80 protein-coding genes and 1 tRNA gene (2 of these 81 only partly in view) are annotated in these 115,343 nt (G+C 58.5%); 40 read left to right on the top strand and 41 right to left on the bottom strand.

Translation table 11 applies throughout. From position 1 onward, the window contains the following. Nucleotides 1–1,263, top strand: the 3' portion of a protein-coding gene (locus AU182_RS00650; protein WP_227718068.1) for a hypothetical protein. 330 nt of this gene lie to the left of the window's left edge; the window shows 1,263 of its 1,593 coding nt (coding positions 331–1,593); its start codon lies off the left edge, out of view; its stop codon occupies nucleotides 1,261–1,263. A gap of 205 nt (nucleotides 1,264–1,468) precedes the next feature. Then, a complete protein-coding gene (locus AU182_RS00645) occupies nucleotides 1,469–2,440 on the top strand; it encodes a glycosyltransferase family 2 protein (RefSeq protein ID WP_193754266.1) in 972 nt (323 codons plus the stop codon). A gap of 37 nt (nucleotides 2,441–2,477) precedes the next feature. Here the strand turns inward: AU182_RS00645 and AU182_RS00640 are convergent, their stop codons facing one another. Genes AU182_RS00640 through AU182_RS00625 form a run of 4 tightly spaced genes read right to left on the bottom strand, consistent with a single transcriptional unit; the run spans nucleotide 2,478 to nucleotide 4,800 of the window. Beyond that, nucleotides 2,478–2,969, bottom strand: a complete 492-nt coding sequence (locus tag AU182_RS00640; RefSeq protein WP_227718067.1) for a GNAT family N-acetyltransferase — start codon at nucleotides 2,967–2,969, stop codon at nucleotides 2,478–2,480. Next, nucleotides 2,966–3,553 carry an FMN-binding negative transcriptional regulator gene (locus tag AU182_RS00635; RefSeq protein WP_066959381.1) on the bottom strand — a complete coding sequence of 196 codons (588 nt, stop codon included), beginning with the start codon at nucleotides 3,551–3,553 and terminating at the stop codon, nucleotides 2,966–2,968. The genes AU182_RS00640 and AU182_RS00635 overlap by 4 nt, the downstream gene beginning before the upstream one ends. Nucleotides 3,554–3,561: 8 nt before the next feature. Next, a complete protein-coding gene (locus tag AU182_RS00630; RefSeq protein ID WP_066959380.1) occupies nucleotides 3,562–3,861 on the bottom strand; it encodes a hypothetical protein in 300 nt (99 codons plus the stop codon). 21 nt (nucleotides 3,862–3,882) lie between these two features. Next, on the bottom strand, nucleotides 3,883–4,800 hold the full coding sequence (locus AU182_RS00625; protein ID WP_066959378.1) for a LysR family transcriptional regulator: 918 nt from the start codon (nucleotides 4,798–4,800) through the stop codon (nucleotides 3,883–3,885). Between the two features lie 142 nt (nucleotides 4,801–4,942). On the opposite strand from AU182_RS00625, the gene AU182_RS00620 reads away from it, so the two are divergent. The 5 genes from AU182_RS00620 (at nucleotide 4,943) to AU182_RS00600 (ending at nucleotide 13,231) form a co-directional block, all read left to right on the top strand. Then, nucleotides 4,943–6,388 carry an NAD-dependent succinate-semialdehyde dehydrogenase gene (locus tag AU182_RS00620; protein ID WP_066959376.1) on the top strand — a complete coding sequence of 482 codons (1,446 nt, stop codon included), beginning with the start codon at nucleotides 4,943–4,945 and terminating at the stop codon, nucleotides 6,386–6,388. 209 nt (nucleotides 6,389–6,597) lie between these two features. Then, a complete protein-coding gene (locus AU182_RS00615; RefSeq protein ID WP_066959374.1) occupies nucleotides 6,598–7,911 on the top strand; it encodes an aspartate aminotransferase family protein in 1,314 nt (437 codons plus the stop codon). Nucleotides 7,912–8,312: 401 nt separating this feature from the next. After that, nucleotides 8,313–9,203 carry a DUF6515 family protein gene (locus AU182_RS00610; protein ID WP_153039072.1) on the top strand — a complete coding sequence of 297 codons (891 nt, stop codon included), beginning with the start codon at nucleotides 8,313–8,315 and terminating at the stop codon, nucleotides 9,201–9,203. Nucleotides 9,204–9,354: 151 nt separating this feature from the next. Continuing rightward, on the top strand, nucleotides 9,355–11,679 hold the full coding sequence (locus tag AU182_RS00605; RefSeq protein ID WP_082859116.1) for a mechanosensitive ion channel domain-containing protein: 2,325 nt from the start codon (nucleotides 9,355–9,357) through the stop codon (nucleotides 11,677–11,679). A gap of 145 nt (nucleotides 11,680–11,824) precedes the next feature. Next, a complete protein-coding gene (locus tag AU182_RS00600) occupies nucleotides 11,825–13,231 on the top strand; it encodes a rhomboid family intramembrane serine protease (RefSeq protein ID WP_066959370.1) in 1,407 nt (468 codons plus the stop codon). A 60-nt stretch (nucleotides 13,232–13,291) separates the two neighbouring features. Here AU182_RS00600 and AU182_RS00595 read toward each other — a convergent pair whose 3' ends face one another. Beyond that, a complete protein-coding gene (locus AU182_RS00595; protein WP_066959368.1) occupies nucleotides 13,292–14,722 on the bottom strand; it encodes a tetratricopeptide repeat protein in 1,431 nt (476 codons plus the stop codon). Nucleotides 14,723–14,874: 152 nt separating this feature from the next. Between AU182_RS00595 and pepB the strand changes: the two genes are divergently transcribed. After that, nucleotides 14,875–16,164, top strand: coding sequence for an aminopeptidase PepB (gene pepB / locus AU182_RS00590; protein ID WP_066959366.1), 1,290 nt, complete (start codon nucleotides 14,875–14,877; stop codon nucleotides 16,162–16,164). A 94-nt stretch (nucleotides 16,165–16,258) separates the two neighbouring features. Continuing rightward, complete coding sequence (locus AU182_RS00585) at nucleotides 16,259–16,456, top strand: antitermination protein NusB (RefSeq protein ID WP_066959364.1); 198 nt, start codon at nucleotides 16,259–16,261, stop codon at nucleotides 16,454–16,456. 61 nt (nucleotides 16,457–16,517) lie between these two features. Here AU182_RS00585 and AU182_RS00580 read toward each other — a convergent pair whose 3' ends face one another. Next, the gene (locus AU182_RS00580; RefSeq protein ID WP_066959362.1) at nucleotides 16,518–18,041 is read right to left on the bottom strand and encodes a UxaA family hydrolase; all 1,524 of its coding nucleotides are present in this window, start codon (nucleotides 18,039–18,041) and stop codon (nucleotides 16,518–16,520) included. Nucleotides 18,042–18,431: 390 nt separating this feature from the next. Between AU182_RS00580 and AU182_RS00575 the strand changes: the two genes are divergently transcribed. The 6 genes from AU182_RS00575 to AU182_RS00550 all read left to right on the top strand — a co-directional run bounded on the left by AU182_RS00575 (nucleotide 18,432) and on the right by AU182_RS00550 (nucleotide 28,175). Beyond that, nucleotides 18,432–19,169: a FadR/GntR family transcriptional regulator gene (locus AU182_RS00575; RefSeq protein WP_066959360.1), complete on the top strand. Its 738-nt coding sequence runs from the start codon at nucleotides 18,432–18,434 to the stop codon at nucleotides 19,167–19,169. 312 nt (nucleotides 19,170–19,481) lie between these two features. Then, nucleotides 19,482–20,954: a glycoside hydrolase family 28 protein gene (locus AU182_RS00570; protein ID WP_066959357.1), complete on the top strand. Its 1,473-nt coding sequence runs from the start codon at nucleotides 19,482–19,484 to the stop codon at nucleotides 20,952–20,954. A gap of 204 nt (nucleotides 20,955–21,158) precedes the next feature. Next, a complete protein-coding gene (locus tag AU182_RS00565; protein ID WP_066959356.1) occupies nucleotides 21,159–23,804 on the top strand; it encodes a TonB-dependent receptor in 2,646 nt (881 codons plus the stop codon). Between the two features lie 164 nt (nucleotides 23,805–23,968). After that, nucleotides 23,969–26,479 carry a glycoside hydrolase family 88 protein gene (locus AU182_RS00560; RefSeq protein ID WP_227718066.1) on the top strand — a complete coding sequence of 837 codons (2,511 nt, stop codon included), beginning with the start codon at nucleotides 23,969–23,971 and terminating at the stop codon, nucleotides 26,477–26,479. Nucleotides 26,480–26,507: 28 nt separating this feature from the next. Beyond that, nucleotides 26,508–27,350 carry a 5-dehydro-4-deoxy-D-glucuronate isomerase gene (gene kduI / locus AU182_RS00555; protein ID WP_066959353.1) on the top strand — a complete coding sequence of 281 codons (843 nt, stop codon included), beginning with the start codon at nucleotides 26,508–26,510 and terminating at the stop codon, nucleotides 27,348–27,350. Between the two features lie 33 nt (nucleotides 27,351–27,383). Further along, nucleotides 27,384–28,175 carry a gluconate 5-dehydrogenase gene (locus AU182_RS00550; RefSeq protein WP_066959351.1) on the top strand — a complete coding sequence of 264 codons (792 nt, stop codon included), beginning with the start codon at nucleotides 27,384–27,386 and terminating at the stop codon, nucleotides 28,173–28,175. A 131-nt stretch (nucleotides 28,176–28,306) separates the two neighbouring features. Here AU182_RS00550 and AU182_RS00545 read toward each other — a convergent pair whose 3' ends face one another. From AU182_RS00545 to AU182_RS00515, 7 genes are all read right to left on the bottom strand, one after another. Beyond that, nucleotides 28,307–29,788, bottom strand: a complete 1,482-nt coding sequence (locus AU182_RS00545; RefSeq protein WP_066959350.1) for a mannitol dehydrogenase family protein — start codon at nucleotides 29,786–29,788, stop codon at nucleotides 28,307–28,309. Nucleotides 29,789–29,802: 14 nt separating this feature from the next. Next, nucleotides 29,803–31,218, bottom strand: coding sequence for a glucuronate isomerase (gene uxaC, locus AU182_RS00540; RefSeq protein ID WP_066959348.1), 1,416 nt, complete (start codon nucleotides 31,216–31,218; stop codon nucleotides 29,803–29,805). A gap of 380 nt (nucleotides 31,219–31,598) precedes the next feature. Beyond that, entirely contained in the window at nucleotides 31,599–32,780 is a 1,182-nt protein-coding gene (locus tag AU182_RS00535) for an alginate lyase family protein (RefSeq protein ID WP_082859115.1), read from the bottom strand. Nucleotides 32,781–32,881: 101 nt separating this feature from the next. Beyond that, nucleotides 32,882–35,830: a TonB-dependent receptor gene (locus tag AU182_RS00530; protein WP_066959346.1), complete on the bottom strand. Its 2,949-nt coding sequence runs from the start codon at nucleotides 35,828–35,830 to the stop codon at nucleotides 32,882–32,884. A 343-nt stretch (nucleotides 35,831–36,173) separates the two neighbouring features. Beyond that, a complete protein-coding gene (locus AU182_RS00525; RefSeq protein ID WP_066959344.1) occupies nucleotides 36,174–38,636 on the bottom strand; it encodes a glycoside hydrolase family 2 TIM barrel-domain containing protein in 2,463 nt (820 codons plus the stop codon). Between the two features lie 224 nt (nucleotides 38,637–38,860). Next, complete coding sequence (locus AU182_RS00520; RefSeq protein WP_066959342.1) at nucleotides 38,861–39,634, bottom strand: glucose 1-dehydrogenase; 774 nt, start codon at nucleotides 39,632–39,634, stop codon at nucleotides 38,861–38,863. Between the two features lie 43 nt (nucleotides 39,635–39,677). Further along, nucleotides 39,678–40,970 carry a glycoside hydrolase family 105 protein gene (locus tag AU182_RS00515; protein ID WP_066959340.1) on the bottom strand — a complete coding sequence of 431 codons (1,293 nt, stop codon included), beginning with the start codon at nucleotides 40,968–40,970 and terminating at the stop codon, nucleotides 39,678–39,680. Between the two features lie 211 nt (nucleotides 40,971–41,181). Between AU182_RS00515 and AU182_RS00510 the strand changes: the two genes are divergently transcribed. Then, nucleotides 41,182–42,222, top strand: a complete 1,041-nt coding sequence (locus tag AU182_RS00510) for a DUF4861 family protein (RefSeq protein ID WP_066959338.1) — start codon at nucleotides 41,182–41,184, stop codon at nucleotides 42,220–42,222. Nucleotides 42,223–42,275: 53 nt separating this feature from the next. Beyond that, entirely contained in the window at nucleotides 42,276–43,109 is an 834-nt protein-coding gene (kduI, locus tag AU182_RS00505; RefSeq protein WP_066959336.1) for a 5-dehydro-4-deoxy-D-glucuronate isomerase, read from the top strand. Between the two features lie 99 nt (nucleotides 43,110–43,208). Here the strand turns inward: kduI (AU182_RS00505) and AU182_RS00500 are convergent, their stop codons facing one another. Beyond that, entirely contained in the window at nucleotides 43,209–45,230 is a 2,022-nt protein-coding gene (locus AU182_RS00500) for a hypothetical protein (protein WP_066959334.1), read from the bottom strand. Nucleotides 45,231–45,787: 557 nt separating this feature from the next. On the opposite strand from AU182_RS00500, the gene uxuA reads away from it, so the two are divergent. After that, nucleotides 45,788–46,963, top strand: a complete 1,176-nt coding sequence (gene uxuA, locus AU182_RS00495) for a mannonate dehydratase (protein WP_066959332.1) — start codon at nucleotides 45,788–45,790, stop codon at nucleotides 46,961–46,963. Between the two features lie 113 nt (nucleotides 46,964–47,076). Continuing rightward, nucleotides 47,077–48,522, top strand: a complete 1,446-nt coding sequence (locus tag AU182_RS00490) for a mannitol dehydrogenase family protein (protein ID WP_066959330.1) — start codon at nucleotides 47,077–47,079, stop codon at nucleotides 48,520–48,522. 40 nt (nucleotides 48,523–48,562) lie between these two features. Here AU182_RS00490 and AU182_RS00485 read toward each other — a convergent pair whose 3' ends face one another. Beyond that, the gene (locus AU182_RS00485) at nucleotides 48,563–49,270 is read right to left on the bottom strand and encodes a FadR/GntR family transcriptional regulator (protein WP_066959329.1); all 708 of its coding nucleotides are present in this window, start codon (nucleotides 49,268–49,270) and stop codon (nucleotides 48,563–48,565) included. Between the two features lie 481 nt (nucleotides 49,271–49,751). Here AU182_RS00485 and AU182_RS00480 point away from each other — a divergent pair, with 481 nt between their 5' ends. From AU182_RS00480 to AU182_RS00465, 4 genes are all read left to right on the top strand, one after another. After that, the gene (locus tag AU182_RS00480; RefSeq protein ID WP_153039071.1) at nucleotides 49,752–50,738 is read left to right on the top strand and encodes a sugar kinase; all 987 of its coding nucleotides are present in this window, start codon (nucleotides 49,752–49,754) and stop codon (nucleotides 50,736–50,738) included. A gap of 98 nt (nucleotides 50,739–50,836) precedes the next feature. Next, the gene (locus AU182_RS00475) at nucleotides 50,837–51,823 is read left to right on the top strand and encodes a TRAP transporter substrate-binding protein (protein WP_153039120.1); all 987 of its coding nucleotides are present in this window, start codon (nucleotides 50,837–50,839) and stop codon (nucleotides 51,821–51,823) included. A 45-nt stretch (nucleotides 51,824–51,868) separates the two neighbouring features. Beyond that, entirely contained in the window at nucleotides 51,869–52,450 is a 582-nt protein-coding gene (locus AU182_RS00470; RefSeq protein WP_082859236.1) for a TRAP transporter small permease, read from the top strand. A gap of 15 nt (nucleotides 52,451–52,465) precedes the next feature. Further along, on the top strand, nucleotides 52,466–53,767 hold the full coding sequence (locus AU182_RS00465; RefSeq protein ID WP_066959323.1) for a TRAP transporter large permease: 1,302 nt from the start codon (nucleotides 52,466–52,468) through the stop codon (nucleotides 53,765–53,767). Between the two features lie 105 nt (nucleotides 53,768–53,872). Here the strand turns inward: AU182_RS00465 and AU182_RS00460 are convergent, their stop codons facing one another. Further along, nucleotides 53,873–55,819 (bottom strand): alkyl sulfatase dimerization domain-containing protein, encoded by a 1,947-nt coding sequence (locus tag AU182_RS00460; protein WP_227718065.1) that lies wholly within the window; start codon nucleotides 55,817–55,819, stop codon nucleotides 53,873–53,875. Between the two features lie 692 nt (nucleotides 55,820–56,511). On the opposite strand from AU182_RS00460, the gene AU182_RS00455 reads away from it, so the two are divergent. The 4 genes from AU182_RS00455 (at nucleotide 56,512) to pelA (ending at nucleotide 68,228) form a co-directional block, all read left to right on the top strand. Further along, entirely contained in the window at nucleotides 56,512–60,462 is a 3,951-nt protein-coding gene (locus tag AU182_RS00455) for a pectate trisaccharide-lyase (protein WP_066959315.1), read from the top strand. 475 nt (nucleotides 60,463–60,937) lie between these two features. Further along, on the top strand, nucleotides 60,938–63,580 hold the full coding sequence (locus tag AU182_RS00450) for a fibronectin type III domain-containing protein (RefSeq protein WP_066959313.1): 2,643 nt from the start codon (nucleotides 60,938–60,940) through the stop codon (nucleotides 63,578–63,580). Between the two features lie 133 nt (nucleotides 63,581–63,713). Beyond that, a complete protein-coding gene (locus AU182_RS00445) occupies nucleotides 63,714–66,704 on the top strand; it encodes a TonB-dependent receptor (RefSeq protein WP_066959311.1) in 2,991 nt (996 codons plus the stop codon). A gap of 228 nt (nucleotides 66,705–66,932) precedes the next feature. Then, nucleotides 66,933–68,228, top strand: a complete 1,296-nt coding sequence (gene pelA, locus AU182_RS00435) for a pectate lyase (RefSeq protein WP_082859113.1) — start codon at nucleotides 66,933–66,935, stop codon at nucleotides 68,226–68,228. A 111-nt stretch (nucleotides 68,229–68,339) separates the two neighbouring features. Here pelA and AU182_RS00430 read toward each other — a convergent pair whose 3' ends face one another. Both AU182_RS00430 and AU182_RS16595 read right to left on the bottom strand, forming a co-directional pair. Then, on the bottom strand, nucleotides 68,340–68,900 hold the full coding sequence (locus tag AU182_RS00430; RefSeq protein ID WP_066959306.1) for an NADPH-dependent FMN reductase: 561 nt from the start codon (nucleotides 68,898–68,900) through the stop codon (nucleotides 68,340–68,342). A gap of 80 nt (nucleotides 68,901–68,980) precedes the next feature. Further along, nucleotides 68,981–69,154 carry a hypothetical protein gene (locus AU182_RS16595; protein WP_193754265.1) on the bottom strand — a complete coding sequence of 58 codons (174 nt, stop codon included), beginning with the start codon at nucleotides 69,152–69,154 and terminating at the stop codon, nucleotides 68,981–68,983. A 390-nt stretch (nucleotides 69,155–69,544) separates the two neighbouring features. Between AU182_RS16595 and AU182_RS16835 the strand changes: the two genes are divergently transcribed. The 3 genes from AU182_RS16835 (at nucleotide 69,545) to AU182_RS00420 (ending at nucleotide 71,488) form a co-directional block, all read left to right on the top strand. Then, entirely contained in the window at nucleotides 69,545–69,670 is a 126-nt protein-coding gene (locus AU182_RS16835) for a hypothetical protein (protein WP_255359325.1), read from the top strand. A 97-nt stretch (nucleotides 69,671–69,767) separates the two neighbouring features. Then, the gene (rrtA, locus tag AU182_RS00425) at nucleotides 69,768–70,394 is read left to right on the top strand and encodes a rhombosortase (protein ID WP_082859112.1); all 627 of its coding nucleotides are present in this window, start codon (nucleotides 69,768–69,770) and stop codon (nucleotides 70,392–70,394) included. A 143-nt stretch (nucleotides 70,395–70,537) separates the two neighbouring features. Beyond that, nucleotides 70,538–71,488 carry a lipid A deacylase LpxR family protein gene (locus tag AU182_RS00420; protein WP_066959302.1) on the top strand — a complete coding sequence of 317 codons (951 nt, stop codon included), beginning with the start codon at nucleotides 70,538–70,540 and terminating at the stop codon, nucleotides 71,486–71,488. Between the two features lie 50 nt (nucleotides 71,489–71,538). Here the strand turns inward: AU182_RS00420 and AU182_RS00415 are convergent, their stop codons facing one another. The 3 genes from AU182_RS00415 to AU182_RS00405 form a co-directional block, all read right to left on the bottom strand. Beyond that, nucleotides 71,539–74,748 carry an SNF2-related protein gene (locus AU182_RS00415; RefSeq protein ID WP_066959301.1) on the bottom strand — a complete coding sequence of 1,070 codons (3,210 nt, stop codon included), beginning with the start codon at nucleotides 74,746–74,748 and terminating at the stop codon, nucleotides 71,539–71,541. A gap of 102 nt (nucleotides 74,749–74,850) precedes the next feature. Continuing rightward, nucleotides 74,851–75,930: a hypothetical protein gene (locus AU182_RS00410; protein WP_066959300.1), complete on the bottom strand. Its 1,080-nt coding sequence runs from the start codon at nucleotides 75,928–75,930 to the stop codon at nucleotides 74,851–74,853. 25 nt (nucleotides 75,931–75,955) lie between these two features. After that, entirely contained in the window at nucleotides 75,956–77,242 is a 1,287-nt protein-coding gene (locus tag AU182_RS00405; RefSeq protein ID WP_082859110.1) for a hypothetical protein, read from the bottom strand. Here AU182_RS00405 and AU182_RS00400 point away from each other — a divergent pair. After that, nucleotides 77,241–78,179 carry a DUF3298 and DUF4163 domain-containing protein gene (locus tag AU182_RS00400; RefSeq protein WP_082859109.1) on the top strand — a complete coding sequence of 313 codons (939 nt, stop codon included), beginning with the start codon at nucleotides 77,241–77,243 and terminating at the stop codon, nucleotides 78,177–78,179. The genes AU182_RS00405 and AU182_RS00400 overlap by 2 nt on opposite strands. 58 nt (nucleotides 78,180–78,237) lie before the next feature. After that, entirely contained in the window at nucleotides 78,238–79,488 is a 1,251-nt protein-coding gene (locus AU182_RS00395; RefSeq protein WP_066959297.1) for an MFS transporter, read from the top strand. 70 nt (nucleotides 79,489–79,558) lie between these two features. Here the strand turns inward: AU182_RS00395 and AU182_RS00390 are convergent. The 7 genes from AU182_RS00390 to rpsU all read right to left on the bottom strand — a co-directional run bounded on the left by AU182_RS00390 (nucleotide 79,559) and on the right by rpsU (nucleotide 87,374). Next, nucleotides 79,559–79,635, bottom strand: a tRNA-Ile gene (locus AU182_RS00390). 90 nt (nucleotides 79,636–79,725) lie between these two features. Then, nucleotides 79,726–81,636 (bottom strand): autotransporter domain-containing protein, encoded by a 1,911-nt coding sequence (locus AU182_RS00385; RefSeq protein ID WP_153039070.1) that lies wholly within the window; start codon nucleotides 81,634–81,636, stop codon nucleotides 79,726–79,728. Nucleotides 81,637–81,824: 188 nt separating this feature from the next. Beyond that, complete coding sequence (locus AU182_RS00375; protein WP_066959290.1) at nucleotides 81,825–82,214, bottom strand: diacylglycerol kinase; 390 nt, start codon at nucleotides 82,212–82,214, stop codon at nucleotides 81,825–81,827. A gap of 122 nt (nucleotides 82,215–82,336) precedes the next feature. Further along, nucleotides 82,337–84,202, bottom strand: a complete 1,866-nt coding sequence (gene rpoD, locus AU182_RS00370; RefSeq protein ID WP_066959285.1) for an RNA polymerase sigma factor RpoD — start codon at nucleotides 84,200–84,202, stop codon at nucleotides 82,337–82,339. A gap of 250 nt (nucleotides 84,203–84,452) precedes the next feature. Then, on the bottom strand, nucleotides 84,453–86,498 hold the full coding sequence (gene dnaG / locus AU182_RS00365; RefSeq protein WP_066959284.1) for a DNA primase: 2,046 nt from the start codon (nucleotides 86,496–86,498) through the stop codon (nucleotides 84,453–84,455). Between the two features lie 31 nt (nucleotides 86,499–86,529). Beyond that, nucleotides 86,530–86,973: a GatB/YqeY domain-containing protein gene (locus AU182_RS00360; RefSeq protein ID WP_066959283.1), complete on the bottom strand. Its 444-nt coding sequence runs from the start codon at nucleotides 86,971–86,973 to the stop codon at nucleotides 86,530–86,532. A gap of 185 nt (nucleotides 86,974–87,158) precedes the next feature. Beyond that, on the bottom strand, nucleotides 87,159–87,374 hold the full coding sequence (gene rpsU, locus AU182_RS00355; RefSeq protein WP_010133379.1) for a 30S ribosomal protein S21: 216 nt from the start codon (nucleotides 87,372–87,374) through the stop codon (nucleotides 87,159–87,161). 437 nt (nucleotides 87,375–87,811) lie between these two features. On the opposite strand from rpsU, the gene tsaD reads away from it, so the two are divergent. The 4 genes from tsaD to AU182_RS00335 all read left to right on the top strand — a co-directional run bounded on the left by tsaD (nucleotide 87,812) and on the right by AU182_RS00335 (nucleotide 92,273). Continuing rightward, nucleotides 87,812–88,852 (top strand): tRNA (adenosine(37)-N6)-threonylcarbamoyltransferase complex transferase subunit TsaD, encoded by a 1,041-nt coding sequence (gene tsaD, locus AU182_RS00350; RefSeq protein ID WP_066959282.1) that lies wholly within the window; start codon nucleotides 87,812–87,814, stop codon nucleotides 88,850–88,852. Between the two features lie 24 nt (nucleotides 88,853–88,876). After that, nucleotides 88,877–89,245 carry a dihydroneopterin aldolase gene (gene folB, locus AU182_RS00345; protein WP_066959281.1) on the top strand — a complete coding sequence of 123 codons (369 nt, stop codon included), beginning with the start codon at nucleotides 88,877–88,879 and terminating at the stop codon, nucleotides 89,243–89,245. 3 nt (nucleotides 89,246–89,248) lie between these two features. Then, nucleotides 89,249–89,761, top strand: coding sequence for a 2-amino-4-hydroxy-6-hydroxymethyldihydropteridine diphosphokinase (gene folK / locus AU182_RS00340; protein ID WP_066959280.1), 513 nt, complete (start codon nucleotides 89,249–89,251; stop codon nucleotides 89,759–89,761). Nucleotides 89,762–89,945: 184 nt separating this feature from the next. Beyond that, nucleotides 89,946–92,273, top strand: coding sequence for an agarase (locus tag AU182_RS00335; protein WP_066959277.1), 2,328 nt, complete (start codon nucleotides 89,946–89,948; stop codon nucleotides 92,271–92,273). Between the two features lie 190 nt (nucleotides 92,274–92,463). Here AU182_RS00335 and AU182_RS00330 read toward each other — a convergent pair whose 3' ends face one another. After that, a complete protein-coding gene (locus tag AU182_RS00330; RefSeq protein WP_066959275.1) occupies nucleotides 92,464–93,576 on the bottom strand; it encodes an NADH:flavin oxidoreductase in 1,113 nt (370 codons plus the stop codon). A gap of 138 nt (nucleotides 93,577–93,714) precedes the next feature. Here AU182_RS00330 and AU182_RS00325 point away from each other — a divergent pair, with 138 nt between their 5' ends. Continuing rightward, complete coding sequence (locus AU182_RS00325) at nucleotides 93,715–94,176, top strand: helix-turn-helix domain-containing protein (RefSeq protein WP_066959273.1); 462 nt, start codon at nucleotides 93,715–93,717, stop codon at nucleotides 94,174–94,176. 25 nt (nucleotides 94,177–94,201) lie between these two features. On the opposite strand, the gene AU182_RS00320 is transcribed toward AU182_RS00325, so the two are convergent. The 3 genes from AU182_RS00320 to AU182_RS00310 are packed head-to-tail and all read right to left on the bottom strand — an operon-like array spanning nucleotide 94,202 to nucleotide 96,826. Beyond that, nucleotides 94,202–94,780 (bottom strand): phosphoribosyltransferase, encoded by a 579-nt coding sequence (locus tag AU182_RS00320; protein ID WP_066959271.1) that lies wholly within the window; start codon nucleotides 94,778–94,780, stop codon nucleotides 94,202–94,204. Nucleotides 94,781–94,811: 31 nt separating this feature from the next. After that, the gene (locus AU182_RS00315; protein ID WP_066959270.1) at nucleotides 94,812–95,537 is read right to left on the bottom strand and encodes a pteridine reductase; all 726 of its coding nucleotides are present in this window, start codon (nucleotides 95,535–95,537) and stop codon (nucleotides 94,812–94,814) included. 56 nt (nucleotides 95,538–95,593) lie between these two features. Further along, nucleotides 95,594–96,826 (bottom strand): multifunctional CCA addition/repair protein, encoded by a 1,233-nt coding sequence (locus tag AU182_RS00310; RefSeq protein WP_066959268.1) that lies wholly within the window; start codon nucleotides 96,824–96,826, stop codon nucleotides 95,594–95,596. A 497-nt stretch (nucleotides 96,827–97,323) separates the two neighbouring features. Between AU182_RS00310 and AU182_RS00305 the strand changes: the two genes are divergently transcribed. After that, complete coding sequence (locus tag AU182_RS00305) at nucleotides 97,324–97,887, top strand: helix-turn-helix domain-containing protein (RefSeq protein WP_066959266.1); 564 nt, start codon at nucleotides 97,324–97,326, stop codon at nucleotides 97,885–97,887. A gap of 94 nt (nucleotides 97,888–97,981) precedes the next feature. On the opposite strand, the gene AU182_RS00300 is transcribed toward AU182_RS00305, so the two are convergent. The 3 genes from AU182_RS00300 to AU182_RS00290 all read right to left on the bottom strand — a co-directional run bounded on the left by AU182_RS00300 (nucleotide 97,982) and on the right by AU182_RS00290 (nucleotide 103,000). Then, a complete protein-coding gene (locus AU182_RS00300) occupies nucleotides 97,982–99,544 on the bottom strand; it encodes a SpoVR family protein (protein ID WP_066959264.1) in 1,563 nt (520 codons plus the stop codon). Beyond that, the gene (locus AU182_RS00295) at nucleotides 99,544–100,824 is read right to left on the bottom strand and encodes a YeaH/YhbH family protein (protein WP_066959262.1); all 1,281 of its coding nucleotides are present in this window, start codon (nucleotides 100,822–100,824) and stop codon (nucleotides 99,544–99,546) included. The genes AU182_RS00300 and AU182_RS00295 overlap by 1 nt, the downstream gene beginning before the upstream one ends. A gap of 253 nt (nucleotides 100,825–101,077) precedes the next feature. Beyond that, nucleotides 101,078–103,000, bottom strand: a complete 1,923-nt coding sequence (locus tag AU182_RS00290) for a PrkA family serine protein kinase (RefSeq protein ID WP_066959261.1) — start codon at nucleotides 102,998–103,000, stop codon at nucleotides 101,078–101,080. 403 nt (nucleotides 103,001–103,403) lie between these two features. Between AU182_RS00290 and galE the strand changes: the two genes are divergently transcribed. Together galE and AU182_RS00280 are read left to right on the top strand one after the other, a co-directional pair. Next, on the top strand, nucleotides 103,404–104,429 hold the full coding sequence (gene galE / locus AU182_RS00285) for a UDP-glucose 4-epimerase GalE (RefSeq protein ID WP_066959260.1): 1,026 nt from the start codon (nucleotides 103,404–103,406) through the stop codon (nucleotides 104,427–104,429). A 262-nt stretch (nucleotides 104,430–104,691) separates the two neighbouring features. Then, nucleotides 104,692–105,483, top strand: coding sequence for a CPBP family intramembrane glutamic endopeptidase (locus AU182_RS00280; protein WP_066959259.1), 792 nt, complete (start codon nucleotides 104,692–104,694; stop codon nucleotides 105,481–105,483). A gap of 162 nt (nucleotides 105,484–105,645) precedes the next feature. Here the strand turns inward: AU182_RS00280 and pulA are convergent, their stop codons facing one another. The 6 genes from pulA to AU182_RS00250 all read right to left on the bottom strand — a co-directional run. After that, a complete protein-coding gene (pulA, locus tag AU182_RS00275) occupies nucleotides 105,646–109,119 on the bottom strand; it encodes a pullulanase-type alpha-1,6-glucosidase (protein WP_227718064.1) in 3,474 nt (1,157 codons plus the stop codon). Between the two features lie 329 nt (nucleotides 109,120–109,448). Then, entirely contained in the window at nucleotides 109,449–110,273 is an 825-nt protein-coding gene (locus tag AU182_RS00270) for a symmetrical bis(5'-nucleosyl)-tetraphosphatase (protein ID WP_066959258.1), read from the bottom strand. A 13-nt stretch (nucleotides 110,274–110,286) separates the two neighbouring features. Then, nucleotides 110,287–111,108 carry a 16S rRNA (adenine(1518)-N(6)/adenine(1519)-N(6))-dimethyltransferase RsmA gene (gene rsmA / locus AU182_RS00265; protein ID WP_066959255.1) on the bottom strand — a complete coding sequence of 274 codons (822 nt, stop codon included), beginning with the start codon at nucleotides 111,106–111,108 and terminating at the stop codon, nucleotides 110,287–110,289. A 45-nt stretch (nucleotides 111,109–111,153) separates the two neighbouring features. Next, nucleotides 111,154–112,155 (bottom strand): 4-hydroxythreonine-4-phosphate dehydrogenase PdxA, encoded by a 1,002-nt coding sequence (gene pdxA, locus AU182_RS00260; protein ID WP_066959253.1) that lies wholly within the window; start codon nucleotides 112,153–112,155, stop codon nucleotides 111,154–111,156. Nucleotides 112,156–112,159: 4 nt separating this feature from the next. Further along, nucleotides 112,160–113,497 carry a peptidylprolyl isomerase gene (locus AU182_RS00255; RefSeq protein WP_227718063.1) on the bottom strand — a complete coding sequence of 446 codons (1,338 nt, stop codon included), beginning with the start codon at nucleotides 113,495–113,497 and terminating at the stop codon, nucleotides 112,160–112,162. A 14-nt stretch (nucleotides 113,498–113,511) separates the two neighbouring features. After that, on the bottom strand, nucleotides 113,512–115,343 hold the 3' portion of the coding sequence (locus AU182_RS00250) for an LPS-assembly protein LptD (protein WP_066959249.1). It continues 796 nt past the right edge of the window; the window shows 1,832 of its 2,628 coding nt (coding positions 797–2,628); its start codon lies off the right edge, out of view; it ends in the stop codon at nucleotides 113,512–113,514.

Genomic DNA, 115,343 nt, shown 5'->3' with positions numbered 1-115,343 from the left:
GGCAGTTATGCCCTGGTGAACCTGGATGGCCGCACCGGCGAGCGCCAGCTGGAAGCGCGGGAGTTCCTGTTTCACGAGTACACCCACTTCCTGAGCTACAACGGCACCACTACCCACTATCCGTACTGGTACAGCGAGGGCTTTGCCGAGTTCATGTCCACCATGACCTTTGGCCCGGGCAACACCTACGATATCGGTGCAATTCCCGGCGAGCGCGCCATGACCCTGCTGTACACCAGCCCGGTACCCCTGCAGGAATTGCTGCGCGCCACCGTGCACAACACGCCGGATGAAGAAAAAGGTCGCATCTATGCCAGTGGCTGGATGCTGGCGCACTGGATCATTATGAAGAGCGGCAAGGCCGAAGCGTTCAAGCAATTCGTTGCCGACTACAACAACGGCGCGGATCCGGTGAAGGCGCTGTCCAAAAACCTGGGTATGTCGATCGAGGAGATCGAGCAGGTCTACAACGATCAGTTCCGCGAAGGCCGCTTCCAGCTCGCCCGCGGCAAGGTACCTGCCTCCTTTGAGTCCAAGCGTCCGAAGGTGCGCACAATGAGTGGCGAGGAAGCCGTTGTGGAACTGGCCCGCTTCCTGGTGAAGTCTGGCTACAACACCCACGGTGTGCACGAGCTGGTGGAATTTGCCGAGCGCGAGGAGCTGTATTCTCCGGAGCTTTCCGCAGTGCGTGCCGACGCCGCCACCCGCGCGGGTGACTTTGACCAGGCTGCGCGCCTGCTGGCCCAAGTGGCACCGTCGGACCGTAACCAGTTCTGGTACCAGAAGGCGCAGGCCTGGTTGTGGCTGAACCGCGAAATCACCACCATGGGCGCTGGCCGCGATAAAGCTGCGCTCAAGGGTGCGCGGGACAAGTTTGTGCAGCTGGTTAACAGTCAGTCTGATGAGGCGATGAACTGGTACGGCCTGGCGATCAGCATGCAGATGCTGGGTTACCCGAAGGCGCAGTATGTGGAGATGCTGGAGCAGGCCTACCGCCGTGCACCCCGCGAGCTGCATATCGCCCAGTGGCTGGCGCAGGAGCTCTACGAGCGCAAAGATGCGCAGTACTTTGCCGAAGTGGCGCAGCCGCTGATGCTGGAACTCACCGACGAGGCCGAGTACAACCAGATGAAGAACATGCTCGCAGAAATGAAGCCGCAGCTGGCCGATGGTAGCAAGGCGCAGAGCCAGATTCAGGGCAAGGCCTCGGTAAAGGATAAAAAGTCTGCTGGTGCAGGTGGCTCGACTAAGGCGACGCCCTGATCCGGCACAGTGTGAAAAAGCGAAAGAGTAATAAAGCCGTGGCGCGAAAAATAACAACCTGAAAACGCAGCACGGCCTGACGACATTTCCGGGTATCCGATAGAAGCGGCGCGCAATAGCCGCTACTATCGGACCCGGTTTTTCGTTTTTACAGCCTCGCTATAACAGGCAGGACAATAAGAATAAAGTTTACCCGGGGGAAGCCTTGAGCCTTCTGATCTCCATCGTGTGCCCGATGTACAACGAAAGTGCCGGGCTCGATCACTACTTTAAAAAAATCACACAACATATGGATGCGCTCGGTCATCCGTATGAACTGATCTGTGTCAACGATGGCAGCCGCGACGATACGCTGGCCTTGCTGCAGGCGAAAAAAGCCGAGATCGAATCCCTGCGAATCGTCAATCTGTCGCGCAATTTCGGCAAGGAGAACGCCCTTTCTGCGGGTATCAGCGTTGCGGAAGGCGATGTGGTCATTCCCATCGACGCGGATCTGCAGGACCCTCCGGAACTGATTCCGGAGATGCTGGCCAAGTATCACGAAGGGTTTGACGTGGTGCTCCCGCGGCGGGTATCCCGCAAGTCGGATTCCCTCGCCAAGCGCTGGACGGCCGGTATGTTCTACCGCCTGCTGAAACGCCTCTCCAAGGTGCAAATCCCGGAAAACGTCGGCGACTTCCGCTTGATGTCCCGCCGGGTAGTGAATGTGCTCAATAACCTGCCGGAATCCCAGCGCTTTATGAAAGGCCTGTTCGCCTGGTGCGGATTCCCCACTGCCTATGTGGATTACGAGCGTCCGGAGCGAGTGGCCGGTGAGAGCAGTTTCAGTGGCTGGAAGCTTTGGAATCTGGCCTGGGAGGGAATTACCAGCTTCAGCACCGTCCCCCTGCGTATCTGGACTTACCTCGGTGTGCTGGTCTCGTCGGTGTCGTTTCTTTATGGGGCCTGGATCATCATCCGCACCCTGGCACTGGGGGTGGATACCCCCGGTTACGCATCCACCATTGTGGTGGTGCTGTTCCTCGGCGGCATCCAGCTGATTGGTATCGGCGTGATCGGCGAATACATCGGTCGGATCTATATGGAGTCAAAGCGGCGGCCGGTTTTTGTGATTGAGAGCGTGAATGACAGCGTGACTGGCCGCGCAACGAAAACGACTGAAGTTACTGCTCAGTAGTGCCGGCGTGGTTGGATGGACGCCGAATACATGTCGATCAGTTATCCACTTCCGTGCGGTAAGTTTGCATGCCGCGCGCCTGGTAGTTGGCCAGGGCGCCTTCATGATCCAGTGTGCAGGTGTGCACCCATACGCGCCGGCAGGGTGACCATTGCCACGCTTCCTGCAGCGCCCGGCTCAGCAGGTGCCCGCCAAAACCGCGGCCGATAAAACGCGGGGCGAGACCGAAGTAGGCGATCTGTACTTCGTCGTCAGGCTGCCTTTCCAGTTCAAAATAACCGGCAATGGCGCCGCGGTAGTAGGCGACCCAGGTGCGTAAGCCATCGCGCTCAGCATAATCCTGCCAGGTCTCGTCGGATTCCTTGAGCTTGTCATTCCACTGCCACGGCTCGCCCACCAGCTGGTAAAGATAGCGATTGAAACGGAACTCTTTTTCCTCCGCCTCCACCACGGATAAACCCTCCGGACACGGTTTCGCATTGAGTTGCGTGGGATCGGTCATTTCCAGATAGTAAGTGGTGACGCTCAAGATTTACTCCACTGTTCGATGGCTTCTGCGATGGCAATTTCTCCTTCCGCCTGCAATGCTTGCATCACACGCTGTCGGTCTTTTGCTGGCCGGTTCTGGCTTAATTTGTATTGGCCCTGAATCTCTTTGATTTCAACTTCCACCCCGACAATCGCGCGCAGCATTTTCGCGGAGTATTCTGGCTGCCAGGGATTCTCGGCACCGGCCTCGTATTTTTCGGAAAGCTGGTTGACCACCGATATCAATCGATCTTCATCACTGAATGTACGGGCGATCCCATACACATGTACTGACTGATAGTTCCAGGTTGGAACACCCGGCGAGTGATACCAGCGTGGTGAGATATACGCATGGGGACCGTTGAAGATGATCAGTACCTGTTGCTCATCAATGGAGTCGAGCTGCGGATTCTGGCGGGCCAGATGACACAGCAGGCGTTCACCATCCTGTGACAGTAAGAATGGCAAATGGGTGGCTTCAGGACGATCATTGTGACTGGAAATGAGCTGGCCGAACGCATTGTCCTGGATAAATTGCAAAAGTTCCTGCTGATCAGAAATCGAAAAATGTCTAGGGGTATACATGTTTGGTCTTATCTGGCTCGCTGGTAGGTTGGCGTTTCATACAGGGCATAATCGACTTCTTCGAACACCCACGAGGATGGAGCCTCGGCTTTGCGTTCGGCAATGGTCTTGCCGAACACCTCGAGATGAATGCCTTCCATCAACTCCGCCAGCTCGGCTTTGCTGCTGAGGCCAAGAAATATTCCCGCCTGCATAAACCCTTCCAGCCTATGGCGCTCGCTGGGGGGAATGGCCATGCCAAGTTTCGAGGTGGAAAACAGCTGGCGCAGCCTGCGGGATACTTCCGGGATGAATGTTTCCTGTTTCATAAAACGCGTCTGTTTTGCCTCCTAACGATCGTGCAGCACCAGCGCCGCGGTAAACAGCTGCACCGCAGGCCGCTCCGCGGCGCTGCTTTTGCAGGTAATGGCGTTCTGTATCTGGTAGCAGAAGCGCTCGGGGCGCAGCGCGACCAGCGCTTTATTTCTAACATATTCGTCCGCGAGATAGGTGGGCAGAAAGCCGATAAATTTTCCCGACAGGATCATCGCCAGGCGCGCGGCCATATGGTTGGCGATGCTTTTCGCTGGAAACAGACGGTACAAGTGTGCTGCGCCGGACAGTACCGCGTGATCCGGGGCGGCGAGCTCCTGCTGGGTAATCAGTTCCTCGCTGGTATCCGCGGTACACGGGTGGCCGGCGGCGCAGTACAGCAGGGACTGGTGGCTGAACAGGGGCTGATAGTGCAGGCCGGGACGGCGGGAGTGCAGGGGGTTGATGCCCACGTCGGCGCGGCCGGCGAGAATCTCCAGTTCCAGCTCGTGGGGGGCGGCGAGCTGGATATTCAGTTGCAGCTGCGGCGCGCGTTCCCGCAGCCGTGCGATGGTCGCGGGGAGATTTATGCCGGGCATGGACAGGGCGTCGTCGGGCAGCAGTACGCGCAGTGTCCCGGTGAGCTGCGACTGGATCGCGTTGACCTGGCTCTTGAAGGTGGCGAGGTGGCCATCCAGCTCGAGAATCGCCTGGTACAGGGATTCCCCTTCCGGGGTGAGCTTGAAGTCGGCGCGCCCGCGGGAGCGGATGCACAACGGCATCCCCAGGCGGGTCTCCAGGTCCGACAGGTGCACGCTGATGGTGGAGCGGCTGATGTTAAGCGCCACTTCCGCCGGCGCCAGCCCGCCGGCCTGCACCACTTCACGGAAGACCCGCAGCAGGCGTAGGTCCATATCGCTGAGGCGCCCGGATAGGGCTTTTGCGCTCTTAACCATGGTCTGTTCACGTGTTCTAAGGGGAATTTACACAAAGTTTGATGGATCTGAACTTTAGTTGCAAAGATCTTACTATTCACCACCAGACTCTCGCTCCAGAATCCCTGAAAAGCCGATATACAGGATGATCAGGGAGTGTTCGATGAATCTGAACAATAACCAGTTGCTGAAGACCCAGAACTTTATCGACGGCCAGTGGAGCGACGGTTCCGGTAAGTTGGCGGTTACTGACCCCGCCAATGGCGATCTACTGGCAGAGATTGCCGATGGTAGTGCCGCCGATGCCGAGCAGGCGGTTGCCGCGGCGCATGCCGCGTTTCCCGCCTGGAGCCGCAAGACCGCCGGTGAGCGCGCGGCGGTGCTCAAGCGCTGGTATCAGCTGATTGCGGAGAACCGTGAGGACCTGGCGCGCTTGCTGACCCTCGAGCAGGGCAAGCCGCTGGCGGAGGCGCTGGGTGAGATTGACTACGGTGCATCCTATATCGAGTGGTATGCGGAGGAATGCCGCCGCGCCTACGGGCAGACGATTCCCACCCACAACCCGGCGATGCGTCTGCACACGATTCGCCAGCCGGTGGGGGTGGTGACCTGTATTACTCCGTGGAACTTCCCTAATGCGATGATTACCCGCAAGGCGGCACCGGCGCTGGCGGCGGGTTGTACGGTGGTGATCAAGCCGGCTTCGGAAACGCCGCTGTCAGCGCTGGCGCTGTGTGTGCTGGCGGAGCAGGCGGGGCTGCCGGCGGGCACGCTGAATGTGGTGGTGGGGTCGGACTCCGCGGCGATCGGCAAGGTGCTGACCGAGGATGCGCGCGTCGCCAAGTTCACCTTTACCGGCTCCACGCCGGTGGGCAAGCTGCTGATGGCCCAGTGCGCGAGCACCGTGAAGAAGATGTCGATGGAGCTGGGCGGTAACGCGCCGTTTATCGTGTTTGATGATGCGGACCTGGATACCGCGGTCACCGCCTGTGTGGCGACGAAGATGCGCAATGCGGGCCAAACCTGTGTGTCGACCAACCGGATTTATGTGCACGAGTCGGTGCACGATGCGTTTGTGGCAAAGCTGGCGGCGGCGATTGAGCAGTTGCAGCCGGGCCACGGCCTGGAGCCGGGCACGACGCTGGGGCCGCTGATTTTCCGCCGCGCGGTGGATCGGGTGCACGGTCTGGTTGAGGAGGCGGTGGCCAATGGCGCGAAGCTGGTGCTGGGCGGTGACTTCCTGCCTGAGGGCGAAAACTACTATGCGCCGACGCTGCTGACGGATGTGGATGACTCTATGCGCATTGCGCAGGAAGAGATTTTCGGGCCGCTGGCGGTGGTGCAGAAGTTCCGCGATGAAGCGGAGGTGATTCAGCGCGCCAATGACACGCCGTTCGGGTTGGCGGCGTATGTGATGAGTGAAAACATTCATCGGGCGAACCGGGTGGTTGAGGCACTGGAGTACGGGATGGTGGCCTGCAACGCGGGTGTCTTCTCGACCACAGTGGCACCCTTCGGCGGTTGCAAGGAATCCGGCATTGGCCGCGAGGGCGGTGTCGAGGGTATGGCCGAATTCTATGAGACGAAGTACTGCTGCTACGGAGTGTGAGCTTCGTTGCTTGTGACGAACCTTCTTTGAAGCTGTGGGCGGCAAAGCACCGGGTATCTGTTTTCAGAACCACTGTGAACCCATCCTTGGGCGTTGCGGCGCAAACTTCCTGTTTGCGACGCTTCTGAAAACAGATACCCGGCACTTCGCCTTCGCGGCGACATATTTACTACGTTAGTAACACGTGAAAAATTAAATCGGAGAACATCATGTCCGAACTGAAAACCAATGCATTCTGGATGCCGTTTACCCCCAACCGCACCTTCAAGGCGTCGCCGCGTATCGTCGAGCGGGCGGAGGGGATTTACCTGTTTGAAAAATCCGGCCGCAAAATTATTGATGCGACCGCGGGCCTGTGGTGTTCCAACGCGGGCCATTGCCGCGCAGAAATCGCCGATGCGATTTCCGAGCAGGCGCGCAAGCTGGATTACAGCTCTATTTTCAATTTCGGCCACGAGCTGAGTTTTGAATACGCGGAGCGTCTGGTGCAGTACACACCGGATCCGCTGAACCATGTGTTCTTCGGCAACTCCGGTTCCGAGGCGGTGGAGTCGGCGCTGAAGATTGCGCTGCAGTATCAGCGCGCCCGCGGCAAGGGTTCGCGCACCATGTTTATCGGTCGTGAGAAGGGTTACCACGGGGTGAACTTTGGTGGTATCTCGGTGGGTGGTATTCCGCCGAACTACCAGAGCTTTGGCCAGCCGGTGAAGGCGAACCATATGCGCCATACGCTGGATATCGAACGCAATGCCTTCAGCAAAGGTCTGCCGGAGCACGGTGTGGAGCTGGCGGAAGATCTGGAGCGTTTGGTCGCTTTCCACGGTGCGGATCAGATTGCGGCGGTGATTGTGGAGCCTTTCTCCGGGGCCGGTGGCGTGGTGCTGCCGCCGAAGGGGTACCTGCAGCGTCTGCGCGAGATCTGTGACAAGCACGATCTGCTGCTGATTTTTGATGAAGTAATTTCTGGCTGGGGCCGTACCGGTTCGCCATTTGCTTCGCAGGAATTCGGTGTGACGCCGGATATGATTACTTCGGCCAAGGGCATTACCAATGCGACGGTGCCACTGGGCGCGGTGTTTGCCAGCGACAAGATTTACAACACGGTGATGGATGCCGCCGCTGAAGGTATGGTGGAGCTGTTCCATGGCTACACCTATTCCGCGCATCCGGTGGCCTGTGCTGCGGGGATGGCGACGCTGGATATTTACGATCGCGAAGGCCTGCTGACTCGTGCGGCCGGGGATATCGGCAAGCATTGGGAAGCGGCCCTGCATTCGCTGTCGGACCTCGACAATGTGATCGATGTGCGCAATTACGGTCTGGTAGGCGCCATCGAGCTGCGCGCGCCGGAAGGCCTGAAAGGAAAGTTCGGTGCCAAGGCATCGGCGCTGGCCTGGGAGGCCGGGGTGATGGCGCGCGGTATTGGCGATGCGCTGTGTATGTCGCCGCCGCTGATTATCGAGGCCCACGAGATCGACGATATTGTCGGCAAGCTGCGGGAAGTGATTTCCAGCCTGTCCTGAGCCTTTGCGCCTTGCGGGTGACCGGCACTTGCTGGTCACTGCGCGGCGTTGCTGTCCGCGGTGCGGCGTCGTCGTGGCAGTTTTGGATGTCGGATGCGGCAACCTACACTAAGAAGGTAGTCGGTCGTACAGCAACAGTGCGAGGCCCTTGAGGACTGCGCACTCTGTTGGTTTCGCCGGTCACACAGTTGACCGGCGCCGCCGACTACCAAGCGCGCGCGGCCTCTGCCCGTCTTGCCTTTCACGGTGGGTGGGGACCGCGCGTTGCTCTTGGTTTGTTTTTTCTCTTAAGTTTTCCGTTCTCTCAGGCTTTCTTTTTTAGGCTTTTTTTTAGTAATGGGGTGGGGATTTTGGCGCGCTGCTGACCGAGTGTTCAGCACAGTGTTCTCGCGAGGTCGCACATGCCCCAACCCCAGAGCTGTAACTTCTTCTTGTCTGTGAGCGTCTCTGCTCGTGCCTCTCTCACGCCGCGGCTGTACATTGTGTGCGGCACACTGCTCTTCATATTTGCCGCAATTGCCGTGGTGACACCCGTCACAGCGACGGCGCAGGTGACCGACAATGCCAGTGCCGAGCCCGAGCGTGATTATGCGCGCGACCCCAACCGCCAGCGCGCGCTCCGCCCCGGGGCTACCCGCCTCACCCTCAATGGCAATACTTATTACTACCAGGGCGGATATTTTTACCGCAAGGAAGACGATGGCTACCTGCGGGTAGAGCCGCCGCTGGGGGCGGCACTGGCGTTTGTGCCTTACGGCAGTACTGGATTCGAGATCGACGGCCAGCGCTTTTTCATGAGCGGCACGGGTACGTTTTACCGTTACGACGCGCAGCGTCGGAGCTATATCGTGACCAACCCGCCGTATCAGTGGCGGCGCTATCTGGGCGAGCGCAGCAGCGACATTGTGGGGGCCTACGAGGAGCGCCTGTACGGCACTGCAGGTGAAAACTTGGATGAAAACCTGGATGACCTGCGTGATCGGTCTGGTATTCCCCGCGCCTATCCACCGGGCGCGATTGATCCCGAGGCCATGGGCCGCAGTGATGCACCAGTGTTCGAGGCTGACCGTTACCGCGATCAGCGCCGGCGCGCGCCCCGACCCTACGCCAATGTGCGCCCGCCGTACGACGCCGCCGGTGAGCGCAACGACAACCGCGCGCTGCTGGAGTCGGCCTGTCGTCAGGATGCCTCTGATGCGGCGCGCCGGGGCAGCAGTCTCGAGGGGCAGCGGGTGCGTATTTATCAGCGGGCGTATCGCGATTGTATCCAGCGTTACGAAAGGCGCCGCTGAGGCCTGGTTGATCTCTTCTACAATTAATCCGATGTAGTTCCCACGCTTGAGTCGGTGTCGCCGGGTTTCCCTCGGCAGCACCGTCGGGTGGCGCACGGACGATGGGCAGGGACAGGAATTCAAGGGCAGGGATACAGGGATCGCCTCACGCATGGGTGTTGTCAGCGCCGCGCCGTTTCCACATTTTTTCCGTATCACGAGGTGCGCTACGCGCGCCGCGCTCGCCTGCCTGTGTCTGTTAAGCCTGTGCCTGCTGTTTCCCGCTTCCACCATCGCGCAGCTGCCTTCCACCACTCCCAAAGAATTCTCGCCGGTTGTCCCAGATTTCAGCGGCCTAGCCGCAGACTGGTGGACCCAGTGGCCGGACGTCACCCTCGAGCAGCGCGCGCTGTGGCTGGAAGATGTGGAAAAGGCCTGGCAAGACTGGAGCGCCACGCTGCCGGAGGAGGCGAAACTCTCCGCGGAGGTCGCCGCCATCAGTCGGCGCTTGACGGGGATTCAGAAAACCTGGGAAAAGCGCGACGCACTGAAGAAAGTCAGCGTATTGCCCGATGCTTCCTTTCCCGCTGATCCGACGGTTTTGCAATGGGCGGAATCTGACGCGGCGGTGACCCGAGGCAGACAGCGCTTTGACGGCCTGCGGCTGGAAAAATCGCAGATGGATGAGGCCGTGAACCTGTCGCTGAACCGGTTGCGGGAAACCGCGGGTACACTGCGCGACAGGGGCAAGTCGGACCCGCGGCACCTGAAAGCCACCCTGGATCTTTTTCTCGCGCAGGTCAGCCATCTGCAGGTGCTCGAAGAGCAGAGCATGCTCAACGAGCAGCTCGCCGCCTGGGACGAGGAGTTGACGTTTGCCGGCGGCGAGCTCACCCGCATGCTGAAGGGGTTGCAATACAGCAGCGAGGTGGCGGACAAGCTGGCCGCAGCGCGCACCGAGGAAAAGTCCAACCTGGAAGAGCTGGTGCGGGAGCGCAGTAACACGCGTGACCTGATTTTTGAAAGTTCCGACGCCGCGGTAACCATGGAGCAGCAGATTCAGATGATGAACTACAGCGTCGAGGCGCTGGAGAATCGTCTGCAACTGCGCAAGCAGGAACTGCTGCTGGCCATGAACAGCGTGCTGGATGAGGCGGCCGCAGACGAAAAGCTCACCATCAGTAAGGACCTGGTGAATAACGCGACCACGATTCGCGAGAACCTGGCGCGACAGCTGAACGTGCGCCAGCGCCAGATTGTTGCCTGGGTGGGTGAAGACCCCAAGGCCATGCGCAAGTGGTGGGGGCAGTTCGAGAAGGTGGCCAGTGGTCTCGGCCGGGTCCGCGACCTCACCGACGACATCAAGCGTTACGAGGCGGCACAGCTCTTTGTTTATCAGCGTCAGCAGGGGTGGTGGCGCACCATGGGCAACCGAATTGTGTTGCAGTTCGAGCAGCTGCGCACCAGCTGGCGAAACCTCGCCAATTACGAATTGTTTGCCATCAGCCAGCAGCCGATCACCCTGAAAGACATTGCCAAAATGGTGCTGGTGATTCTCGCCGCGTGGGCATGTTCGCGCATACTCAACTGGGTCTTGCGGCGGATGGTGCGCAAAAACCGCACCAGCGAACAGGGTGCCTATACCCTGTGGCGCATCCTCAATTACTGCATCGTACTCATTACCTTCATCATCATTCTTACCATGGTGGGGCTGGATACCTCCAAACTGGCCATCATCGCCGGTGCACTGTCGGTGGGTATCGGCTTCGGTATGCAGGCGATTTTTTCCAATTTTATCTCCGGCATCATCCTGCTGTTTGAGCAGCCGCTGCGGGTGGGGGACCTGGTAGAGCTGGAATCCGGGGTATTCGGGCGTATCCGGGATATCAATGTCCGCTCTACCCGCATCACCACCCGCGACAACGTGGATATCCTGGTGCCCAATTCCGAGTTTGTGACCGGCCGGGTGACCAACCACACGCTGGAGGATCCGGTGCGCCGGATTCACGTGATGTTCGGGGTGGCGTATGGCACCGACCCGGAAATCGTGCGTGAGGCCGCGCTGGCGGCGGCGGAGCGGGTGCCAGTCACTTTCTCCAACTGGCAGCGCAAGACCGAAGTGTGGCTTACCGGGTTCGGCGACAGTTCGCTGGATTTCAAGCTGGTGGTGTGGGTAAACAGTAACGCCGTGTCCTCCCTCGGCGACCTGAACGCGCTGTACAACATTGAGCTGTTGCGGGAGTTCAACCAGCGCAATATCGAGATTCCCTTTCCCCAGCGCGACCTGCATGTACGCAGCTGGGGTGATCCGGCGCCGCCACTCGAGGATACGCCGGGGGCGGTGCCCTCGCACCCTGTTGCCGAGGAGCGTCGCGGCTCCACGGGTGCGGAGGACTGGCCGGCAGACGGCGACAGCGACGCGGGTGGTGACGCGGGTGGCGACACAGCTGGTGACGGCGAGGGTGGCGGTGACGGTGGAGGTTCATCCAGTCACTGACGACTGATGGCGCCTGTGGCCACATTTATCGGCGGATGGCCTGCCCCCGGGGCTGTTCATATTCTGTAGCCCCTGTATTCTGGATGGCCTGAACGGATCCCCGATCTGATTACCCCCGAGAGCTAATCGAGCCGCAGGTCTGCCCTTGCTGATAATACCCATCCAGAACAAGCCCGACTGGCGCCGACCGCCGCTGGTGTGCTTTGCCCTGATTCTGGTCAACCTGCTGGTCTATGTGCTTTATCAGAGCGAGGACGAGGCGCGCTGGCAGGTGGCCGAAGAATTTTACTTTTCCAGCGAGCTGCCGGTGCTGGAAGAGCAGCGCTTCTACGAGTTTGTGGATGCCGAAAAGCCGGAGTGGCGATCCCTGGCGCAGGGTTCCGGGGAAGAATTCATCTACGAACAGCTGCTGTGGAGCCACGAATTCCACAACTGGCTATTGCCACAGCTGGCCGCAGAAGGCGAGCAGCAGTGGCTCGCCCAGCGCGTGCAATTCAATGAGCTGCGCGACCGTCTTTCCAGTTTCGCCTACGGGCTCACACCGGCAGAGCCGACCCTGCAGGGGCTGTTCGGGCATATGTTCCTGCACGGCAGTTGGGAACACCTGCTGGGGAACATGATCTTCCTGCTGTTGTTCGGCCTGTCGGTGGAGCTGGCGCTGGGCGCCGCCTGGTTTATCGGGCTGTATTTGCTGGGCGGCCTCGCGGCAGCGGCGCTGCACATGGGGGTGGAAGCGGGCAGCATGGTGCCGGTGATCGGCGCTTCCGGCGCGGTGTCGGCGGTGATGGGCATGTTTGTGGCGGTGTACGGCGTGCGGCGGCTGCGGTTTTTCTACACCCTCGGCTTCGCGTTCGGGGAATTCACCGCGCCGGCGCTGCTGGTATTGCCCCTGTGGCTCGGCAAAGAGGTGTTCGGTTATTTCTTTGGCAGCGACAATATCGCCTACTGGGCGCATTTCGGTGGTCTGGTGGCCGGCTTTGTCGGCACCTTCGCGCTGATCCGCTGGCGCCCCAGCCGCGAGCTCCACGTGGAGGAAGACCTGCCTCCCACTCCTGAACAGCTGGCGCTTGCGCGGATCGAGTCCCTGCACAACAACGGCAAACTGCTGGAGGCCGGTCAGGCCGCTGCCGGTGCCGTGCGCCAGCATCCACAATCGCTGTCCCTGATCAACAAGTCCATCGAACTCAGTGCGCTGGCGCCAGAGAGTGAAGCGCACCACCGGGCCTGGCTGGCGCTATTTGCGCTGGCGCGATTACCGGAGCAGGATTTTGCGCCGGTGGCGGATGGGGTGGATGCGTATCTGCAGCGGGCTAGAGAGCCCCGTGCGTTGAATGCGCGGATGTGTCTGCTGTTGGCACAGCGTGCGGCCAGGGAGAAGCGCTGGGGGCTGGTGGAGCGCCTGCTGCAGCGCCTGCAGAAAAAGCAGCAGCGCCATCCGCTGATGTTGCGCCTGGCCAACGGCCTGGTGGAGCACTATCGCCGCAGTGGCGACGAAGAGCGCGCGCGCAAGGCACTGGATTTTGCCCGTTCCCTGCAGCCGCAGGCGATCTAGCGGCCACACCGGGAACTGGCACAGGCCATGGCGCCCCACCAGTAGACTGCGCGCAAGGCGCTATGCGGGTTGGGCGTTCTGCTCGGCCGCCAGAATCGCATCCAGCTTTCGGACTTCACCCAGCACACTGCTGTTGGGGAATTTCTTCTGTACGAACGCCAGCAGTTTGCGGCAGTTGTCGGTGCGGTTAAAACCATCCAGATAGATTTTTGCCAGCAGTAAATACGCGCTGTCCAGGCGGGTGTAGTGGGGGTCTTCCTTGTGCAGGTTGTTGATCAGGGCCAGCGCAGGTTTGAAGTGACGCTGGTGATACAGCGCCTCGGCTATCTGATGACGCAATAGCGATTTGTCGATCGCCGGTACCCCATGGCTGGCAGCGATCGCCAGGTAGAGTTCCGCGGCCTTGTGCGGATGGTTGAGGTTAACCAGCCGTTCCAGCAGATGGGGCCCCAGTTCGCGCAGCGCTTTTTTATCGTCGGTGGCGAGCAGCAGCCGTATATAGCGCTCATTCAGGGCAATATCATTCGGTTGCTGGCGCAACACATTCACCAGCGTTTTCCGGGCCTCATCGTGCCGCCCCTCGCGCAGCAGGATAACGGTATCCGCAAGGGCTTTCAGACGCTCAAACTCCCTCTCTTCCAGCGGCTCCTGATCTTCCACCTGGGCGATGACCCCGAGTTTGCGCTGCCTGGTGAGGCAGATGTAACCCATCATGGCGCTGGTGACGATCGAGAAATAACTGGTGATGAACGCGAGCAACGGCAGCAACATCCACGCCGGGAGTTTTTCTGCGACCAGCGGCAGCAGGTAGGCCGGTGCAGCGGATACCGCGCTGGTGGAGAGCCACAGCAGCCAGTAAGGCCAGCCGATGATGAGGGTAAACTGCAACAGCTTGAGAGGGTTCACCGCCGCGCGCATGCTGTGTTCCAGCGCCAGTACAATCATCGCCGCCGGTGCCAGCAGCGACAGGGCGATGGAGTACACCTGCACCGCGCCCTCTCCCAGCCCGGCCAGCAGGACACCGGCCCCGCCGGCGACCAGGATCATGCCAATCACCTTGGCGAAAATGGCTGCACTGCGCCCGTCCTGGGCATCGCCAAACGTCGGCGCCTCCAGCTGGCCGCCGGCGAGTTTTTCAATCACCAGCAGGTTGTAGCGCATCACCACCGCGAGGGTGGCGACAAATACGAAGATCGACAGCAGCCCGAGACCGGTCATGGCGAGTGCAGCCACAGCGCAGAGCGAGGAAACAGTCAGCGGTCCGGCGGTGCACCCGTAGCGGAAATAGAATGGGGCCATCTGCCAGAATGGTTTGGCCGCGTTGCTCGCCCCCACATTTTCCAGGCGCTTGTTGCACAAGGTGCATTTGGGGGTGGACTGGTGATAATTGAGTGCCGAGCCCGGCACGCAGGTACCGCAATAGTTGGTGCTGCAACCGGTGCATTGCCAGGCGGCATCAGCATTTGAGTGGTATTGGCAGGCATCGCCCATGATGTACTTCCTTGTCGCTGTATGTCTCCCGGCCAGTGTATCGACTCTGCCGGCGGTGGCGCAAACTGCCCCTTGCAGGCTGCTAGACTGCCCCAATAGTAAAGTCACTATTTAAAGACTCTCTCTTTTTTGGATTCACAGAAGGTATAACGATGACGACAGCGATGCAGGTACGGCTGGACAATACCGCGGCGGCGGCACATTGGGGTAAAAACGCGTTGTTGAGTTTCAGCGACAGCGAGGCCTGCATCCACGCCACCGCGGCCACCGGCGGTACCCTGGTGGCCGTGCAACGCGCTGCCCGTCGCCTCGACGGCATGGGAGTGGCGGACGTTGTGCTGGCCGGGGACCACTGGGACCTGGAGAGCCGCTGGAGTTTCTGGGCGGGTTACTACAACCCCAACCGCAAGAGCAGACTGGACTGGGGCATTGGTGAAGGCGACGAACGCACAGAACTGGAAGCGCGCCGCGCCGCGAGTCTGTGGGTGCGGGAAATCACCAATGGCACCCCGGAAAATGTGTTTCCCCGCGCACTGGCGGAAAGCGCGGCCGATATGTTGCAGAAGCTGGCGCCGGATGCGGTCAGTTACCGGGTGATTTCCGGCGATGAATTACTGGAAGCAGGCTTTATGGGCATCCATAACGTGGGCCGGGGCAGTGTGCGCGGCGGCGCCATGTTGCAACTGGATTACAACCCCACGGACAGCGACGATGCGCCTGTGGATATCTGCCTGGTGGGCAAGGGCATCACCTTTGACTCCGGCGGTTACAGCATCAAGCCCTCTGCCGGCATGGCGCACATGAAGTCCGATATGGGTGGTGCGGCGATGGTGGCCGGCGGTTTGGCGCTGGCGATTGCCCGCGGCCTGCAGAAGCGCGTGAAGCTGTATCTGTGCTGCGCGGAAAATCTGATCTCCGGTCATGCCTTCAAGCTGGGCGATGTGATCACTTACAAGAATGGGGTGACCGCAGAAATCCTGAATACGGATGCGGAAGGTCGTCTGGTGCTGGCGGATGGCCTGATCGCGGCGAGCGAGGAAAACCCGCGTTACATCCTCGATGCGGCGACCCTGACCGGCGCGGCCAAGATGGCGGTGGGCCGGGATTACAATTCGGTGTTGAGCCTGGAAGACGAGATGGCCGAGAAGGTATTGCGTGCGGCCGGGCAGGAAAATGAAAAAGCCTGGCGCCTGCCGCTGGAGAAATTCCATCTCGAGCAGATTCCTTCCGGTTTTGCGGAAATTGCCAATGTGGGGATGGACGGCACACCGGGCGCTTCCACGGCGGCGGCCTTTCTGGCCAAGTTTGTGCGCGATGAAGGGCGCGGCTGGGTGCACATGGACCTTTCCGGCTCTTACTTGCCGGCGCCGAACGACCAGTGGGCACAGGGGGCCAAGGGGCACGGCTTCCGTACCATCGCCCGGTTCCTGTTGGATAATTGATTTGGCGTTGCGCTAGCCACTTGGCACGCCCAGTGGCAGTGCTCCATTTACGATTCTTTCGTTAGAATTTTTTTGGAACAGTTGGAAGGTATTTATGGAAGAGTATCAGGTAATGATTCAATCGCGGGAGTGGCTGGTCGGTTGGGGCACGCTCTCGCTGATCAACGCCGGCCTTGCCCAAGGCAAAAATCGCAGCGGTCTGATCTGGTGGGTCCTGAGCCTGATTTTCGGCCCGTTGGCCACGCTTGTTCTTGTACTGTTGAGCAAGGCACCCGCAAAGCTGGGCGACTGATTGCGACGCGCTTACGTTATTTGCGAAGGCGAGGTGGCGGGCACAGGCTATCTAAGGGCGGTTAAACCACCGCTCCAATGTGCCAGGGGATAAACTCGTTATCACCGTAATCGAGTTTTTCACTGGCACTTTGTTCGCCTGAAGCAATCGCCAGAATGTGTTGGAATATCCTTTCGCCGCACTCCGCGACGGTGTAGCGCTTGTCCAGGATGCCGCCGCAGTCGATATCCATATCCTCGCGCATACGCTCGAAAAGATTGGAATTACTGGCCAGCTTGATACTCGGTACCGGTTTGCCACCGAACGCGGAGCCGCGGCCGGTGGTGAAGCACACCACATTTGCACCGCTGGCGACCTGGCCGGTGACGGATACCGGGTCGAACCCGGGGCTATCCATAAATACCAGGCCTTTTTTTCGCACCGGCTCTGCGTACAGGTACACATCCTGCAGCGCCGTGGTCCCGCCCTTTGCCTGTGCACCCAGAGATTTCTCAGCAATGGTGGTCAGGCCGCCGGCTTTGTTGCCCGGGGACGGGTTGTTGTTCAGGGCAACGCCGTTGATCCGGGTGTAGTTCTCCCACCAGCGAATGCGGTCCATGAGCTTCTGTGCCACTTCCGGAGAGGCGGCACGGCGGGTGAGCAGGTGCTCGGCGCCGTAGATTTCCGGCGTCTCTGAGTAAATCACCGTGCCGCCATTGCGTACCAGAATATCCGCGGCTGCACCCAGACCGGCATTTGCGGTAATGCCGGAGTAAGCATCGCTGCCGCCGCACTGCACTGCCAGGGTCAATTCCGATGCCGGAATAGGCTGGCGTACACAGGCGTTGGCCGCCGGTAACATGGTGGTCAGGGTCTCAATACCGGATTCGATGGCGGCGCGCGTGCCGCCCTGCTGTTGAATGGTCATTACCTGAAATGCATCGCCCTTTTCCAGCCCGGTTTCCCGCATCAAGCTTTTTACCTGCATGGCTTCGCAGCCGAGGCCGATGAGTAAAACGCCGGCAAAATTGGGGTGCGCGATATAACCGTGGAGTGTGCGCAGCAGGGTCTGGTAACCCTCGCCGGAGGTGGACATGCCACAGCCGCTGTCGTGGCCGAGTGCGACGACCCCGTCCACATTGGGGAAGTCGCGCAACTTGCCGCTGTTGCGGAAGTGCGCGGCAATCGCGCGGGAGACGGTAACCGAACAGTTGACGGTAGAAACAACCGCCAGGTAGTTGCGGGTGCCGGATTTGCCGCTGGGGCGACGGAAACCCATAAAGGTGGCGCGGTCTTCCGCGGCGACATACTGGGTGGGCACATAGTCCCGGCAGAAATCGTGCGCGACCTGGTGCTGGCCCGCTTCCATATTGCATTCGTGCACGTGACAGCCACGGGCAATGTCGTGTTTTGCGAATCCGATGACCTGGCCATATTTGACGACAGCTTCGCCCGCTGCAATCGGGCGCACGCAGACCTTGTGCATGGCGGGCACATCGGTGAGGAGCGGCATCATGCTGCCAGCCCAGTTCACCAGCGTGCCGGCAGGCAGGGGCACCTTGCTGACGGCGACGTTATCGTCTGAATGTATATGAATGAGATCCATCTTTTCCTGACTCCGCAAAATAAGGACACGCGGTCAGTTGTCGTTATGATTGGTTGCAATCTAACACTATATTGGTAAGGCCGCAATCGGAAGGTTAGACCAATTTGGTAAGACTGTGATGGTATTTGCTGTGTTGTGGTGGTTTAACCCCTTCTGTTAGACTGCACGATCGCCGGACGCACCCTGTGGGCGTGTTTGCGCGCCCCACGGCTTGCTGACCGTTTGGAAAAGGTCGGTCACGTGAGTGGGCCGGGATCAGGTCAGACAGATTCGAGCCGGCAGTGCCTCACTGCCGGAGAGTGAACCATAGGGCGGTGGGCCGATTGCCCGGGCCGTATTTCTATATAGACAGAAGAACTGATGCAGTTACGAATGCAGGAGAGTGGCTAGATGCAGGGTGCTCGACTTTATCAACAGGTAGCAGAAAAGCTGGCTGCGGCCATCGCCGCTGGTGATTATCCGGCCGGCACACGCTTGCCCGCCGAGCGCAAGCTGGCGGAGCGCTTTGAGGTGAGCCGGCCGACGGTTCGTGAAGCCATTATCGCGCTGGAGCTGGCGGGCTGCGTGGAGGTCAAGGGTGGCTCCGGGGTCTACGTCACCGACACCGAGGCCAGCGCCTTTTCCGCCGGCGAGAGCGACATTGGTGCGTTCGAAATTCTACAGGCGCGCATGATGTTCGAGGGCGAGGCTGCCGGCCTGGCCGCCCGTGAAATGAGCGACGAGGAAGTGGCGAAGCTGGCCGAGATCCTCGACGAAATGGTGGCGGAGAATGCCACCGAGTCCAGCGCGGAGGTGGCGGATGAGAAGTTCCACCTGCACATCGCCCAGTGTACCCATAATGACGCCGTGGTTTCCGTATGTGAGCACCTGTGGAAGCTGCGCAACAATTCCTCCGTGTCTGCGCGTATCCTGGAGAAAGTGCGTCAGGCCGGGTCCAAACCCCGTATCGAGGAGCACCGCCGTATTCTTGAGGCAATCCAGAAGCGCGATCCGGAGGGGGCGCGCAGTGCCATGCGCGACCACCTGCAGCGCGTGGTGCAGCAGCTGCTGGACGCAACCGAGGCGGAAGCCCTGGAGCAGGCGCGGCGCGAAGTGAGCGCCGCTCGCCAGCGATTTGCGCTCCCTTGAGCAGCATGCTGACCCTTCCGAAGCCGGCCATTGCGCCGGCTTTTTTGTGCCTGGCGTGTGCCTCTGACACATAGGCGCGGGCGCAACACCGGGGCCTTGTCGCAGTGGCGTGGGGCCGCAGTGCTCCCGGACGGAGCAGTGGATACGCTGACCCCTGTAGCTGCCCGTGCGACCAACGGGTTATTGCTCTGCCAAAATTGGTATGACAGTATTGTCTTGATTTTCAGACTGGTCTTGCCAGATCAACCGGCTGGAATGGCGCCAGCAGCGCTTCCAGAAAGCCACGATAACAATAATGCCCGGGAGGTATTTATGACTGGACTCAATCGGCGAGTCTTTTTGCAATCCCTGGCGGCTGCCGCCGCACTGCCTGCTATTCCCGGCGTCCTGCCGCGAGCTGTGGCGATGAGCCGCCGGCCCAGAGCACAGTACACTGGGCCCTGGGCGCAAGTGCCCAAGATTCTTTCTGCCATCCAGCTGCCTGCTATCCCCGCGCGCGAATTCAACCTGAAGACAATGGGCGCCAAAGGGGAAGGCGAGGACGCATCTGCGGCCTTTGCCGCGGCGATCGAAGCCTGCCGAAAAGCCGGTGGCGGTCGCATTGTGGTCCCCGCGGGCCAGTACCGCACTGGCCCCATCCATCTGGTCTCCAACACCGAGCTGCATATCGCTGAAGGCGCGCAAGTGCACTTTATCCCCGAGCCTGAGCGCTACCTGCCCGCGGTAAAAACCCGCTGGGAGGGCATGGAAATCATGGGCTACTCACCGCTGATATACGCCCACCAGTGCGAAAACGTCGCCCTTACCGGCAAAGGACTGATTGATGGTGGCGCCGATTGCGACACCTGGTGGCCGTGGAAGGGCAAGAACACCAAATGCGCCAACAGTTCCAACGACGGCGATACCCAGCACCAGGCCCGCGCCAGATTGATGGAGGAGATGGAGGCTGGGGTGCCCGTTGCCGAGCGCCACTATGCGGAAGGGGCCTTCCTGCGTCCGCCACTGGTGCAGTTTTATGCGTGCAAGAATGTCCTGATCGAGGGCGTGACTCTGGAGAACTCCCCGTTCTGGGTGATTCACCCGGTGCTCTGCGAGGGGTTGACCGTGCGTGGTGTCACCACCCGAAGCCACGGGCCGAATTCCGACGGGTGTGATCCCGAGTCCTGCAAAAACGTGCTGATTGAGGACTGCCTGTTCGACAACGGCGACGATTGCATTGCGATCAAGTCCGGGCGCAATGCCGATGGTCGTCGGCTCGACGTACCCACCGAGAATGTGGTGGTGCGGAATTGCCAGATGCGGGATGGGCATGGGGGCCTGGTGCTCGGCAGTGAAATCTCCGGTGGGGTGCATAACGTCTTTCTCGAGGACTGTGTAATGAGCAGCCCAAACCTGGAGCGCGGCCTGCGGATCAAGACCAATGCCATGCGCGGCGGTGATATCCACGATATTTATGTGCGGAACCTGACCATCGGCCAGGTGAAGGACGTGATTGTGATCAATTTCTTCTATGAAGAGGGTGACAAGGGCGACTTCGATCCGAACGTGTACAACATTCAGGTGGAAAACCTGGTGTGCAAGGAGGCGCGGCGTGCGTTCCATATTCGCGGCTTCGAGCGGGCCCCCATTCGTGGCTTGCAGATCACCGACAGCCGGATTGACCAGGCTGGCTCACTGGGTGTAATTGAAGAGGTGGCTGGCCTGACCGTAAACAATGTCACCATCAACGGTGAGGTTTTCGAGCCCGGGGTATCCGTCCTCGCGAAGAGCACTCTGGCCCGCTGAAAATGGACCGCGAGGCGGAGGAAAGTGAAGGTTTTGTCGTCTAAATCTTCACCTGGGCAAAAAATGCAGGCCGCTTTTGAAAAATTGGTCTGCCAAAAGTTGATAGTTGGTAATCCATGTGCGATTATCGATACGCTTTGATAATAAGCGGTAATACCAAAAAAGGTTTTACCAAAATAATGACGATAAGCGGAGACGAGAGTCATGAAGACCTTCGAGCTGAAACCCCTCACTCTTGCGATGGCCATTGTTGCAGTGCCGGCCCTTGCGCAAGCCCAAGAAAGCCAAGTCGACAATGCGTCCATGGAAGAGATCACCGTTACGGGCAGTTACCGTGACAGTCTCTCCAAGGCGCTGGATCAGAAACGCGATGCCGTTGGTGCCAAAGACGCCATCCTCGCCGAAGACATTGCCGACTTCCCCGACCTCAACCTGGCAGAATCCCTGCAGCGTATCCCGGGCGTAGCGATTACCCGTGACGCCGGCGAAGGCCGTAACATTTCCGTGCGTGGTCTGGGTGCGCAGTTTACCCGTGTCCGCATCAATGGCCTGGAGGCCGTTTCCACCACCGGTGGTGCTGATTCCTCCGGCGGCGCCAACCGCGGCCGCTCCTTTGACTTCAACACCTTTGCTTCCGAGCTGTTCTCCAACCTGACCGTGCACAAGACTTCCTCTGCGGATCTGGACGAAGGCTCCCTCGGTGCTACAGTCGACCTGAATACCGGCCGTCCGCTGGATATGCAGGATAGCTTCACCTTCGCAGCCAATGCACAGATGGGCTACAACAGCCAGTCTGGTGAAGCCGATCCGCGTACCTCTTTCCTGGTGGCGGGCAAGAACGAGGCGGGCACCATCGGCTGGCTGGCGACTTACTCCCAGTCCAAGCGCAATGTGCAGGAAGAGGGTTTCTCCTCCGTGCGATGGACCGCGAGTGAAGAAATTGCCAACTGTTCCGCGTGTGCGGACGATGCGGAACTGGCCGCATTGAACGAAGGTTTCTTCCCGCGTATTCCTCGCTACGGCAAGTTTACCCATGAGCAGGATCGCCAGGGCTTTACCGGTACCTTGCAGTTCCGTCCCACCGACCGCACCGAAATCCTGGTCGACTACCTGACTTCACGCTTCGATGCCACCCGTGAAGAGGAATTCGTTTCCGTAAGCTTGAAAGACAAGGGTAACTTCCCCGAGTTTGACGTTACCGACTACACCATGGACGGCAACGGCACCATCACCTCGATGACGGTGAACAACTACGATCTGCGTGTGGAGCACCGATTCGACGAACTGGAAACCAAGTTCGACCAGTTCTCTATTCGTGCATCGCACGATTTCAGTGACCGCCTGCGTGGTGACTTTGTGTGGGGCTCGTCCGAGTCCAACTACGACAACCCGATGCAGACCACTGCCATCGTAGATGCTATCGATGTGCAGAACAGCTTCAGCTATAACGCCACGACTTCCGGCGGCAGCATCGATTTCGCAGACTTCGATACCGCCAACGCGGCAAACTATGATTTTGTTGAGCTGCGTCACCGCCCGAACACGGTGGACAACACCTTTGATACCCTTGCGTTCAACCTGGAGTTTGACCTGACCGACAACCTGTCCTTGAAGGGCGGCGCGTCTCAGAAGAGCTTTGAGTTCGACGTGGCTGAAAATCGCGCTGGGCCGAAATTCAGCGGCATTTCAGCAACCACCCTGCAGGGCAGCTCTACCAGCCTCAATGGCATCACCTGGTTCTCGCCGGATGTCCAGTCCACACTGAATACGTATTCAGCGGAAGTGGCGGCCAGCATGGCGCCGCGCGCGCGGGACATCCGCAACGTTCAGGAAGATGACACTGGCTACTATGTGCAGCTCGACTGGGCCACGGAAGTAGCGGGCCTGCCACTGCGCGGAAACCTCGGCGTGCGTCGGGTAACCACCGAAGTGGCTTCCACCGGTTTTACCGACCTCAACGGTGAAAGTGTGCAGGTGGTGGCTACCAACGAATACACCGATACCCTGCCGTCCATGAACTTGGCGCTGGACGTTCACGAAGACATGGTCGTGCGCTTCTCCGTCGCGGACGTTATGTCACGCCCGGCACTGGGAGACCTGACACCCGGCGGTAGCATCGATCAGTTCAATGGCTCCGTCAGCTTCGGCAACCCGAAACTGGATCCATTCCGTGCCCGTGCCTACGACCTGTCTTACGAATGGTATTTCAATGACGATGCCGTGTTCGCCGCAGCCTACTTCTACAAAGACGTAGAGTCCTTTATCAAGAAGGATACCTTCAGTCAGCGCCCCTGGTCTGAAACAGGCTTTGCGCCCTCGGTACTTGCTGACGAAGGTACCTACGATGAAACCGATAACTGGGATATTACCCGTAACTTCAACGGCGAAGGCGGTGACATCTCAGGCGTCGAGCTGCAGTATCAGCAGGTATTCTTCGACAACTACGGCCTGATCCTGAATTACACCTATGTGGATTCGGAAATGAACTTCGGCACCGCAGAAGACCCCAACTACGGCCCACTCAACAACCAGTCGAAGAACTCGTATAACGCTACCATGTACTACGAGAACGAAGACTGGAGTGCGCGTGTTTCCTACGCTGCTCGCAGCGATTACAACACCAAGGCGATGGGCCAGGGACGTAACGGCAACGATATCGAATACACCGAGGGTACTTCCAACGTGGACTTCGTCGCCGGCTACAACCTGAACGACAACTGGAAGCTCAGCCTTGAGGCGATCAACCTCACCAACGAGCCCAACCGTCAGATGATCGACAGTGCTGGCCGTATCGTGGTCGATCACACCTACGGTCGTCAGTACTACGTAGGTGCGCAGTACAAGTTCTAATCTCGCAGGATGATTTGGAGCTGTAAGTAACGGCCGGGTGCAGGGATCTGTCGGTGGAAACACCGGCGTAGGGATTCGAATGCGCACCCGGCCGTTTTTTTTAACATATCGGCAGAAAATATTTCTGACGAAGAAGAATAAAACCCGAATTCGTGGAGACGTTTGTGAAATTGTTTTACTCGTCCAAATGCAAGCTGGGCCTTAATGTCATCACATTCGCGCTGACTGCGGCTACGCTGGTCGCGTGTGGGGAGAGGACGGCCCAGTCCGGGGAGGCTTCGAACTCGCTCGCTGCAGCAGTGGAAAAGCCCAGCGCTATCGCAACCCTTGAGCTTGCCAACCCGTCTGCTTTCCCGCGTGTGGACGAAGCGGTTTACCTCAGCTACTACGAGCTCGGACTGAGTGCAGGTTTTGCTGCACCCCTCGCGGTGTGGAACCAGGCTGAACGGATTCCCACGCAGCTCATTGATAGAGATGCCGACGGCAACAAAGACGGCATTCTATTCACTGTGGATGTGGCTGTCGATGAAACCCTCAAGTTGCGTATCGCTGAAGCCGATGCACCAGTGGAGATGGCAAAACGCACCCAGGCCGAAATCTCCCATAAAGTGGGCGGTGAATGGGTTGAGCGTGAATACAAAGGCGGCAGCTTCCAGAACGTAAGCTCTCTTGCGGTGCCGGAAGAACACACCGATCACTCCTACTTTATCCGCTATGAAGGCCCGGGCATTGAATCCGACCTGGTGGGCTACCGTGTATACCTCGACTGGCGTAATGGCTTCGACATTTTCGGTAAAAAAGTACAGAAGCCGGTATTGCAAGGGGTGGGTCAGGATGGTTTTGATTCCTACCACGAGCCCGCCGATTGGGGGATGGATGTACTGAAAGTCGGCAGTTCGCTGGGCGTGGGTGGCTATGGCTACTGGGATGGTGAAAAAGTCGTGCGCGTAAGCGATGTGCAGGATTGGCAGGTGGACATCGCCGAAGACGGCGATCTCTATTCTTCCTTCAAAATTCAGTACCAAGGCTGGAAGCCCACCGCCGACCAGCACACCGACCTGACGGCGGTGCTGTCCATGCACGCCGGCAGCCGTCTGGTGGAGGTCAATGCAAAAACCAGCGCAGAGTTGGACAACCTCGTAGCTGGTATCGTGAACCACGAAGGCACCGAGTTGATCGTGGGCGACATGGACATTACCGGCCACGCCTATACCTATATCGGCACTTATGGTCCGCAGAGTCTCGATGGCGCTAACCTGGGTATGGCGGTGATTGCCAAGAAAAAAGCGATCAGGGAAACCACCAGCGACGCATACAACCAGGTTGCTATCCTGAAGCCCGCCGACAAGGAAGTTCAGTACTATTTTGTGGCCGCCTGGGCCAATGAAGCAAAAAGCGAGCACGGCCCCATCACCACCAAGGCGGAGTTTGAGACTTACCTCAAACAGGAAGCGGAAAAGCTCACTATGCCCCTGCGCCAGCGCCTGACCACGTCTGCCAGTGTTGCAGAAACCGACAAGCCGCTGACCGCCGATGTGGCGCTCGATTGGAGCAAGCGGCTGGCGGATTCCGAGCTGGAGCGTAAAACCCTGGATTACCGCTTTGGTGGCTTTGACCATATCCGCAAGCGTCCTTCCTACTTCGAGTACACCACCGGCATGGTGATGCAGGCCTATGACGAGTTGAACGCAGTTTCTCCGAAACCGCGCTATGCCGATGCGGTGCAAACCGTGATGGGCTCCTTCGTGAACGACGATGGCTCGATCAATGGTTACGTGCAGGAAAAGTACAACATCGACAGCATTCGCGCCGGTACCATGCTGCTGCGCATGTACGAGCGCAATCAGGATCCGGCTTACAAAAAAGCGGTGGACACCCTATTCGAGCAGTTGGAGCATCACCCGCGTACCAGTGCCGGTGCGTTCTGGCACAAAAAAATCTACCCGCACCAGGTGTGGCTGGATGGCGTGTACATGGGAATTCCATTTCTCGCTCATTACGAGCAATTGATGCACGAAGAGCCCAACGTGGAAGAGGTGCTGGCGGAATTCAGGCTGGTGAACGAAATTCTGAAGGATCCGGAAACCGGCCTCTTCTATCACGCCTGGGATGAAAAGCGGGAGCAGGTATGGGCGGATAAGGAAAGCGGACTCTCCGGTTATCACTGGGCCCGCGGTATGGGCTGGCTGGCGATGGCGCTGGTGGATGTGCTGGACTTCATCCCCGCAGAAAACATCGAGGAGCGCCAGTACTTGCTCGACATGATTACCGACATCGCTCCGGTCATCGAGAAGTACCAGGACGCGGAGACCGGAACCTGGTGGCAGATTATCGACAAGCCCGGTGAGCGCGCCAACTACCGCGAGTCTACTGCGAGCACCATGTTCACCTACTTCTATGCCAAGGCGCTGAACCAGGGTTACCTGCCCAAGGAAAGATACCTGGCGACGGCCAAGAAAGCCTACCAGGGCCTGCTGGATGAGTTTGTGCAGGTGCATGCCGACGGCACCATCAGTATCACCGATATGTGTCAGGTGGCCGGCCTCGGCTTTGGCCGCGACGGCAGCTATGCGTACTACATGAGCGAACCGATCTATAACGACGATCCAAAAGGTACCGCGCCGTTTATCACTTCGGGCGTCGAGATGTACAAGCTATTGAAATCTGAATCTTGAGTTGTTACCGAATTTACAGGATAGAGTTATGACCACTGTATTTGAAGAGCGCCACGCCAGCCACCCGGCGGATTATGAAAAATACGATACCGATCGTTTGCGTGACGAGTATCTGGTGCCAAACCTGTTTACCGCAGATACCGTCAACCTGACGTATACCCACGTTGACCGGGTGATTGTCGGTGGCGTGATGCCGGTAGAAGGTCCGGTAAAACTGGAAACCGTCGATGCGCTCAAATCGGATTACTTCCTCGAGCGTCGTGAGCTGGGCATTATCAATATTGGTGCGCCGGGTGTAGTGGAAGTGGATGGTGCGGTCTATGAGATCGGCACCAAGGAAGCGCTGTACGTCAGCCGTGGCACTCAGGATGTCGTGTTCAGCAGCAACGTGAAAGCCTCTCCCGCCAAATTTTACATTCTGTCTACGCCGGCACACCGCGAGTTCCCGACCACCAAGATCGGCCAGGGCGATGCGCAGGTGATTGAACTGGGTGCAGCGGAAACCTGCAACAAGCGCACCTTGCGCAAGCTGCTGGTGAAAGACGTGCTGCAAACCTGTCAGTTGCAGATGGGCATGACCGAACTGGCCCCGGGTAGCTGCTGGAATACCATGCCGTGCCATACACACAGCCGCCGTATGGAAGTGTATATGTACTTCAACCTGCCGGAAGACCAGGCGGTTTGCCACTTCATGGGCCCGCCCCAGAAAACCCGGACCATCTGGATACACAACGAGCAAGCAGTCATATCCCCAACCTGGTCACTGCATTCCGGTGTCGGCACCAGCAATTACACCTTTATCTGGGGCATGGCTGGCGAGAACCACGATTACGATGACATGGATAAAGTGCAGCCCACCGAGCTGCGCTAATCCTGACGATCGCGAAAATACGGGAGTACAAGAATGTCCAAGTCACTGTTTGACTTAACCGGAAAGCTCGCAGTGGTCACCGGGGCTACCCACGGCCTCGGTATGGCGATGGCAGAAGGGCTCGGTAATGCCGGTGCCAAACTGGTGATCACTGGCCACTCTTCCCAGGAGAAGCTCGACAACGCGGTTTCCGAGCTGCGGGAAAAAGGCTACGACGCCCAAGGTTACCTGTTCAACGTCACCGACGAAGATCAGGTCAACGAAATGGTGCCCGTGATCGAACAGGAGCAGGGGCCGATCGATGTGCTGGTGAACAACGCCGGTATTATCCGCCGCGTACCCCTGCTGGATATGGAACTGTCCGAGTGGAACAAGGTACTGGAAACCAACCTGACTGGCGTGATGGTGATGAGCCGCCCGGTAGTGCGTCGTATGATCGAGCGCGGTGCGGGCAAGATCATTAACATCTGCTCGATGATGAGTGAGCTGGGCCGCGACAGTGTCTCTGCCTATGCCGCTTCCAAGGGTGGCCTCAAGATGCTGACCCAGAATATGGCCACTGAGTGGGCGCGCCACAACATCCAGGTGAACGGTATCGGCCCCGGTTATTTTGCTACCGCCCAGACCGCGCCAATTCGTGTGGACGGCCACCCGTTCAACGACTTTATTATCGGCCGTACACCGGCAGGCCGCTGGGGTAACCCGGAAGACCTGCAGGGTGCTGCGGTATTCCTGTCTTCCAAAGCCAGTGATTTTGTGAACGGTCAGGTGGTTTACGTGGATGGCGGTATTCTTGCCACCATTGGCAAGCCAGGCAACGAATAACTCAGCCTACGCGAAGCGGCCCATCGTCGGATTCCACTTCGTGGCGCCGCTTAGGCGGCGCTGATCCTTTCTTGTCAGGGGTGCGTCCTTGCATCCCCTGTATCACGACTGCGGATAACACCGACACGGCGCTAAAAATAGCGCTGTGCGCAGGCCAGTGTTCCGTCTTCTTCCAGCCTGTCCAGCCAGCTCGACAGTGCACTCTGCAGGCGGGCGCTGTTGCGCAGGTCTTCGCCGAATACCGGAGTGAAAGCGAGAAACGCCGCCGCCAGTGCCGAGCTGCCTTGCGGCTTGTACTGATCGCACAACGCCTTCAGCTCCACCGCCAGAGGATCGGAAACTTCGATCGCATTCCCCTGTTCGTCTACCGCGGATACGTAACGGATCCAGTTCGCCAGTGCAAAACTCAAAACATCAATCGGGCCATCGTTTTCCAGCTGGTAGCGCAGGGTGCCCAGCCAGCGCTGGGGAATCTTCTGCGAACCGTCCATGGCGATCTGCCAGGTCCGGTGGCGCAGGGCGCGGTTCTCGAAGCGCTCGATCAGTTCTGCCTGATACGCGGCGATATCGAAGTCTGCGGGCACATCAATGGACGTAGTGGCCTCGGACTGCATAAAGTGCAGCGCCAGCTTGTTGAACGCCGGTACCGCCATCACATCCGCCACAGTCTCGCAGCCTGCGAGATAGCCGCTGTACGCCAGCATCGAATGGCTGCCATTGAGCAGGCGCAGTTTGATCAGTTCGTAGACTTCCACATCGTCCACAAACGTCGCGCCGGCCTTGTCCCACTCAGGGCGGCCACGCAGGAAATTGTCTTCCACCACCCACTGGGAAAATGGCTCGGCCATCACTGCCGCCTCGTCGCGACAGCCGATCAGTGCTTCCAGCTCTGCGCGGTCCGCATCGGTAGTGGCCGGTACAATACGGTCCACCATGGTAGACGGCGTTGTGGTGTTTTCCGCAATCCACGCCGCCAGCTCGCTATCGACTTTCTCCGCGAACTGCCCCAGTACTTTCCCTAACAGCGTGCCGTTGGATGGCAGGTTGTCGCAGGTCAGTACGGTAAAGCCCGGCAGGCCACGCGCTTTACGCAGCGCGAGGGCTCCAACGATATAACCCAGCGCAGACTTGGGCGCCTGCGGGTTCTGCAGGTCGTGCACCACATCCGGGTGCTGTGGATTCAGGTCGCCGCTTGCCGGATCGTGGCAGTAGCCTTTCTCGGTGATGGTCAGCGAAACAATACGTACGCTCTCCTGCGCCAGCAGTTCCAGCAGCTGCTGTGGGCTTTCCGGGCCCACCAATACATCGCTCACTGCACCGACGATCTGTACCTTGGTGCCAGCATTGGACTTTTCCACCACGGAATAAAGGCCGTTCTGCGGCACCAGTTGATCGCGCACTCCGGCGGAGCGCAGGCTCGCACCCACAATGCCCCAGTCGTTTTCACCGGCGGCGATACGGTTTTCCGTGTACCAGGCCTGGTGCGCGCGATGAAAGGCACCGATGCCCAGGTGCACGATGCCGGTGGTGACTTCGTTGCGGTCGTAGGCCGGCTTGATCACCTCGGCGGGGAGACTTTCCAGAATATTGTTGTTGAGTCTTTGTTGGCTCATTTCTTTTCCACCTATCAAAGCTTGTAGGCTTTCTTCGCCAGGTTGTAGGCGAGGTCGGCAGCCAGTTCGAAGGCTTCGTCTTCCTGCAGGCGGTGGTCGCTGACCAGCTGCGCCAGCCATACACAGTCCATGCGGCGCGCCACATCGTGACGGGCGGGGATGGACAGGAATGCGCGGGTATCGTCATTGAAGCCAACGGTATTGTAGAAACCGGCAGTCTCGGTTACCTGCTCGCGGAAACGACGCATGCCTTCCGGGCTGTCGTGGAACCACCAGCTCGGGCCCAGCTTCAGTGCCGGGTAGTGGCCCGCCAGGGGTGCCAGTTCGCGGCTATAGCTCGTTTCATCCAGCGTGAACAGAATAATGCTCAGCTCCGGCTCGTTACCCACCGCTTCCAGCAGCGGCTGCAGCGCGTGTACGTAATCGGTCTGCGAAGGAATGTCGCAACCCTTGTCGCGACCAAAGCGCTCGAACACCACCCTATTGTGATTGCGGAAGGAGCCCGGATGAATCTGCATCACCAGACCATCCTCGATACTCATACGTGCCATCTCGGTCAGCATCTGGCCGCGGAACAGTTCCGCGTCTGCCGCACTACAATTTCCGCGGCTCACCTTCAGGAACAGCGCCTCCGCCTCTGACGCGGATAGATTCGCGGTGGTTGCTGTCGGGTGGCCATGGTCGGTCGAGGTCGCGCCCATCTGCTTGAAGAACACACGACGGTTGCGCAGCGCCGCCAGGTAACCAGACCAGGTAGAGGTATCCTCACCGGTGATTTCCGCCAGCTGTGCCAGGTTATCCACGAAACCTTCGAAATCCGGATCCAACACCGGGTCCGGACGGAACGCGGTGATCACGCGGCCCTTCCAGCCACTGTCCAGAATCTTCTGGTGATGACGCAGATCGTCCAGCGGGGATTCGGTGGTGGCAATTACCTCGATGTTGAAACGCTCGAACAGCGCGCGTGGCAGGAATTCCGGTTGGCGCAGGTAGCTATCGATGCGCTCGTAATACTGCTGCGCGGTATCGCCGCTCAGCTGTACATCCAGCTCGAACACATCGTGAAATACAGTATCCAGCCAGGTGCGCGACGGCGTGCCGCGGAACAGATAATAGTTCTCGGCAAAAATCTGCCAGATCTTGCGCGGGTCCTGTTCCACCGGGGTGCCGTCCTGGGTGCGGATGCCGAGGCTCTCCAGGGGAATGCCCTGGGAGTAGAGCATACGGAACACATAGTGGTCCGGGCGGATCAGCAGGTCCGCAGGATTGCCAAACGGCTGATTATCGGCGAACCAGGATGGATCGGTGTGACCGTGCGGGCTGATGATCGGCAGATCCTTGACGCTTTGGTACAGGCTGCGGGCAATGTCGCGGCTGGTTTTATCCGCGGGGAACAGGCGGTCGGGGTGCAGGATCAGAGGACGTGTCATATGAGGTGTTTCCAGATTTCGGGTTTGCCGTCTGGGCCGGGATCGCGTGCCGGCCCATTTATTGTTTTTTCATCTTCTCACCGCCACGAGCGCGCGCGAAGCGCCAGACATGAGAAAGCGCCCGACTCATCTCGTGCCAGACAGCACGAGAGAGCGGGCGATGTGCGCGAAGCATAGGCACTAGAGGTCCAAACCAGCCCCTAGCGCCCGGTGCGCCAGGCGATGGAGAAAACCTCACAGCACACGACAGGGCTCTGCGGTGCGCTGCGATTGTTGCCATGGTGCCAAAAATTGGTTATACCAGTCAACCATTCTGGTAAGGCATTCTTGCTTTGCCTGCACTCGCAACGGCTAAAACCCCGCCCTGTGTCGTGTGAATGCTATTTAACCGGCGTAATTCTTGGGTCTCGGGCCGACGTGCGCAGTTTTTGTACTGTTGACCAGGCCTCGCTGAACAGGGGGTCGGCATAGACCCGTTGCGCGGTGTACAGGGTGCTTAGGGCGACCTGAAGGTCTAGTCCGTGCATTTCCCTGTAAGGCCAATTCTCCGGGTCGAGCGTGGTCTCGGCGATCAGCGCGTAGCCCTGCTTGAGTGCGTGTCCGTCCACCGAATAGTTCCAGATATCCACCCCCGCGTGGTCGCCAAAGCGGCCCAGCAGGTTGTAGGCCTCAAGATTGAAATTGGCATAGTGCCAGGGGCGGGTGCGCTCGAACTCCGCGTGTTGGTTGCCGTGGCGATCGAACTGCCCGCCGATACGCCGCATCTGGGTAATGCGCAACCGCCGTTCGGCGGTGGCTGTGTCGCCGGTGAACAGTGCATAGGCGACCACCTGTGCATCGAACCAGGTGCCGTGGTTGTTGTGCCAGTTGTCTTCTTCAAAGCCGTTGTCGCTGGTTTGTAGCCAGTGGTTAAACTGCTGGAACCACCGGTGTATCTGTTGCCTTTCCTCGCTGGGCAGGCGTGCGCCAAGCAGTGGAATAGCATCGATCAGTGGAATAAAAAACCGAGCTTCAATAATGCCGATACCGCGCCCGCTACTGCGCCCGGGGATCGCCTGTGCGTGCTGGAAATTGGGGTTCATCCGTGTATCCGGGTGGAGAAACCAGTTGTGCAGTTGCGCACGCGCTTTGTCGGCAAAGCGCGGATCGCCGCTAAAGTGGTATGCCAGTGCCAGCGCGGAGACATCGCGGCTCATTGCTACCAGACGGTGATTGTCGCCGGCCAGCTGATTGATTGCCGGGTTGCGCTTTCCGTCGCGGCGAATATAGGGCAGCCCGTCTTCCGTATCCGGGTTGGGCCACCAGTAAGGACCGAGGCTGTAATAATCGTGTCGGTCGCCACTGGCTGGCAGCGTGGTCTTGTCGGTAACGGAATACAGTGGGTGCCGCAGTGCCTGCTGCGCATTTTCCTGCAGCGCTGCGAGGGTTTCCGGCTCTTGCGCAAGCTCGTTCAGCAGCGCGGTATCGAACAGGAACAACTTGAGGCCGGACTCGCTGGCGCAGGTCATTGGGGAGGCCGCCGAGGCCGTCAGGGTGAGCAGTAACAGCAGTATTCTGGGCATAACACACCACTCATATTCAGGGGAGTTGCCGTCTCATGGTGAAAAGGGACCCGTACGGATCCCTTTTCACCATCTAACGTATCGGTCTTCACATTGCGGGCTTAGAAGAACTTGTACTTAGCCTGCAGCACGAAAGTGCGACCGTCGAAGTGGGTGGCACGAGGCTGGAATTGGGTATCCTGGTATTCCTCGTACAGTGCTTCGGTGAGGTTGTAGCCCTTCAGAGAAAGGGAAAAGTTGTCGGTTACGTTGTAGTAGGCCGACAGGTCAACGCGACCGGCGGCCTTCACGTTCTTGTTCCCTTCACCGTTAAAGGTGCCGACACTTTCCAGCTCGTATTCACTGCGGTAGTTGTACGCGAGACGGATACCAAAGGGACCGTCTTCGTAGTAACCGATCACGTTGTAGGTGTCATCGGAAATACCGGGGATACGGGCTTCCAGCGGGGAGTCCTGCGAGGTGCTGGAGTAGTTGACGATGCCGCCGAAGCCATTCCAGGGGTAGGGCAGGAAGCTCAGGTTCTGCTGGATGGAGATTTCATAACCGCTGACCTCGATCTGCTCATCCACGTTCTGGATTTTACTGATGCTGACCTGGTCGCCCGCCATGATGTAGTCCGCGTCGATGGCATCGTACGCGTCTACACCGTTGGTGACACAGTTGTCACCGTCGAGGGACAGGCTGCCGATATTGACGTCGTAGCTGGACAGCAGGCCGGCGTCACAGCTGGCCACCGCGGTAAAGAAGTTGTCGATCTGCTTCTGGAAGGCAGCGATGGTGATGGCGCTGCCCTCGCGGTTGTACCACTCCAGGGAGACGTCATAGGAGCGTGCAGAGAACGGCTCCACGTCGGCGCCGGGGAGCTTGATGTTCACTTCACCCGGGCGCGAGGAAATGGTGGTGGCCGGAGTGGCGGCGCGCACGTTCGGGCGAGACATGGACTCACCGTAACCCACACGCAGCATCAGGTCTTCACGCAGGTCCATCGCCAGGTTGAGGCTCGGCAGCAGGAAGTCGTAGTCGCTCTTCACTGCGCGCTGTTCCGGATTGTTGATGTCGGTAGCGCCGAAGGCGTAATAAGGGGACGACGCGGTCTGCTCGGAGCTGACATAGCGCACACCCACGTTACCGGAAACCGGCATATCGGCAACGGTGAACTCGAGGTCGGTCATCAGGTACAGCGCGGAGGTATCCAGTTCCACGTCGTACACCAGGCCTGCGCTCTGCTGGCCACCGCGGGCAATCAGGCCGGTGGCCGGAACGCGCACGGGCACTTCGCCGGTTACAGGGTCCGGGGCCACATCACCGATGGAGGCCGCTGCCAGTGCGTTGATCGCGTCCACATCCAGTGCGTACCAGCCTTCACCGGCACCGGCAAAGCCGGGCGCGTCGCCGCCGAAGAAGTTGCCCTGACTGACATAGGCCGGATTGCCGATGGCGTCATTATTCAGGATGCCGTTCAGGTCAATACCAGTGGGCGAGCTGCGTAGGCGATCGGAATCCTGGGTCTGGCTCGAGTGGCGATAGCCGAACGACACCGCCGATACCACCGGCATTTCCAGTTCGCGCTTGGCGTTGAACTCGAATGAGTTGGCCTCGGTTTCCAGGGTTTCGTAGGTCCCGGTCACCAGTGCCTGGATGTTGGGGTTGTCCACCAGGTTGGTGACACCGGAACTGCTCAGAGTGTCTTTTACCCGCCACTCGCCGTCGAGATTGACGTTCTCGAGGCCGCCGAATTCGGTAACGAAGTTGCCCACATCGCCTTCACCGGTGTAGAGACGTCCGGAGATGCCACTGGTACCCGCCTTGAAGATCGGGGTGTAGAACAGTTCGCTCCAGTTGTTTTCCGCAGAAGACAGGGAGACCAGGCCGTCCACGGTCCAGTCGTCGTTGGCCCACTCGGCATCCATCAGCACGGCCTGGGCCTGCTCGTAGGTATCCCAGATACGGGAGGTGTTGCGATAGTCCACCTGGTCAAACAGGATGTCTGAGACCACGAAAATCGGGTTGCCGTTGTCGTCCACGGTGCCGGTGTTACGCGGATCACTGTTGGGGGTAATGATGGTGCCGCCGCTGCGGGTGCGCAGATCCAATTCCTGCTGGCCGTTGTCGTTCATGTCGCGCTCGGTGTACAGCACGTTCAGGCCGAGCTTGAGGTTGTCGTTGGCCTGGAACTCGATGCCGCCGGAGAAAGAAGTACGGGAACCTTCGTTGAGCTCAGAGCCCTGACGCAGTTCACCGGGCATTTTTACTACCGCGTTGTCCGGCAGGTCGTTGGCCGCCGCCCAGGTCGCGTAGTCCTCGCCATCGGCGCCGACAAAATTGCCATTGGTGGGGATTTTGTCGTAGCGGTTGATCTTCACGGTGTCGCGACGGAAGGTTTGCTCGGACGTCGCCAAGGTGGTGGTGACCGCGAGTTGGTCGCTGATCAGGTGCTTGGAGCCGGACAGCACCATTTCGCTATCTACTTCGTCCGCCAGTTGTTCGCTGCGGCCGGCAACGGACAGGCTCAGGCGGCCGTCTTTCTTGTCCAGTGCGCGCGGCAGAATAAGGTCCACGGTACCGGCAATGCCGCCTTCCTGCATGGCCGCAGTCTGGGTCTTGATCACATTGGTGCCGTTGAATACGGCCGGGTCGAAGGCGCCGAAGGGGTTGGGGGCACCGAACGCTTTGGTGCTGCGGGCCGGGCTGGCGAAAGTCTGGCCGTTGGCGGTGGTCTGGACGAAGCCGGAGGGCATGCCGCGCAGGTTGATGCTGGACTCGCGGCGCTCGCCCTCGCGGTTGAGCTGCACACCGGCCACGGCCTGCAGGGCTTCACCCATATCCAGTGCCGGCAGCGTGCCGATGTCATCGGCAGATATGCCATCGACAATGGTGGAGGCGTTGCGCTTTGTATCCAGCGCGTTGTCCAGGTTGCGCTGGAACTGTGCGGTTACCACTACCTCTTCCAGAGTGCCACCTTCCTGCGCCAGAGTGGGTGCCGCGGCAAGAGCGATGACGGTGCTCAGCAGGGTTTTGGTGAACGTCGGACGAATTCGATTGCTTGTCATGATCAGGCCCTCAAAGGTCTGTTTGTTATTTTCATGTGTTGTCTGACGGTGCCGCTGTCAGAACCTACCATCGCTAAAACTTGGACAGGTTGTGCAATGGTCAAGGAAAAATGACAGGTCGTCAAGTGGCCTTACCATCTATCCAGTCGAAAATTGAGGTGTCCGAAGGCATATTGTGGCGCTTATTGCGCCATATTGGCAGTCAATTGGGGTCGTCGGGGGATTGCAGGCAAGTGCTTTCGGCAGTGCTGGCGGCTAAGAAGCAAAGCCCTGCACAGGTCTTATTGTGCAGGGCTTAGAGGGCGATGAAGGGGGTTAGGCGGTTGAGGCAGGTTAGCCCGGTTCAGTGGGATTGTGCCGCCGGCAACTCAATATAGGCGCCCTTGATGTTCTGGGTACGGAATTCCACCACCGCCGGGCGGGAGCCCGGGCTGAACTGTATGGTGGCAAGGCCATTGGCCATTTCAATAATGGAAGAGCCGGAGTAGGTGCCCTGGTTCTCTATCAGTTCTCCAGCACCATTCAGCACGGAGAAATAGGCGCGCTCGCTGAAATCGATCGCGCGCCGTCCGTGCTTGTCCAGGGCTTCGGCGGTAATCAGATAGTCGCCATTGGCAGTGGGTGCAGCGGAGAGCACTACTTTTTCCGTCTTACCAGGTTCACCCAGGTGGTAGCTAAGGCCGTAGCCATCTTCGGCAATTTGTTTGCCGGCGGCGTTTCTGCCGATCGCATGCAGCTGGTTTTCCCCAACCTCGAACGGCACGAGCCATACCAGCCCGTGTGCGGGAAACTGCCCTGGTTTGCGCTTTTTCATACCCAGGCTTTTACCGTTCAGGAAAAGCTCCGCGGAATCTGTGTTGCAGTAGACTTTCACTGGGCGGCCATTCTCGGGGCCAAAGCGTACGGTCCAGGTGTGGGACTCAATGCGGCAAAAAGGGACTTGCGACCAGTAGCTCGCGAATACGTAGTAGGCGTCCTTGGGGCTGCCGGCGCGGTCCACTAAGCCTTTCTGGTTGATATAGGGAAGGGGGTTTTCCGGGCGCAGCGGGGTGCCGAAATCCTTGAACGCCCACTGTGCATTGCCGGCGAAATGCTCGATGTTTTCGCTCACCGACAGGTGCCAGTCAAACAGGTTCACCATGTAGTTTTCGTTCCAGTCGCTGTCTTTCGCCACGCTCTTTACCGCCGCCTGGTTCATGGCTTCGGTAACGGAGACCTGGGCGTCGGGAATACCGTTTTCCCCCAGCGGCGTTTCTGTGTGCCTGCCGCGATGGCTGGAACCGCCGTACTCCATATGCAGGAAGGCGGGGTACTTGCCCATGGCGTCTTCCAGCGTGGCTGCATACTGGCCATAGGCGCCGCCGTACCACCCCGCCCAGATGGACGGGGAAAATGCATCCACCACATCGGCGCCGGGGTAGTATTTGCGGATGGTGGTCATACGCTGTGGGTCCAGTTCCTTGGCGACCTGATTGAGGTGCTTTAAGTAGGGCAGCACCAGCGCATCGTCGCCACCACCGGGAAAGTCCTCTTCCCAGTAGATTTCATTACCCAGCGACCAGAAGGCGATACTCGGGTGATTGAAGTTCTGCGCAATCTGCTCACGCAGCAGCCGCTCGGTATTCTCCTTCCAGACCTCTCCTCCCATGCCGCCGCGACACCAGGGTAGTTCATCCCACAGGATCAGGCCGAGTTCGTCTGCGGCGCGGTAAATTTCCGGGTCTTGCGGATAGTGTGCCAGGCGCACAAAGTTGGCCCCCATCTGTTTGATCTGCTGCATATCCGCACGGTGCTGGGCGTTGCTCATGGCGGCACCGATACCGGCATGCTCTTCGTGGCGGTGGGTGCCGCGAATCAGAACCCGTTCCCCATTGACGAAGAACCCCTGGTTCGGGCGCATCTCGAACCAGCGGTAGCCGAAGCGCTCGCGATACTGATGCAGGGTTTTGCCGTTGGCGTCCTGCAGCTCGGTAACCAATGTGTAGAGCGCGGGAGAGTCCGGGGACCAGAGTTGCGGTTGCCGCAACTGAGGGAGTTCGGCCTCTACCTGTGCGCCCCTGATCTCGGTTGTGCTGTTACTAACGCTAATCCCCGCAGGATCCAGCAGTGTCAGATGCAGGCGCGCGGCCCTGTGTTTTTTACTCGCCGCAGACGCCTGATCCAGGATCACCTGTACCTTTGTCTGCGCCGACTCATTGCTCACCTTGGGGGTGGTGATGGCCACAGACTGAATGTGGTCCATGGGCAGTTGCTGCAGCCACACATCGCGGGTCAGGCCGCCGTGAATAAAGAAGTCAGCCTTGTGTGACGGAATCAGGTTACGATCGTATTCGTTGGATACGCGCACTTGTACGAGGTTGTCGGTATTGTGTTTCAGGTGTTCGGTAAGTTCGATGGTAAAGCCAACGTAGCCACCAATATGCTCGCCCACTTTGTGTCCGTTCAGATAAACCTGGGCTTTCTGGTTGGCGCCTTCAAAGTAGAGCTTGTGGCGAGTGCCGGCGGGGAGATTGTCCGCGACCCGGAATCGCTTGCTATACCAGCCTGCACCGCGCCGGTACCCGGGCTGCGCATCGATGGTATCGGTGGCGTTCCAGGTGTGCGGCAAGGTCACACCAACTGCGCCCGCGGCATCAAGCAGTGGTGGCGATTGCCGTTCATCTTGCAGGTATTGCCAGTCGCTATTGAAAAGCTGCTGTTCCTGTAGCGCTGAAGCCCAGGCCGCGGAAAACAGCAGGTAAAAAAAAGCACCGCAAAAAAATAGTGCGATGCTTGAGAGTGAGGATGATTCCTCTACGCGTTGCATGGTTGGCTCCGTAAATTTTTTATCGAAATTGTTTCTCGGAATTGCCTAAATCAATGTTCTAGAAGTATTGCGAATGCTGAGAAAATGTAGCGAGCGGGCGTCTGGTGGTGACCGCCTGCGCACAGACCGCGGAGCGTACATTAGTACGCGAGCAGCGACCGGGCTGGCGCACCAGCACAGCCGGGCGTCGCCAGACGTACGCGCAGTAATTTTCCCGGTATTCGCTAGCGGGCCATCCAGCCGCCATCTACCAGCATGATGTGTCCGTTCATATAGTCGGCTGCGGGTGATGCAAGGAACACTGCCGCACCGGCCAGATCTTCCGGGTTGCCCCAGCGCCCGGCCGGAATACGCGCGCTGATCGCCGCGTTGCGCTCGGCGTCTGCGCGCAGGTTTGCGGTATTGTCGGTGGCGAAATAGCCCGGGGCGATGGCATTGACCTGGATATTGCTCGCGGCCCACTCGTTGGCCAGCGCCTTGGTGAGCTGGGATACCGCCCCTTTACTGGCGGCGTAGGCGGGCACGGTAATTCCTCCAGAGAAACTGAGCAGGGAGGCAATATTGATGATCTTGCCGGAGCCCTGTTTCAGCATCATCGCGCCGGCGGCGCGGCACATTCTGAACACGCCGTTGATGTTGGTGTCCATTACCGCGTTCCAGTCCTCGTCGGAGTAATCCACCGCTGGTGCGCGGCGGATAGTGCCGGCATTGTTGATCAGAACATCTAAACGGCCAAAGCGCGATTCCACTTCCCGGAACAGCGCATCGATTTGCTCTGGCTTGGACTGGTCGCAGCCAAGCGCGATGGCGTCCACATTTTCCGCGTTCAGCTCCTGAGATGCGGTTTCCGCGCTGGCGGGGGTGGAGCCAACCACAATCACACGCGCACCGGCGCGGCCAAGGGCCAGGGCCATGGCCTTGCCCAGTCCGCGGCTGGCACCGGTCACCATGGCGACTTTGCCGTGCAGGCCAAACTGTTGCTGTAGGTAATCGGTCATAGTGCGACCTCTCCTTGTACTTCGGTTTGCGGTACGTGAGTGTTTATTTGTCGTCGAGCTGAATCACTTCCGATGCTGCCAGCAGCAGTGCGCCGGTGCCGTACAGCTGGGTGTCTTCCGCAGTGGCGGAGCCCGGTGCAAAGGCGACCTGCTGTACCCAGCCAAGCTTGCCGTTCGGCTGCACGCTATTCACTAATGACGCCCAGCCCTTGTGTACCGCATCCACGTATTTCTCGTCTTTCAGTAATCCGCTGTTAACACCCCAGGCCAGTGCGTATACCAGTAGGCCGGTGCCGCTGGATTCGGGTGGGGATTGTTCCTCGATCTCCAGCAGGGAGGAGGGCCAGCTACCGTCTTTTTGTTGCAGGTCGACCAGGCGTGCGCTCATTTCCTGGAACAGGGTTTCGTAGCGCTCTTTTTCCGCGAAGTGATTCGGCAGCTCTTTCAGTGTGCGTGCAATACCGGCCAGCACCCAGCCATTGCCACGGCCCCAGTAGATCAGGCGGCCCTTGCTATCTTTGCGCTCGAAATAGCGGCTGTCACGCAGGTAGAGTTTTTCATCGGTGTTGTAGAGGTAGTCGGTGGTTACCCAGAATTCCTTGTCCATAAAATCCAGGTATTTTTGTGAACCGGTGATGCGGGCCAGTTCCGCCCACACCGGCGGTGCCATAAAAATCGCATCGGCCCAACACCAGCGAATGGTGCAGGCGGGATCGTCGAAATTGCGGTGGGCAAGGTTCTGATGGAATTTATCGCCGTCATCAAAATAGAGGCTGGTGTCCGGCTGATTCGCCAGCACCTTTTCGAACTGTTGCTTCAGATGCGCGATTTTTTCCTCGCCACCCATGCGCTCGTATAGGTCCAAATACACAGTACCCATTGCATGATCATCGGCGTGGTGCACCCGCGGGCCAAGCAGCCATTGATTGGTGAAGGCGTTATTGATTACTGCCTGTTCGTAGGGGAGCTGCTTGCTGACCTTGGCCCACTCCAGCAGGCCGATCTGCCAGGTGGCATACATCCAGCCCTGGGGAATGCCACTGGCGCGGCCTTCCGCGCGCATCATGTTGCTGCGCAGGTCGTACTGGCTCAGCTGCCAGTCCGCCACACGGTTGGCGGCGGCGGTGATGTCCGCTTCGTTGAGTGCCGGGGAAAGCTTTTCGGAATAGGCCGGGATCTCGGCCAAGGGTGCCTGCCAGGTAACTGGCTCTGGCCAATACTCTGCCTGTGCTGCACCGCTGGAACTGGCGAAGGCGTTAGCAGAAGTGTGGATGCTGGTGCAGAGACCGCCAATCAGCAGTCCCAGCCCGAGTTGCAGGCTTCGGTTCAGAGTCATGATGCCACCTTTATTACTGTTATCTGTCGTTCTGGGTGCGCCCGGTAGTTGGCACGATCGTATCAGATGTGCGCTTTTACCGATTGCAGAAGCGGGTCGCTACCTCTTCCGCGTTGAACCCGCTTTGACCACTGTGCATTTGGTCATGTGGTAATACCAGTTGCGGTAGTGTATGTTGGCCTTACCATAAAGTCTAGGTGGGGAAATAATAATGTTGGATTTCACGCACAAGGCGGCGCTGGCAGCGGCCGTCACCCTGATTTCGATGAGTGGCTGCACGGATAACCGCAATTCACAGCCGGCGGCGCAATCGGAGCCCGCTCAGGCTTTGCAGCAGAACGCATCTTCAGGTGCAGAACTGGCAGATCCTATTGCTGATGTCGGTGTATCTGGCGCATATGCGGAGCTGGCCGTGCGCCGCGGCGGCGTGTCGGGAGAGGATGGCAAGCTGCAGGGAGGCGAGTATGTGCCGGTGGACTTCATGCAGCTTCCGGATGACCACCAGATCGGCAACCGCCTGTTCAAGTACGAAGGTCCGGGCTGGGAATCAGAGCTGGTGGCCTACCGGCTCTATTTCGATGAGCGTGCGGCCATCGATATTTTCGGCAAGACAAAACCGCAACTGGTGCTGCCGGAAGTGGGCCAGGACGGAACCGATTATCACGCACTCGCTGACTGGGGGATGGATGTGCTGAAGGTCGGCCCATCCCTGGGTATTGGCGGTGTTGGTGTGTGGCATGAGGGCAAGCTGGAAGGGGTACGACAGTTCACCGGTGCTTCGGTCAATGTGTTTAACGAAGTTGAGTCCTCCGGTGTGCGCCTGCAATACCAAGGCTGGAAGTCTGCTGATATCGAGCGGGACCTTGAAATGACCCTGCGTATTGCGCCGGGCTCCCGTCTGACCCGGGTGCACACAAAAACCGAAGTTCCGGCAGAAACCTGGGCCACCGGCATCGTGCGTCACGGCCTGGAGCCCTTGGTTTCCGGGAAAGACAGCGGCGAGTGGGGCTATCTCGCGACCTGGGGTGCGCAAAGTCTGGCGGACGACAATCTGGGCATGGCGATCTTTTTCCGCAATGCAGATCTGCAACGGATTACCGATGATGAATACAACCATCTGGTGCTGTTGAAGGGTGGACATGAAGCGGAATATCAGTTTGCCGCGGTGTGGCGCGATGGCGATATCCAGAGTCGTGTGCAGTTTGTCGCTTACCTGAATGCGACCGCGCAGGCTCTGGCAACTGACCAGTAACACCGTCCGTTACCGAATAACTTTTTAATTGGCGAAAGCGTTAAGGAGCCAAAATGCAATTTCTTCACAGTGCCGATAGCGTGCGCTATCAGCGAATGACCAATGCCGAGTTGCGCGAGTCTTTTTGTATGGAGTCGCTGTTTGAGCGCGGTGCTCTCAACCTGACCTACACCGACGTGGATCGCGCGGTGGTGGGCGCGGCGGTCCCTACCACCCAGCAGCCGCTTTCGCTGCCCACCCACAAAGAGCTTGCCAGCGCATATTTTTGCGAGCGGCGCGAGCTGGGTGTAGTGAATATTGGTGGTGCGGGCGTTGTCGTGGTGGACGGCAAGGAGTACCCGATGGAAAAATTCGACAGTCTCTACGTTGCCCGTGGTAGTAAGTCGGTGACCTTTACTACCGCGGACGACACTGCACCTGCGGAATTTTATCTGGTCAGCTACCCGGCGCACCGGGTGACGGAAACCGTGCATATCCCGTTGGATAAAGCCAACCGGGTAGAACTCGGCAGCATTGATGGCAGTAATGAGCGGGTCATCTGCCAATCCATCTGCCCCGGGGTGGTGGATAGTTGCCAGCTGGTGATGGGTATTACCCGTCTTGCCAGTGGCAGCGTGTGGAATACCAAACCACCCCATACCCACCGCCGGCGCACAGAAGTGTATCTGTACTTTGATTTTCCCCAGGACGAACGCGTTTTCCATTTTATGGGGCAGCCCCATGAAACCCGCGCGCTTCCGCTCGCACCAAAAACGGCTATCGCTTCCCCGCACTGGTCCATCCACAGTGGTGCCGGCAGCTGTAATTACAGTTTTGTGTGGGCGATGGGTGGGGAAAACCAGCAGTTTGATGATATGGATCACCTAAGCCTAGGCGACCTCGGTTAGTTATTGGCTGTTTCTCTCTCCGCCAAAATTGATGCCCCACCTCGCGTGGGGCTTTTTTTTACTGAGAGAGTGGCGGCACCGTGTGCCGCCGATAAGGGATTAATACGCGCGGGTTTTCACGTAGGTGCAGCCGTTGTTTGGCTGGTACTTGAGGGTTGTTCCGCTGAATCCATTGGAAGAGGCGTAGTTGGATGAAACGGTCAGCGATCCACTACCGTCCACAGCGGTAATGGTGCCGCGGAAGTCGCAACTGGAATTGGCGTCACTGTCCCACACTTGCAAGCTCTCGCCAGAAAGGTCGAGATCGAAGCGCACGCAACTGCCGCTGCTCAGGGTAATTTCATGGCGGCGGTCCCAAGGCAAATCGATATAGCTGTTGCAGCTGCCACTGCCGCCACTGGAGCTGCCACCGCTCGAGCTACTGGATGTCGAGCTGCTGGAACTGCTGCCGCCGCTGGAGCTGCTGGATGAGCTACTGGACGAGCTACTGGACGAGCCACCGCTACTGCCAGTGGTGTAAACCCCGGAAAGCGGCATCTGTGCATGCACATCTTCCGCGAAACTCTGGTCCCAGGTGCTTACCGGCGTGCCGCTGACGTTCAGATGCACGAACTGACTGCCATCCCAGGCAAACGCGTAGCTGACTCCAGGTGCATCAAATAAACCCCAGGGCACAATTGACGCACCGGCACTGGTTGCCTTGGACAGGTTGTTGTTAAGAAACACATTGTTCGGACCCGTGGGGCCGGACCAGTCGCTGGCGTGATCCCCGGAGCCGTACCAGATCGGTTGCCAGGTGCCGTTATCCGGAGCGCCGTTCGTCCAGTTCCGATGTTCGAAGGGTACCGCGACCGTATTGTTGCGGATCAGATTGTTGCGCTCCCAGCCACCGTGCAGGTTGATATCACTATCGAGCGTATTGTTCTCGACGATATTGCCGGTGGCAGACCACTGTAATGTGAGGTGGCGCAGCCGCGACAGCGTATTGCCCTGAATCAGGCTGTCGTAGAGTTTGGAACCGCGGAAATAGCCATTACCCCCGGCACCTTTATTCCAGGATCCGTGGAAATTATTGTCCTTGAACGTCATATGGCGGGCGAACTCGGTGACCAGTGGATGCGAGCCCAGCATTTCCATACGCACATTTTCCACCCAACCATCCACAGCCCATTTGAAAATGATGCCGTGAATCGCATCCTCCGGACACAGGTTCACATACTTGTGGCCGACACCGGCGAGATTGGATGCGGAGTAGTCATTGCCGTTGTAGCCCGCGCAGTTGGTGCCAGCGGTGGACATTTGCAAATAGAAGTCGCGGAATCCCACATCTTTCACGGCAGTGACCGGCATTACCCGACTTTTGTAGCCGCTACTGTTGTTGATCGGAATATCGAACTCGAGCGGCGCTTCGAGGGTGACGGTATCGTTACTGGTATTGCGGGCCGTCACGGTAAAAATCTGCGTGCGCATATGCCCGGTCTGCAAGTGGGATTTTGAGCGTTTGCTGCTGGGCACCTGTCCGAGATCCAGGAATGCGGTATCCGTAGCGGCGCCCACATAGATCAGGTCGCCGACAGAAAATTTGCTTGCGCCATTATTTTCTAGGTGCAAAACGGTATCGCCGAGGGATGCCGTTTGATCAAACTCGATACTGTGCTTCCAGTGGAAGTTGATACTGCCTTCGTAATTTTGCTCACCCGCGTGTTTGATTCGGGTTTCCACACGGAAGGCGCCAAAGCCGGGCCAGTATTTTTTGTCGAAGTCCGGTGCCCCGCTGGAGTCTGCTCCGTAGGGCTGCCAACTGCGCACGGTGATCTTGGTACCGCTCGCCGGGTTATTCCCGGCACCAATTATCACCACACCGGAGCGGTCCACGTGTACCTCATCGTCCAGATGGATCTCGCCCGCGGGCAGCTGGATGGCGACGCGATTGGCCGGTGAATTCCCCAGTGGGATCATGGTGTCTATGATGTTTTGCAAGGCGGCCGCATCATCCATCCCATCATTGGCTATAACGCCGTGGGCGGCCGCGTTGATGGTCTGGCTAAAACTGGTTGGTAGGGACTGGCCGCCTTTATAGCCGGGTGCCGCCAGCAGCGGCCCGCTCAGCGAGGTGCACATTAGGGTGGTGGCCGTTAATACTAGGGTTGGCCACTTTTGTTGCCGGGTTCCATTGCATCCGGTGGCCTTTCTCATGAATCGCGATTGGTTTTGTTTGTTCATTATTATCTCCGGAAAAAATTCCAGGGTTGGGTGTCTGGCACACACCGCGGTGGTGGCACCAGGGCGATAAGCAGCCGGCAGTCATACAACCATTTCCGCACCACCGGCCTTTGCCGGCGGCTGAACTCAGCGTCGCCGGCAAGAAAAAGGTAAGCGGCTTTTTCTGGCCTTACAATCTAGCCACTAGGCTTTTTAGTCAAAACGCAATAATTCACCCAGCGTTGTCGCCAAAATCATTAAAAAGAACGCTTTTGGTTGAAATTCAGGCAAATATGATCCCGGACGTCCTTAATATTGGTTTTTACCTGGGTCGGGACTTGTCATTTAGCGCAAAACTGAGTTTAATTGGTCCGGTGGTCTTACCAGTTGTGCGTTGCATGCTCGGTGCACGACCTGCCGCTGGAGCTGAGGCTCGCGGATCAAGGCCCGGTAGAGGAAAGAACAGGAAAAGTCCGATGCAAGAGACATGGCGCTGGTTTGGACCAGATGACGGAATCACCCTGCGGCATATTGCCCAGGCAGGTGCGACGGGAATCGTGAGTGCACTGCACGATATCCCCGCCGGCGAATTATGGCCGGAAGAGGCGATCCAGCAGCGCAAGGTAATGATCGAGGCCGAAGGCCTGAGTTGGTCGGTTATTGAGAGCATACCGGTGCACAACGATATCAAGGCGCGCACCGGCGACTTTGAGCGGATGATCGAGAACTACCGTCAGTCCGTCATCAATGCGGGCAAGGCCGGAGTGACCACTGTCTGCTACAACTTTATGCCGGTAGTTGACTGGACCCGTACCAACCTAAATTACACCCTGCCAAATGGCAGCCAGGCTCTGCGCTTTGAAATGGCCGATTTTGCGGCCTATGACATCCACGTGCTAAAGCGCCCAGGTGCGGAGGGTGACTATCCGGTAGAAGTGCTGGCGCGTGCAGAAACCTATTTACAAACGAAAAGCAGCGACGAGCTCGCGCAGCTGGAACGCAACATTATTGCCGGCCTACCCGGTGGTGAAGGCTCCCACGATCGCGACAGTATTCGGCGCTCCATCGAGCTGTTCAACGCCCTGGGTACCGATCGCTATCGGGAAAACCTGTTCCTGTTTTTGCGAGAAATCATTCCGGCGGCGGAATCCGTAGGTGTGAAAATGTGTATTCACCCGGATGATCCTCCCTTCTCCCTGTTTGGCTTGCCGCGTGTAGTATCCACGGCAGAAGACGCGCGCGCTCTGCTCGGCGCCTTTGCTAGCCCGGCCAACGGGCTAACCATGTGCGCGGGTTCGTTTGGGGCGCGAGCAGATAACGACCTTGTTTCGATGGCAAAGGAATTTGCCGAACGTATTTACTTTGTGCATCTACGCAATGTGATCCGGGAAGCGGACGGCTCTTTTTACGAATCCGACCACCTCGCTGGTGATAACGACATGGTCGGATTGATTCGTGCGTTGCTGGAAGAGGAGGGACGTCGCCGCAACTCAGGTGCTGACTGTGAAATTCCCATGCGCCCTGATCATGGCCATCTGATGGCCGACGAGCTGCAGGTTGGCTCGGCAAAGCCCGGCTACTCCTACGTCGGCCGGCTCAAAGGATTGGCAGAGCTGCGCGGGGTAATCCATGCACTGAAAGCGATCAGCTAAATTTCCTTATGCCTACTCTGTCGAAGCAGCCATCTGCGCAGGCCCCCAAACTTTATCTGCAGTTTTTAAAGTCGCTTTCAGAAAAGCGGAATACCCTTGGCAATCGAGTGTCCATGCCCGGTTACAATCCCGCGGAACACGGTTGTGGCATCGTGCATATTGGTATCGGCAATTTTCATCGCGCTCACCAGGCGGTGTACGTGGATGACATATTGCGCAAGTCCGGCGGTGACTGGCGTATCACCGCGGTGAGCTTGCGCAACCCGGATGTACGCGATCGGATGCAGTCGCAGAACTGTCTGTACACTCTGTGCGAGCGAACTTCGGGTAGAGAAAATCTACGTGTGGTCGGATCTGTAGCGAATGTTCTGGTTGCGCCAGAGAATCCCGCCGCAGTGATCGTGGCGTTGGCTGCAGAGTCCACCCATGTGGTGACGGTCACTGTCACCGAGAAAGGCTATTGCCTGAAGCCCGGCGGGCGTGCGCTGGATCTTTCCCACCCAGATATCGAGCACGATGTATTGCATCCGGCGACGCCCAAAACTCTGGTGGGCTTCTTACTGGCGGCTTGTCGCCTTCGCCGTGATCGAGGGCTACCCGGTTTTAATCTGTTGAGCTGTGACAACCTGCCGAACAATGGCGCATTACTACGAGATTGCCTGCTGAGCGCGGCGCGTCTGCAGGACAGCGGTCTCGCCACCTGGATGCTGAGAGAAATCGGTTTTTGCAGCACCATGGTGGACTGCATGGTGCCGGCCACCAGCGAGCCCATTGCCGAAAGTATTCAGGAGCGTGCGGGTTACCGTGATACCGCCTGTTTACTGAGTGAAAGCTTTCGCCAGTGGGTGATTGAGGGCAACTTCATTGCGCCCACGCCGGACTGGCGCTCGGTGGGTGTCAGTGTGGTGGACGATGTCGCCCCCTACGAGCGGATGAAATTGCGCTTACTGAACGGCAGTCATTCAGCGCTCGCTTTTATCGGAGCGCTGGCGGGGTACACCTGCATCTACGAGGCTGCAGCCGACCCGCAAATTCGCCAGTTTGTAATGGCGCTGATGCGCAGGGAAATACTGCCCACGCTGGAGACGCTGCCGGATATCGATTTCGAGCGCTACTGTTCCACGTTGCTCAACCGCTTCTCCAATCCCGAAGTGCCCTATACCTGCCAGCAGGTGGCTTCCGATAGTAGCCAGAAACTACCCCAACGCATTCTTGAGCCATTAGTGGAGCGTCTTCGTCGCGGCGAGCAGAGTCCATTGCTCACCGGTGTTATGGCCGCTTGGCTCGCGTATGTGTTTCTCGGGACCTTTTCAGAACAGGGTTTTCCCCTTCGGGATCGCGCGGCTCAGCCGCTGGTGGCAATGCTCAAGCGCCAGAAAAATCAGCAGGAATTTCCAGCGCGCGACCATGTGGCGGCACTGTTGACGCACTCTGGTATCGTGCCTGCCGCGCTACTGCAAAGCGAGTATTTTGTCACTGGGGTGCGCAATCAGCTGGCGCTGATGATCGAGGGGGGAGCCAGGTCGGCTCTGGCAGTGCTGTTGAGGGAGCTGCGGTAGCGCACGGATCGCAGTGGCGCGCTACTGGTCAATACCCAGCTTATGCTGGGTCCTGTTCAAAGTAGGTTGCCGCTGCTGCAGTGGCGTTATCAATATGGTTGCGCATGGCCGCTCGGGCCTTTTCCGGATTGCGCTGTTCCAGCGCCAGAATAATCTTGCGGTGGTCTTCAATGGAGGGATGAACACCTTCCGCGCGCAGCCGCTCCATAAATCCGGTGCTGAGTTCCGACTGATTGCGCAGTTCCCACAACCAGTTAACGATGCCGATGATCGCGGTGTTCTGGGAGGCCTCGGCGATAATGCTGTGGAACTTCCAGTCTGCCTTTTCTGACGCGTCCGCGCGACTTTCCTCTTCTTCCATCTCCTTGAGCACTTTTTTGAGCTCGCGGATCTGCTCGCCGCTAATACGGGCCGCTGCCAGTGCGCAGGCTTCCGACTCGATAATGAAGCGGGTTTCCAGAATTTCGAAGGGGCCGACACCCTTATCGCCGATTTCCGGTTGTGCCTGCTGGTACTGTTTCTGTGTGGCGTAGATACCGGAGCCGGTGCGGATCTCGATCACACCAGAAATTTCCAGGGCAATCATCGCTTCCCGAATGGTGGGGCGGCTGACCCCGAGCTTTTCTGCCAGTACCCGTTCCGATGGCAGGCGCTCCCCTGGCTTGATCGACCCGCTGGTGATCAGCCCCGAGAGCTGCTCGGCAACTTTTAAATAGAGTCTTTCGGCTTTTACTGCTTGCAGTTCCACGGGTATCGCGCCCCTGTATATAAATAAGGTCTGTGAGTGAATCGGGCTGCGACCGGCTCAGCCCCTTGGCTGAGGGCCGGTTGTCGCGGGATATCGCGTTCAATGGTGTCTGTTGGATCCAATAAGGATGCAACCTGTCTGACCACCAGTCCCAATATCCTGGCGATTCTAGCGAATTCCTGCATCCCATAGAAGTTGTTCGCAAAGTTTGTCAGTTGGCTTCTGTCAATTCAGTTGCAATCTGGTTGCAATCCAGTAGAAAACCTGAATAATCTGGTAAGGTGGCATTACCAGTTGAGGTTGCGCTAAATTTGAGCAGATTTCCTGGCAGGTAGCTTAGCGAACTCCTTGAGAGTGGCGCAGAATAGTTGCCTCGCCCTGCCAAATTGGTTATACCTATTGCAATTTTTTGGTAAGGCCTTGGTGCGTGGTTGGCGCAACCGCCGGGCTGGCGACGATAAATACAACAGAGGTGAACGCCGTGAAGCTGGCAGCACTGGGAGAAGTTATGGTGGAACTGGCGCCGCAGGCGTCGGTTCAGGGGCGGTCCGGCGGCGACAAGCCGCTGCTGGCGCAATCTTATGCGGGCGATACCTACAACACCGCGGTGTACATCGCCCGCGGCGGTGTCAGTGTCAGCTATGTAACCCTTCTGGGCGATGACCCGTACAGTGAGGAAGTGCTTGCTCGTCTGGCCGAGGAGGGTATTGCTACCTCCGCCATCGCGCGTTTGCCGGGCCGCTGTCCGGGGCTGTACATGATCCGGAACACACCGGACGGCGAGCGCTATTTCACCTACTGGCGTGGCCAGGCGCCTGCCCGGGAACTGTTTGCGGATGCGGACCGTCGCGAGGTCCTGAAGGCGCACTTGCGCACCATGGACTGTCTTTATCTCTCCGGTATTACCCTTGCCATCATGGGCGAAGAGGCGCGCGCTGAACTGCTGGTATTCCTGGAGGAATATCGCGGGCAGGGCGGGCGCGTGGCGTTTGATAGCAACTACCGGCCGCGGCTGTGGGCTTCCGCTGACGCCGCGCGGGCAGTGACGAGTCAGTTTCTGCAGCAGACGGATATGGCTCTGCTGACCTTTGAGGACGAGCAGGCGCTGTGGGGCGACAAGCGTGCAGGCAGTTGTTTGAAACGCAATTCCAGCCTTGGAATTGCGGAGCTGGTGATCAAGCGCGGCGCCGAACCGGTGCTGCTGCAGCTAGAGGGTGAACTGACCGCGATTGACGTGCCGCCGGTCCCGCGTGTGGTGGATACCACCGGTGCCGGTGACTCCTTCAATGCGGGCTATCTGGCGGCGCGCCTGCAGGGCGCCAGCCCGCAGGCCAGTGTGGCGGCGGGCAATCGCTGTGCGGCGCAGGTGATCGGATACCGCGGCGCCATCATCCCCCGCGCCACCTGCATGGCGGCCGCGGAAATTGAAGATTGCGTCACCAGCAAACAAGTTGTTACGATGGTATGACCAATCTGGTCTGCCGACGACACCTGGGTGCTCGCCAGCGCTTGGAACCAGAAAACCTGTACCCGATAAAAAATAAATAACAGGTCAAACCGATGATCATGAGAAAAGTCTGGTGCCAGATGCGCACCGCGGCCGTGGCGACAGCTGCACTATTGGTGGCCAGCTGTGGCTTTCAGGAAGACCAGCTCGCCCTCAAGCTGGCGCACACCCTGGACCAGCAGCACTCCGTACATCGCGCCATGGTGTTTATGGATGAGCGTCTGCAGGCGCTGTCCGGCGATACCATGCGCATCGATATCTATTCCGGCGGTCAGCTGGGCAGTGAACGGGAACTGATCGAGTTGCTGCAGATCGGTAGCCTGGCCATGACCAAAGTCTCCGCCAGCCCTATGGAAGGGTTTGTGCCGGAGATGAAAATCTTCAACCTGCCCTATGTATTCCGCGATTCCGAACACTTCTGGAGCGTGCTGCAGAGCCCGATCGGCAAGGAGTTGCTGGTTGCCTGTGAGCGTGCGCGCCTGCGCGGGCTCGGTTATCTCGATGCCGGCAGCCGCAGCTTCTACATGAACGATATTGCGGTGCAGACCCCCGCAGATCTTAACGGCCAGAAAATCCGCGTTCAGAACAGCCAGACCGCTATCAAAATGGTCAACACCCTGGGCGGGGCCGCCACCCCGGTGAGCTGGGGCGAGTTGTATACCGCCCTGCAGCAGGGGGTGGTTAATGGTGCCGAGAACAACCCGCCGAGCTTTTACCTGTCCAAACACTACGAAGTTTCCAAGTACTACACCCTGGATGAGCACACCTATGTGCCGGACCTGTTGCTGATCAGCACCGAGGTTTGGAACAAACTGTCGTCGCAGCAACAGGCGTGGCTGGACCAGGCGGTGGAAGAGGCGGTGGCCTACCAGCGCAAGTTGTGGCAGGAGTCTACGGAGGAATCACTGGCTGCGGTAAAAGCCGCCGGGGTTGAAGTGATCTATCCGGACAAGCAGCCCTTTATCGATGCGGTGAAACCCCTGCACGACAGCTACCAGGGCACCAGCGTGGGTGCGCTGCTGGATCAGATCAAAGCAATCAACTAACAGAATAACGGCCTCGAAAAAAATAAAAGTGGAAGGCGCAAGATGATGCAGAAAATTGAGAAGGCCCTGGGCTATGTGCTCGGTGCGCTGCTGGCACTGATGGTACTGGATGTGACCTGGCAGATCCTCACCCGCTTCCTGCCCATGCAGCCGAGCTCCTACACCGAAGAGGTTGCGCGGTATCTGCTGGTGTGGATTGGTCTCCTCGGGGGCGCTTACGCCTATCGCAAGCGATCGCACCTGGGTATCGATTTACTGAGCAACGCCTTGCACGGGGCCAAGCGCCGCGCATTACAGATTTTTGTGGTGTCGGTGTGTTTCGCTTTCGCTGCGCTGGCGATGGTCTACGGTGGTGCCAAGTTGATGCTGCTCACCTTTGAGCTGGAGCAAACCTCCGCCGCCCTGAATCTTCCCATGGGCTATGTGTACAGTGTGCTGCCTCTTTCTGGCCTGTTGATCTGCCTGTTCTCCATCGACCACCTGATTGAGCTGGTGACGACAAAAGAAGAGCTGCCTTCCGAGTTCGATTCTGGCGTACACCCCTATACCGAAGACAGCGCCGGAGAAACTGCAGCGGTTGCGCAAAATAAACAACAAAAGCAGCCCGAAGCTGCCGTCGAAGCCTAAGCGAGGAGAGCCACTGTGGAAGTCGCTGTTATTGTTTTATTGGTCAGTTTTCTGATCCTGCTCGCCCTGAATGTACCCATCTCCATCAGTATTGGTGCGGCCACGGTGCTCACCATGCTGTGCACCATCGATTTTGATCCGGCCATGATTACCATGGCCCAGCGTATGGCCAGCGGTATTGATAGTTTCGCGCTGCTCGCCATTCCGTTCTTTATTTTCTCCGGTATGTTGATGGGCAGTGGCGGTATCGCCCGCCGAATTATCGACTTCGCCAAGGTGCTGGTAGGTATGCTGCCTGGCGGCCTGGCCTTCGTGAACATCATCAGTTGTACCCTGTTCGGGTCTATCTCCGGTTCGGCGGTGGCCGCTACATCGGCTATCGGCGGTTTTATGATTCCGTCGATGACCAAGGCGGGTTATGACAAAAACTTTAACACCGCAGTGACCGTAGCTTCGTCCACCACCGGCCTTTTGATTCCGCCAAGTAACATCCTTATCGTTTTCTCCCTCGCCTCCGGTGGTGTTTCCATCGCCGCACTGTTTATTGCCGGCTATTTGCCCGGACTACTGTTGGCGCTGGGATTGATGATGGTGTGCGGTATCTGGGCGAAAGCGAAAGGCTATCCGGTGGGTGAAAAGCCCACGCTGAAAGAGGCGTTGCACAAGACCGTGGATGCGGTGCCCAGCCTGTTCCTGATCTTTATCGTGATCGGCGGCATTATCAGTGGCTTCTTTACGGCGACGGAGGCCAGCGCGATTGCTGTCCTGTACTCGCTGCTGCTCTCGTGTGTGGTGTACAAAGAAGTGAAGCTGACACAATTGCCGGCACTGTTGACCAAATCCGTTGAAACCACGGCGATCGTGATGTTCCTGATTGCGGCCTCGTCTGCGATGTCGTGGATTATGTCGTATCAGAACATTCCACAGACCATCAGCCAGGCACTGATCACCATCAGTGAAAACCCGTTGCTGATTCTGCTCACGATAAATCTGATCTTGTTGGCGGTGGGTGCCTTTATGGACATGACGCCGGCGGTGCTGATTTTCACCCCGATCTTCCTGCCGGTAGTGACCGAGCTGGGCATGTCGCCGCTGCAGTTCGGTATTGTGATGATCCTGAACCTGTGTATTGGCCTGTGTACACCGCCGGTGGGGAGTGTGCTGTTTGTGGGGGCAAGTATCTCCAAGACCTCGATCACCGCGCTGATCCGCCCGCTGCTACCCATGTATCTCATGATGTTTGCTGTGCTGGCGCTGGTTACTCTGGTGCCGGCGATCAGCGAGTTTCTGCCGCGGGCGCTGGGTTTGATCGAGTAGCGCCCCGCAACGACTTTTATTTCCTCTCGTGAACTTTTATCACGTCACCTTCAGCAGATTTTGCCGGGCTTTTCAGCCCGGCTTTTTTATGCGCAGAAACCGCATTTAGGGTTTGAGCGGTGCGCCGGGTGGCAGCACCAGATTGACGTCGTTCGGCGTAATGATATCGAACAGTCCCAGAAATTTGCTCGCCGCACCTTTGTCACCGGTCACGGTGACACCCTCGGCCAGTTTTCCGGTGGCGACGGTTTTCAGGATGGCGCCTTTAGGGCCCGTTATGGTGACATCCGGTTTGGCCATCTTGCCATCGATATAGGCGGCAATTTTATTGCGCACCTTGAAGCCCGCCGCTTCGTTGGTGTCTGAAATAACAAACTGTACGTTCATCTTCGCATTGGCGGCGCGATCGGCGTTGAGCCGCACGCTCATGGTTTTCAGCAGTGCGGTCGTGGGCAGCGCTTTTACAATCGCCGGATCGGCAAAGTTCCACGGCATGGAGCGATCGATGGTGCCATCGAGCTCATTGGCGCCGGAAATGCCGTACATGCGCCAGTAAATATTGGTTTGCAAATAGCCCCACTGGCGCAGCGCTTCGGCTTTTAATTTACGTGCTTCCATGTCGCTGGGGTCGACGTTGATCTGGTGCGTGAGCACCTCGGCGGCCCAGCCGTAATTTTTGTTGTCGATGGCTTTGCGCCCCTCTTTCAGCACCGCATCGCGACCACCCATCACGCGTACATACTGCGTTGATGTAGCCTTCGGCCCGGGACGTGCCAACTGTGTGGGGTCTCCTTCCCACCAGCCGATGTAGCCCCCGTAAATATTTCTTACCGAGTGCGCCACCGTGCCGTAATACTCCTGTAGCCACGGATCGCTCGCGTAGGGTTCGGGCAACACCACTTTTTCGGCCAGCTCGTCACGGGTGTAACCCAGGTTGGTCCAGTAGATGGTCTGGTCGTGCACGTACTGGATCGCATCACGGTAGTTGCGGATCCGGTCGATGATGAAGTCGTTGCCCTTCCACGCACGCATGTGGGACCCGGAATAGGTGTCGGATTTCTGCGCGTATCCCAGCAAAATCTCTACACCATCTAGCCACTTGGCAACGTCCCGGTAGGATGTACCGCGCAGGGAATACAGGTTGGGGAAGGTCTCCCCCTGAATGGTTTCCGAACCATGTACATGACGAAACTCGGGAAAGTAGATATCCACCTCGTCGGTGCCGGCGTCGCCGTAGGCATGGAACACTTCGAGGTCGATCCCGGAAATCTTGAGTTTCAGGGGTTCATTGGTTTTCACCGTGTCGGTGGGCAAATATAGCGAGATAGGACCGGCGGCAAACGTAGGGCCGATCGCCACATGCACCAGGCCCTCGGCGCTTTGCTTGGGATAGCCACCCACGTAGGCCGTGCGCTGGGTGAGAATATTACCGACCACACCCACGTCATTCACCAGGTTCTCGACAAAGTGCTCCGAGGCAATGATCTTCACCTTGCCGCTGGCTACATCTTCCTCGCTAACCCCCCAACCGGCAGATCCAAACGGGTGGTCGGGGTGCCGGTGTGTGTAGATGATCGCGGTTGCCGGGAGGTTCGCCGCTGCTGGTACGGCCTTGAGAAAGGCCTCCCGGGTTGCCTTCGCGCTGTCGTTGTCGGAGCCCGGGTCAATCACGATCAGGCCATCGTCGCCCACCGCGATCATTGTCGAGGCCACTTGGAAACCATAGGCGTGGTAGATCTTGCCTTTCACCACTTCCTGGATGCTTTTCGGCATCATCTTCGCGTATTCGGTCTGGGCCTTGGCGATGGTGGGCGCAGATTTGGTGTAGGCCAGATTTTCCCCCTGCCAGATATGGGGTGACAGGTGGTCCAGCACGTCTTTGCTGCTGAAATTGGCGGGGTCCTGGCTGCGCACCGGACTGTTCAGGCTATTGGCCTCTTGCGCTGCGACCGGAGCACCGACGGCCAGGGTGCCAAGTAGGGCGCCAAACAGGGTGGCCGATGCGAGTGTGTGGCCGAGGGTGCGCCGCATATCCCTTGTTTCCGTTGCCATAAATTGCTGCTTCCTTGCTGCTGTAAGACCGATGCACCCGCTCTGTAGGGCCTCGGGGAAGCCCTTGGGTGCGGCGGAGAAAGTATAGAAGGTAGAAGCCCGCTGTCTGGAAAGTCACGTGCGGCAAAGCGCCAATACTGACCGCGTCTTACCGAGGGGTATCCACGGTATCCACGGTATTCGCGCCGCGTGTTGTATTCCTGCCGGGCAAGTTGGTCAGCCAATCGTTGCATTGTTAGCTAGTGGGGTGAGGGCGCGATGCACTCTGGCGTGGCGCTTTTTGTTGCTCGCCGGCACGCGCAACGCCCGATGCGGGCGTGATTGACTGCTGTTTCATCTCAGCGCAGTGAATCAGGTCAAGTTATGGCGCGGCGTACATTCATGTGGCTCAAACAGGCTTTACTCCGCTGGCGAAGCTGTTTAACCTCTTCGTGATTTTGGTATTGCCAATATGGCTCAGAGAGAAGGCCAATAAATACAAAAATGGCAGGCCAATATCCGGGTGTGTGTCCCTACACGGCCCGAAGCGATGATGATTAGCCCTGACGAGAGAGGTTCCCATTATCCCCAATCCCTGGCTAGGCAGCGGGGTGCTGTTTGCGGGCGTTGTACTTGTGGCTGGTCGTCCGACCGACACCTGAATTGGCAAGTTCAGGTGACACTTCTAGATAACCATAAATACGGAAGGTCACATGCAAATTAAACTGAAGAGCGCCGCGATGCTGAGTGCATTGCTGGGCACCTTCGCGGCCGCGGATATTCATGCGCAGGCCACGGGGTTTGCCACGCAAAACGGCGGTACTACCGGCGGCGCCGGCGGCAATGTTGTCTACGCAACAAGCGGCACGGAAATTCACGCGGCACTGTGTAATCGGGCGTCCAGTGATACGCCGATCATTATTCACGTTGAAGGCACCATCAATCACGGCAACACCAGCAAGGTGTCTGGCGATAGCTGTAACACGGCCGACGACAAAATTGAAATCAAGGATGTAAGTAACATCTCCCTCATTGGCGTCGGCAACGGCGCGCTGTTTGATGAGCTGGGGATTCACCTGCGCAATGCCTCGAACATCGTGCTGCAAAACTTGCATGTGCGGAATGTGAAGAAGTCCGGCTCGCCCACCTCGAATGGTGGTGATGCGATCGGCATGGAAAGCGGGGTATACAACGTCTGGGCAGACCACCTTACCCTCGAAGCCTCTGGCGGCGAGAGTGCCGGTTACGACGCGCTCTTCGATATGAAGGCGGACACCAAGTACGTCACCCTGTCTTACAGCATTCTGCGCAACTCCGGTCGTGGTGGCCTGGTTGGCTCCAGTGACAGCGACCTCAATAATGGTCCGGTCACCTTTCACCACAACCTTTACGAGAATATTGACTCTCGCACACCGTTGTTGCGCGGTGCCACAGCGCACGCGTTCAACAACCATTACGTGAGTATCAATAAATCCGGCATGAACCCGCGTGCGGGCGGCAAAATGAAAGCGGAGAACAACTACTTCGAAAGTTCGAAGGATCCGTTGGGCACTTTCTACACCGACGATATGGGTTACTGGGAGGTGAGCGGCAATGTGTGGTCCAATATTACCTGGAGCTCAGAGGGTTCCAGCAACCACCCCGCGGGCCCGAATCCCGTATCCACCACCTCCGTTAGTATTCCGTATGGCTATTCCCTGAGTGACGCCGGTTGCGTACCGCAAATTGTTGCGGCAACTGCCGGTGCCAATAAGGGTTTATTGGTGGATGACGGTAACTGCGAAGTCACTGGCGGTGGTAGTTCTTCAAGCTCTTCCAGCGGTGGCACTAGCTCATCCTCAAGTTCGTCCAGCAGTTCATCCAGCAGCTCCAGTTCATCCGGCGGCGGTTCCGGATCCGGTGGTGGTGAGCTGGGTCCGAACCTCGCGCTGACCGGCGGTGCGGATGGCACCAGCAAAGGCGGCGGCAGCAGCTATGGCAATGCCGTGGATGGTGACCTGAGCAGCTACTGGCAGCCATCCTCCTCCAGTGGCGAACGCATCTCGGCGAAAGGTTTTACTGGCGGGTTCAATACCGTGATCCTTCGCGAAATTGGCAATGCGGTGCAGGCCTGGCGACTGGTGAATAACGACACTGGCGCAGAGCTGGCGTCCGGTACCGGTATCGGCGCTGAGCGTGTGGTTTATGTCGGCGACGTGAGCATGGGCAAGCTGAACCTGATGATCGACAGCGCCACTACAGCGCCGCAGATCGCAGAAATTGAAATCTACGATGCGAGCGGCGATGTGAGCTCCTCCTCTTCTGGCGGCAGCAGCTCTAGCAGTAGCTCCAGCAGCTCCGGCGGCAGCAGTTCCAGCAGCTCTGGTGGCACGACGGAGGGTAGTGTCGATCTTTCGGTTTCCACGTCTGGTTCCAGCGTGAACCTGAGCTGGAGCGTGAGCGGTATCGATGTGCGCACACAGGAAATCTATCGCGATACGGATTCGAATCCCAGCGGTCGTGTGCGCATTGCCGCCGGCGTATCGGGTAATAGCTATACGGATGCCAATCTGGCAGACGGCACCTATTACTATTGGGTGAAAATCATCGATCAAAACCTGGTGGCGTATAATTCCAATGCAGGTAACGCTGTCATTGCAACCGCACCGGCGACATTGGTGCTGCAGGAAAACGCCGACGGTTTCTGTGCGGTTGAAGGCGCTGTGGAATCTGAGCACAGTGGCTACACCGGTGCCGGTTACGCCAATACAGAAAATGCCAGTGGTAAGGGTGTTGATTGGTCTGTAGTGGTTCCCTCCGCAGGCAACTACACCCTGAGCTGGCGCTACGCCAATGGCGGCAGTGATCGCCCCGCGGACGTGTTGATCAATCAGGGCAGCCAGGCGAGCCTGGGCATGGGTGGTACCGGTGCCTGGGGCTCTTACAGCGATAGCTCAGCAGTTGCCGTCTGGTTGAATGCCGGCTACAACGAAATCCGCCTGCAGGCTACCGGCGGCAGTGGTCTTGCCAACATCGACAGTATGTCGGTGACCGGTGCAGCACCGGTGGCGGGCGATTGTGCGGGTGGGAGTGCTTCCGCACCCGGTGGCAGCTCGTCCAGCAGTTCCAGCTCTTCCGGTGGCTCATCGAGTAGTAGCTCCTCCTCTGGAGGATCCAGTTCCAGTAGTAGCTCTTCCTCCGGCGGCACCACAAGTAGTAGCTCCTCCTCAGGTGGCACCTCCTCTGGTGGCGCATTCCCATCCCCGGAAGTGAGCAATGCCTGCTACATCCTGGCCACCGACCCGAACGTCAACTGGCGCGACTCTGCGGAACTGAACACCGACCAGGAAATTGTCGAGTGTCTTTCCAAGACCCTCGGTCGTGCAGTTGGTTACGGTGAAAATGCGCTCGGTGGGTACGACTCCAGCGGCAATAGCCAGCTGACTGTCATTACCAAAAACGATGCTCAGGGTCGCAGCGTCGAGCAGCAGATTCTGGATGCTGTGACTGGTGACGCGCACAACTGGATCGTGTTCGACAAGTTCGACTTTGCCCAGGAAACGGAAATCTCGATGCACCGCAACCACTGTGCAGACAGCTCCGTCCAGTCGGCGATCGGTGGCACTGAAGCCCAGTGTATCGACTACCGTCAGTGGTGTAGTGCGAACGGTTATTCCGGCGATGCCTGTCAGGTGGAGTTCTTCAATAATCGCCTGAACAACAGCAGTCTGCCGATCCGCAACACCAAAATCGGCTCTAACAAGACGCTCGATGGCCGCATGAGCAACGCCTACTTCCGTTTCAACGGCTTTGCCATCGGTGCCGACAGTTCAGGTCAGCCGACTCAGACTGCGGAAAGCGTGATCCTCACGCACCTGGACTTCCGTGGCGCTGGCCACACTGAAGACCATGGCCTCGATCCGGACATGATCCGTAACACCGGTGCGTCGCACGACATCTGGATTCACAAGAACACCTTCGACACCACCGGTGACGCGGCGTTTGATGTGAAAGTGGGTGCCTACGACATCACCATCTCCTTCAATAAACTGATCAATGTGAAGCGCGCCGCGCTGCATGGGTCCAGTGACAGCCGTACCATCAACGAGCAAATCACTACCACCATGCACCACAACGCGTTTATTACCACCGACGACAACTACAGCAGCCTGGGTAACACCCTGCGCCGTGTGCCGTTGATTCGTCGCGGTACATCGCACATGTTCAATAACTTCTTCATGAACTACCGCAAGGACGTCCTCAGTGTGCGTGTCGGTGCGAGTGTATTGTGGGAAGACAACATGTTCCTGATGAACCGCGCTTTCCAGGAGAAAGACGATGTGGTGCAGGCGTTGACCGAGCGTGGTGAACAACTGGCCCGGGACGTGGACGGTGGTAGCTTCCGCTCCGACGGCTCTCTGGTGTGGTTCTCCGATGCGGCATGTAACCTGGATTCGTCATTGGTCTATGAAATTACCAATGCATCCGGTTCCGTGGGTGACCTTTCGCAGAATTACACCACATATTCCCGCGATGTAATGGCTGCGGAAACCCTGCCCGCGAGCCAGGCGATGGCCGATTACATCATTGCCACGGCAGGCGTCGATGGCGAGATCCCGTTCAACTCGCCGCTGGGTTATGACCAGGACTATGTGATTGGGCTCGGCGGGGAAGCTTGCCAGTAACAGTGCGCCACTAGACCTTGCTTCTATAAACCTTCACATCCGAAGGAACCAGGCCCGTCCACCGTGAGGTGGGCGGGCCTTTTTGTTTTTCCGTGACGCAGCCACTGGTCTGGCCATTTCTTGGGTGAAATGCCGGAGCGCATCGTTGCGTTGCCGCCCCGACTGCCGCCTGTTTCCTGAAGAAAAAGCACTCCCGGCCCTAACTGCCAGTCCCCGATGCCGAAATGGCGCCGGAATGTTGAAATGCGCGCCGGTCTGACCGTGTGCACGCACAACTTCATTACCAATTTGCTCAAATGGTTGTTTATGCCTAACCAATCTGGTTATATTGCCTAACCAATAAGTATCAAGGCCGAGCCTGGCTGGTCGCCACGCATCTGATGACACGCATCAGGACGCGTGCTCCACAGGACTCCGTTCTGGCTGACGCGCCGGGCTCATAAGAATAACGATCGAGATGAGAGAAGGGGTGAGCATGAAAACTTTACCTTGGGCAAAGTCCGCACTCGCGCTGTGCATCATGGGGACACTGACCGCCTGTGGCGGTGGTAGCAGTTCAGCAGGGGAGGGGGATATTGCCGACCTGCCCGATCCACCACCTGCGGTTGTTGTACCGCCGGAAGAGAGTGGGATTACCAATACCCCACTCCCGCTAGCGGAAAGCTTTGGTGAATACACCGGCTTCGACCAGAGCGACACCATCGACTTCTTCAGCCCCAACTACAAGGCGCTGGCCACTGCGGATAGCAGTGACTACGAAGATGCACGCCCCGCATTCTACTACCCTACCTGCTGCTTCTTCGATCAGGATGATCCCAATATGGAGATCACGGTCGACAATAAAGAACGCCTGGGTATCGTCAGCGATAACGGCGACGCTTCCCTGTTGATCAGTAATGCGCGCTTCAGTATCGGCCAGACACTGTCCGAACTGGCCGACGCCGGCGCTCTGGACAAGAAAAAGGATTCGACTCCGGGCACCGACGGTGGTTCTGGCTGGGGCGAGCTGGATCTTTCCGAGCCTTACCGCATTTCCTTCTGCGTGGCATCCGCCAGCGGTGCCGGGTCGAAAACCCAGATTTATGTGGATAACAACACCTCCGGTGAAGCCAACTCCATTCATGGCGGCGGCTCGCTGGGCTCGCGTCTTTTCGACGTGGAAACCGGCTCCCTGATCGCCGGCGAGCGCGTGGTCATCAACATTCCCGGCGAAACCTACCTGCAGGCTGGTGGCGACGTTGTCGACATCAAAGATGAAGTCATCGGTACTGAAAATTCCTTCCTGCAGCTGCGTGTATCCAGCGGCGGTACTGCAATTATCGACGACCTGCTGATTGAGAAGCAGACCGAAGACGGTCAGGCAGATCTGCCTGAGTGTAAACCGTTCCAGGCAGCAGAGGCGCCGAAAGCACCGGAAGCTCCGGGAACCGTGGTCGGTGATGGATACGTTCAGGTTGGATGGGCAGACATCTTTGGCGCTTCCGGCTATGAGCTGGCATACAACACAGTCGACTCTACAGAGGGTGCTGTAGTCGTACCTGCAGCAGACATCGACGGTACCAGTCATTTGCTGGATGGACTGGAGAATGGAACTACTTACTTTGTGTTCCTGCGGGCAGAAAACTCTGTAGGTTTCAGTGACTGGAGCCCGAGCGCAAGTGCAACTCCGGAAGCGCCTCAGGGAGAGGCTTGTGTTGCGACTTCGCAGGTAGACACCGCCATTGCTTGGAGCGTTTACGACGGGTGTCGTTCACCTTTCGAAGAGGCTTCAATCGTCTATAACACATCGACCCCTGGCACCTTCGATTTCGGCAGCTCCGATACCTCCATGTTTGTGGCAATTGCCAATGAAAACGAAGAAAACATCGGCCATGCCAAGCTGGACACCACCAAGGACAAAGACGCGCGCAGCCGCGGCGAAGTTTACGATATTTTCGCTGCTGGCTATCCGAAACATTTTACCGCGATTGCACGAATTAAAGCCGACAACGCAGCACAGCGTGGTTTTGAAATTCAGACGTACTTCGCTGAAGCTGGCAAGCGTGTAAACATGATGCTGCGTCCTGATCAGGGCGACACCGGCGAGGTTCGTCTGGAGAAATTCACTGATGGAGCTTCTGATATAAAAGTTGCTGCTCCACTGTTGGATGGCGAATTCCACACCTATCACATTGCGTTCACCATGACCGATGCGGATACGCTGAACGCAAAAGTTTTTGTTGATGGGAATGACACCCCAATCATTGATGAAACCAGCACAGGCCGTGAAGACAGCAGCGCGAATAACAAGCTGCGTGTAGGTGAAGACTCCAGTAGTGCGCATTTGGCCGAAGTAGACTGGATCATCTGGACTACCGATGCCATGACTGCAGCGAAGCTCCCTTCTGAATTGGTTGACCAACTGCCCACCACTGTCGGTGAGCTGGGCAATTACGCAACATCAACTTCTGCATGGGAAGGTGCTGTTGCAGACCTAGCAGGTACAAGTGGTTCGGCTCCTGTTGGTGAAGTGGTCTCCAGTAGTGAAAATGCAATTACCATCAAGGCTTCTGGCGGAAGCGTAAGCTCAGACTCCGTACGTAAGTTCTTCGTCTCTAAAGAAGTGACTGCTCCGTTCACCTTTACCGCGCGTTTGAGCAGTGTGAACCTCGCGGAAGGCGCAGAGCACACCGTTGACAGCAACAGCTATCGCTTTGGTATTGCCGTGATGGAAAGTCTAGACGCCTCCTTGAGTGGTGACATCAAGGAAGTCGGACGCTTCGCCACCATCGACTACTGGGCTGATGTAAGTGGTACAGAAGTTACGTTGATCGGCTCTCGCGCACACAAGCTGGATGTGGGTGACACAGAGCAATCAAAACGTTCCCGCTCAAGTGCTGACTTGGCTATCAATGATTTGCTAAAAATTGAAGTCATTGATGAGGAAGGAACACCTCGTGTGATTCGCTCTGTTTCCAAAGATAATGGTGCAAGCTTTACCCAGTTGAATAGCTCGGCATTCAAAGATGAAGGCATGCCCGCATCTGGGTTCCCCTCAAGCTGGTACGTAGGTGTCTATGGTGCCCCCGGTGATGAGCTAATCCTAGAATTCACCGATCTAGAGATCACTCAGCAATAAGTAAATGGGCCAGCCCCCTTGATGGAGGCTGGCTCTTTCCGGCCATTTACAAAGCGTCTGGCGAATTCGCCAGAAATTCATCGAGCGGTCTGTTCGAATAAACAGGACCGAATAAAACGATGGGAGAGTCAAAATGACTTACAAGAAACAGGTTCTCGCCGTGGCCATCGCCATGGCAGCTTCCACCAGCCTGATGGCGCAGGAAGCGGAAGAAAAGAAAGCGGAAGAATCCTCGGATTTTTCCATTGAAGAAGTCTATGTAGAAGGCGTTAAAAGCGCGGAACTCAATGCCCGTCAGGCGGAGCGTGACAAGAACGTATTCAGTTCTGTAATTACCCAGGATGACTCCGGTAACTTCGCCGACCAGAACGTAGCAGAATCCCTGCAGCGTCTGCCCGGTATTACGCTGCAGAGCTCGGAGGGTGAAGGTAAATTCATTAACCTGCGCGGTCTCGGCCCGGGCTTTGTTTCCGTGCAGATGAACGGCTCGGAAATGGCCAACAGCGGTGGCGGTGCGGCGGACAGCGAAAGCCGTGGCTTCTCGTTGGATGCGCTGCCTGCAGACGTGCTGCAATCCATTGAAGTACTGAAGTCGCTGACTCCGGACATGGATCTGAACTCCATTGGTGGAAGCGTGAACGTCACTACCATCTCTGCGCTGGATCGCGGTAAAGACACCATCAAGCTGCGTGCCCAGGGGGCGTTTCAGGAGCAGAGCGGTGAGTCCTCGCCCAAGCTGACCCTGCAAGGCACCAACATCTTTGCCGACGAAACCATCGGCCTGAGCTATTCGCTGTCGTATGAAAATCGCGTGACCGAGGGTTATGAATCCCGCGCCCACGACAGCAGCTTGCCGCGTTACATTACCGTGGATGGCGTCGACAGCCCGATGCTGATCCCGTTCGAACTGCAGAACCGCCAGGAAAATGCCGAGCGTGAGCGTATTGCGGGTATTTTCGACCTGGAATATCGCCCGGACGACAACAGCAAGTATTACGCCCGTTTCAGTAACACGGTGTATACCGACGAAGACACCGCATTGCGTGAGTACTACCGCTGGGGGCAGGCGAGCAGCAGTGAAGTGGTTTACCTGGATCCTGCTAACAATGTGTTCGGCACCGGAGGTATGGACCTGCAGCACCAGTTCTTTATCCAGGAAGCGGAGAGCGATACAAAAGTGTTCTCCCTCGGCGGTGAAAACCTGTTTGGCAATAACTGGACGCTGGATTACGAGCTGGCGCACTCCAATGCTACCCAGGATTCCCCCGATGGCCGCCGGGTACAGTTCCGCGCGCGTAAGCTCAGTGCGCTGGGTACCACTGGCGAGGACTACCTGAATGGCCAGATTGTGCACCCGGATCAGCTGAGTGACCTGATCGGTGGCGGCGACGTTCCCGACGTTGGTGGCTTTGGCCCGTCTGGCTATCAATATGGTGAAACCGTGCAGCCCTTCATGCTGTACGACAACCTCTTTATGGAAGACAGCTTCCGTGAAGACACCATCGATCAGGCCATGGCCAACCTGCGCAAAGATTTTGATATGGGCCCGGTCAATTACATCAAAACCGGTTTCCGCATCAAAAACCGTGAGCGCAACCGCGATAAGAACCGCGTAAGTATCGTGCCCAATGACAAACGCGTAGCGGGCTGCGCCGGTGATCCAGTCTGTCTGGAAAATGCCGGTGCGCGTCTGGGCGACTTCCAAACCTTTATGCCGGATAACCCCCTGTTCGATCACGCGTTTATCACGCAATCCGAAGCAGAGCGCCTGATCGCGGCAACGCGGAGCATCGGCGACAGCTATGACCCGGAACAGCGTGAGCTGGAAAGCACCCGTAACGATTATGCAATCACCGAAGATACCGCCGCCGCCTATATTATGGGTGAGTTTCAGGTGACCGACACCGGTACTCTGATCGGCGGTGTGCGCTATGAGAAGACCGACTTTAACTCCACCGGTTACCTCTCTATCCGCAACGACCGCGAAGAGAGCAGTGACCAGCTGGAATCCTTCGATATCGCGGTGCCGCTGGACGACACGTCCAACGCCTACGACGGTTTCTTTCCCAGCCTGCACTACCGCGACGAGCTGCGAGAAGACTTGCTACTGCGCGCTTCCTTGTGGACTTCGTTTACCCGTCCGTCCTTCGACGAGGCGCGTGCGTATGCGCAGGTGCGTGATCGTGTGATCTTCTGTAACTACGATGCCGCGGCGAATCTTGGTGACGATAATTGCTCCGATCGTCCGTCTGACCTTCAGGGTGAGATTGCCGATGCGGACTTTACCGATGAGTACAAGTCGCAGAACATGTCGATGTCTCCGGACAATGTTGTGGAAATCGGCAACCCGAAACTCGATGCCATGACCGCGACCAACTTCGATGTGTCCCTCGGCTGGTATGCCAGCGAAAACCTATTTATCCAGGGCGCTGCGTTTTATAAGCAGATTGATGACTTCATTGTGGAAGTTGCGGGTGCCAACCTGAACCTCTCGGACCTGCCATACACCCTGCCGGTGGATCAGGTCACCATGTTCAATATTCCCGCCGATCTGCAGCTGAACAATGCACAGACCTATCTGAACGGCGACAAGGCAGAAGTTTACGGCTTGGAGGTCACCTACAACCAGTACTTCATGGAAGGCCTGCTGAAGAACTTCTTTATCCAGTCCAACTTCACCCTGCTGCACTCGGAGGCTGACGTGGGTGCAAGCGTGCGCGCGGAGTCCATCCGCCTGCCGGAGCAGGCCGACGTCACCGTGAATACCACCCTGGGTTGGGAAAACAACGACTTCTCGTTCCGCTTTATTACCAACTACCGCAGTGAAATCCTCAAGCGTATCGGTTCCTGTACAGACGCGGATATTGCTGCCGATGCAGTGTTGGGTTACTCGCAGAACTGTGCAGACTGGTCTGACGTTTATCAGGATGCCGGTGTCACGTATGACATCAAGGCCACCTACAACGTCAACGATAATGTGAAGCTGTATCTCGACGCAGTGAACATTTCCGATGAAAGCAACATCCAGTACTTTGAGGGTAACGAGTACTCCAATGGACGCATGATGTTCCTGACCGAGACTTACGGCCCCACCTACCAGCTGGGTGTAAACGTTCAGTTTTAAGCAGGTGGTGTGTGTGGGGTTCAGGTGCCCGCGGTGCCTGGCCCTCACGCTACCGGTATTCCCTTGTTTTGTTGTTGAGTGTTTGCCATTTTGCCCCGTTTCCGGGGCTTTTTTGGCTTTGAAATCTCGAATGTGATGGCGAGCGTTCCGGCGCAACATCTGTGCCAGCACATGCGGAATCTACTTCCGTGTGGATTCATTGCGATTACTGATTTGAAAGGTAGATCTATGTACGTCAAATGTTTGCGCAGCTGTGCGATTGTTGCGATCTCTGCCGTAATGACCGCCTGTGGTGGTGGCAGCAGTGGCTCGGGTGCGAGCGCGCCGGTGTTTGAGTCTTCCAGTAGTTCGTCATCCAGCTCCAGTTCGTCCTCGAGTTCTTCGAGCAGCTCTTCTTCTGGCGGCAGCAGCTCCAGCTCTTCTGGCAGTTCCTCCGGCAGTTCGTCGTCCGGTGGCTCCAGTTCTTCATCATCCGGCGGTGAAGCGCCGTTGTTGTCGCGCGATGGCAACCCGATTAACGGTGAGCTGGATAATTACAAGTCCTGGCTCGGCAGTAGCCTGGCTTCGGATCAGGTCCGTGCTGACAACATGATTACCTGGCAAATGCCGCACGGGGGATTTTATAAAAACAGTGAGTCTACCTACGATGCCCCCTGGAATGGGAGCAGCGCACGCTCCGGCTGGACCGGCGAAGGCGGCGTGGAGCTGGGCACTATCGACAATGATGCCACCGTCACTGAGCTGATGTTCCTTGCCGATGTGTATCAGCGCAGTGGCGACAGCCAGTACCGCGACGCGGCGCGCGATGCGCTGGAATTCCTGCTCACCATGCAATACGAGTCCGGTGGTTGGCCGCAGGTTTATCCACCGCGTACCGGCACCACCTATTCGAACCATGTCACCTTCAATGATGGTGCGATGGCGCGCGTATTGATTCTCCTCGACAAGGCTGCCCGCAAGGAGGCCCCACTAGACGGCGACCTGTTCAGCGACGCGCAGCACAGTCGCATGGAAAGTGCGATCGCGAAAGGCGTGGACTTTATTCTGAACGCACAAATTGTGCAGGCGGATGCCAAGACCGTATGGTGCGCCCAGCACGACCCGGTAACCTTTGAGCCGCGCGGTGCCCGTGATTACGAACTGCCTTCGAAAAGCGGTAAAGAGTCCATGCTGGTAGTCGCATTCCTGATGGCCCAGCCACAGACCACCGAAGTGGAAGACGCCGTCCGCTCCGCCCTCGCCTGGTATCGCAGCCCGGTGGTACAGGAGGCGGACACCGCCTACGTAAAGCGTTCCAGCGGCAGTAACGACGATACCTACAATCCCATTCAGTCCAGAACCGGCAGCACCATGTGGTACCGCTTCTACGACCTGCAGCAAGACGTTGGCTTCTTCGCCGACCGTTCCGGCATCAAACAGTATGACATCATGGCTATTGATGCCGAGCGCCGCTACGGATACGAGTGGGGTGGTGACTATGGCAGTAAGCTGATTCGCTATGCGGACAGCGTGGGTTACTACTAGCCTCTCATCAAGCGCCGGGTCTGCATCCCGGCGTATTCAAATTCAATGTCCTCTAAACCGGGTCATCGCCACAGAGCCGGTAGATACTTCATCGGCAATGGATTGATGGCTTCAGGGTGCAAGGCGTTGTTGCCACTCCCCCAATGCCGCCACCAGCTTGCCGATATGTTGTCTGGTGTCGTCATCGTTCAGTATGCCGCTGTCATCAAACTTCTTGTGGGCGAAGCTGATCATGACTTCCGGCTTGTTCACAAAGTGCGCATTCAGATAAATCATTACCCGGCGCAGATCGTATTGCGCACGTGCACCGCCAAACGCGCTCATGCTGGCACTCATTACCGCCACGGGCTTGTCGGCAAACGGCTGTGGGTCAACGCGGGAGAGCCAGTCGATGGTATTTTTGAGAACGCCGGAGATGGAGTAGTTGTACTCCGGAGTCGAGAAGAGAATGGCATCGGCTTCCAGTACCTGCTGCTGTAGGCGCTCGACTGCTTCGGGGACACCCTCGTCGCGCAGGTCCTGGTCGTAAAGCGGAATACCCGCGAGGTCGGCAAAGGTGAATTTGGCGCTTTCGCCGGCGATGTCTGCGGCGGTCTTGAGCGCTGCGCTATTAAACGAGCTACCGCGCAGGCTGCCGGAGATGGCGAGAATCTTGGTCGGGCTGGAGGACATGGCTGCTCCTCAAAGGTGAAGAAAAAGAACCTTCAAGATAGCAGCCGGCTCCGCTCGTGCATTATGCCCAGGCGTGGGGTTCAGTTATTGCCAAGCACGAAACAGTGTTCAAGGTCTTTGGGGTAGCGCAAGCTGAGATTGGCGACATTGCTGTCGGCTTTGCCGGGGGCGGGCTGCGACGCGGCTTTGGACGGCTTGGCGAGCAGAGCCGCTTTGGCGGGGGGCTGGGATTTGGTCGGCAGCTGCGTATTCATGGTGGTGACCTCGACTGCTTGTACGCTGATGCTGATGCCACTCCGGTTTTTGGGGTGCGTACTCGCAGGAGCTGAGTGGGCGCAGAACGGTCAAAAATCGGCAAGGCCTATGAAATTAACTGTAGTGTAAAAATTGCCGTATTAGCCGCCGAACGCCGGGAATAAGCGCAAACCTCATCCATCGTAAAAGGCCCCACAAATCGGCGTGGGGGAAAAGTGCCGGGTGTGGGGAGATTGCCGGGATGCGCCAGGTTCGTTGATAGCTTTAGGGTATTACGGCTAAAGTTTTAATTGATTTTTACGTGGCTTCGCGGTGCGCTAACTTGGCTCCTGTGACTGCGCGCTCAAGAGGAGCCAGCGCAACGCATCTAACCAACGAGGGAGAAAGCCATGTGGAAACCTGAAGCCAAACCCGCCCCGCAGCGGGAAGGTACTCTGGAATGTAACCTGGAATGCAACTATGCCGACAACTACTACGGTGACCAGGTGTGCGTGTTGAAAACGGTGGGTGCCTGACACCCCTTAGGGTGGGGCGGGGAGAAAATTGCCTGGCCGGCGCTTTTGCAACATAGTGCGGTCATCTTAAATTGCCCGCCACGTACTGCATGTACCCATGCCTACTATGTTTGAATTTGATAGAGCAAAACTGATCGCCAGTGTCGGTGGTCCGGCCATCCTGCTGTTGCTGTGTATCCTGCTGCAGCTGGCCCAGTCCGCCTACCCCGACCTGTTCATGTACGATCGCGCCCTGCTGGCCGGGGGCCAGTGGTGGCGGCTGCTGAGCGGGCATCTGGTACACACCAATAGCGCGCACCTGCTATTGAATGGTGTGGCGATCGTGGCCCTGTGGTTCGTGTTTGGGCAGAGCCGCTTGCTCGGGAAGCGTCACCCGGTGGTGGCGTATCTCGAGCTGACGGTGGTGCTGTCGCTGCTGATCAGCGGCGGCCTGTGGTTGTGGTTCCCCGAGGTTCAGGTCTATTACGGCCTCTCCGGTGTGCTGCACGGACTCTTCTGTTTCGCGGCGGTGAGCGAGCTGTTCCAGCGGCGCTGGTCCGGGGGCCTGCTGCTCATAGGCTGCTTCGTCAAAGTAGGGTGGGAGCTGGTTGCCGGGCCGAGTGCGGCCACCGCCAGTTTGATCGAGGCCGACGTGGCGGTATCCAGTCACCTGCTGGGCACCCTGTTTGGCACCCTGATCGGTGTGATCGTCGGGGTGTCTACCCGGCGGCAAAAACCCGAATGACCGTCCATCAATGACTGGCTGTGAGCCAGACGTACCTGTCGACCCGAGTTTCTGGAGGAATCCCCGCCCCCTCCTAAAATCTGGGGATGAAAACGATAACGCGAAATGGAACTTCGCTACGCTGGTTGAGAAGCGCCCATTGGATGGGTGTTGGTTTCCTCGCCATCGGCAGCGCCACGGCCAGCGCAGGCGGTATTTCCCTGCAGCTGGAAAACGATTCTTTCGGCCGCACCAGTGATGCGGATTACACTCAGGGGCTCAGGCTTTCCTATACCACAGACGGCCCCGCCGGCTGGGTTCAGTCCCTGTTGCCGGAGCGCTACCAAAACCGTGAGCTGGCCACGCAGGTTTTTCTCGGGCAGGCAATTTTCACGCCCTTCGAAGTGTTTGAAACCGATTTGCTGGAATACGACCGTCCCTATGCGGGCTGGCTGTATCTCGGCGGTGCCCTGCAGTCGGTGGACCTGAATCCTGGATCACCACTGCGCATCGCCGAGCGCTTTGAAGTTTCCGTGGGCATTGTCGGTCCATCCTCCGGTGCAGAGCAGGCACAGCGCGCGACGCACGCCCTGTTGCGTACCTACGACGTGAACGGCTGGGAAAACCAGTTGCGCGACGAACCTACCCTGCAGCTGAGCTATGCGCGCAAGTGGGCGCGTATCCAGCCGGTGGGTGAGCGCGGTCTGCAGCTGGAATGGTCCGCTACCCTGGGTGGCAATCTCGGCAATGTGAACCGGTCACTGGTATCCGGGGTGGGTGTGCGGTTTGGTCGCGATCTGTTTTCGAGCCTCGGGGTCAGTGCGCTTGCACCCTATACCACCGGCCCGGAAAGCGGCATGCGTGCCGGCGGCTGGTACCTGTATTCCGAGCTGCAGCTGCGGGTTGTGTCACAGGATATTTTCCTTGACGGCAATACCTTCAAGGACAGCCACAGCGTGGAAAAAGAAACCCGGGTAGGGGAGTGGCAGTTCGGGCTGGTGCTGCCCACCGGCCGCTATCGCTGGAGCGCCTATCACGCGCGGCGCTCGCAGGAATTTATTGATCAATATGCGGATGTGAATTTTTTTGGCATTGGTCTGAGCGCTTCGTTCTGACGCTTTTCCCAATACTTTTTTCTATTTCCTTCCCTGACCGGCATTGGGGCTCAATGGTCCGCGCCCAGCAGCGACAGCAGGGCGTCTTTGTCCTTGGGCAATCCGCTGGAGGCGGCGGCATCAAACAACGCATCCGCCAGTGCCTGTTTCTGCTGTTGCATCTGGTGGATGCGCTCCTCCACGGTGTTTTCCGCCACCAGCTTGTACACAAACACTGGCTTGTTCTGGCCGATGCGGTGGGCGCGGTCGGTGGCCTGGTTTTCCACAGCCGGATTCCACCAGGGGTCGAGATGAATCACCACATCCGCCGCGGTGAGGTTGAGACCGGCACCGCCGGCCTTGAGGCTGATCAGGAATACCCGCACCTCACCGTTCTGGAAGCTGTCGATGGCCTGCTGCCGTTTGCGGGTCTGGCCGGTGAGCTTGGTGTAGTCGATGTGCGCATCCTGCAGCTGCGCTTCCACCAGTTTCAGCACTTCGGTGAACTGGGAGAAGATCAGGATATTGCGCCCTTCCTCCAGCAGTTGCGGCAGGGTTTCCTGCAGCCACTCCATCTTGGCGCTCTCCTGAATACCGGCGGCCTTGTCGAGCTTGACCAGTCGCGGGTCGATACAGGTCTGGCGCAGTTTTAACAGGGCGTCGAGAAATTCGATATGGCTTCTGGCAATGCCTTGCCGCGCGACCAGTTCGCGAATGCGCTTTTCCATACTGATGCGCACACTTTCGTACAGGGCCCGCTGCTTTCTGCCCAGCTCCACATACTGGATGGTTTCGGTCTTCGGCGGCAGCTCGGACACCACTTCCGATTTGGTGCGCCGCAGCATGAACGGCCGTACCCTGCGCGCCAGCTCCTGCTGCCGTTTGAATTCGCCGCGGTTTTCGATGGGCGTGCGGTAGGCTTCGTTAAAGGTTTTACGGCCGCCCAGTAGCCCCGGCAGGGCAAAATCCATCAGTGACCAGAGTTCTCCCAGGTGATTCTCCAGCGGCGTGCCGGAAAGGCACAGCCGGGTCTCGCTCTTGAGGCGCCTGACACACTCGGCCGCCTTGGTGGTGGGGTTTTTGATGGCCTGCGCCTCGTCCAGTGCCACCACACTGAACCTGCGCTTGCTGTATCGCTCCCAGTCCCGCACCAGTAGCGGGTAGGTGGTGATCACCAGGTCACTTTTGTTGATGTGGTTAAACGCTTCGGCGCGCTGGGGGCCGTGGATCAGGGTGACGCGCAGGTCGGGCGTAAAGCGCGCCGCTTCGTGCTGCCAGTTACCGGTGAGGCTGGTGGGCGCAATCACCAGTGCGGGCCGGTTCAGTGCGCCGGTTTCCTTCATGTGCTGCACAAGCGCGAGTGTCTGCAGTGTTTTCCCCAGTCCCATATCGTCAGCGAGGATGCCGCCGAAGCCATAGCGCTGCAGGAACACCAACCAGTTAAGCCCTTCCTGCTGGTAGGGGCGCAGGGTGGCGTTAAGCCCTTTGGGTACGGGAACCGTTTCCAGCCCGGAAAAGTCCCGTAATTGCGCGATCATTTTGCGCGTGGCGGGCGCTTTGCGCTCATCCAGCTCTGCCAGCGCGTCAAACTGCGCGGCCTGGAACGCGGGTAAGCGCACCGCGCCACCGAGCTTCTTCTCTTTCAGCAGGTCCAGCAGCAGGCCGCGGATGCTCTGTAGCGGCTGGGTATTCACGCTGACCCAATCGCCGTCCAGGTTGATGGTCAGCTCATCCGGGGCATCCTGCTCCAGCCAGTGCTCTACCAGTTCGGCGATGGGAAACTGGCGGCCATCGGCCAGTGTCAGGTCCAGGCCAAATTCAAACCAGTGGCTGTCGCTGTCCGCCAGTCGCATGGCGATGTCCGCGCGAGTGGTATCAAACTGGTAGCTCGGGTCGGTATCGATCACCCAGCCCTGTTGCTCCAGTGTTGGTAGGGTGTCTTTCAGGAACGCGCGCCAGCGCTGGGGAATATCCTGCGGGCCATGGGAATCCGTGAGCCAGACTTCTTCCTGCCCTCCCAACTCCTCGGGTATAAGGTACAGCCCCTGTTGGTAGATTCCATCACAGTGCTGGCGCTCTGCTTCAAGGTCGCGCTGGATATGGTAATAGGTGCCGTCCTGCTCGAATGTGCTTTCCGGGCCGTCGAAGTGGCGGCTGTAGGCCGGGGGCAATGGAAACCCCGCGTAGTCGAAATGCAGCTTCAGCGCGGGCAGCTTGAGATGGTCGAGGGCACAACTCACCAGGGTGATGTGTGGCGTATAGCGGGTGACTGTTTCCAGCCGCGGCTCCACCGGCAAGGGCAGCTGCGTGGCGGGAATCTTCTGCCGCATCTGTACCGCCATCAGGCCCAGTTCCTCTTTGGAAACTGCGGGCATCGCCAGCAGGTGCTGCAGCTGTGCGGCGGGCAGGGGGGTTGTGATATCGCCGATGGTGGCGTTTTCGGTATCGAGGTAATAGGGCGGTGCCACGGGCAGCAGTTGCCAGTGGCCGCTGTCGTCGATGCCTTCCAGTTGCGCACGCAGCTGCTGGGTGTTTCCGTCCTGCGCCTGCCACTGCCAGCTGAGACGGCGGGCGGGGCCCCGTTGTAGTGCGCAGTCTTCGAAATAAAAACGACCGCTGTCGAGAAGCAGCATCAGCGCGCGCCGCCCCTGTTCGCCGATAAGGCCAAGCCGCCCCGCGGCATTCACCCGCGGCACCAGCTGCAAAATGGTGACATCGTCGTCGAGCAGGTGGCTGGGGCGGTTCCAGCCGAGCTTTGTGCTCTCCACCGGAAAGTACTTGAACTGGCTCCAGCTGCCATCTTTTTTCAGGTAGGCCTTCTTGGTAGTCAGGCGCAATTGCTGTTTGTCGTCCAGTTCCAGGAAGTACAGCAGGTAATGCTTGCCGGGCTCCAGCGGTGCGGGTTCCGTGCCGGGTGCTGCGGGTAATTCGTCGAGCCAATGCTGCCACGCGGGTGCCTGGGGCTGGGCGGAAGGCGCGGTGTCGCCCGTGGCGTCCGCGGGCTCGCGTTCCTCGTGCAGCAGTGTGAGGGCCGTCGCCACCGCATGTTTGCAGTTCAGTCCCACCGGGCAGGAACACAGGCCTACCAACCGGCCGCGCTCCACATCCAGCTCCACGCGATACACATACCGGGCCGAGCCCTTCACGCGCCCGTGGTAGGTCTCGGTTTCCTCGTCGTAATACGCCTCCATCACTCGCCCGCGGGCGAAGTAATCCTCACCGCGGACGAAACTGCCTTCATCGGCCATACGGTGAATGCTGTTAAGGCTGAACTGGATCAAGGCGACTCCCGTGCAAAGGTTTTTCGAGTGCTGGTTGGGGGCTAACCTTGCACTTTAACACGGGAACCTGACGGGGGAGAGCAGTGAGCGCCCCGGAGGGAGCTACTTGTTTTCGGTCTGGAGTTTAATTTCGGCCGGAGGTGAAGTTTTTGGTGCCACGGTATCGGTTTTCGAGAAGGCAGGGCCTATGGCGAGGCAGCCTGGAAGAGGGCGGGGTTGGATGCGCTGTTCGATAAACGCCGCAACGTCTTCCTTGGGAGCGCGGTGATCGGCGTCCTGGGGCTTGGATTTGTCGCGATAGCAGATGTCACTGCGCATATACAGTATGTGTTTGGCTTGCTCCACCTGAGCCGCAGTACAGTGAAACAGCGGGTAGTGGTTCTCCGGGTTTTCAATCGAGAGCTGTTCTTGCCGCGACTGTTCGGATAGCTCCACGGTGATGGTGGACATGATTTTTTCCATCAGGTCCCGGTAGTTGTCGATGGGGGAGCGTTGTATGCGGTAGGAATTTCCCGCATTTGACAGGTGGCGTGCGACGGAAAAGGTGGCTCGTAAGCAGCGGCGGTGGCCGATAGGGCATAACCAGTAGAAATCGTCCGACCCTTCGCGTAGTGGTTGCGCTTCAAAGTACAGCCAGTTTTGACCATTAAGCCCAAGCCATTGATTGTTCAGCGGGGCCAGATAGTTGGGCCAGCGGGGTGGCGAGAGATCGTAAATATTACGTTCGTCCGGTTCTCCAAAACCGTGGTGAAAACTACCCAGCCAGCCCTCGCTAAAGTACCCTTTCGCGTAGCGCGTAAGATCTTCTCGCCGAAATAAGCTGCAATTTATCGGCAGCTCGTCGATTTCTTCAAGTACCAGTTCGACTTGCAAATCGCCGATGCTGTGTCCGTCCAGTAGTGGGCGGCCGGTAAAGTTCCAGCCGCTGCTCCAGATTGTTATGCGACGGTCTGATCGTTCGCTGCCGGACGGCTTTGGGCTGCGGTAGTCTATGGTCTCGAGTGTGTCAGGCGAGTCTAGATCAAAGCAGTCAGGCTCATCGTCGAAAGCAAAAGGCATGTAGACGTTGGGTTGTAGTGGCGGCGCTTGGAGAGCTACGCGAGTGTCCGACAGCTCCTTGATGACCGGCCGCGCCTTGTGCCAGCTCGGCCCTTTGGGATTTTGTTCGTTACCAAACCACATATGGGTATCCTGTTCTTACACTGGCTCAGCGTTTCTGGCGCTTGTTGACCAAGTTTTGCAGTTGATCGCCGGTATTCTTGAAGTAGTAATTCCTCGCGCCAGGAAGTGATGCGATTAGGGTTGGAGCCAGGTTGTGCAGCGCCTTTACCACGGCTACGGCCAGCGAAGCGGAGCCACCTGTAGAGGCGGCAAGGCCTCCGGCTACACCAGCCGCGCCCCATTTCTTGAACAGGTATTCGCCAGTCTGGTACGTCAGATTTACCGACTTGCCTAGCCGCTCTTCCGCCGGGGTGTGGTGTATCAACTCGTGTCCTGCGCTCAGTAATGATGCGAGACCGAATTGCTCCCCGCCGACGGTTTGCGGTAGTCCCGGGGCGGCATTGTGCCATTTATCATCCTCGAGATTCATATTCAATGCGCGGCGCGCGCGGTCAGCGCTGAAGCGACTGCGGGTATGGTCACTGAGAAAGATCTTCTGCCGCTGCTTTAGGTTTATTTGCTTTTGCTGCAAGTGCTGCATGGCCTCGATCAGCACCCATGCGCCCTCACCCTGGCTGGTCCATTCAACGTGCAGGTTCTGATCATGCGCCTCAAGCATGTGTTGCGCGAGAATTCGCGCCGCTTGGCGTTGCTGCTCCGATCCTTGGTTACCCAGGGATTTGAGGGTGCGCCAGCCGGCAACCCAGGCGCTATTCTCAGGGGGGACGTACAGTAACTGGAATCCAGATTCTCGCAGTGCTCTGCGCTTGGCGGTATCTCCGTGGCTAATATGGCTTGTCATCAGCGTTGGGACATCATTTGTCGCGCCTAATTGCCCATTTACGCCTATTTTCACTGCGATTTTCGCGCTACCTGGCTGTTTTTTTGTTGGGGTTAGTCGCGAACTGGGTTTCGGCGGGAAATCAAGAACTCCTCTTTCATTCTTCTCTATCTGCCATAGCGCCGGTCTTCTGAAGTTTTCTGCTTCTCCTGTCACCAACCGAATCCCCACAATCTCCACATCCGTCTGACAGTCTCCATAGAAACTGTTCAACTCATACTCAATCTCAAACCCTCCCGCGACCAGCAATCGACGGGTGGGATGATTGGGTTTGAGCATGCTGTTGACTGGGCTGGCATCGCCTCGCAGGCTGTTGACGGCTTTAACCAAGGCTTGGGCGTGATAGCCTTCGCTACTCTGCTGCTGGCTAAGTTGTGTGAAATTGTCGAGAATCTGGCGTTGGCTGCCAGTGGCGAGAATGGTGCGGCCTTGGCCGCCGCTGCCCCAGGCCTGGAGGGCGTTGGAAGGCTGATGTAGTTGCAGATTCCCCATGCGTGATTTCCTATCCTGTGCATCGTTCAGTCCATTGAGCGCAGGCAAGAGTAACAAGCGTTTTTCCGGGCGGCAATTTAACTTGAGGTACGATGGTGCCTGTTTGCTGCGGCTGTGGTGGGGCATGCTTTTAATTCAGAATGGAGTGCTTAAGTCGATGAGAGCTATGTTTCAAAACTTGAAATTGCTTAAAACGTTTTCCGTAATTTTGTTGGTGATATCCGCGGTTTCAGGCTGCGAAAAAGAAAGCTCCGAACCTGCGGCAGCGTTGAACTCCGAAGTAGAAACTCTGGAAATGCTGGCGCCCAATTGCGCTTCGCCGGAAGATTGTACGTCCGTCTCCATTCGTCGTGAGGTCTATATCGACCATCCGGCCTTGAACGATGCCGTCTATGAGCAGTTGCTGCAGCAGCTTCAGGGCGATGTTGACAGCAGTACCCCATCGCTCGATTCGTTGGATAAGGTTGCGCAGAATTTTATTGACGATGCCGCCGACGTCGCGGATATGTCTGCCGCCCGCTGGGAATTGAACGGCGATACCAAAATGCTCGCGCGCCGGGGCGATGTGCTGACCATTGTTATCAGTAGTTACGTATACAGCGGTGGTGCCCATGGTATGCCGGTACGCCACTGGTTGAACTGGGATCTTGCAAAGCATTCGAAGCTTTCGCTGGCAGATGTGATCGAGGCAGAGAAAGAGGATGAGTTTTGGCAGGCTGCAGAAGAAGCACATCGCCAGTGGTTGGATGCACAGGGGGCGGATGTGGATTTTCGCCAGAACTGGCCCTTTGCGCGCAGCAGCGATTTCCGTGTGACTGACGATGGCCTCGAGTTGTTATACGGCGTGTACACTCTTGGCCCTTACTCGATGGGTGAAGTTACCTTGACCTTACCGATGGAGAAGATCGCCGGCCTACTGCGCGCACCTTACCGCTGATTCACCGACGCACGCTTGCTGTGGTCATCTAATAATTTGCTGTAACGAGTATCCATCCATGGAAACTGAATTTTCTCCCGCTGCTGAAACGGCACCCGTCGCGAGCGCCCGCGTGCAGCGCAGCAATATCTGGCGGCTCGCCATTGCCCAGGCGCTTGCCGGTGCCAACTCGGTGGTCGCCTATGCCACCGGTGCCATCGTAGGCAGTGCGCTGGCACCGTCACCGATACTGGCAACCCTGCCACTGACCATTTTCGTGTTGGGCATGGCACTGTGCACGTTACCTGCAGGGGCCATCGCCGGACGCTATGGACGTCGCGCGGCGTTTTTATCCGGCGCCGGTGCCGGTGTACTGGCCGGATTAACGGCGGTGGTCGCGGTGTATGTCGGCGGTGTGACTGGCTTCTGGCTATTTTGCCTGTCCACATTTTTTGGCGGTGCTTATGCCGCGGTGGTGCTGTCATTCCGATTTGCGGCGGCAGATGCGGTGGCTCCTGAGCGCAAGGCCCAGGCGCTGTCGCTGGTCATGGCCGGTGGCGTGGCGGCGGGGGTTGTGGGCCCGCAGCTGGTGAACTGGACCATGCATCTGTTGCCGCAGCCGATGTTTGCCGCCACCTTCTATGCGCAGGCCGCAGTGGCAGCACTCTCTGCAGTGATCCTGCTGGGGGTGCGGCTGCCGAAGCCCACTGCGCAGGCGCAAAAAGGTGGGCGACCACTATCGCTTATCGTGAAACAGCCGCGCTTTATCGCCGCCGCAACCTGCGGGGCCATCTCCTACACCCTGATGAACTTCCTGATGACCGCCGCACCCCTGGCGATGCATATGCACGGGCATTCCACGGCATCGTCCAACCTCGGCCTGCAGTGGCATGTGATCGCCATGTTCGCGCCCAGCTTTTTCACCGGAAAACTTATCGCGCGCTTCGGCGCCGAGCGGGTGATGATGGTGGGGCTGGTACTGATCGGCCTGTCCGCCGCAGTCGGTCTGGGTGGCATGCAGGTAGCCCACTTCTGGTGGACCCTGATTCTGCTCGGGCTGGGGTGGAATTTTGGATTCCTCGGCGCTTCTGCACTGGTGCTCGAATGCCACAGTGAGGCGGAAAAAACCCGGGTACAGTCCGCCAATGATTTCATCGTGTTTGGCCTGATGGCGCTGGGCTCCTTTGCCTCTGGCGGAATCCTGAGTACCTATGGCTGGAGCACCGTACTCTGGGCATCGTTCCCGCCACTGGCGATTACCGTGGTGGCCCTGGCGGTGTTGCAGTCGCGCACTAAGCCCGCCGCGGATGCCACGGAATCGGCCGCGTGATCGACGCAACGTGTAAAAGTGTTTGTCTGGGAGTGGGCGGCAGGGAAAGGTCAGGAACGGGTAAAGAAAATGGTGGGCCCTCCGGGACTTGAACCCAGGACCTGCCGATTATGAGTCGGATGCTCTAACCAACTGAGCTAAGGGCCCCCACCGGGGCTCGCAAGGGCTTGCGAGCGGGTTGGGAAAGTACTCGATTTCTGTTGCCAAATCAACGCTTTGCCGCGGATGGCGAGCATTTCACCAGGCCCAGTTGAAGCCGAGGCTGGCGTTGGCTCCGGACCAGTCCAGGTCGTCGAGGGAGCGCTGGTAGCCGATGTTCAGAAACGCGCTGCCGAGTGTGCTTTCCAGCAGCACCACACCACCCCCGAACTCTCCCCAGGTTGCTTGGCGCTCAAGATCGAGCTGCAGGTTCAGGTCGAACTGCAGCTGATCGTTGCCGCCGAGGGTGTGCCAGATGTTGCCAAACAGGTAGGGACGCAGGTTGCCACCCAGCCACTGGGTTTCCCCTTGGTTGCCGGTAGGATAGGCGCGCAGCCCGGCGCGGAAGTTGGCCTCCGGGGTCATGTCCGGTTCGACCCAGGAAATATCATCGTAGTAGGCGCTCAGATTGCTGTAGTTCACCACCGCCTGTAGTTGCGGTTCGATGTGGAACCTTTCGGATGGTTGCCAGGCGAAGCCTTTCTCTACCGAAAGGGTGAGCTGCGGTCCGGTGACGGTGCCGCCAATACCGCGTGAGGATTCGCTGTCCAGCTCCAGGTAGGCCACCTTGGCGGTGAAATCGAAGTAGCCCATATCCGGGCGATAGTCATTGAAGTAATAACCCACGTGATAACTGGTGAGCTGGTTGCGCCCGGCGCGGTAGTCGCGGAAGCCTCGGGCAAAGCCGGTGACGTCGCCGCTGGTGCGGGTACTGCCGACGAACAGGCCCATTTCCCGTGCGCCGCCGGTACAGGTGGGGGCGGACCAGAAATTGGTACCCACCTGAAACCCGGTGATATTGCCGTCGAAGCGGTTGCTGACGTCGCCGTGCCAGTTGTAGTCGGCGCGCATGTGGTGCACACGCATCCAGTCGTCGTTGACGCCATCGAACCAGCTACGCTGCTCTCCCCGGCGTTTGTGATAGCTGCCAATTTCCTGCAGCGAGGTGAGGCGGGCGAGGGACTTGGCCTGGGCGTACAGGGGAATCTCGGGCCGGTAGATCGGGACCGAGTTGCTGCCGATCGGGGGCGCGGCGAGGGGGGACGCTGTCGCGGGGAGGCTCAGGGTGGTGGCTGCCATGGTGCTGCCGGTAGCCATTCCGTTGGCCTCGCCGGCGGGCTGGGTTACAGGCTGCTCACCGGGGTTGAGGGTGGAGCGCAAATACCAGTTGTGGTCCGCCGGGTCCCCCGTACCGCGAAACAGATGGTATTCGTAGGGGCCTGCGGAGACGGACTGCGGCATATAAAACGCATTGCCAGACGTGCTACCGCCGTTGCGGGCCTCTACGACGAGGATGCCGTCCTGGGTATCGGCGCCGCTGCCGGCCAGTCGGTTGAAGTAGAGCCGGGTGCTGCCGCTGGCATGGCCGCCGTCGATGATCACGCGGTCGGCAAGACTATCGTCGCCGCCGGCGACCAGGTCCATGCGAATGGCGCTGCCGGCGCCGCCGATATAGTCGCCCTGGATCAGCAGTTGATTGGCGGTTTGTCCGCTCAGGTCGATGGTGCCGGCATTGAACACGGCGAGAGCCTGGCCGCCGCTGGTGTACAGGCCGGCGCTGTAGTGGGGCAGCAGCAAAGCGCTGTCACTACTGATGCCGAGATGCCCGGGATGATGCCCCGCATCGCCGAATATCAGATGGCTGTTGAGTGTCAGGCGTGTGGCCTGTTCGAGGTTGATGGTTTCCCAGCGCCGCAGGCGCGCCGGATTTTCCAACTCGAGTCCCTGAATGGTGAGAGTATCGCGGCCGGTGCCCCCGTCGAAGGCGGTGTCGAGAAAACGAATGCCGGGGCTGTTTGAGTTGAGAAGATAGTGATCATCCTCACTACCCAGTGCCACCTGGGCAGTGCTGCCAGCCGATGCCAGCGAGGTGAGTATGGCCGGCATGGCCAGCAAACAAAGCCTGGAGGCGCCGGCGTTACACGCACGGCCCGCGCTGGGATACCGCATGATTCCGTCCCTGGTACGTTTCTTTTTGGTGGCTCTGCGTGGTGGCGCATCGAGCTGTAAACACGCAGATCCATTGCGTGCACCAGTTGGTACATTGGTTCGGGAATTTTAGTTGAGCGGGAGGGGACTGCCGGGTTTTACTCCCGGCGGTCACAGATTTTGACGGGCAATCTCGCTTGGCGCGGGCGTCAGCCAATCCAGCGGGGCAGCAGGATACACGCCCAGGTGGATGCCCACAGTAGCAGGGAGATGGATACCGCGGCGGAGCCGGTGTCCTTGGCGATTTTGGACAGGGGGTGTTTTTCAGGCCCTACCCGGTCTACCACCGCCTCCACCGCACTGTTGAGCAACTCGACGATCATCACCAGCAGGGTCACGCCGATCAGCAGGGCGCGCTCGACACCGGACTCGCCCAGCCACAGAGCGGCGGGGATCAGGAAAATCGCGAGGATCACTTCCTGGCGGAAGGCCGCTTCGTTGCGCCAGGTAGCCATAAGCCCCTGACGGGAGTACTCGGTGGCGTCGATCAGACGAGAGAGACCGGTTTTGCCGGGTTTATTCACAAACTGCTCTTCCATGGTTCTGTGTAGCTCTCCACTGTGTCATCGGTTTGAAATAATTCGCAGGCCCACAAAAAAGCCCGGCGAACCGGGCTTTTCATTATGGACGAAAAGTATTGCCGTTTAACCGGTGGTCCTCATTACTCGTCCAGGAAGCTGCGCAGATGTTCGGAGCGCGAAGGATGGCGCAGTTTGCGCAACGCCTTGGCTTCGATCTGACGGATACGCTCGCGGGTCACATCGAACTGCTTGCCCACTTCCTCGAGAGTGTGGTCGGTGTTCATGTCGATACCGAAGCGCATGCGCAGTACCTTGGCTTCCCGAGCCGTCAGGCCGGACAGCACAGAGCGGGTGGCGTCGTGCAGGCCGGTGGACGTCGCGGTGTCGATCGGTGAAGACTGGTTCTGATCTTCAATAAAGTCGCCCAGATGAGAGTCTTCATCGTCACCGATCGGGGTTTCCATGGAGATCGGCTCTTTGGCGATCTTCAGGACCTTGCGCACCTTGTCTTCCGGCATCTCCATACGCTCGCCCAGCTCTTCCGGGGTGGGCTCGCGTCCCATCTCCTGCAGCATCTGGCGGCTGATACGGTTGAGCTTGTTGATGGTCTCAATCATATGCACCGGAATACGGATGGTGCGGGCCTGGTCGGCAATGGAGCGGGTGATCGCCTGACGAATCCACCAGGTGGCGTAGGTCGAGAACTTGTAGCCGCGGCGGTATTCGAACTTGTCGACCGCTTTCATCAGGCCGATGTTGCCTTCCTGGATCAGGTCCAGGAACTGCAGGCCGCGGTTGGTGTACTTCTTGGCGATGGAGATCACCAGGCGCAGGTTAGCCTCGACCATCTCTTTCTTGGCGCGGCGCGAGCGTGCCTCGCCAATGGACATGCGGCGGTTGATCTCTTTGATCTGGGCCACGTCCAGCTGGGCTTTGTCCTGCGCCTGCTGCAGTTTGCGCTGGGCGCGCTGGATTTCTTCGGCGACCTGGCGCAGGGCGTCGGAGTAGTCGCGCTTTTTCTTGATGATCGCGGGGATCCACTCAAGATTGGTTTCGTTGCCGGGAAATTCCTTGATGAAGGTTTTGCGCGGCATACGGGCACGCTTGATGCACAGGTTCATCACCAGGCGCTCTTGCGCGCGCACGTCGTCGAGAATATTGCGCACTTCGTTGTACAGCGGGTCGAACTGGCGCGGTGCCAGTTTGAAGAAGCGGAATACTTCGCCTACGGCTTCCATGGCCTCACCGGCCTGTTTGGAGTCGCGGCCGTGCTTCTTGATGGCGGCATCGGCTTTCTTCTGCGCGGCGATCAGCGCGTTCATGCGCTCGGCGAGTTCTTCCGGATCGATGCCGCCTACGTTCTCTTCCTCTTCTTCCGAGGAATCGTCGTCGTCATCGCTGTCGTCACCGTCTTTGCTGTCGGCTTTCTTCTGCGCTTCCGCAGCCTGACCAGCCTGGGCACCCGGGGGCACTTCGTCGGCGGGGTCGAGCCAGCCGGCAATGACGTCGGGAATACGGCGCTCTTCTTTCTCGATGAGTGCGTATTCGTCGATGACTTGCTGCACCGCGCCGGGCCAGTAGGCGAGCGCGGCCATCAGCTCACGCAGGCCTTCTTCGATGCGCTTGGCGATAGCGATCTCGCCCTCGCGGGTGAGCAGCTCTACGGTGCCCATTTCGCGCATGTACATACGCACCGGGTCGGTGGTACGGCCTACATCGGATTCCACGGCGGCGAGCGCGGCGGCGGCTTCGGCGGCGGCGATTTCGTCAGCGGAGCTGTCGCCTTCGGCCATCAACAGTTCTTCGGCATCCGGTGCCTGTTCGAACACCTTGATGCCCATGTCGTTGATCATGCCGATGATGTCTTCGACCTGATCGGGATCGGAGATGTCTTCGGGCAGGTGATCGTTCACTTCCGCATAGGTGAGATAGCCCTGCTCTTTGCCGCGGGCGATCAGTTCTCTGATGCGGGAGGTAGTCTTTTGCTGCTGGGTTTTGTCGGTCATGCACAACCCTGAATTCTGGGGATTGATAGTCGGGACTTTTGTCGGGACAAAGACGCGGGATTATAGCGTATATGCGATAGCAATAACCACAGTGACTGTCAAGGCAGATGGCGTGGCTCAGGGTGTCCGGGCGCGCTTGTCTTTGATTTCCGGCCGCTTATGCGGCGGGTCTCTAAATATGGTGCTCTTGCGCTGGAATTCAAGGGGGGGCTTGAACTGCGTTTGTGGTAGCGACGCCTTTGCTTCGGGTTCAGTCCTGTTTGCGGCGAAACTGTGCCAGCAGCGCCAGTTGTTCCGGGCTCAGCTGGTTGCCATTGTTTTTGAGCTGGCCCAGTAGGCCGCGCTTGCGCTGTTTTTCCGCGGCGGTGTCCAGGGTGCGCAGGCAGTCGTTGAACTCGGTTTCCGGGTCGTATTCCAGCTTTTGTCCGGCGCTGCCCACAATGGGGTGGCTCATGGCGAGGCGCGGCAGCAGCTCGCGGGCCTCCTTGCTTTCCAGGTTCAATAGCCGCCCGAACAACTGGTTGCTGTTGAGTCCCGGGTTTTTGTGCAGCACCTGCAGGACTTCGCCGAACAGCTGGAGGTCGGCATCGCTGCTGTCGCGAAAGCGCGCGCTGTCATCGATATGCTCAGCCAGTCTGGGATGGTGCAGCAGCAGGGCAATCAGCATGCGCTCTACGGGCAGGCGGTACTGGCCGCTGCGGCGGCGCGGGGCCTCGTGGTGCGGGCTGTATTCGTCGGCGTCGGATGGGGCGTCGGAAGGGTAGTGCTCCGGCCCGGCCTCGGCGTAGTCATAGTCTGGAGGCGGGCCGTCGAATGCGGGGCTATTCGCAGTGTGTGGGTGTTCGCTTTGGGGTGCTGCCGCCCGTGTGTCTGGATTGCCGGGCTGGGTCTCCGGCGGGGACTCGGGGGCGGCGGGCGGCCTGGACTGACGGGCGAATTCGGCGCTGCGGGCTTTTTCCGCGGCGATGATCTCTTCCAGCATGTCCTGTTCGAGGCCGGTGCGGCGGGCCAGTTGCTGAAACATCAGCTGGCGGTAGACACCGGCGGGCAGCAGGTCGAGCAATGGTGCGGCGGCTTTGGACAGGCGCGCACGGCCGTCCATGGTCTGGATGTTGATGCCTTCCGAGAGCAGGTCGAACAGGAAGTCTTCCAGCGGGCGACCCTGTTCGTCGATCAGCTGGTCGAAACGCTCACCGCCGATCTGGCGCACCAGGGTGTCGGGGTCTTCGCCTTCGGGCAGCAGTAAAAAGCGCAGGCTGCGGCCGTCCTGCATGTGCGGGAGCGCGGATTCCAGAGCGCGGCGGGCGGCGGTGCGCCCGGCCTTGTCGCCGTCGAAACAGAACACGATTTCCCCGGTGTGGCGGAACGCGAGCTGGATATGGTCCTCACCACAGGCAGTGCCGAGGGTGGCCACCGCGCAGCGGATGCCGAACTGGGCCAGGGCCACCACGTCCATATAACCCTCCACCACGATCAGTCGCTTCAGCTCGCGGTTGGCCTGGCGGGCCTCCCACAGGCCGTAGAGCTCGCGGCCCTTGTGGAAGATCGGGGTTTCCGGGGAGTTCAGGTATTTGGGTTTGTCGTCGCCCAGTACCCGGCCGCCGAAGGCAATGGTACGCCCGCGCTGGTCGCGGATCGGGAACATGATGCGGTTGCGGAAGCGGTCGTAGTGGTGGCGCTTGCCGGGCTCGGTCTTCGCCGGGTTGCCGTCGCTGTCCTGGCGGCGGATGGCAAGCCCCGCCAGTTCCAGTTGTTCCGCTTTTTCCGCGCTGGTGCCCAGGTGGGTGAGCAGGTTGTCCCAGCCGGGCGGTGCCAGGCCGATGCCAAATTCCTTGCACACGGCACCGGAAAGGCCGCGGTTCTTCAGGTAGGTAATCGCCGGGGTGGAGACGCTGTGGTCGCGCAGCTTCTCGCGGTAAAAGTCCGCGGCCTTTTCGGTCAGCTGATAGAGCGACTGGCTTTCCTGCTGGCGCTTGATCTGCGCCGGGGCCAGCTGTTCGCGGGGCACTTCCAGGCTGAGGCTGGCGGCGAGCTTTTCCACCGCTTCCGGGAACGGCAGGCGATCGTATTCCATCAGGAAGCCGACCGCATTGCCGCTGGCGCCGCAGCCGAAGCAATAGTAGAACTGCTTGTCGGGGCTTACCGTAAACGAGGGCGTTTTTTCATCGTGAAACGGGCAGCAGGCGGAATAGTTTTTCCCGGTCTTGCGCAGTTTTACCCGGCTGTCGACCACCGGCACGATGTCGGCGCGGGCCAACAGGTCGTCGATAAAATACTGCGGGATCTTGCCTGCCATAAAGAGCCTTCAGCCTGCCAAGTGCGGGCCTTTAGAAAGAAGCTTTCACAAACCGGCTCACGGCACCCATATCGGCGCGGCCCTGCACCTGGGGTTTCACCAGCGCCATGACCTTGCCCATGTCGGCCATGCTGCTGGCACCGGTTTCCTTGACCGCGGCGGCGACGATTTCTTGAATTTCCGCTTCCGACAGCTGCTCTGGGAGGAACTCCTGGATGACCTCGATTTCCTGTTGCTCCACTTCCGCCAGCTCCGGGCGGCCTGCTTTCTCGTACTGGGTGATGGAGTCGCGGCGCTGCTTGGTCATCTTGTCCAGCAGGGCCAGAATACGTGCATCATCGAGCTCGATCCGCTCATCGACTTCCACCCGCTTGATCTCGGCATTGATCAGTCGCAGGGTTGCCAGGCGTGCCTTGTCGCGTGCCCTCATGGCGTCTTTAGTGGCGGCGGCGAGAGTGTCCTTGAGTGTGCTCATTGGGTCGGTCCCGGATTCAATTGGCGTTGGGTTCAGGTGCTCAATATTGGAGGAATAAGGCCGTTTGGCAAGGCCTGCGCCGCTTTTGCGGGCAATAAAAAACGGCGCGCGAGAAAACTCGGGCGCCGTTTCTGGCCGCGAACTGCGTTCGCGTCAGCGTGCTGTGAGCGAGAGAAAGCTCGAACTCAGTAGAGACGCTGGAACTTGCGGTTTTCGCGCTGCATTTTCTTGGCGTGACGCTTAACAGCGGCAGCAGCCTTGCGCTTGCGAACGGAGGTCGGCTTCTCGTAAAACTCACGGCGACGTACTTCGGAGAGTACACCGGCTTTTTCGCAGGAGCGCTTGAAGCGGCGCAGTGCGATGTCAAAAGGTTCGTTGTCTTTGATGCGTACTGATGGCATTAGATTACCTGTAAAATTCGTTTCTCTCGGCCAGATCCCCCGATTTTAGGGGCCTGGATCCTGGCGGCCTTTCCGGCAAATTGCTCATCTCGCAGATGCAATCCGGAGGCCGGTTCACAGCGAGGGCGCAAATTCTATACAGATGAACTGGCCTTCGCAAGCCTGCAAGCGCGTTCTTTGCCGCATCCGTGGCGTTAATGGCAGGCTGGAACCGGGCTTATCACTATAGTCGTGAATATGGTCGGCATTACGGTCGCCCTGACAGTGCCTGAACTTTGGACGACGCGGCGTCTGGCAGCACGATTCCCCTTCTCGATTCCCCTTATAGCCGCGGGCCCCACAGAGTATGATAGCGCCCCTGAAACCCGGTCAGCAGCGGTCATTTGTCCGCTATTCTGGTTAGGCCGGCTGATATTGCTGAGGATCATTGGAAACCCGTGCGAGTACTCGGAATAGAAACCTCCTGTGACGAAACCGGTGTTGCCCTGTACGACAGCGAGCGCGGCCTGCTGGCACATACGCTCTACAGTCAGGTGAAGCTGCATGCGGACTATGGTGGCGTCGTACCGGAACTGGCCAGTCGCGACCATGTGCGCAAACTCCTGCCCCTGATTCGCGAAGTGATGGCTCAGAGCGGCACCGTGCCCGCCGATGTGGATGGTGTGGCCTACACCGCCGGCCCGGGTCTCATTGGTGCGCTGATGGTGGGTGCCTGCGCTGGCCGCGCACTGGCTTATGGCTGGGATGTGCCGGCGATCGGTGTCCACCATATGGAAGGCCATCTGCTGGCGCCCATGCTGGAAGCGAATCCCCCGGCGTTCCCCTTTGTGGCCCTGCTGGTGTCCGGTGGCCACACCCAGCTGGTGGATGTGCAGGGCCTTGGCCAGTATGCGCTGCTGGGCGAGTCCCTGGATGACGCCGCCGGTGAGGCCTTCGATAAGGCGGCCAAGATGCTCGACCTCGACTACCCGGGTGGCCCGCGCCTGGCTGCGCTGGCAGAGCAGGGCGACCCGCTGCGCTTTACCTTCCCGCGCCCGATGACCGATCGCCCCGGGCTCGATTTTAGTTTTTCCGGTCTCAAGACATTTACCCTGACCACCGTGCAAAAGCACGCCCTGGAAGATGGGCTGCCGGACGATCAGGCCTGTGCGGATATTGCCGCAGCCTTTCAAGAAGCGGTGGTGGATACCCTGGTCATCAAATGCCGCCGCGCGCTCAAGCAGGCCGGGCGCAAAACCCTGGTCATCGCCGGTGGTGTGTCCGCCAACAAACTATTGCGCCAGCGCCTGGAAGCGCGCCTCGCGGAGGACGGTTGCGATGTCTACTATCCGCGTCAGGAATTCTGTACCGACAACGGTGCCATGATTGCCTACGCGGGCTGCCTGCGGCTGCAGGCCGGCCAGCGCGCCGGCCTGGATATTGATGTGCGCCCGCGCTGGCCACTGACGGAATTAACTGGCGCCCTGCGCGCGGAATAAACACGGAATAACAGGAGACTACCTTTGGATATCGTTTATATCCGCGATCTCAAGGTCAATACGATCATCGGCATCTACGACTGGGAACGGGAAGTGCGCCAGACCGTCAGCCTGGATATCGAAATGGCATTCGATATCCGCGAGGCAGCGCGCACCGACAATATCGAGCACACCCTTAATTACAAGGCGGTCGCCAAGCGCCTGATCGCATTTATTGAGGGCAGCGAATTTCTGCTGGTGGAAACCATGGCCGAGCAGGCCGCGGAAATCGTGCGCACAGAATTCAATGTGAGCTGGCTGCGCCTGCGTCTGTCCAAGCCCGGCGCCGTGCGCGGCGCGCGCGATGTGGGCGTCATCATCGAGCGCGGTACCAAACAAAGTTTGGAGGCCTGAACCATGGCAACCGTTTACCTGAGTCTCGGCAGCAACATCGAGCGAGAAAAACACTTGAGCGCCGGTCTGGACGCCTTAGTCAAAGCGTTTGGTGACCTGCGCATTTCACAGGTGTATGAGAGCGAAGCGGTAGGTTTTGCTGGTGACGATTTTTACAACCTGGTCGCCGCCATCGACACCGATCTTTCCGTGGGCGCGCTGGCATTACACCTGCGCCAGATCGAAGACGAAAACGGTCGCCAGCGCAGCGGGCCAAAATTCAGCGCGCGCACGCTGGATATCGATATCCTCACCTACGACGATCTCACCGGCGAAGTCGACGGGATACAACTGCCGCGCGATGAAATTCTGAAGAATGCGTTTGTGCTGCTGCCGCTGTCGGAGCTGGCTCCGGATACCCTGCATCCGGTCATCGGCAAAACCTACCAGCAGCTTTGGGAAGCCTACGACCAGTCCTCGCAAAAGCTGTGGCCGGTGGAATTTGACTGGCCCTCAGGTTCGAGTACCCAGATTTAGGGGCTTCCGCCGATAAAGTGGGCAAGGACGCCCACTATTTCCCTTCAAGAATTCCTTGCCGTTTGCATTCTCCCCCGAGGCGATTTTTTTGCCCTCTCACATATTGTCAACAATTTACATTTGGGTCATCCTGTAAGGCACACCTGCTGTGGATCTCAGCTCAACGCCGATAAAGGAAATAAAAATGACCCTAAAATCCTTGGCCTATGCCGTTGCTGTCTCAGCGGCCCTGGCCAGTATCGATAGCCAGCAAGCCGGTGCGGCGCAAGTACTGGCGGTCCCACAGGCTGCCGAACTGACACCCCGGCAGCTGCCCGCTACCATCGTCGATTTTGCCAGCGCCCGGGAGCGTGGCTGGCTGGTGGCAGAGCAGGCAGAGATCGGTGCGGTTGATAAAAATACGCCTCAATCGATCAATCTGCGTTTCCCAGCGTCCGTCCACACGCCGGTACTGAATATCGTGCCAGACCAGCCCTGGGACCTGTCCAAAGTGGGCGATTTCAACCTGGCCTTTGATGTCGCGAATCTCGCACCAGTGGCCACACATTTCTATGTGGAACTGTTTGATACTGCTGGCAATAGCCAGTCTCGGGAGCTCAGCGTACCCAAGGGATACACGGGTACCGTGTTTTTTCCACTGGCCGGTGAGAAGGCGGCGATGGACAAGGGCATGTGGGCGAATCCCATGCCCTGGCCGACGGACGACATGAAAATGGTATGGCGTTCCTGGCATGCCGAGCTCGACCTCAGCAAAGTAACCAAAATTGCGTTCTACACCATCGGTGTGTTGCAGGACCGCGCATTGCAGGTGGGCAATATCCAGTTGCGCCCCAACCCCGAGTCTGGCGCAGACTGGACGAATAAGCTGGTGGATCGTTTTGGTCAGGCTGCCAAAAAAGATACGCCGTTGAAAGTATCGTCGGAAGCCGAACTCAAGGCACTCGCCGACCGGGAGCTGGCATCCCTTGCGCAGCATACCGGGCCCAAAGATCGTGCTCGCTTTGGTGGCTATAAAAATGGGCCCAAGCTTGAGGCGACGGGCTTTTTTCGCACGGAAAAAATCGACGAAAAATGGTGGATGGTAGACCCTGAAGGCTACCTGTTCTTTTCCCATGGTCCTGCCAATGTGCGGATGTCGAACTTGACCACATTGACGGGCATCGACTTCAAAGACCCGTCGGTGCGGGTGGTCCATGCGGATGAGGTTACCCCGGAAGACTCGATGGGTATCGTACCGGTATCCGATAAGGTGCGTGAAAGCCGCTATGTCATCAATGACACCCGCCACGATATGTTCGAGTGGCTGCCGTCATACGATGACCCTCTGGCAGATCACTACAGCTATCGACGCTCCACGCACAAGGGGCCCATTCCACACGGAGAAACTTACAGCTTCTACCGTGCCAATCTCGAGCGCCGTTACGGTGAAACCGCACCGGAGTCCTATGTCAGAAAGTGGGAAGAGGTCACTTTACAGCGTATGCATAGCTGGGGATTCACCTCCTTCGGCAATTGGGTGGACCCGGCCTTTTACCCGAACGAAAAAGTGCCTTACTTCGCCAATGGCTGGATTATTGGTGACTACCAAACCCTGTCCGGGGACACCAACCACTGGGGATTGATGCCCGACTTTTACGATCCGGTATTTGCCGAGCGTGCTCGCGCAACCATTGAGGTGATTGCCAGGGACGTAAAGGCCTCACCCTGGTGCATCGGTGTGTTTATCGACAACGAAAAAAGCTGGGGGGAGCGTGAGGGAACGGTGGCTGAGCGGTATGGCGTAATTCTCGATGCACTGAGCAAAGACGCAGCCGAGAGTCCAGCCAAGCTGGCCTTTACCGAACGTCTCAAAGAAAAATACGGCAACGTCAAAGCACTGAACCGTGCCTGGAAAAGTCAATTTGATAGCTGGGATGCTTTTGCAGGCGATGCCAGCCTGAATCATCACAGCGATGCTCAGGTTGCCGACCTATCCCTGCTGCTTGAGGCGCTGGGAGAGCAGTACTTCAAGGTGGTGCATGGCACTCTGCAGGAATACCTGCCGGATCATTTGTACATGGGCGCACGTATGGCGAATTGGGGGATGCCGGACGAAATCATCAAGGCCTCCGTCAAATACTCGGATGTACTCAGCTTTAATATTTACGAAGAAGGTATGCAAACCCATCAGTGGGACTTCCTCGAAGAAATTGATTTACCGGTAGTGATTGGTGAATTCCATATCGGTGCCACCATGGGCTCGGACAATTATCACCCGGGGATCGTTAGTGCCGCCAACCAGAAAGACCGGGCGCGCATGTACAAAGCCTATATGAACAGCGTGCTGGAAAAAGACTATATGGTGGGCGCGCACTGGTTCCAGTACGTGGACGAGCCGGTTACCGGCCGTGCTTTCGATGGTGAAAATGCCAATATCGGATTTGTGACCGTGACGGACATTCCCTATCCGGAGATGGTAGAGGCGGCAAAGGAAATCACTTTCGACCTCTATCCAAAACGGTACGGAAAGTAAGCTGCGCCCCGCCCTCAGGCGGGGGCCTGGTTGCCGAATTTTTCCGCGCTGGCCACTCTGGCGCGGGCCTTTCAGGTGGCTGGAAGGCCGTTGTCGGCGCTGCCTGACCAAGAATTCCATGCGCGAACATTGGGACATGCTGCCGGTGAAAGCTAACGGATAGCAGAGCTATCCGGTATCGCTACCGTGCTTAGCTGAGGCTCGCCAGCGCTTCCTTGGTGAATGGAACGATTTCTTCCTCGCGACCCTGTTTCACTTTCTGCAGCCAGTTCGGGTCCTGCAGCAGGGCGCGGCCGACGGCGATCAGGTCGAATTCGTTGCGGTCCATGCGGCGGACCAGCTCGTCCAGGCCGGTGGGGTTGGCGGTGCCGCCCATGCCCTGGTTGTTGCCGCCGATAAAGTCATCGTCGAGGCCGACGCTGCCCACGGAAATAACCGGTTTGCCGGTAAGTTCCTTGGTCCAGCCTGCCAGGTTCATGTCGGAACCATCAAACTCCGGCTCCCAGAAACGGCGGGTGGAGGCATGGAAGATGTCTACACCGGCGTCCACCAGCGGTGTCAGGAAGCGTTTCAGCTCTTCCGGGGTCTGCGCCAGCTTTGCGTCGTAGTCCTGCTGCTTCCACTGGGAGTAGCGCAGCACGATGGCGAAGTCTTCCCCGACCGCTGCGCGTACCGCTTTGACGATTTCCACCGCAAATCGGGTTCGGTTTTCAATGGAGCCGCCGTACTCGTCGTCGCGCACGTTGGTACCTTCCCAGAAGAACTGGTCGATGAGATAGCCGTGGGCACCGTGGATCTCCACACCGTCAAAGCCCACTTCCTTGGCGGCCCTGGCGGCGTCCGCGAATGCGCGCACGACATCCTGGATGTCTTCCTTGGTCATGGCGTGGCCATTGGCCTTGCCGGGCTTGAACAGGCCGGAGGGGGAGTAGCCGGGCACGGATTTGTCTGGGCCGACCCCTTCTTTGCGTACCGCACCCACATGCCAGAGCTGGGGAATGATCTGGCCCCCGGCCGCGTGTACCTCATCGACCACCTTCTTCCAGCCCGCCAGCGCTTCGTCACCGTAGATAGCGGGGACATTCTCGTAGCCGTTGGCGGCTTTGCCGTCGACAAAGGTGCCCTCGGTGATAATCAGGCCCACCTCGCCTTCCGCGCGGCGGCGGTAGTAGCCGGCCACCTGGTCGTTAGGGACGTAGCCGGGGGAGGCGGTGCGGGTCATGGGGGCCATGGCCACGCGATTGCGCAGCTTCAGGGATTTGTGTTCGAAAGGACGCAATAGGCTGTCCAGGTTGCCGCTCATAACACTCTCCGAAATCTCGTTTACAGACGCTTCAGTTAGCCATTGGCGGGGCCGGGTTACGGGTGACCCGCCAATTAGGTTGCGTTATGAAACTGCATTTGGTTTTTTAATGCAACCGTTTCGCTTATACTGTTTTGTATGACACGTAAACGATTTGACGATCCTGGCTGCTCGGTGGCCTGCGCCCTGAATGAAGTGGGCGACTGGTGGTCCCTGCTGGTAATCAAGCAGGCGATGCTGGGTACGCGACGCTTTGTGGATTTCCAGAAGAGCCTGGGCATCGCCAAGAATATCTTGTGTGACCGCCTGTCCCGTCTGGTGGAAAACGGTGTGATGACCCGCGTGAATGTGGGCGAACACGGAACCCGTTACGAGTATCGCCTCACCGAAAAGGGACGTGACCTGTTCACGGTGGTGGTCGCACTGCGGCAGTGGAGCGAGCGCTGGAATGGGGGCAAGGATGCCATGCAGCTGGTGGCGCGCACCACCGGCGAAGCGATTGCGCAGGTGGCGGTACAGAATGCCGCTGGCGAAGTGCTCAGCGTGCGGGATGTGTTGTTTGTGGACGAGAATGGTGAGCCGCTGGCGCACAGCGGCTGAAGCCTGCGGGCGACCGGGGTCGCCCTCAGGCTTTGGTGTTCTTTACGCGCTTCAATAGTTCCTGGTGCCGGCGCAGCTCCGGTTTGTTTTCCAGAATCTCTTCTTCCGACAGGCCCTTCAATTCGTGGGGGAACACCAGCCATTCGTCCGTCTTGTGCAGGTAATAGTCTGGCTCCTGGTCGGTGCGATTGCGGGTCGGTTTAAAGTAGGGGCAGGCAATACGGATTTCCGGGGTGTTTTTTTTGCACGCTTTGCGCAGGTCGGTAATGGCCTGCTGGATGCTCAGGCCAGTGTCGTAAACGTCGTCGACGATCAGCATCTTCTGGTGGGATTCCACCCGTTTGATCAGATAGGTGAGTCCGTGCACGATCACCTCCTTACTGCGCTGGTCCACTCCGGTATAGGACGAGGTGCGGATGGCAATATGGTCGGCGTGGAAACCCAGGAAATCGAACATCTCCTGCACCGCAATGCCGATGGGCGCACCACCGCGCCAGACACCGACGATGTAGTCGGGCATAAAGCCACTTTCGACCACCTTCAGCGCCAGGGTGAAAGAGTCCTCCAAAAGTGACTGGGCGGAAATAAACTGTTTATCGCTCACTGGCTCGTACTCGCGTTAATGGTTCGGAGGGTCAGATGTTCAGGCTGCGGCCGCCATCGACGGCGATGACCTGCCCGGTGATATACGGGGCGTCGGCGGCGAGGAAGCGCACCGTGCGAGCGATGTCCGATGGGTCACCACTGCGCTGCATGGGGATGCGCGCCAATATCTGCTCCTTGTTATAGCCTTCACTCTCATGCTCTGGCCAGAGAATTGCTCCGGGGGCCACGGCGTTCACCCGCACCGCCGGCGCCAGCTCACGGGCCAGACTCTTGGTCATCATCACCAGTCCCGCTTTTGCCGCACTGTAAATCGTGTGCCCGGGCATGGGTTTTTCCGCGTGAATATCCGCGAGATTGACGATGCAGCCTCCGGCTTTGGCCAGAGCGGGTGCCAGCGCTTGGCTGAGAAAAAACGGTGCCTTGAGGTTGCTGCCCATCAGTTCATCCCACTGCTGCTCATTGGCGCTGCCGATGGGGGTGGGGTAAAACGCCGAGGCATTGTTGACCAGCAGGCTCAGTCCGCCAAAGCACTCAGTGGCGGCGGCAGCGAGCTGTTCACAATCGGCTTTGGTGCGCAGGTCGCTGTGTAGGGCGGTGGCGGAGTTTGGTCGCAGCGCGTTAAGGCTTTCCGCCAGCTTGCGGGCCGCCTCTGCGGAATGACGGTAGTGAATAACCACCTGGTGGTCTCGGTGCAGCTCTTCGGCAATGGCGCGCCCGAGGCGGGCGGCGGCGCCGGTAATCAGGACGCTGGCCATGGTGTGACTCCAGTTATTGTATTTGGTGGCAAGGCCGGCGTATCAGGCCTTTTGCTTCAGGGGTGCCCCGGTGCCCCGTAGGTCTTCTTGAGATCCGCGACCGCCTCAAGGCGCGCGCGCTCTAGCGCCTTGCCCAGTTCGGCGCCCTGATACCCCTGGGCGATGAGTGTCTGCGGGTCGACGCTGGCTGCGGCCGTACGTGCGGCGCGCAGGTAGTCGACTTGCGGGTATTCACGGTCTTCGAGTCCCAGGCGGCCACGGGCATCAGCCTCACAGCTCTCGAGGAATTGTTCAAACCGCTCCGGCCTGCGCAGCGCATCCAGTGCGCGCAGCATCTTCATAATGGTCTGGGGGCGCAACTCGAACGCCTTGTGGCAATGCAGGTGGTACTCGCATACACCGAGCGCCAGTGCGGTGATGTGGTTGGGCACCCGCAGGCGCTGGCAGACGCCTTTCACCAGCGGCAAGCCGGCGGCCTCGTGACCGCGGTGGCTGGGCAGCACATGCTCGGGCGTGACACCCTTGCCCAGATCGTGCACCAGCACGGCAAAGCGCACCGGTAGCTCTGCGGGGGCCTGCTGTAGCGCCAGCAGGACGTGGTCGCCGGTGTCGATTTCCGGGTGATGCAGTACCGGCTGCGGCACGCCGAACAGGCGGTCGACTTCTGGCAGTAACACCTTGAGTGCACCGCATTCCCGCAGCACCCGAATGAAAACGTCAGGCCGCGGTTCCGTCAGCGCGCGGCTCACTTCTTTCCAAACCCGTTCGGCGACCAGATGCTCTACCTCTCCCGCATCCACCATGCCGCGCATCAGCGTCATGGTTTCGGTGGCGACGCGAAAGCCCAGCGGTGCATAGCGAGCGGCGAACCGTGCCACACGCAGGATGCGCAGGGGGTCTTCGCTGAAGGCAGGCGAGACGTGGCGGAGCTTGCGGGCCTCGAGGTCGGCCTGGCCACCGTAGGGGTCTACGATTTCACCGGCTTCGGTTTCCGCCATGGCATTGACGGTGAGGTCCCGCCGTTGGAGGTCCTGTTCCAGGGTGACATCGGGGCTGGCGTGAACGGTAAAGCCGCCGTAGCCATGACCGCTCTTGCGCTCGGTGCGGGCGAGAGCGTATTCCTCGCCGGTGTCCGGGTGCAAAAACACCGGAAAGTCCTTACCCACCGGACGGAAACCCCTGTCCCGCATGGCCCCCTCTGTAGCGCCGACAACGACCCAATCGCGTTCGTGTATCGGGCGCTGGAGCAGGCGGTCACGTACGGCGCCGCCAACCAGGTAGCATTTCACAGCCTGGCTCTCCGGTGGGACCCGGCGGGTGCGGTAAATATTGCGGAGGCGGAGGTGGCCATAAATACTGCTGAACCTGAGCGTTACGTCGTCGGAAACGGCATCTGTCAGGAAATAGTAGGAAATATAAGAGGCGGGAAGATAAAAAAAAGGCCCCGAAAATACAAGGGGGCCCAGGGTCTTAGGGTATTCGTAAAGAGAGGGAATCCCAACAAGCTCGCGTGCGCTGGAAGCGCTGCTGGACCTGTAGTTGGTTACAAAAGGCTACAGAGTCGATGCAGATAGCGCCTGTTACAGATGGTTAAATCATCCAGTGCAACATCCTGTCCATTCTATTTAACCTGACTTAACTGTCAACCATGGCTATCAAACTTTTATTGAGGGATATGTCCGTTGGTTCGTTAAACATATATAGGCATAGAATTTACACCTGTTTTTTTGGTTTAATTCAGCATAATCAATAAATAAAAGTGCGATTCGTGGGGGATAGTTACAAAATGAGCGAAGTGCATGTGCTCACTACCGGGGAGGCCGCCCGGTACTGTGGGGTGAATTTTCGTACCGTCATCCGCTGGATTGAACGCGGTCAGCTGAAGGCGTACAAGCTTCCCGGACGCGGCGACCACCGTATCTGCGTTGAAGATTTTGTCGGCTTCCTGCGGGATAACGCCATGCCGGTGCCTGCCGAGCTGGGTAGTGCAACCCGCAAGGTGCTGCTGGTATCGACGGCGCCGGAACTGGCGGGATGCCGTCCGCTGCTGCAGCAGGCGAGCGTGGAAGTGGAAATCGCGGGTGATAGCTTCAGTGCGGGTGCCATACTGGCGACGAGTAAACCGGCCATGCTGGTGCTGGATACCAGCCTTGAAGGCTTGAATGGCTTCCAGGTGCTGGATTGTGTGCGCTCTCGCAGTGACTTTTCTTCGTTGAGTGTGCTGGTGATTGCGCCGGCCGGAGAAGCAAATCCGCAGCGCTGGCTCGACGCCGGTGCCGATGCGGTGGTTGCCGCCAATTGCGATCGCAACGAGTTGGTGGGTCGTATCAATTTATTGCTGGATGCGTGATCCCCTGGTGATCCCCGACAGGGTAAGGCTGGTGGTTCGCCAGCCCGCGAGCGCACCCGGCCGCTGACTCGCACTCGCTTTTCTTGAGCCGATTTCAAATCGGCTTGGGCACCAGCATGGATTCTTCCTCTTCTGACCGATCCCTGCCGAGCTCCGGGCAATGGAAGCTCGCTGTTACTTCATCGCCATTCAGACTGTGCAGGTGTACGTCAAATCCCCACAGGCGATGCAGGTGGCGCAGTACCTCGCCGGTGTCCTTGCCCAGTGGTCTGCGCTGGTGCTGGGTGTGGTGCAGGGTGATTGAGCGGTCGCCGCGCGTGTCTACCGAGTAAACCTGAATATTGGGCTCGCGATTGCCCAGGTTGTACTGCCCTGCCAGCTTGGCACGAAGTTCCCGGTAGCCATCCTCATTGTGAATGGCCCCTACCTCGATTTCTTTCTCCCGGTCGTCGTCGGAAATACAAAACAGTTTCATATCCCGCATCACCTTGGGTGAGAGGAACTGCAGGATAAAGCTTTCGTCCTTGAAGTCGCGCATGGCGAATTGCAGGGTTTCTTTCCAGTTGCTGCCTGCGATATCCGGGAACCAGGCGCGGTCCTCCGGCGTGGGGTTTTCGCAAATACGCCGCAAATCCGTAAAGATACTGAAGCCAAGTGCGTAGGGATTGATACCGTTGTAGTAGGGGCTGTCGTAGGGTGGCTGGTAGATCACGCTGGTGTGGCTGGTGAGAAACTCCATCATGAAGCCATCGGTCACCTTGCCCCGGGCGTGCAGCTCGTTCAGCAGGGTGTAATGCCAGAAGGTGGCCCAGCCCTCGTTCATGACCTGGGTCTGGCGCTGGGGATAAAAGTACTGCGCCAGCTTGCGCACGACACGCACCAGTTCACGCTGCCAGTTCTCCAGCAGGGGTGCATTTTTCTCGATAAAGTAAAGAATGTTTTCCTGCGGCTCGTCCGGGAAGCGGTGGGGTTGTGCCAATTCTTCGGCCCCGTCCATTTTCGGTATTGTCCGCCACAGGTCGTTCAGCTGGCGCTGCCGGTACTCCTCGCGTTCTTTCTGGCGGCGCTCTTCTTCATGGGCGGAAATGGGGTAGGGGCGCTTGTAGCGATCGACGCCGTAATTCATCAGCGCGTGGCAGCTGTCCAGTAGGGCCTCCACTTCATCCACACCGTGTCGCTCCTCGCAGCGCGCGATATAGTTTTTCGCAAACAGCAGGTAATCGATAATACTGCTGGCATCGGTCCAGGTGCGGAACAGGTAATTTCCCTTGAAAAAGGAGTTGTGACCATAGCTGGCATGGGCAATCACCAGTGCCTGCATGGTCATGGTGTTTTCTTCCATCAGGTAGGCGATGCACGGATTGGAGTTGATCACGATCTCGTACGCCAGCCCCATGCGCCCCCGCTGATAATTATTCTCCACGCTGATGAATTGCTTACCGAAGGACCAGTGGTTGTAGCCCACCGGCATGCCAACCGATGAGTAGGCGTCCATCATCTGCTCGGAGCTGATGACCTCAATCTGGTTGGGGTAGGTGTCCAGGCCAAATTCCTTGGCCAGCAGCGCGATTTCCCGGTCGTACTCCTGAATGAGCTCGAAAGTCCACTCGGAGGTTGTGGAAATGGGCTGCTTGTTACTGAGTGCAGTATCGAGCATTACGCGGCAACCTTCTGGGTAAATAGCTGGCGGAATACCGGATAGATATCCCCGACATCGACAATCTGCTCCATGGCGAAGTGTTCAGGAAACACCTGCGCCACACTCTGGTATTCGTCCCACAGTGCCTGGTGGTCCCTGGGGGTGATTTCCACGTAGGAGTAGTACTGGACGTGGGGCATGATGTCGTCGATCAGAATTTTGTGGCAGGTACTGGAGTCGTCGTTCCAGTTGTCCCCATCGGATGCCTGGGCACCGTAGATATTCCACTCACTGGCGGGATAACGTTCGCGCATGATGTCGCGCATCATTTTCAGAGCGCTGGAAACGATGGTGCCACCAGTTTCGCGGGAGTAGAAAAACTCCTGCTCGTCTACTTCTTTGGCACTGGTGTGATGCCGGATAAACACCACCTCGGTATATTCATAGCTGCGCTGTAAAAACAGGTAAAGCAGCAGGAAAAACCGCTTGGCCATATCCTTGGTGGCTTGGTTCATGGAGCCGGATACGTCCATCAGGCAAAACATGACCGCTTTCGAGCTGGGTCTGGGTTGTTTTACCAGCAGGTTGTACTTGAGGTCGAAGTCATCGAGAAACGGGATGCGCTTGATGCGGCTTTTGAGGTCCTCGACTTCTAATCGCAGCTGCTCGAGCCTGCGCTGGTCGCGCAGTGCTGGGTCCTTGTTTTCTTCCTGTTCAATCTCCTGCTCCAGCAATTTCAGGTTGCGGCGCTTGCCGCCACTCAGTGCGATACGCCGGGCGTTCGCTGCGCGCATAGAGCGGACCACATTGAGCCTGCCGGGCGTGCCCTCGTTGCTGATGCCTGCGCGTACCACGTGGAAGGCATCGTTGCCGGCGAGCTTGCGCTTCACCATGTTCGGCAGCTCCAGCCCTTCGAACATGAATTCGAGGAACTCTTCCTGGGAAATTTGAAAGGCAAATTCATCCATCCCTTCGCCGCTGTCACTGGCGCCGCTGCCGCCGCTGCCTTGCCCCTGGCCCTGGCCGGGTCGAGGAATGCGATCACCGGTAACGAATTCCTTGTTGCCAGGAAGAACCTGTTCCATATGGCCGCCACGGCCATTTGAAAAAATGGGCTCATTGAGGTCGCGGGTGGGGATGCTGATTTTCTCGCCGGCACCCAAGTCGGTGATCGATCGGCTGTTCATGGCCTCGCCGACGGCTTTCTTGATGTGCGATTTATAGCGGCGCAAAAAACGCTGGCGATTAACGGTGCTTTTCTTCTTGCCATTCAGGCGACGGTCGATGATGTAGCTCATAGTACTGCCTTATATTGCTTTGGCCGTGTCGCTCGCTAGTGGCGACGCGCCCAGCAATTAGATCCAGCTGCTGCACTATTTACGAAGCTGGATGGATTGTCTGAAGGCCCTGGCGCCGGTGGAGCTCTTCGAGACTGTCCGTCGGAGGGACCCGACGGACAAGCCCCCAGGGATGGGTTCACGGCGTGTCTCGAAGAGCTCCACCGGTGGCAGGGCCGCCACCGTAGGATTTCAAGAAACAACCCTTCAGCAGTTACTGAGACTTGCGCACCCGCAGGTACCACTCGGAAAGCAGCCGCACCTGCTTCTCGGTGTAGCCGCGCTCAACCATGCGCGCCACAAAGTCCGCATGTTTCTTCTGATCGTCTGCCGAGGCCTTGGTGTTGAAGGAAATCACTGGCAGCAGATCCTCGGTATTGGAGAACATCTTCTTCTCGATGACCGAACGCAGCTTCTCGTAGGACCGCCAGTCCGGATTCTTGCCCTGGTTGCCAGCGCGGGCGCGTAGTACGAAGTTGACGATCTCGTTGCGGAAATCTTTCGGGTTGGAAATGCCCGCAGGTTTTTCGGTTTTCTCAAGCTCCTCGTTCAGTGCCGCGCGGTCGAGGATCTCACCGGTTTCCGGATCGCGATATTCCTGATCCTGAATCCAGAAGTCCGCGTAAGTGACATAGCGGTCGAACAGGTTCTGGCCATACTCCGCATAGGACTCAAGGTAGGCCGTCTGGATTTCCTTGCCGATAAATTCCACGTAGCGCGGTGCCAAGTATTCCTTGATAAAGCCCAGATAGTTTTCCTGAATCTCCGGCGGAAACTGTTCCTGTTCGATCTGCTGCTCGAGTACATACAAGAGATGCACCGGGTTGGCGGCGACTTCCGTGGCGTCGAAGTTGAACACCTTGGACAGGATCTTGAAAGCGAAGCGGGTAGACAGGCCGTTCATGCCCTCGTCCACCCCGGCGTTGTCCCGGTATTCCTGAATGGTTTTCGCTTTCGGATCGGTGTCTTTTAGGTTTTCACCGTCATACACCCGCATCTTGGAGAACACACTGGAGTTTTCCGGGTTCTTGATGCGAGACAATACCGAAAACTGTGCCAGCATACGCAGGGTATCCGGGGCGCAGGGTGCCTTGGACAGCGAGCTGTGCTCCAGAAGTTTGTCGTAGATCTTCATTTCTTCCTTCACCCGCAGGCAGTAAGGCACCTTGACGATATAGATGCGGTCGAGGAAGGCTTCATTGTTGCGGTTATTGCGGAAGGTCTGCCACTCGGATTCGTTAGAGTGGGCGAGAATGATCCCGTTGAAAGGAATTGCGCCGAGGCCCTCGGTACTGTTGTAGTTGCCTTCCTGGGTGGCGGTGAGGAGCGGGTGCAGCACCTTGATGGGCGCCTTGAACATCTCCACAAATTCCATCAGGCCCTGGTTGGAACGGCACAGGCTGCCGGAAAAGCTGTAGGCGTCCGGGTCATTCTGCGGGAAGTCTTCCAGCTTGCGGATATCCACCTTACCCACCAGCGCAGAAATATCCTGGTTGTTCTCGTCGCCCGGCTCGGTTTTGGCGATGCTGATCTGATCCAGAATGGACGGACGGATTTTCACCACCTTGAATTTGGTGATATCACCGTTGAATTCATGCAGGCGCTTTACCGCCCAGGGCGACATGATGGTGTTTACATAGCGACGCGGAATGCCGTAGTCCTCCTCCAGAATCTGCCCGTCTTCGTGAGGGGAAAATAGCGCAAGGGGGGATTCGAACACCGGGGAGCCCTTGATGGCGTAGATCGGGATCTGCTCCATCATCGCCTTGAGGCGCTCCGCCAGGGAGGACTTGCCGCCGCCAACAGGGCCGAGCAGGTACAGTATCTGCTTCTTCTCTTCCAGCCCCTGGGCTGCATGGCGGAAGAAAGAAACAATCTGCTCGATCGCTTCCTCCATGCCGTAAAATTCATTGAATGCCTTGTAGCGCTTGATCACCTTGTTGGAAAAGATGCGCGAGAGTCGTGGGTCGCGGGAGGTGTCGATCAGCTCCGCCTCGCCAATGGCCATCAGCATACGCTCTGCCGGAGATGCGTAGGCGCTGCGGTCGTTTTTACATAGTTCCAGGTACTCCTGGATGGTGAGTTCTTCCTCCTGAATCGACTCGTAGCGTTCCAGGTAGTGATTGAATATCGACATGGTTTACGACTCCCTGTAGCGTACCGCGTCAGTTACCGGCCTCCTGCCGTGGAGTGCCTACTGCGCTGCAGCGTGTGATGACCGCGAATACATCTCGCAACGAATGCTGAAGGGCGCTGGCGCGCGAGATCGCTATCTTTATTACCTATTGATTGCGCGACGATGCTGCTGTCGCAACAGGGGGCCTGCTATCAGGTCCCGCACTTTCAGGATAGTCAGCGCTGTGGCCTTCAACGGTAGATAGGCACAACATAGGTTGAAAGAAGTGTCAGTTTTGCGAGGCCGGTTTAAGGCGTAGAATAGGTCGCACTAAGACAGCGTCGAGGGCGGTGGGTGATGTGCGCTGCGCCTGACCTGAAAATCGCGCAAGTACGCGACTGTAAATCCAAAGAAAAGGAAGATCATGAAAGTTCTGGTAACCGGGGGCGCCGGGTATATTGGCAGTCATACCTGTGTCGAGCTACTGCAGGCAGGGTTTGAGCCCGTCGTGGTGGATAATCTCTGCAATAGCAGCGAAGAAGCCCTGCGCCGGGTCGAGGCTATAACCGGCAAGTCTGTGCCTTTCCACCAGGTGGATATTCAGGACGCCGAAGGCCTGCGCAACATTTTTCGCGAACACAATGTCTCTGCGGTAATTCACTTCGCCGGACTCAAGGCGGTTGGCGAATCAGTTTCCATTCCGTTGCGCTATTACCAGAATAATGTTGCGGGCACCCTCACTCTGTGTGAGGTCATGGAAGAGTTTGGTGTGCGCCAGTTGATTTTTAGTTCCTCGGCCACGGTCTATGGCGACCCGGCGACGGTGCCCATTCGCGAAGACTTCCCCACCGGGGCCACCAACCCCTACGGCGCCAGCAAGCTGATGGTGGAAGATATGTTGCGGGACCTGTGCAAGGCTCCGGGTAACCAGTGGAAGGTGAGCCTGCTGCGCTACTTCAATCCCATTGGCGCCCACGAGAGCGGCACCATTGGCGAGGACCCCGCGGGTATCCCCAATAATCTGCTGCCTTACGTCGCCCAGGTCGCTGTGGGCCGCCTGCCCCAGCTGCAGGTGTTTGGCGACGACTACCCCACCCCCGACGGCACCGGTGTGCGGGACTACATCCACGTGGTCGATCTCGCCCGCGGTCATCTCGCGGCGCTGAACAAGCTGCAGCGGGCCGATACTGCGGCAGACTGCTACACCTACAACCTGGGTACCGGTCGCGGCAGCTCGGTGCTGGAAATTGTGCGCGCTTTTGCCGAGGCTGCGGATAAAGAGATCCCTTATAAAGTGGTTCCCCGTCGCCCCGGTGACATCGCCGCGTGTTATGCCGATCCCACCTATGCAGAGCAGGAGTTAGGCTGGAAAACCGAGCTCGGCCTGAAACGTATGGTGGAGGATACCTGGCGCTGGCAGTCGCAGAACCCCAAGGGGTATGCGGAGTAGCGCACTGGCGTCTGCCACGATCGGGCGGCGGATGCCGGATCTCAATGGGATCATCAAGCGGGCCTGCGGGCCCGTTTTTGTTTTTGTTGTGTACTTGGTGCGATCGTCTCAATGAAGGCCTGGGGTGAGCGAATCTGTGTAATGGCGTGTAATGGCAGATTGTTGAAGTCTGCGCAAATTCGAATAATCATGCGCCGGTAGCTTTGCCGGACTGGATGACCGGCTGGCAAAGGAAATCATCAAAAGGAACACAGGAATCGTCATGGAACATACCGCATCCTCCCCCGCCGGCGACCCGAGCGAACATTTCACCTCTGAACAAGTCGTACCCGCGCCATGGCGTGCCACGGGCTGGCTGGTGGTGTTCGCGCTGCTGCATTTTATCGGCGTATTTTTCTATATCGCAGGCTACGGCGGCTATCTCGGTGCACAGCTGGGCGCGCAGGGGCAAGTGATGGACCCCGCGGTGATCCAAGCCCAGGTCGCCGCCCACGCCGCTACTCCCGGTGCCATGGCTGGCATGTATCTGGCGCAGTTCGCACTCATCCTGCCGGTGCTGCTACTAGTTTCCCGTTTTAAACATCAGAGCGCTGGCCAGACCCTGGCTATCCGCGCATTCCCCGTGAACCAAATACTGCCCTGGCTCGCAGTGCTGGCAGCATTTCTCGCCACGCAATTTATCGTGTACCGCCTGTTCGAGATTGACGCGGGCGATTTCATGCAGACCCTGGCGGGTAGCAAGCACCTGCTTCTCGCGCTGGTTCTGGTCATTGCCGCACCGCTACTGGAAGAGCTGGTTTTCCGCGGCTACCTGTTCCAGGCCTGGCGCAACACCCGCCTGGGCTTTAGCGGCACCCTGCTGCTGACCTCTGTGCTGTTTACCCTGCTGCACTGGGGCCAGTACAACCTGGTGCAGCTTGGTTTCATCTTCGCTTTCGCATTAATTCTCGGATTTACGCGGGAAAAAAGCGGCAGTGTACTGCTGCCTATGCTGTTGCATTTATGTAACAACCTTGTTGCGGCGATTGTGGTGCTGTATCTGGGAATCTTGTAACCGCGCACCGAATCAAATCCGGACCTGTGGTTGCAGCAGGTGGAGGTGATCGTGAGTGATTCACCTTTCCTACCCGGCCGAGGGCCTATCGATCGGCGTATGGAATGAATAAAAAACCCGGCGAAAAGCCGGGTTTTTTATTAGCTGTGAGCGAAGCGTCGTTTAGATACGGCGGCGACGCAGCAGGGCAGCGGCGAGAAGAGCCAGCAGGGCAAAGCCGGTGGCGCCACCACTGGAGTCATTGCCTTCGTCTTCATTCTCATCTTCACCCTGGTCGGTGTCTTCCTCATCTTCCGGGATTGAACTGTCGTCTTCCCGCGCGAGGCTGAATACCGCAGTGGTGCGCGCCGGTACCGTGAACACACCGTCGGTGACGGAAGCAGTTGCCAGTGCCGTATCCGCGGATGCCTGCTGCACCTCATGCAAAGTGAAGGGCAGGTCGGTGGCAGAGGCGAGGGTGAATTCCTGATCCTCTGCGCCGCCGTTAAACAGCACCAGAATCTGCGACGTATCCGCATCAAACTCCCCCGCCGGGTCATTCAGGTGCATGGCGATCAGGCCGGGAATCTGGTCCGGACCGGTGTTGGCGAAAGAGACCACGGACTGAACCGCTTCTTTTGTCGGCAGTCGGAAGAGCCCACTGCTGGCGCGGATCTGCAGCCACTCTTTGAATACCGCCAGCGCAAACTCACGATCTGCCTGCTGCGGTGCAATATCCGGGTTTGCCAGTAGCGGTGCCATCAGCCCCCAGTGGTCCTGATTCTTGTCGGCAATCGGCAGGCCCGCGCCCCAGTTGTCGGTAGCCAGCGAGTAATCGATGGCGTTGAACCAGTCGCCGGAGTTGTAACTGTCGCGGTCCATGGATTTGGAGCGCAGGATTTCCTGGCCGGCGTGTATGAACGGTACCCCCTGGGCGAGCATCACCAGTGAGGTACTGAAGTTCTGCAGGCGCACTCGATCGGCAACCGTGGTGGTGCTGTTGGCCTTGATCTGGATGCCGTCGAACAGGGTTTCGTTGTCGTGGGCGGCAACGTAGTTGATCGACTCCTGCGGGTCGCCGGTGTAGCCTGTGGGCTGGCCGTTGTAGATCAGCTCGGCGCCGGTCAACGTGGTGCCGACGGAAGTTTCCAGTGCATAGTCGGCCAGGTTACCAGCGAGGCTGATACGCACTTTATCCGCCAGTGTCAGCAGGGTTGCGCGCTCATCGTCTCCGCCGAACTTGCCATTGCTGTCGGTGAACAGTCCGGTACCAAAACCCTGCTCCTCGAATCCGCCGAACGGATTCCCGCCGCGCACGGAATCCCGCAGGCGATCATTAAAGGTACCGACACCGGTGCCTGCCATATTGCTTTGGCGTGCCTGCACGAAGCGAGCATCGTCAACCACCTCACCGAAGTTCCAGCCTTCCCCGTACAGATACATGGAGGAGCCATCTACGCCGTCGGCCTCCAGGGTGAGAGCCTGCAGATCACTGGCCACGTTCAGGATGTTTTCCTTGCTGTGGTGGCCCATCAGGTCAAAGCGGAAGCTGTCTACCTTGTAGGCGGTGGCCCAGGTTTTCATGGAATCGCGCATCAGCTTTTCCATCATGGTGTGCTCGCTGGCGGTGTTTGCACAGCAGCTGCTCATTTCCACAAAACCCTCGCCGTTACGACGGTGGTAATAGCCGGGAACGATCTTGTCCAGTATAGAGTTGTCGTACTGGGCAAAGGAGCTGGTGTGGTTGTACACCACATCCATCACCACACGCAGGCCCATATCACTCAGTGACTGGACCATCTCGCGGAACTCGATAATCCGCTGCACACCGTTCGGGTCGGTGGAATAGCTGCCTTCCGGGACGGTGAAGTGCAGCGGGTCGTAACCCCAGTTGAAGCCATCTTCATCGCGGATAGCGTTAACGGCGGCCTGCTGCTCGGTGCTGTCTGCGGCGTAAACACTGAGATCGCCAGTCGTTTTCAGTTCCTCGCGTGCTTCATTTACAGTAGCGAAGTCAAACGCGGGCAGCAGGTGCACGTGGGTCAGCCCAGCTGCCGCTAGTTCCGCCAGGTGCAGGCTGCCGCGACCGTCTTCGGCAAAGGCCGCAAAGGTTCCACGGGCGGGCTCACTCACCATGTCGTCTTCGATGCTGAAATCACGCACGTGCAGTTCGTATACGGAAATATCTTCCGCCTTCGCCAATGCCGGCTTCATCAACGAGTCCCAGCCTTCCGGTTTCAGGTCATCGTCATTCAGGTTGACGATCTGAGACTTGTAGGAGTTGGTGGAGAGGCTCAGGGAGTAGGGGTCGGTCACCCAGTTGTTTTCGATCTTGCGTGTCGCATAGGAGTAGACCTCTACTTCGTACATATAGAACTTGCGGTCCCAGTCGATACTGGTAGAGGCAGTCCACACGCCATTGTTTTCGGTCATATCCACCTGGGTGGTCGGTGCGTACTGATCGCCGCTGTCGAACAGGTGCACCCTGACGGATTTTGCCGTGGGTGCCCACAGGGCAAACTCAATGGCGTTTTCGCCAACCATCGCACCGAGCGTCCCTTCGTAGGCGAATTGTGCATCCAGCACGCCCGGTGTTTGCACGCCGGTGGCATCGACGATCGTACCTTCGGCATCGAAAATTGCCACGGCCAGTTGGCCTTTAACCAGTGCATGGATATCGGCGTCGGTCGGTACCGTGAAGGTGGTGGCATTTGCCAGGTGCGGGAATTTTTCGCTGACCGCTTCGGCCGGGCCGCCGGCGTTGTGGGTCAGGGGAATTGCGGTATCGCCGGTGACACCATCCGGGCCAAGGGTCAGTGTGGCGCTCGTGCTCGCCACCAATTGGGCGCTGCCACCTTCGGGCAGGGTAACCGGCCATACGATGGTGTTGCTATCGACCCAGTGTGCTTTGTCGGTGGTCAGGTCACCACGGGGGACACCGTCCGTGCTGACCACTACGTTTTTTGTGTTGCTGTCGAAGGCAAAATAGACTTCTTTTCCTGCCTCTGCCGTAAACGCAATATTTTGCCCATTGGCGTCGCCGTAACTTTCATCCCAGCCCTCATTCAGAGCCGCTTTCATCTGGTAATCACCAGCGGGTAGCGCATCGGTAATGAAGGTGTAGATGCCGTCGCCGTCTACGTCCTGGAGCCAGGTCTGCAGACAATCGGGCTGCCAGTCCCCGGGGCAGCCCAGTTCGCTCTGAAAGTCACCCGCTGCGGTGACGATGGAGTGTCTTACGTTGTCTGCAATCCAGTTGGTCGCGTGGTCATAGATGAATGTAACCGAGCGCTCGGCTGCGAGGTTCAGCGGGATATTGCCGCCGCCCGCATCGGCGTAGCCGCCGTAGTTTTCGTCCCAGGATCCGTTGATCGCCACTTTGTATTCGTAATCACCCGCGGGCAGGGTGTAGGTGCCTCGCCACAGATCATCGTTCGCATCGTAGCTCAGTTGCGACGCTTCGCAGGCTGGATCCCAGTCGCCAGCGCACCCGATCGGGGTCTGGATCGTGCCGGGAATATTGACCAGGGAAAGTTCGGAGTTTGTAGTCTGGGCAGTACTACCGGCCGAGGCGGAGATAGCGATCGCCAGAAGAGAGACCGTACGAATATGACAGGCGCGACGTTTGCGCCCGCGCGTGCGCGAGGAAGCTTGCATGCTGTATGACCTTATTGTTTCTATTATTAATTTTCTGCCAGCCTGCGCCGTTGTTGTTCGCCGCAAGCGGACACACCATCGCTACATGCGCCCCCTCAAACCGACGGGTGCTGATTGCATGTACAAAATCGGAAAATTGATTAGAGGCCAGGCGTGATCAAACGGCATCCCACCCGGAGGGGGAGGAGGAAATTGTAATCAGGGGTGGTGGGGGATGAGAGAAAGGGCGCAGGGTGTAGCTGCTTGCGGGGGTTACGCCTGCCGGGCGGTTTGTAGGTGTCGGCTAGCTATCGGCGAGCGAAAGGGGCTGTGTGGCACGGGCGCCCGGTCTATGGGGTGCAATCCGCACAATAAAATGATTCATCTTCCAGCCGCAGGGCGGTGAGATATCCACCCCACACACACCCTGTATCCAGCGCGTACACATTCTTCGTGTTCGCTTCACCCTCCAGCGCCGCCCAGTGGCCGAAGATCACCCGGTCGTTTTTGGTTTTACGGTTCTTATAACTGAACCAGGGTTTGTAATCGTGGTGGGCCGCCAGTGGGCCCTGCTTGGTCACCAGGTCCAGGGTGCCGTCTTCCTTGCAGAAGCGCATGCGGGTGAAATAGTTGGTGATGGAGCGCAGTCGCTCGACGCCGATCAGGTGGTCGCTCCACTTGTGCGGTTCATTGCCATACATGCCAAAGAAGTAGGCCTCCGCCATGGCCGGGTCCTGCAGGGTTCTGTGTACCTCGCCCGCCAGTTCCAACGCCTTGCTCATGCTCCACATGGGCGGGATGCCTGCATGCACCATAGAAAAGTACTTGTCATTGACTTTCTTGTGCACCATCAGTGGCTGCTTTTGCAGCCAGCCAAGCAGCTTATCGGCGTCCTTTGCGCGCAGCACTTCCGCCAGGTCATGCTCCTTGTCGGTCAGGCGTTTGGCGCCGTGGGCGATGGCAAGCAGGTGCAGGTCGTGATTGCCGAGTACGGCGGTGACCTGGCTGCGGTGCTCGTACAGGAAGCGCAGGGTGCCGAGACTGTCCGGGCCGCGGTGCACCATGTCACCGGCGAGCCACAGCTTGTCCTTGTCCGGGCGGAAGTGGACTTTCTTTAGCAGTCGTTGCAGCGGTTCCAGGCAGCCCTGAATATCGCCAATTGCATAGGTTGCCAAGTGAGGCTCCCGCTTATGGTTTCGGTGATTCGGGCGCGGACAACTGGCTGCAGTAATTGGCCAGCTCCACATATTCCTTCACGCCGAGGGTTTCCGGCCGGCGGCTGGTGTCTACCGGCAGCTGTTCCGGGTCGAGGTCCGGGAACAGCGGTTTCAGGGCATTGCGCAGGGTCTTGCGGCGCTGCTGAAAGGCGACACTGACGATGCGCTCCAGCAGCTCTTCGTCCTCGGCTGGGTACGGCAGGCTCTGGTGTGGTACCAGACGCACGATGGCGGAGTCGACCTTGGGTGCCGGGCGGAAAGATTGCGGGGGTACCGGAAACAACCCCTGCACGCGGCAGTGGTACTGGGTCATCACGCTCAGTCGGCCAAAGGCTTTCACCCCGGGCACCGCACTCAGGCGGTCCACCACTTCCTTCTGCAGCATAAAGTGCATGTCCTGAATCTTGCCGCGGAAGCTCAGCAGGTGAAACAGCAGTGGAGTCGAAATGTTGTAGGGGAGGTTGCCCACGATGCGCAGTTGTTCCCCATCCCCTTGTGCCAGGCTGCCAAAGTCGAACTTGAGCGCATCTTTTTCGATGATGGTGAAATCCGGGTAGTCGCGGAATTTGAATTCCAGCATGGGGATCAAATCCCGGTCCAGTTCCACCGCAGTCAGTGACGGGCACTTGTCCAGCAGCAGGGCGGTAATGGCACCCTGACCGGGGCCAATTTCCACCAGCTTGTCGGTGTCCTTGGGGCCGATGGCGCGCACGATCCGTTCGATGATGTTTTCGTCGACGAGAAAATTCTGGCCGAAACGCTTGCGCGCTTTGTGTTGGAAAAAGTTGTCCATGAAGCTGTTCGTATGGGTAAAAAGTTAGGGCGCGCTGTGTCGTCGTTAAATGGCGCGCAGTTGGGCCAGTTCAATGGCCTGGCTGACGGCGGCCAGTAGGCTGCCGCTATCGGCGATTCCCTGCCCGGCAATATTAAGTGCCGTGCCGTGATCCACGGAGGTGCGGATAAACGGCAGCCCCAGGGTGATATTGATCGCGCGCCCGAATCCCTTGAATTTTAACACCGGCAGCCCTTGGTCGTGGTACATGGCGAGTACCGCGTCACAGCGGGCCAGTTGTGGCGGGGTAAACAATGTGTCGGCGGGCAGTGGGCCGATCAGATTGAGGCCGAGACCGCGCAGGGTGTCGAGTGCTGGCGTGATCACGTCGATTTCTTCCCGCCCCAGGTGTCCGCCTTCACCGGCGTGGGGGTTGAGGCCGCACACGCCGATACGGGGGTGTTCGATACGGAACTGCTGTTGCAGGCTGCGGTGCAGAATGGTCAACACCTGCTGCAGGGTGTCGGCACTGATGGCGCTGCTCACATCTTTCAGGGGAATATGGGTGGTGGCCAGTGCCACCCGCAGGTCGTCGGCCGCCAGCATCATCACCACTTTCTCCACACCCGCCTGTTCTGCAAAGAACTCGGTGTGGCCGCTAAACGGTGTGCCGGATTCGTTGATCACCCCTTTGTGCACCGGGCCGGTGACTACGGCATCGAAGGTGCGGTTGAGGCAGCCCTGCGCGGCGCGCTCGAGGGTTTCCAGCACATAGTGGCCGTTGGCGCTGTTGAGCTGGCCGGCGTGGGCGGGAGCGGCGAGGGACACCGGCAGCAGGTACAGGGCCCCCTCGGGGGTGGCGGCAGGAGGCTCGCTGGGATCGAAGGGCAGCAGCTGTAGCGGCTTGCCCTGCCTGGCGGCTTCCTGTTGCAGTAACTCGGGGTCGGCAATGGCGACGATTTGTGCCCGCGCGATATCCGCCGGACGCCCGGCGCAGGCCAGTTTGACGGCGAGCTCCGGGCCGATCCCGGCGGGCTCGCCGGGGGTGAGGGCGATGCGAGGGGTCATCCGGTTACTGGTTTTCCCCGGCTTCGTCGGCGGCGGGTTCTTTCAGTTCCGGCAGCTTGATTTCGACGTAGGCCTGGTCCCGGATTTCCTGACGCCAGTTCTGCAGCTCTTCCTCGTAACGGCGGTTGCGCAGCAGGTTGGCGGCCTGGTTACGGATGTATTGGTCGGTCATGTCCTGCTGGCGGCGACCTTCAACCTGCAGGATGTGCCAGCCAAACTGGCTGCGGAACGGCAAGCTGATCTCGCCGACCGGGGTGTTGTTCATGGCCTGGGTAAACTCGGGCACAAACTGGCCTGGCATGGACCAGCCGAGGTCGCCGCCCTGCAGCATGGTGCCGATATCTTCGGAATTATCTTTGGCGGCATCTTCGAACTTGAGTTCGCCGGCGCTGATTTTTTCCCGCAGGTCTGTGAGCAGTTTGTATGCGGCATCGTCGTCGCGGATGGCCGAGGTTTTCACCAGGATATGGCGCACCTTGGTCTGCTCCACCACCTGCTCTGCAGCGCCGCGCTGCTCGTGAATTTTGAGCAGGTGGAAACCGGCATCGCTGCGGAATGGCTTGGTGGTATCGCCCACGCTCAGGCCTTCCAGTGCATCGGCAAACAGGGTCGGCAGTTCGACCGTCTTGCGCCACCCCAGGTCACCGCCCTGCAGGGCGTTCTGGCCGGCCGAGTTGGAAATGGCCAGGGCGCGGAAGTCTTCACCGTTGGTGGACTTTTCGTAAATGGATTCCGCTTTGGCGCGCGCTGCGGTCACATCTTCAGCGGGGGCGCTGGAGCTGACCGGGATCAGGATGTGGCCCAGCTGATACTGCGGCGACTTCCAGAATTCGCCCTCTTTCGAGCGCAGGAAGTTGTTGATGTCCTGGTCGGTAATCTGGATACGCCGCCCGACACTGCCCTGCTCGACGCGACGGATAATCAGTTCCTGGCGGATCTGCTGGCGGAAGGCATTGTTGGAGATGCCGTCGGCTTCGAGCTTGCGCTGAAACTCCTGGGGGGACGCCCCCATGTTCTGCTGAACCCGGGCGATGGCCTGATCCAGCTCCTCCTCGGCGATGGTGACACCGGCACGGGCCCCCATCTGCAGTTGCAGGCGCTCGACGATCAGTTGCTCCAGCACCTGGCGGCGCAGGATATCGATGGGGGGTGCCTGCACATTTTGCGCAGCGATCTGCTGGGTGATGGTATCCATGCGCTGTTGCAGCTCGCTGGCCATGACGACATCGTCGTCGACCACCGCGACAACCCGGTCGAGTTTTTGTACCTGCGCAGTGGCGGGCAGGGCCAGCGCGCACAGGGCGGCGCAGGCCAACAGGCCGCGGCGAAGAGGGGTGAACATCTGCATTATTGTCATCACTGTTTCAGTACTTCTCGTTGTTCAAAGTTGGCAATGCCCTGGCTCAGGATCCGGGTAACCGAACCTCCGAGGCCGGCGAGTCCCTTCAGTTGCAGTTCAATATAGATACCTTCATCGAACTCCAGCTCTTCCGGGGGCACCACATCCGCCAGGTCATTATCCAGCTCACGCCGCCACAGTACCCGGGTACGGTAGCAACAGGTGTCATATTCGAGTCCAGCGAGGTATTCCAGTTCCCTGTCGAAGGTGAAATCGTAGTTGGCTCGGGCGAGGATGGAAAGCCGGTCATTGATCGGCCAAGCGACGGAAACATCCGCCTGCCGCACGGGACCCTGTATCAGGAAGGAATCCGTGGCGTCGAATCTCTCCTCTTTGCGCAGATAGCGGTAGCCGACATTGAACAGTCGGTAGTCGTCATCCAGGTAGCGCAGGGTGAAGTTGCCGCGATTGATGGTGTGGTCGGTGTCGTGATAAATCACCTCGCTGCTGATGCGCAGGGAGTCCGTGGGGCGGCTCTCCAGGCGTGCGGCAAACTCCGAGCGCGGCACATCTTCGATAAACTGGGCCAGTTCGATGCGGCTGGCCTCGGAATAGAAAATCTGGCCGGCGCTGGCGGCGAACAGGTCGCGCCCGCTGCGCGGGTCCACAAAGCGGGTGGTGAGACCAATGGCGGCGCGGTCGGCGTCGTCGATGCGGTCGTTACCGTTGAAGCGGCTGCTGCGGAACAGCTGATCGTAGCTGAAGGTAAACAGCGAGGTGTCGTAGAGCAGGTCGTTGCCGCCGTCGCCGTTGCTGGTGCTCACGTTGAGAAAGTCCGTCTGGTCGGCTTCGCTGCTGGCCATCAGGAACAGGCGGGGTTCCAGCGTCTGCACATATTCATAGTCGAACAGAGTGTCGCTGCGCTCAAAAAACAGGCCGCTGTCGATGGTGATCTGACCGGCAGACGCCTCCGGCGTGTCCATGCTGGGGTCGGCGAGGAAGGTGTCGGCCAGTTCGTACCCCAGGTAGATACCGGTAATTTCCGGATTGAAAAAGCCCCACAGCCACTGTTTGTCCCAGCCGAAGCTGTAGTCCACGCGGGTGCGGGTGGCGTTGACAAAATTCCGCGTGCTGGTGGTGACGCTATTGGGGTCGTCCACATCGGCAATAAAGCGGATGGTCTGGGTGTCATCGTGGTCGAAGCTGGTGATCTCGTGATTCATCAGCAGCTGCCAGTCGCCCCACTTGTAGCTGCCATCCAGATTTATCCGCGGCAGCTGGCTGTAGGTATCAAAGCGATCTTTGGATAACTGCTGATATTCCTGCGCGCGGATACTGGCGCGCCAGTGTTCACTGGTGAGGCTGGCCTCTGCCGTCTGGTTGAGGTTGGTGAGCGCCCGCGCATTCACGTTTTGCGGGACTTTCAGCTCGGCGTTGTCCAGGTCACGGAAATAGTCCGGGTCGCTGACCTTGGAGTAGTCGATCCGCGTGCGCCACAGGCCGCCGTTGCCACCAACCTGGTCCAGGTTCAGGTACCAGCGGTCCTCGCCCTTGGCGGGCAGCACCAGATCCTCCGGGAAGCCCTCATTGATCAGTCGGCGGGCGTCCTCATCGTCGCCGCCCTTGTCATTGGGCAGGCCTGCCGCGCGCGCTTCGGTGCTGAACCATTCGCTCAGGTGGCGGGTTTCAATCTCCAGACCGGTGCCGCGGTACTGCACATAGCGCGGCACAATGGTGGCGTCGAACTGCGGGGCAATATTCCAGTAATAGGGCACGGCAATGTCCCAGCCGTTTTCATCGCTGTTGCTGATACTGGGAAAAAGCAGGCCGGACATACGGTCATCGCCAA

The sequence above is a fragment of the Microbulbifer sp. Q7 genome (assembly GCF_001639145.1).
Lineage (GTDB): Bacteria > Pseudomonadota > Gammaproteobacteria > Pseudomonadales > Cellvibrionaceae > Microbulbifer.
Note: the sequence above shows the minus strand (reverse complement) of the source record. Positions and strands in the feature narration are given on the sequence as shown.

What these genes read in the sequence shown, in the direction of transcription:
- AU182_RS00635 (WP_066959381.1), bottom strand. Translation starts at nt 3,553, where the DNA reads ATGTATACCCCTAGACATTTTTCGATTTCTGATCAGCAGGAACTTTTG.
- AU182_RS00630 (WP_066959380.1), bottom strand. Translation starts at nt 3,861, where the DNA reads ATGAAACAGGAAACATTCATCCCGGAAGTATCCCGCAGGCTGCGCCAG.
- AU182_RS00625 (WP_066959378.1), bottom strand. Translation starts at nt 4,800, where the DNA reads ATGGTTAAGAGCGCAAAAGCCCTATCCGGGCGCCTCAGCGATATGGAC.
- AU182_RS00620 (WP_066959376.1), top strand. Translation starts at nt 4,943, where the DNA reads ATGAATCTGAACAATAACCAGTTGCTGAAGACCCAGAACTTTATCGAC.
- AU182_RS00615 (WP_066959374.1), top strand. Translation starts at nt 6,598, where the DNA reads ATGTCCGAACTGAAAACCAATGCATTCTGGATGCCGTTTACCCCCAAC.
- AU182_RS00610 (WP_153039072.1), top strand. Translation starts at nt 8,313, where the DNA reads ATGCCCCAACCCCAGAGCTGTAACTTCTTCTTGTCTGTGAGCGTCTCT.
- AU182_RS00605 (WP_082859116.1), top strand. Translation starts at nt 9,355, where the DNA reads ATGGGTGTTGTCAGCGCCGCGCCGTTTCCACATTTTTTCCGTATCACG.
- AU182_RS00595 (WP_066959368.1), bottom strand. Translation starts at nt 14,722, where the DNA reads ATGGGCGATGCCTGCCAATACCACTCAAATGCTGATGCCGCCTGGCAA.
- pepB (WP_066959366.1), top strand. Translation starts at nt 14,875, where the DNA reads ATGACGACAGCGATGCAGGTACGGCTGGACAATACCGCGGCGGCGGCA.
- AU182_RS00585 (WP_066959364.1), top strand. Translation starts at nt 16,259, where the DNA reads ATGGAAGAGTATCAGGTAATGATTCAATCGCGGGAGTGGCTGGTCGGT.
- AU182_RS00580 (WP_066959362.1), bottom strand. Translation starts at nt 18,041, where the DNA reads ATGGATCTCATTCATATACATTCAGACGATAACGTCGCCGTCAGCAAG.
- AU182_RS00575 (WP_066959360.1), top strand. Translation starts at nt 18,432, where the DNA reads ATGCAGGGTGCTCGACTTTATCAACAGGTAGCAGAAAAGCTGGCTGCG.
- AU182_RS00570 (WP_066959357.1), top strand. Translation starts at nt 19,482, where the DNA reads ATGACTGGACTCAATCGGCGAGTCTTTTTGCAATCCCTGGCGGCTGCC.
- AU182_RS00565 (WP_066959356.1), top strand. Translation starts at nt 21,159, where the DNA reads ATGAAGACCTTCGAGCTGAAACCCCTCACTCTTGCGATGGCCATTGTT.
- kduI (WP_066959353.1), top strand. Translation starts at nt 26,508, where the DNA reads ATGACCACTGTATTTGAAGAGCGCCACGCCAGCCACCCGGCGGATTAT.
- AU182_RS00550 (WP_066959351.1), top strand. Translation starts at nt 27,384, where the DNA reads ATGTCCAAGTCACTGTTTGACTTAACCGGAAAGCTCGCAGTGGTCACC.
- AU182_RS00545 (WP_066959350.1), bottom strand. Translation starts at nt 29,788, where the DNA reads ATGAGCCAACAAAGACTCAACAACAATATTCTGGAAAGTCTCCCCGCC.
- uxaC (WP_066959348.1), bottom strand. Translation starts at nt 31,218, where the DNA reads ATGACACGTCCTCTGATCCTGCACCCCGACCGCCTGTTCCCCGCGGAT.
- AU182_RS00535 (WP_082859115.1), bottom strand. Translation starts at nt 32,780, where the DNA reads ATGCCCAGAATACTGCTGTTACTGCTCACCCTGACGGCCTCGGCGGCC.
- AU182_RS00530 (WP_066959346.1), bottom strand. Translation starts at nt 35,830, where the DNA reads ATGACAAGCAATCGAATTCGTCCGACGTTCACCAAAACCCTGCTGAGC.
- AU182_RS00525 (WP_066959344.1), bottom strand. Translation starts at nt 38,636, where the DNA reads ATGCAACGCGTAGAGGAATCATCCTCACTCTCAAGCATCGCACTATTT.
- AU182_RS00520 (WP_066959342.1), bottom strand. Translation starts at nt 39,634, where the DNA reads ATGACCGATTACCTACAGCAACAGTTTGGCCTGCACGGCAAAGTCGCC.
- AU182_RS00515 (WP_066959340.1), bottom strand. Translation starts at nt 40,970, where the DNA reads ATGACTCTGAACCGAAGCCTGCAACTCGGGCTGGGACTGCTGATTGGC.
- AU182_RS00510 (WP_066959338.1), top strand. Translation starts at nt 41,182, where the DNA reads ATGTTGGATTTCACGCACAAGGCGGCGCTGGCAGCGGCCGTCACCCTG.
- kduI (WP_066959336.1), top strand. Translation starts at nt 42,276, where the DNA reads ATGCAATTTCTTCACAGTGCCGATAGCGTGCGCTATCAGCGAATGACC.
- AU182_RS00500 (WP_066959334.1), bottom strand. Translation starts at nt 45,230, where the DNA reads ATGTGCACCTCGCTGAGCGGGCCGCTGCTGGCGGCACCCGGCTATAAA.
- uxuA (WP_066959332.1), top strand. Translation starts at nt 45,788, where the DNA reads ATGCAAGAGACATGGCGCTGGTTTGGACCAGATGACGGAATCACCCTG.
- AU182_RS00490 (WP_066959330.1), top strand. Translation starts at nt 47,077, where the DNA reads ATGCCCGGTTACAATCCCGCGGAACACGGTTGTGGCATCGTGCATATT.
- AU182_RS00475 (WP_153039120.1), top strand. Translation starts at nt 50,837, where the DNA reads ATGAGAAAAGTCTGGTGCCAGATGCGCACCGCGGCCGTGGCGACAGCT.
- AU182_RS00470 (WP_082859236.1), top strand. Translation starts at nt 51,869, where the DNA reads ATGCAGAAAATTGAGAAGGCCCTGGGCTATGTGCTCGGTGCGCTGCTG.
- AU182_RS00460 (WP_227718065.1), bottom strand. Translation starts at nt 55,819, where the DNA reads ATGGCAACGGAAACAAGGGATATGCGGCGCACCCTCGGCCACACACTC.
- AU182_RS00455 (WP_066959315.1), top strand. Translation starts at nt 56,512, where the DNA reads ATGCAAATTAAACTGAAGAGCGCCGCGATGCTGAGTGCATTGCTGGGC.
- AU182_RS00450 (WP_066959313.1), top strand. Translation starts at nt 60,938, where the DNA reads ATGAAAACTTTACCTTGGGCAAAGTCCGCACTCGCGCTGTGCATCATG.
- AU182_RS00445 (WP_066959311.1), top strand. Translation starts at nt 63,714, where the DNA reads ATGACTTACAAGAAACAGGTTCTCGCCGTGGCCATCGCCATGGCAGCT.
- pelA (WP_082859113.1), top strand. Translation starts at nt 66,933, where the DNA reads ATGTACGTCAAATGTTTGCGCAGCTGTGCGATTGTTGCGATCTCTGCC.
- AU182_RS00430 (WP_066959306.1), bottom strand. Translation starts at nt 68,900, where the DNA reads ATGTCCTCCAGCCCGACCAAGATTCTCGCCATCTCCGGCAGCCTGCGC.
- AU182_RS16595 (WP_193754265.1), bottom strand. Translation starts at nt 69,154, where the DNA reads ATGAATACGCAGCTGCCGACCAAATCCCAGCCCCCCGCCAAAGCGGCT.
- AU182_RS16835 (WP_255359325.1), top strand. Translation starts at nt 69,545, where the DNA reads ATGTGGAAACCTGAAGCCAAACCCGCCCCGCAGCGGGAAGGTACTCTG.
- rrtA (WP_082859112.1), top strand. Translation starts at nt 69,768, where the DNA reads ATGCCTACTATGTTTGAATTTGATAGAGCAAAACTGATCGCCAGTGTC.
- AU182_RS00420 (WP_066959302.1), top strand. Translation starts at nt 70,538, where the DNA reads ATGGGTGTTGGTTTCCTCGCCATCGGCAGCGCCACGGCCAGCGCAGGC.
- AU182_RS00410 (WP_066959300.1), bottom strand. Translation starts at nt 75,930, where the DNA reads ATGTGGTTTGGTAACGAACAAAATCCCAAAGGGCCGAGCTGGCACAAG.
- AU182_RS00400 (WP_082859109.1), top strand. Translation starts at nt 77,241, where the DNA reads ATGCGTGATTTCCTATCCTGTGCATCGTTCAGTCCATTGAGCGCAGGC.
- AU182_RS00405 (WP_082859110.1), bottom strand. Translation starts at nt 77,242, where the DNA reads ATGGGGAATCTGCAACTACATCAGCCTTCCAACGCCCTCCAGGCCTGG.
- AU182_RS00395 (WP_066959297.1), top strand. Translation starts at nt 78,238, where the DNA reads ATGGAAACTGAATTTTCTCCCGCTGCTGAAACGGCACCCGTCGCGAGC.
- AU182_RS00385 (WP_153039070.1), bottom strand. Translation starts at nt 81,636, where the DNA reads ATGCGGTATCCCAGCGCGGGCCGTGCGTGTAACGCCGGCGCCTCCAGG.
- AU182_RS00375 (WP_066959290.1), bottom strand. Translation starts at nt 82,214, where the DNA reads ATGGAAGAGCAGTTTGTGAATAAACCCGGCAAAACCGGTCTCTCTCGT.
- rpoD (WP_066959285.1), bottom strand. Translation starts at nt 84,202, where the DNA reads ATGACCGACAAAACCCAGCAGCAAAAGACTACCTCCCGCATCAGAGAA.
- dnaG (WP_066959284.1), bottom strand. Translation starts at nt 86,498, where the DNA reads ATGGCAGGCAAGATCCCGCAGTATTTTATCGACGACCTGTTGGCCCGC.
- AU182_RS00360 (WP_066959283.1), bottom strand. Translation starts at nt 86,973, where the DNA reads ATGAGCACACTCAAGGACACTCTCGCCGCCGCCACTAAAGACGCCATG.
- rpsU (WP_010133379.1), bottom strand. Translation starts at nt 87,374, where the DNA reads ATGCCATCAGTACGCATCAAAGACAACGAACCTTTTGACATCGCACTG.
- folK (WP_066959280.1), top strand. Translation starts at nt 89,249, where the DNA reads ATGGCAACCGTTTACCTGAGTCTCGGCAGCAACATCGAGCGAGAAAAA.
- AU182_RS00335 (WP_066959277.1), top strand. Translation starts at nt 89,946, where the DNA reads ATGACCCTAAAATCCTTGGCCTATGCCGTTGCTGTCTCAGCGGCCCTG.
- AU182_RS00330 (WP_066959275.1), bottom strand. Translation starts at nt 93,576, where the DNA reads ATGAGCGGCAACCTGGACAGCCTATTGCGTCCTTTCGAACACAAATCC.
- AU182_RS00325 (WP_066959273.1), top strand. Translation starts at nt 93,715, where the DNA reads ATGACACGTAAACGATTTGACGATCCTGGCTGCTCGGTGGCCTGCGCC.
- AU182_RS00315 (WP_066959270.1), bottom strand. Translation starts at nt 95,537, where the DNA reads ATGGCCAGCGTCCTGATTACCGGCGCCGCCGCCCGCCTCGGGCGCGCC.
- AU182_RS00305 (WP_066959266.1), top strand. Translation starts at nt 97,324, where the DNA reads ATGAGCGAAGTGCATGTGCTCACTACCGGGGAGGCCGCCCGGTACTGT.
- AU182_RS00300 (WP_066959264.1), bottom strand. Translation starts at nt 99,544, where the DNA reads ATGCTCGATACTGCACTCAGTAACAAGCAGCCCATTTCCACAACCTCC.
- AU182_RS00295 (WP_066959262.1), bottom strand. Translation starts at nt 100,824, where the DNA reads ATGAGCTACATCATCGACCGTCGCCTGAATGGCAAGAAGAAAAGCACC.
- AU182_RS00290 (WP_066959261.1), bottom strand. Translation starts at nt 103,000, where the DNA reads ATGTCGATATTCAATCACTACCTGGAACGCTACGAGTCGATTCAGGAG.
- galE (WP_066959260.1), top strand. Translation starts at nt 103,404, where the DNA reads ATGAAAGTTCTGGTAACCGGGGGCGCCGGGTATATTGGCAGTCATACC.
- AU182_RS00280 (WP_066959259.1), top strand. Translation starts at nt 104,692, where the DNA reads ATGGAACATACCGCATCCTCCCCCGCCGGCGACCCGAGCGAACATTTC.
- pulA (WP_227718064.1), bottom strand. Translation starts at nt 109,119, where the DNA reads ATGCAAGCTTCCTCGCGCACGCGCGGGCGCAAACGTCGCGCCTGTCAT.
- rsmA (WP_066959255.1), bottom strand. Translation starts at nt 111,108, where the DNA reads ATGGACAACTTTTTCCAACACAAAGCGCGCAAGCGTTTCGGCCAGAAT.
- pdxA (WP_066959253.1), bottom strand. Translation starts at nt 112,155, where the DNA reads ATGACCCCTCGCATCGCCCTCACCCCCGGCGAGCCCGCCGGGATCGGC.
- AU182_RS00255 (WP_227718063.1), bottom strand. Translation starts at nt 113,497, where the DNA reads ATGTTCACCCCTCTTCGCCGCGGCCTGTTGGCCTGCGCCGCCCTGTGC.